111 protein-coding genes, 1 tRNA gene and 1 pseudogene (1 of these 113 cut by a window edge) are annotated in these 113698 nt (G+C 60.9%); 38 read left to right on the top strand and 75 right to left on the bottom strand.

The genetic code is table 11. The features are described from left to right. The 12 genes from EFD56_RS23060 to EFD56_RS23000 all read right to left on the bottom strand — a co-directional run. Positions 1–196 carry the 5' portion of a F0F1 ATP synthase subunit B gene (locus EFD56_RS23060; RefSeq protein ID WP_004675824.1) on the bottom strand. Its footprint begins 296 nt before the window's first position, so 196 of the gene's 492 nt are visible here — the first part of the coding sequence; the start codon lies at positions 194–196; its stop codon lies beyond the left edge, outside the window. A 3-nt stretch (positions 197–199) separates the two neighbouring features. Then, complete coding sequence (locus tag EFD56_RS23055; RefSeq protein ID WP_004675823.1) at positions 200–823, bottom strand: F0F1 ATP synthase subunit B; 624 nt, start codon at positions 821–823, stop codon at positions 200–202. A gap of 77 nt (positions 824–900) precedes the next feature. After that, a complete protein-coding gene (locus EFD56_RS23050; protein ID WP_003588243.1) occupies positions 901–1128 on the bottom strand; it encodes a F0F1 ATP synthase subunit C in 228 nt (75 codons plus the stop codon). A 67-nt stretch (positions 1129–1195) separates the two neighbouring features. Further along, on the bottom strand, positions 1196–1948 hold the full coding sequence (locus EFD56_RS23045; RefSeq protein WP_010004512.1) for a F0F1 ATP synthase subunit A: 753 nt from the start codon (positions 1946–1948) through the stop codon (positions 1196–1198). A gap of 62 nt (positions 1949–2010) precedes the next feature. Next, positions 2011–2349: an AtpZ/AtpI family protein gene (locus EFD56_RS23040; protein WP_004675822.1), complete on the bottom strand. Its 339-nt coding sequence runs from the start codon at positions 2347–2349 to the stop codon at positions 2011–2013. 272 nt (positions 2350–2621) lie between these two features. Then, a complete protein-coding gene (locus EFD56_RS23035; protein ID WP_184336947.1) occupies positions 2622–3830 on the bottom strand; it encodes a cell wall hydrolase in 1209 nt (402 codons plus the stop codon). Positions 3831–4095: 265 nt separating this feature from the next. Beyond that, the gene (locus EFD56_RS23025) at positions 4096–5994 is read right to left on the bottom strand and encodes a potassium transporter Kup (RefSeq protein ID WP_004680422.1); all 1899 of its coding nucleotides are present in this window, start codon (positions 5992–5994) and stop codon (positions 4096–4098) included. A 17-nt stretch (positions 5995–6011) separates the two neighbouring features. Then, positions 6012–6989 carry a magnesium transporter CorA family protein gene (locus tag EFD56_RS23020; RefSeq protein ID WP_037118801.1) on the bottom strand — a complete coding sequence of 326 codons (978 nt, stop codon included), beginning with the start codon at positions 6987–6989 and terminating at the stop codon, positions 6012–6014. A gap of 116 nt (positions 6990–7105) precedes the next feature. Beyond that, entirely contained in the window at positions 7106–7240 is a 135-nt protein-coding gene (locus EFD56_RS33490) for a hypothetical protein (RefSeq protein ID WP_016734653.1), read from the bottom strand. A 184-nt stretch (positions 7241–7424) separates the two neighbouring features. Then, positions 7425–8609: an Mrp/NBP35 family ATP-binding protein gene (locus EFD56_RS23010; protein ID WP_085741886.1), complete on the bottom strand. Its 1185-nt coding sequence runs from the start codon at positions 8607–8609 to the stop codon at positions 7425–7427. Positions 8610–9131: 522 nt separating this feature from the next. Then, complete coding sequence (locus EFD56_RS23005; protein WP_010004958.1) at positions 9132–9869, bottom strand: LuxR family transcriptional regulator; 738 nt, start codon at positions 9867–9869, stop codon at positions 9132–9134. Between the two features lie 314 nt (positions 9870–10183). Beyond that, positions 10184–10981 (bottom strand): IclR family transcriptional regulator, encoded by a 798-nt coding sequence (locus tag EFD56_RS23000; protein WP_085741884.1) that lies wholly within the window; start codon positions 10979–10981, stop codon positions 10184–10186. Between the two features lie 103 nt (positions 10982–11084). Between EFD56_RS23000 and EFD56_RS22995 the strand changes: the two genes are divergently transcribed. From EFD56_RS22995 to EFD56_RS22975, 5 genes are all read left to right on the top strand, one after another. Then, positions 11085–11855 carry an SDR family NAD(P)-dependent oxidoreductase gene (locus EFD56_RS22995; RefSeq protein WP_016734657.1) on the top strand — a complete coding sequence of 257 codons (771 nt, stop codon included), beginning with the start codon at positions 11085–11087 and terminating at the stop codon, positions 11853–11855. Continuing rightward, positions 11855–12769 (top strand): 2-dehydro-3-deoxygalactonokinase, encoded by a 915-nt coding sequence (locus EFD56_RS22990; RefSeq protein ID WP_085741883.1) that lies wholly within the window; start codon positions 11855–11857, stop codon positions 12767–12769. Before EFD56_RS22995 ends, EFD56_RS22990 begins: the two co-directional genes overlap by 1 nt. Before the next feature lie 13 nt (positions 12770–12782). Next, positions 12783–13415, top strand: coding sequence for a 2-dehydro-3-deoxy-6-phosphogalactonate aldolase (locus tag EFD56_RS22985; RefSeq protein WP_085741882.1), 633 nt, complete (start codon positions 12783–12785; stop codon positions 13413–13415). A 4-nt stretch (positions 13416–13419) separates the two neighbouring features. Then, a complete protein-coding gene (locus tag EFD56_RS22980) occupies positions 13420–14307 on the top strand; it encodes an SMP-30/gluconolactonase/LRE family protein (protein ID WP_004680414.1) in 888 nt (295 codons plus the stop codon). Positions 14308–14524: 217 nt separating this feature from the next. Next, positions 14525–15130: a PRC-barrel domain-containing protein gene (locus tag EFD56_RS22975; protein ID WP_004680413.1), complete on the top strand. Its 606-nt coding sequence runs from the start codon at positions 14525–14527 to the stop codon at positions 15128–15130. A gap of 264 nt (positions 15131–15394) precedes the next feature. Here EFD56_RS22975 and EFD56_RS22965 read toward each other — a convergent pair whose 3' ends face one another. Together EFD56_RS22965 and EFD56_RS22960 are read right to left on the bottom strand one after the other, a co-directional pair. Next, the gene (locus EFD56_RS22965) at positions 15395–16759 is read right to left on the bottom strand and encodes a putative bifunctional diguanylate cyclase/phosphodiesterase (protein ID WP_085741881.1); all 1365 of its coding nucleotides are present in this window, start codon (positions 16757–16759) and stop codon (positions 15395–15397) included. A gap of 160 nt (positions 16760–16919) precedes the next feature. After that, positions 16920–18650: a response regulator gene (locus tag EFD56_RS22960; protein ID WP_085741880.1), complete on the bottom strand. Its 1731-nt coding sequence runs from the start codon at positions 18648–18650 to the stop codon at positions 16920–16922. 182 nt (positions 18651–18832) lie between these two features. Between EFD56_RS22960 and mutL the strand changes: the two genes are divergently transcribed. Both mutL and EFD56_RS22950 read left to right on the top strand, forming a co-directional pair. Further along, the gene (mutL, locus tag EFD56_RS22955) at positions 18833–20653 is read left to right on the top strand and encodes a DNA mismatch repair endonuclease MutL (protein WP_085741879.1); all 1821 of its coding nucleotides are present in this window, start codon (positions 18833–18835) and stop codon (positions 20651–20653) included. A gap of 67 nt (positions 20654–20720) precedes the next feature. Continuing rightward, positions 20721–20951: a DUF2093 domain-containing protein gene (locus EFD56_RS22950; protein ID WP_004677472.1), complete on the top strand. Its 231-nt coding sequence runs from the start codon at positions 20721–20723 to the stop codon at positions 20949–20951. Between the two features lie 333 nt (positions 20952–21284). Here the strand turns inward: EFD56_RS22950 and EFD56_RS22945 are convergent, their stop codons facing one another. From EFD56_RS22945 to EFD56_RS22935, 3 genes are all read right to left on the bottom strand, one after another. Next, the gene (locus EFD56_RS22945; protein ID WP_085741878.1) at positions 21285–22202 is read right to left on the bottom strand and encodes a sugar ABC transporter substrate-binding protein; all 918 of its coding nucleotides are present in this window, start codon (positions 22200–22202) and stop codon (positions 21285–21287) included. Positions 22203–22281: 79 nt separating this feature from the next. Next, the gene (locus tag EFD56_RS22940) at positions 22282–23046 is read right to left on the bottom strand and encodes an ATP-binding cassette domain-containing protein (protein ID WP_085741877.1); all 765 of its coding nucleotides are present in this window, start codon (positions 23044–23046) and stop codon (positions 22282–22284) included. Continuing rightward, positions 23043–24101, bottom strand: a complete 1059-nt coding sequence (locus EFD56_RS22935; RefSeq protein ID WP_184336948.1) for an ABC transporter permease — start codon at positions 24099–24101, stop codon at positions 23043–23045. Before EFD56_RS22935 ends, EFD56_RS22940 begins: the two co-directional genes overlap by 4 nt. A gap of 101 nt (positions 24102–24202) precedes the next feature. On the opposite strand from EFD56_RS22935, the gene EFD56_RS22930 reads away from it, so the two are divergent. Beyond that, entirely contained in the window at positions 24203–25087 is an 885-nt protein-coding gene (locus EFD56_RS22930) for a GntR family transcriptional regulator (RefSeq protein ID WP_126906373.1), read from the top strand. Between the two features lie 54 nt (positions 25088–25141). On the opposite strand, the gene lpxK is transcribed toward EFD56_RS22930, so the two are convergent. The 6 genes from lpxK to EFD56_RS22900 form a co-directional block, all read right to left on the bottom strand. After that, the gene (gene lpxK / locus EFD56_RS22925) at positions 25142–26215 is read right to left on the bottom strand and encodes a tetraacyldisaccharide 4'-kinase (RefSeq protein WP_085741875.1); all 1074 of its coding nucleotides are present in this window, start codon (positions 26213–26215) and stop codon (positions 25142–25144) included. Between the two features lie 114 nt (positions 26216–26329). Further along, positions 26330–27052 (bottom strand): HAD family hydrolase, encoded by a 723-nt coding sequence (locus EFD56_RS22920; RefSeq protein ID WP_085741874.1) that lies wholly within the window; start codon positions 27050–27052, stop codon positions 26330–26332. A gap of 9 nt (positions 27053–27061) precedes the next feature. Further along, positions 27062–28381: a lipid IV(A) 3-deoxy-D-manno-octulosonic acid transferase gene (gene waaA, locus EFD56_RS22915; protein WP_012482840.1), complete on the bottom strand. Its 1320-nt coding sequence runs from the start codon at positions 28379–28381 to the stop codon at positions 27062–27064. A gap of 182 nt (positions 28382–28563) precedes the next feature. Further along, the gene (locus EFD56_RS22910; protein WP_004673745.1) at positions 28564–28812 is read right to left on the bottom strand and encodes a DUF4170 domain-containing protein; all 249 of its coding nucleotides are present in this window, start codon (positions 28810–28812) and stop codon (positions 28564–28566) included. Between the two features lie 63 nt (positions 28813–28875). Further along, complete coding sequence (locus EFD56_RS22905) at positions 28876–29685, bottom strand: 3'(2'),5'-bisphosphate nucleotidase CysQ (RefSeq protein WP_085743575.1); 810 nt, start codon at positions 29683–29685, stop codon at positions 28876–28878. An 89-nt stretch (positions 29686–29774) separates the two neighbouring features. Then, positions 29775–31121, bottom strand: a complete 1347-nt coding sequence (locus tag EFD56_RS22900; RefSeq protein ID WP_004673743.1) for a TldD/PmbA family protein — start codon at positions 31119–31121, stop codon at positions 29775–29777. Positions 31122–31240: 119 nt separating this feature from the next. Here EFD56_RS22900 and EFD56_RS22895 point away from each other — a divergent pair, with 119 nt between their 5' ends. From EFD56_RS22895 to EFD56_RS22885, 3 genes are all read left to right on the top strand, one after another. Next, the gene (locus EFD56_RS22895; protein ID WP_126906372.1) at positions 31241–33055 is read left to right on the top strand and encodes a monovalent cation:proton antiporter-2 (CPA2) family protein; all 1815 of its coding nucleotides are present in this window, start codon (positions 31241–31243) and stop codon (positions 33053–33055) included. A 111-nt stretch (positions 33056–33166) separates the two neighbouring features. Next, positions 33167–33538 (top strand): VOC family protein, encoded by a 372-nt coding sequence (locus tag EFD56_RS22890; protein ID WP_085741872.1) that lies wholly within the window; start codon positions 33167–33169, stop codon positions 33536–33538. Between the two features lie 3 nt (positions 33539–33541). Next, positions 33542–34021: an EVE domain-containing protein gene (locus EFD56_RS22885; RefSeq protein ID WP_004673740.1), complete on the top strand. Its 480-nt coding sequence runs from the start codon at positions 33542–33544 to the stop codon at positions 34019–34021. On the opposite strand, the gene EFD56_RS22880 is transcribed toward EFD56_RS22885, so the two are convergent. The 3 genes from EFD56_RS22880 to EFD56_RS22870 are packed head-to-tail and all read right to left on the bottom strand — an operon-like array spanning position 34010 to position 37383. Beyond that, the gene (locus EFD56_RS22880) at positions 34010–34891 is read right to left on the bottom strand and encodes a patatin-like phospholipase family protein (protein ID WP_126906371.1); all 882 of its coding nucleotides are present in this window, start codon (positions 34889–34891) and stop codon (positions 34010–34012) included. The genes EFD56_RS22885 and EFD56_RS22880 overlap by 12 nt on opposite strands. A 13-nt stretch (positions 34892–34904) precedes the next feature. Next, positions 34905–35465 carry a 16S rRNA (guanine(966)-N(2))-methyltransferase RsmD gene (gene rsmD / locus EFD56_RS22875; RefSeq protein WP_037143633.1) on the bottom strand — a complete coding sequence of 187 codons (561 nt, stop codon included), beginning with the start codon at positions 35463–35465 and terminating at the stop codon, positions 34905–34907. Then, positions 35446–37383, bottom strand: coding sequence for a pseudouridine synthase (locus EFD56_RS22870; RefSeq protein WP_126906370.1), 1938 nt, complete (start codon positions 37381–37383; stop codon positions 35446–35448). The genes rsmD and EFD56_RS22870 overlap by 20 nt, the downstream gene beginning before the upstream one ends. Positions 37384–37473: 90 nt before the next feature. Here EFD56_RS22870 and EFD56_RS22865 point away from each other — a divergent pair, with 90 nt between their 5' ends. Continuing rightward, complete coding sequence (locus EFD56_RS22865) at positions 37474–37911, top strand: nucleoside deaminase (RefSeq protein WP_064817543.1); 438 nt, start codon at positions 37474–37476, stop codon at positions 37909–37911. 183 nt (positions 37912–38094) lie between these two features. Here EFD56_RS22865 and EFD56_RS22860 read toward each other — a convergent pair whose 3' ends face one another. The 4 genes from EFD56_RS22860 to EFD56_RS22845 form a co-directional block, all read right to left on the bottom strand. Then, positions 38095–38724, bottom strand: a complete 630-nt coding sequence (locus EFD56_RS22860; RefSeq protein WP_004675395.1) for a hypothetical protein — start codon at positions 38722–38724, stop codon at positions 38095–38097. A 131-nt stretch (positions 38725–38855) separates the two neighbouring features. Continuing rightward, positions 38856–41762, bottom strand: a complete 2907-nt coding sequence (ileS, locus tag EFD56_RS22855; protein ID WP_085743574.1) for an isoleucine--tRNA ligase — start codon at positions 41760–41762, stop codon at positions 38856–38858. Between the two features lie 290 nt (positions 41763–42052). After that, the gene (locus tag EFD56_RS22850) at positions 42053–43036 is read right to left on the bottom strand and encodes a bifunctional riboflavin kinase/FAD synthetase (protein ID WP_004675398.1); all 984 of its coding nucleotides are present in this window, start codon (positions 43034–43036) and stop codon (positions 42053–42055) included. Positions 43037–43050: 14 nt separating this feature from the next. Next, the gene (locus EFD56_RS22845) at positions 43051–43899 is read right to left on the bottom strand and encodes a TIGR01459 family HAD-type hydrolase (RefSeq protein WP_010005047.1); all 849 of its coding nucleotides are present in this window, start codon (positions 43897–43899) and stop codon (positions 43051–43053) included. A 335-nt stretch (positions 43900–44234) separates the two neighbouring features. Between EFD56_RS22845 and groES the strand changes: the two genes are divergently transcribed. The 3 genes from groES (at position 44235) to EFD56_RS22830 (ending at position 47401) form a co-directional block, all read left to right on the top strand. Then, entirely contained in the window at positions 44235–44531 is a 297-nt protein-coding gene (gene groES / locus EFD56_RS22840; protein ID WP_004675403.1) for a co-chaperone GroES, read from the top strand. A 70-nt stretch (positions 44532–44601) separates the two neighbouring features. Then, the gene (gene groL / locus EFD56_RS22835) at positions 44602–46239 is read left to right on the top strand and encodes a chaperonin GroEL (RefSeq protein WP_016734675.1); all 1638 of its coding nucleotides are present in this window, start codon (positions 44602–44604) and stop codon (positions 46237–46239) included. A gap of 715 nt (positions 46240–46954) precedes the next feature. Next, positions 46955–47401 carry a hypothetical protein gene (locus EFD56_RS22830; RefSeq protein WP_126906369.1) on the top strand — a complete coding sequence of 149 codons (447 nt, stop codon included), beginning with the start codon at positions 46955–46957 and terminating at the stop codon, positions 47399–47401. A 224-nt stretch (positions 47402–47625) separates the two neighbouring features. Here EFD56_RS22830 and EFD56_RS22825 read toward each other — a convergent pair whose 3' ends face one another. Beyond that, positions 47626–48336, bottom strand: a complete 711-nt coding sequence (locus tag EFD56_RS22825) for a glutathione S-transferase family protein (RefSeq protein ID WP_126906368.1) — start codon at positions 48334–48336, stop codon at positions 47626–47628. Positions 48337–48538: 202 nt separating this feature from the next. Between EFD56_RS22825 and EFD56_RS22820 the strand changes: the two genes are divergently transcribed. Further along, entirely contained in the window at positions 48539–48976 is a 438-nt protein-coding gene (locus tag EFD56_RS22820; protein ID WP_126906367.1) for a DoxX family protein, read from the top strand. A gap of 80 nt (positions 48977–49056) precedes the next feature. Here the strand turns inward: EFD56_RS22820 and hisG are convergent, their stop codons facing one another. From hisG to hisS, 3 genes are all read right to left on the bottom strand, one after another. Next, complete coding sequence (gene hisG / locus EFD56_RS22815) at positions 49057–49752, bottom strand: ATP phosphoribosyltransferase (protein WP_004675323.1); 696 nt, start codon at positions 49750–49752, stop codon at positions 49057–49059. Next, positions 49749–50870, bottom strand: coding sequence for an ATP phosphoribosyltransferase regulatory subunit (locus EFD56_RS22810; RefSeq protein WP_126906366.1), 1122 nt, complete (start codon positions 50868–50870; stop codon positions 49749–49751). Before EFD56_RS22810 ends, hisG begins: the two co-directional genes overlap by 4 nt. Before the next feature lie 174 nt (positions 50871–51044). After that, a complete protein-coding gene (gene hisS, locus EFD56_RS22805) occupies positions 51045–52568 on the bottom strand; it encodes a histidine--tRNA ligase (RefSeq protein ID WP_126906365.1) in 1524 nt (507 codons plus the stop codon). Between the two features lie 135 nt (positions 52569–52703). Between hisS and EFD56_RS22800 the strand changes: the two genes are divergently transcribed. From EFD56_RS22800 to copM, 3 genes are all read left to right on the top strand, one after another. Then, entirely contained in the window at positions 52704–53459 is a 756-nt protein-coding gene (locus EFD56_RS22800; RefSeq protein ID WP_126906364.1) for a hypothetical protein, read from the top strand. A 59-nt stretch (positions 53460–53518) separates the two neighbouring features. Then, positions 53519–53887, top strand: coding sequence for a hypothetical protein (locus EFD56_RS22795; RefSeq protein WP_126906363.1), 369 nt, complete (start codon positions 53519–53521; stop codon positions 53885–53887). Between the two features lie 77 nt (positions 53888–53964). After that, entirely contained in the window at positions 53965–54324 is a 360-nt protein-coding gene (gene copM / locus EFD56_RS22790; protein WP_126906362.1) for a CopM family metallochaperone, read from the top strand. 246 nt (positions 54325–54570) lie between these two features. Here the strand turns inward: copM and EFD56_RS22785 are convergent, their stop codons facing one another. Beyond that, positions 54571–55620: an aldo/keto reductase gene (locus EFD56_RS22785; protein ID WP_064827019.1), complete on the bottom strand. Its 1050-nt coding sequence runs from the start codon at positions 55618–55620 to the stop codon at positions 54571–54573. A gap of 237 nt (positions 55621–55857) precedes the next feature. Between EFD56_RS22785 and EFD56_RS22780 the strand changes: the two genes are divergently transcribed. Next, the gene (locus tag EFD56_RS22780) at positions 55858–56562 is read left to right on the top strand and encodes an HAD family hydrolase (protein WP_064827018.1); all 705 of its coding nucleotides are present in this window, start codon (positions 55858–55860) and stop codon (positions 56560–56562) included. Positions 56563–56643: 81 nt separating this feature from the next. Here the strand turns inward: EFD56_RS22780 and EFD56_RS22775 are convergent, their stop codons facing one another. Both EFD56_RS22775 and EFD56_RS22770 read right to left on the bottom strand, forming a co-directional pair. After that, complete coding sequence (locus tag EFD56_RS22775; protein ID WP_085741868.1) at positions 56644–57150, bottom strand: hypothetical protein; 507 nt, start codon at positions 57148–57150, stop codon at positions 56644–56646. Next, positions 57147–57776: a DNA-3-methyladenine glycosylase I gene (locus tag EFD56_RS22770; protein ID WP_126906361.1), complete on the bottom strand. Its 630-nt coding sequence runs from the start codon at positions 57774–57776 to the stop codon at positions 57147–57149. The genes EFD56_RS22775 and EFD56_RS22770 overlap by 4 nt, the downstream gene beginning before the upstream one ends. 246 nt (positions 57777–58022) lie before the next feature. Between EFD56_RS22770 and EFD56_RS22765 the strand changes: the two genes are divergently transcribed. From EFD56_RS22765 to EFD56_RS22755, 3 genes are all read left to right on the top strand, one after another. Then, a complete protein-coding gene (locus tag EFD56_RS22765; RefSeq protein ID WP_126906360.1) occupies positions 58023–58772 on the top strand; it encodes a L,D-transpeptidase in 750 nt (249 codons plus the stop codon). Positions 58773–58907: 135 nt separating this feature from the next. Further along, positions 58908–59594 carry a L,D-transpeptidase gene (locus tag EFD56_RS22760; RefSeq protein ID WP_016734687.1) on the top strand — a complete coding sequence of 229 codons (687 nt, stop codon included), beginning with the start codon at positions 58908–58910 and terminating at the stop codon, positions 59592–59594. A gap of 122 nt (positions 59595–59716) precedes the next feature. Beyond that, on the top strand, positions 59717–60391 hold the full coding sequence (locus tag EFD56_RS22755; protein ID WP_012482809.1) for an outer membrane protein: 675 nt from the start codon (positions 59717–59719) through the stop codon (positions 60389–60391). Between the two features lie 122 nt (positions 60392–60513). On the opposite strand, the gene EFD56_RS22750 is transcribed toward EFD56_RS22755, so the two are convergent. From EFD56_RS22750 to EFD56_RS22735, 4 genes are all read right to left on the bottom strand, one after another. Beyond that, positions 60514–60951, bottom strand: coding sequence for a hypothetical protein (locus tag EFD56_RS22750; protein WP_064817534.1), 438 nt, complete (start codon positions 60949–60951; stop codon positions 60514–60516). A gap of 46 nt (positions 60952–60997) precedes the next feature. Beyond that, complete coding sequence (gene glcF, locus EFD56_RS22745; protein ID WP_126906359.1) at positions 60998–62308, bottom strand: glycolate oxidase subunit GlcF; 1311 nt, start codon at positions 62306–62308, stop codon at positions 60998–61000. A gap of 121 nt (positions 62309–62429) precedes the next feature. Then, positions 62430–63629, bottom strand: coding sequence for an FAD-binding protein (locus EFD56_RS22740; protein ID WP_126906358.1), 1200 nt, complete (start codon positions 63627–63629; stop codon positions 62430–62432). Beyond that, complete coding sequence (locus EFD56_RS22735; protein ID WP_012482805.1) at positions 63626–65065, bottom strand: FAD-linked oxidase C-terminal domain-containing protein; 1440 nt, start codon at positions 65063–65065, stop codon at positions 63626–63628. Before EFD56_RS22735 ends, EFD56_RS22740 begins: the two co-directional genes overlap by 4 nt. Positions 65066–65223: 158 nt before the next feature. Here EFD56_RS22735 and EFD56_RS22730 point away from each other — a divergent pair, with 158 nt between their 5' ends. From EFD56_RS22730 to EFD56_RS22705, 6 genes are all read left to right on the top strand, one after another. Further along, a complete protein-coding gene (locus tag EFD56_RS22730) occupies positions 65224–66120 on the top strand; it encodes a LysR family transcriptional regulator (RefSeq protein WP_126906357.1) in 897 nt (298 codons plus the stop codon). 311 nt (positions 66121–66431) lie between these two features. Continuing rightward, positions 66432–66965, top strand: a complete 534-nt coding sequence (locus tag EFD56_RS22725) for an NUDIX hydrolase (protein ID WP_126906356.1) — start codon at positions 66432–66434, stop codon at positions 66963–66965. A 62-nt stretch (positions 66966–67027) separates the two neighbouring features. Next, positions 67028–68533, top strand: coding sequence for an inorganic phosphate transporter (locus tag EFD56_RS22720; protein ID WP_126906355.1), 1506 nt, complete (start codon positions 67028–67030; stop codon positions 68531–68533). A gap of 67 nt (positions 68534–68600) precedes the next feature. After that, a complete protein-coding gene (locus EFD56_RS22715; protein ID WP_126906354.1) occupies positions 68601–69338 on the top strand; it encodes a 16S rRNA (uracil(1498)-N(3))-methyltransferase in 738 nt (245 codons plus the stop codon). Between the two features lie 147 nt (positions 69339–69485). Beyond that, the gene (locus EFD56_RS22710; protein WP_126906353.1) at positions 69486–70859 is read left to right on the top strand and encodes a glutamate--cysteine ligase; all 1374 of its coding nucleotides are present in this window, start codon (positions 69486–69488) and stop codon (positions 70857–70859) included. A gap of 148 nt (positions 70860–71007) precedes the next feature. Further along, complete coding sequence (locus tag EFD56_RS22705) at positions 71008–71880, top strand: DUF937 domain-containing protein (protein WP_126906352.1); 873 nt, start codon at positions 71008–71010, stop codon at positions 71878–71880. Between the two features lie 88 nt (positions 71881–71968). Here the strand turns inward: EFD56_RS22705 and EFD56_RS22700 are convergent, their stop codons facing one another. Beyond that, the gene (locus EFD56_RS22700; protein WP_004675365.1) at positions 71969–72268 is read right to left on the bottom strand and encodes a YjiS-like domain-containing protein; all 300 of its coding nucleotides are present in this window, start codon (positions 72266–72268) and stop codon (positions 71969–71971) included. Between the two features lie 201 nt (positions 72269–72469). Here EFD56_RS22700 and EFD56_RS22695 point away from each other — a divergent pair, with 201 nt between their 5' ends. Next, positions 72470–73426 (top strand): LysR substrate-binding domain-containing protein, encoded by a 957-nt coding sequence (locus EFD56_RS22695; protein ID WP_012482798.1) that lies wholly within the window; start codon positions 72470–72472, stop codon positions 73424–73426. 6 nt (positions 73427–73432) lie between these two features. On the opposite strand, the gene EFD56_RS22690 is transcribed toward EFD56_RS22695, so the two are convergent. The 3 genes from EFD56_RS22690 to EFD56_RS22680 all read right to left on the bottom strand — a co-directional run bounded on the left by EFD56_RS22690 (position 73433) and on the right by EFD56_RS22680 (position 75846). After that, entirely contained in the window at positions 73433–74074 is a 642-nt protein-coding gene (locus EFD56_RS22690; protein ID WP_029531627.1) for a TetR family transcriptional regulator, read from the bottom strand. 496 nt (positions 74075–74570) lie between these two features. Further along, positions 74571–74984, bottom strand: a complete 414-nt coding sequence (locus EFD56_RS22685) for an MAPEG family protein (protein ID WP_126906385.1) — start codon at positions 74982–74984, stop codon at positions 74571–74573. Positions 74985–75090: 106 nt separating this feature from the next. Further along, the gene (locus EFD56_RS22680; protein ID WP_126906351.1) at positions 75091–75846 is read right to left on the bottom strand and encodes an SDR family oxidoreductase; all 756 of its coding nucleotides are present in this window, start codon (positions 75844–75846) and stop codon (positions 75091–75093) included. Between the two features lie 92 nt (positions 75847–75938). On the opposite strand from EFD56_RS22680, the gene EFD56_RS22675 reads away from it, so the two are divergent. Beyond that, positions 75939–76856: a LysR family transcriptional regulator gene (locus EFD56_RS22675; RefSeq protein WP_126906350.1), complete on the top strand. Its 918-nt coding sequence runs from the start codon at positions 75939–75941 to the stop codon at positions 76854–76856. An 8-nt stretch (positions 76857–76864) separates the two neighbouring features. Here the strand turns inward: EFD56_RS22675 and EFD56_RS22670 are convergent, their stop codons facing one another. The 3 genes from EFD56_RS22670 to EFD56_RS22660 all read right to left on the bottom strand — a co-directional run bounded on the left by EFD56_RS22670 (position 76865) and on the right by EFD56_RS22660 (position 80106). Continuing rightward, positions 76865–77419, bottom strand: coding sequence for a hypothetical protein (locus tag EFD56_RS22670; protein WP_004675379.1), 555 nt, complete (start codon positions 77417–77419; stop codon positions 76865–76867). Between the two features lie 2 nt (positions 77420–77421). Then, positions 77422–78906, bottom strand: coding sequence for an IMP dehydrogenase (gene guaB / locus EFD56_RS22665; protein ID WP_064827004.1), 1485 nt, complete (start codon positions 78904–78906; stop codon positions 77422–77424). 207 nt (positions 78907–79113) lie between these two features. Further along, the gene (locus EFD56_RS22660; protein WP_126906349.1) at positions 79114–80106 is read right to left on the bottom strand and encodes an MBL fold metallo-hydrolase; all 993 of its coding nucleotides are present in this window, start codon (positions 80104–80106) and stop codon (positions 79114–79116) included. A gap of 240 nt (positions 80107–80346) precedes the next feature. On the opposite strand from EFD56_RS22660, the gene EFD56_RS22655 reads away from it, so the two are divergent. Further along, positions 80347–81768 (top strand): DHA2 family efflux MFS transporter permease subunit, encoded by a 1422-nt coding sequence (locus tag EFD56_RS22655; RefSeq protein WP_126906348.1) that lies wholly within the window; start codon positions 80347–80349, stop codon positions 81766–81768. Positions 81769–81772: 4 nt separating this feature from the next. Here EFD56_RS22655 and EFD56_RS22650 read toward each other — a convergent pair whose 3' ends face one another. The 3 genes from EFD56_RS22650 to EFD56_RS22640 are packed head-to-tail and all read right to left on the bottom strand — an operon-like array spanning position 81773 to position 84470. Beyond that, positions 81773–82156, bottom strand: a complete 384-nt coding sequence (locus EFD56_RS22650) for a VOC family protein (RefSeq protein WP_126906347.1) — start codon at positions 82154–82156, stop codon at positions 81773–81775. 34 nt (positions 82157–82190) lie between these two features. Continuing rightward, on the bottom strand, positions 82191–82910 hold the full coding sequence (locus EFD56_RS22645; RefSeq protein ID WP_012482788.1) for an RlmE family RNA methyltransferase: 720 nt from the start codon (positions 82908–82910) through the stop codon (positions 82191–82193). Positions 82911–82919: 9 nt separating this feature from the next. Next, positions 82920–84470 carry a Ppx/GppA phosphatase family protein gene (locus tag EFD56_RS22640; protein WP_126906346.1) on the bottom strand — a complete coding sequence of 517 codons (1551 nt, stop codon included), beginning with the start codon at positions 84468–84470 and terminating at the stop codon, positions 82920–82922. A 246-nt stretch (positions 84471–84716) separates the two neighbouring features. Here EFD56_RS22640 and EFD56_RS22635 point away from each other — a divergent pair. Continuing rightward, positions 84717–84790, top strand: a tRNA-Gln gene (locus tag EFD56_RS22635). A 234-nt stretch (positions 84791–85024) separates the two neighbouring features. Here EFD56_RS22635 and fcl read toward each other — a convergent pair. Next, positions 85025–85978: a GDP-L-fucose synthase gene (gene fcl, locus EFD56_RS22630; RefSeq protein WP_126906345.1), complete on the bottom strand. Its 954-nt coding sequence runs from the start codon at positions 85976–85978 to the stop codon at positions 85025–85027. After that, entirely contained in the window at positions 85979–87040 is a 1062-nt protein-coding gene (gene gmd, locus EFD56_RS22625) for a GDP-mannose 4,6-dehydratase (RefSeq protein ID WP_126906344.1), read from the bottom strand. 340 nt (positions 87041–87380) lie between these two features. Between gmd and EFD56_RS22620 the strand changes: the two genes are divergently transcribed. Then, positions 87381–89375 (top strand): polysaccharide biosynthesis protein, encoded by a 1995-nt coding sequence (locus EFD56_RS22620; RefSeq protein ID WP_126906343.1) that lies wholly within the window; start codon positions 87381–87383, stop codon positions 89373–89375. A 221-nt stretch (positions 89376–89596) separates the two neighbouring features. Then, positions 89597–90421: a Wzz/FepE/Etk N-terminal domain-containing protein gene (locus EFD56_RS22615; RefSeq protein WP_210288702.1), complete on the top strand. Its 825-nt coding sequence runs from the start codon at positions 89597–89599 to the stop codon at positions 90419–90421. 4 nt (positions 90422–90425) lie between these two features. Here the strand turns inward: EFD56_RS22615 and EFD56_RS22610 are convergent, their stop codons facing one another. The 20 genes from EFD56_RS22610 to EFD56_RS22520 all read right to left on the bottom strand — a co-directional run bounded on the left by EFD56_RS22610 (position 90426) and on the right by EFD56_RS22520 (position 109869). Then, a complete protein-coding gene (locus tag EFD56_RS22610; protein ID WP_126906342.1) occupies positions 90426–91202 on the bottom strand; it encodes a glycosyltransferase family 2 protein in 777 nt (258 codons plus the stop codon). 63 nt (positions 91203–91265) lie between these two features. Further along, entirely contained in the window at positions 91266–92438 is a 1173-nt protein-coding gene (locus EFD56_RS22605; RefSeq protein ID WP_126906341.1) for a glycosyltransferase family 4 protein, read from the bottom strand. Next, the gene (locus tag EFD56_RS22600) at positions 92435–93385 is read right to left on the bottom strand and encodes an NAD-dependent epimerase/dehydratase family protein (RefSeq protein WP_126906340.1); all 951 of its coding nucleotides are present in this window, start codon (positions 93383–93385) and stop codon (positions 92435–92437) included. The genes EFD56_RS22605 and EFD56_RS22600 overlap by 4 nt, the downstream gene beginning before the upstream one ends. A gap of 9 nt (positions 93386–93394) precedes the next feature. Next, on the bottom strand, positions 93395–94237 hold the full coding sequence (locus EFD56_RS22595; RefSeq protein WP_126906339.1) for a class I SAM-dependent methyltransferase: 843 nt from the start codon (positions 94235–94237) through the stop codon (positions 93395–93397). Continuing rightward, entirely contained in the window at positions 94234–94698 is a 465-nt protein-coding gene (locus tag EFD56_RS22590; RefSeq protein WP_245440634.1) for an acyltransferase, read from the bottom strand. Before EFD56_RS22590 ends, EFD56_RS22595 begins: the two co-directional genes overlap by 4 nt. 124 nt (positions 94699–94822) lie before the next feature. Further along, entirely contained in the window at positions 94823–95182 is a 360-nt protein-coding gene (locus EFD56_RS33230; protein ID WP_425376309.1) for a glycosyltransferase family protein, read from the bottom strand. Further along, on the bottom strand, positions 95116–95754 hold the full coding sequence (locus EFD56_RS22585; RefSeq protein ID WP_225881619.1) for a hypothetical protein: 639 nt from the start codon (positions 95752–95754) through the stop codon (positions 95116–95118). Before EFD56_RS22585 ends, EFD56_RS33230 begins: the two co-directional genes overlap by 67 nt. Positions 95755–95762: 8 nt before the next feature. Next, complete coding sequence (locus tag EFD56_RS22580; RefSeq protein ID WP_126906338.1) at positions 95763–97121, bottom strand: oligosaccharide repeat unit polymerase; 1359 nt, start codon at positions 97119–97121, stop codon at positions 95763–95765. Further along, on the bottom strand, positions 97111–98271 hold the full coding sequence (locus tag EFD56_RS22575) for an N-acetyl sugar amidotransferase (RefSeq protein ID WP_126906337.1): 1161 nt from the start codon (positions 98269–98271) through the stop codon (positions 97111–97113). The genes EFD56_RS22580 and EFD56_RS22575 overlap by 11 nt, the downstream gene beginning before the upstream one ends. Beyond that, on the bottom strand, positions 98264–99019 hold the full coding sequence (locus tag EFD56_RS22570) for a HisA/HisF-related TIM barrel protein (RefSeq protein ID WP_225881618.1): 756 nt from the start codon (positions 99017–99019) through the stop codon (positions 98264–98266). Before EFD56_RS22570 ends, EFD56_RS22575 begins: the two co-directional genes overlap by 8 nt. After that, positions 99019–99630, bottom strand: a complete 612-nt coding sequence (gene hisH, locus EFD56_RS22565) for an imidazole glycerol phosphate synthase subunit HisH (RefSeq protein ID WP_126906335.1) — start codon at positions 99628–99630, stop codon at positions 99019–99021. The genes EFD56_RS22570 and hisH overlap by 1 nt, the downstream gene beginning before the upstream one ends. Then, positions 99631–101226 carry a lipopolysaccharide biosynthesis protein gene (locus EFD56_RS22560; protein ID WP_126906334.1) on the bottom strand — a complete coding sequence of 532 codons (1596 nt, stop codon included), beginning with the start codon at positions 101224–101226 and terminating at the stop codon, positions 99631–99633. It lies immediately after the preceding gene. Then, positions 101223–102326, bottom strand: a complete 1104-nt coding sequence (locus EFD56_RS22555) for a DegT/DnrJ/EryC1/StrS family aminotransferase (RefSeq protein ID WP_126906333.1) — start codon at positions 102324–102326, stop codon at positions 101223–101225. Before EFD56_RS22555 ends, EFD56_RS22560 begins: the two co-directional genes overlap by 4 nt. 215 nt (positions 102327–102541) lie before the next feature. Next, a complete protein-coding gene (locus EFD56_RS22550; RefSeq protein ID WP_039618020.1) occupies positions 102542–103027 on the bottom strand; it encodes an acyltransferase in 486 nt (161 codons plus the stop codon). After that, entirely contained in the window at positions 103024–104088 is a 1065-nt protein-coding gene (locus EFD56_RS22545) for a Gfo/Idh/MocA family protein (protein ID WP_126906332.1), read from the bottom strand. Before EFD56_RS22545 ends, EFD56_RS22550 begins: the two co-directional genes overlap by 4 nt. 573 nt (positions 104089–104661) lie before the next feature. Continuing rightward, complete coding sequence (locus EFD56_RS22540; protein WP_126906331.1) at positions 104662–105372, bottom strand: hypothetical protein; 711 nt, start codon at positions 105370–105372, stop codon at positions 104662–104664. A gap of 1165 nt (positions 105373–106537) precedes the next feature. Then, positions 106538–107620 carry a Kelch repeat-containing protein gene (locus EFD56_RS22535; RefSeq protein ID WP_164736856.1) on the bottom strand — a complete coding sequence of 361 codons (1083 nt, stop codon included), beginning with the start codon at positions 107618–107620 and terminating at the stop codon, positions 106538–106540. Between the two features lie 262 nt (positions 107621–107882). Beyond that, the gene (locus EFD56_RS22530) at positions 107883–108686 is read right to left on the bottom strand and encodes an anti-sigma factor family protein (protein ID WP_126906329.1); all 804 of its coding nucleotides are present in this window, start codon (positions 108684–108686) and stop codon (positions 107883–107885) included. Beyond that, the gene (locus tag EFD56_RS22525; protein ID WP_126906383.1) at positions 108683–109288 is read right to left on the bottom strand and encodes an RNA polymerase sigma factor; all 606 of its coding nucleotides are present in this window, start codon (positions 109286–109288) and stop codon (positions 108683–108685) included. Before EFD56_RS22525 ends, EFD56_RS22530 begins: the two co-directional genes overlap by 4 nt. Before the next feature lie 44 nt (positions 109289–109332). Then, complete coding sequence (locus EFD56_RS22520) at positions 109333–109869, bottom strand: tetratricopeptide repeat protein (RefSeq protein ID WP_004676189.1); 537 nt, start codon at positions 109867–109869, stop codon at positions 109333–109335. A gap of 168 nt (positions 109870–110037) precedes the next feature. Here EFD56_RS22520 and EFD56_RS22515 point away from each other — a divergent pair, with 168 nt between their 5' ends. From EFD56_RS22515 to EFD56_RS22505, 3 genes are all read left to right on the top strand, one after another. Beyond that, positions 110038–111090 (top strand): type III polyketide synthase, encoded by a 1053-nt coding sequence (locus EFD56_RS22515; protein WP_126906328.1) that lies wholly within the window; start codon positions 110038–110040, stop codon positions 111088–111090. After that, a complete protein-coding gene (locus EFD56_RS22510; RefSeq protein ID WP_126906327.1) occupies positions 111087–111590 on the top strand; it encodes an isoprenylcysteine carboxyl methyltransferase family protein in 504 nt (167 codons plus the stop codon). The genes EFD56_RS22515 and EFD56_RS22510 overlap by 4 nt, the downstream gene beginning before the upstream one ends. A 73-nt stretch (positions 111591–111663) precedes the next feature. Further along, positions 111664–112911, top strand: a complete 1248-nt coding sequence (locus EFD56_RS22505; RefSeq protein ID WP_126906326.1) for an NAD(P)/FAD-dependent oxidoreductase — start codon at positions 111664–111666, stop codon at positions 112909–112911. Here EFD56_RS22505 and EFD56_RS22500 read toward each other — a convergent pair. Then, a complete protein-coding gene (locus EFD56_RS22500; RefSeq protein ID WP_126906325.1) occupies positions 112901–113440 on the bottom strand; it encodes a gluconokinase in 540 nt (179 codons plus the stop codon). The genes EFD56_RS22505 and EFD56_RS22500 overlap by 11 nt on opposite strands. Before the next feature lie 139 nt (positions 113441–113579). After that, positions 113580–113698: pseudogene (locus EFD56_RS22495) on the bottom strand (IS481 family transposase); the annotation flags it as partial.

The raw sequence follows: 113698 nt of genomic DNA, 5'->3' as shown, positions 1-113698 counted from the left end.
TGCGCTGGTATTCGGCGAGCAGGTGCTGGGCCTCTTCGCGCAGACGCTTGGCTTCAGCCAGCTCGTTGCGGATCTGATCGGCGCGGTCATCAAGCGACCGTGCCATCATGCCGGGAACCTTCAGGTAGACGACCAGCGCCAGGAACAGGACGAGGCCAACAAAAGCGAAGAAAGTCGCGTCAAGATGAAATTCCATCGCTTAAGCCTCCTTCTTGGCGGCCGCGACGGCGGCGGCGACATCAGCCTGGGCAGCAGTGCCGCCGATCAGCTGTTCGACGACGGCAGCCGCCGTTTCCTCGGCGATGGTGCCGACATCGGCGAACGCCTTCGCCTTGATGTCGGCGATGCGGACTTCGGCAGCCTTGATCTTTTCCGACAGGCTCGCCTCGACAGCGCGGCGATCCTCTTCGGCCTTGGCCTTGGCGGCGTCGCGGGCGGCCGAGCCGATCGCATTCGACTTGGCGCGGGCAGCGGCGAGCTCGCCTTCATAGGTCTGGACGGCGGCGTCGGCTTCCGCCTTCAGGCGGCCTGCTTCTTCCAGGTCCTGGGAGATGCGCGTGTGACGCTGATCGAGGATGGCCCCGATGCGCGGCGCGATGACCTTTTGCATAAGGAGGTAGAAGACGCTGAACGTAATCACCAGCCAGAGCAGCTGGGATGCGTAGGTCGTCGAATCGAAAGGCGGGAACGGGCCGCGGGCGTGTTCGCCTTCGGCAACGCCGGTCTCCGTATGGACCTCGCCTGCGGCCGGAGCGGCATGCGCATCCGTGCCAGTCGCTGCCGCCGGTGCTTCTTCAGCGTAAGCCGGGGTCACAAAAAACATGCTCACCTCCAGGTGGACTGCAAATGCAAAGGATCACGGCTTGCGGTGGCAGGCCGTGATCCATCTATCCGCCGATATCAGACGGCGAAGAGCAGGAGGAGAGCGACGAGCAGCGAGAAGATGCCCAGAGCTTCCGTAACGGCGAAGCCGAATACCAGACGGCCGAACTGGCTGTCAGCGGCAGACGGATTGCGCAGAGCGCCGGAGAGGTAGCTGCCGAAGATATTGCCGAGGCCGAGAGCCGTACCGGCCATACCAAAGCAAGCCAGACCTGCACCGATGAACTTTGCTGCTTCCGCTTCCATGTTGAACTCCTTTGAAATGGTTGTTGCGGCGAATGACTGACGCCCTTTGACGTCGATGTCGTTATCCTTAGTGCCCGCCCGGATGGATCGCGTCATTGAGGTACATGCAAGTCAGCACCGCAAAGACGTAAGCCTGGAGGAAGGCGACGAGGAACTCGAGACCGGTCAGGGCGACGGTCATGATCAGGGGAAGAACGGCTCCGCCGACACCGACGGCACCGAGGGCTCCAAGCGAGGCGACGAAGCCTGCGAACACCTTCAGCGTGATGTGACCGGCGAGCATGTTCGCAAAAAGACGAACAGAGAGCGAAATCGGACGGGACAGGAAGGAAATGATTTCAATCGCGACGACCAGCGGCAACAGAATGCCCGGCACGCCCGAAGGCACGAAGACATTCAGGAAGTGGAAGCCGTGCTTATAGAAGCCGTAGACCAGCACCGTGCCGATGACGAGGATCGCCAGCGCGAAGGTGACGATGATCTGGCTCGTCACCGTGAAGAAATAGGGAAACATACCGAGCAGATTCGCCGTCAGCACGAACATGAACAGCGAGAAGACCAGCGGGAAGAACTTCATTCCCTGCTTGCCCGCGCCTTCCTTCAGCATATTGGCGATGAATTCATAGGACATTTCCGCGACCGACTGCGAACGGCCCGGCACGATGGCGCGGTTCGACGTCGCGAAATAGAGGAAGCCGACGGCAACGGCAGCCGAAGCGGCCATGAACAGCGAGGCGTTGGTGAACGAAAAATCAATTCCGCCGACTTCGATCGGGACAATCTTCTGGATCAGGAACTGATGAGTCGGATCGTTAGACACCGCTTGTTCTCTCTCTTTGGCCCGCAGGACGCGGGGTCATTGCACGGGACCGGGACCGGTCCTTATTTTTTGTCGTCCTTGTCGTCCAGGGGATGGGCCACCACCCCCGCAGAACGCAGCACGTTCAGAACGCCGGCACAGAATCCGAGAAGCAGAAGAACAATCAACCCCCAAGGCGCCGTGCCAACAAAACGGTCGAGGAGATAGCCAAGGACGGCACCGACGACAATGGCGGCAATGAACTCGCTGGAAAGCTTCATCGCCTGGGCATAACCTTTGCGGCTTACCTCGGCTTGGGCCTCGTTTGCGTGTTCCACTCCCGCCTCAGCGCGCTTGGTTGCGAGTTCCGCTCCCAATTGCGCACGGCGCTTTTCAAGACTTTCCTCGCGGTCGTCCGCCATGGATCTCTCCTCGCCTGCCCGTCGCCCGCACTCCCGCTACCCCGGTCATTCGGACCCCGGACGCGAAGGTTGAGACCCTTCCGGCCCGTTCTGAAGTCGCGCGCAACATAGTTTTAGGGATTAGTATAGTCAAGGCGTAGACAGCTTCTGTCCAGCGAGAAAATAATCCTGTCGAATCAAATGGATAAAGCGCTCAAAGGCCGATCGAGCAAATTCGACGGAAAGAATCCGCTTTTCGGGGCCGGAAATCGACCGGACCCGGACGATTTATCTCAGCTCCAGCCGCCGCCATAGGTGCGGTAGAAGACGTGGAGGCCGATGCGGCCGACCTTTTCCATGGTCTTTGCCCATTTCGGGCGGACGTAGACGGCGTGGTAGTGGGTCGCCGAGCCCACCTGCGGCAGCCAGATCTTGCCTGATGTCACCGCCATCGCCACGTCGCGGGCGACCCGCCAGTGATATTCCGAGTTCACCCTGTCCTTGATGGCGTCGCAGGCGAAGGAAAACTGGCAGCGGTTGCGCCAGTCCTCGTTCTGATAGACGACGCCGCAAATGCTCTTCGGATAGGCAGGATTGCGGACGCGGTTGAGGATGACCTGGGCGACGGCCGCTTGGCCCTTCACCGATTCTCCACGCGCCTCGAAATAGATGCCGGAGGCAAGACATTGCTGCTCACGGGCGGAAAAAACGCTTGCCGGCAGCACGCTTGCGGCCCAGGCGTGATCGCGCGGGCCGATTTCGGGGACGAAGCGGCCGCTGTCCGGCTCGGTCAGGATCGAATCGAAGGGTGACTGGCGGGAATAATCGGGTGCTGCCGGCGCATAGGCCGTGGCCAGCACATCGGCCTTGTTGCTGGTGACGAGGCTTGCGAGCATCGCCGGCACGCCATTATCCTCGATCACCGGCCGCTTCTTATAGAAAGACGTAGCGATCTCGATTTCCTTGCCCTGGATCTTCGGCTTGACGAAGGCCGACCTTTCGTTGAGATCGAAGCTCGGGGTGAACAGCATCCTGGTGCGCTCGAGGATGGAGCCGGCGGAAAAATCCTTCGGCGGCTGCATTTTTTCGACGGCGACGATGCGGCTCTTCTTCATGGCGCGATTGACGCGATCCTCGTCCGGCGTGTCCTCGTGGCCCTTGTCTTTGGCAGTAAAAGCAACCTTACGGCCATCCGGCAGCACCATGCCGGCGCCCGACGAAATCGAACCCGTCACCTCAGGATCGGCAAAAGCGAGTTCGGCCTGATGGATGGAGCCGGCCGGAGAGTTGGTCAGCACCATGCGCCAGCTCTCGCCTTCACGATCGAGACCGGCGAGCATGGTGGCGAGATCGGCGTGGGAGGCGACACTCGGGAAGATCAGCCAGGCTGCGAGCCCGAAGATTACAGGCGATACCCAGTTCTCGGGAAGACGCAGCTTGCTACGGGAAGAGCTCTTTCGACGCAACACCAACTCCGGGCATGGAACGCGGGAACATTCCACCGAAAATCTCTCATTAACCTTGACGTCCGGTTAACGGGCCGTGCCGGAATGTGGCTATGCGTAGTTTTGCATGTTCTAATGTGGCTTGTTTGACAGGGACGCATCCCCAATCTCCGTCATCCTGGGCCTTGAGCCGAGGATCCATGCCGCGGCTGCTGGTGGGTGCCGTATGGATGCTCGGCTCAGGGCCGAGCCTGACGGAGGACCAGTTGGCGGAAGCAGCCAGACAGCGCAGACACGCGTGTCGGGAATGTCGCCGCACCCGTCAAATAATCACATGCGACCCCAGTTCCACCACGCGGTTTGCCGGCAGGCGGAAGTAGTCCGAGGGATTGGCGGCGGCGTTGGCAAGGGCGATGTAGAGCCGGTCCTGCCAATAGGGCATGCCTGATTTGGCGTCCGGCACCAGCTTGCGGCGGCCGAGATAGAAGGAGGTCGACATGATGTCGAACTTCAGCCCAGTCTTGCGCAGCGTCGCCAGGGCCTGCGAAACATTCTGCGATTCCATGAAGCCGAACAGCAGTTCGACGCGCGAGAAGCGCTCGGAGATCTGCTCGACCTTGTAACGGTCGTGGCTCGGCACGCGCGGCTTGTTGACCGTGCGGATCGTCAGGATGACGTTGCGGTCGTGCAGCACGTGATTGTGCTTGAGATTGTGCAAGAGGGCGGCGGGTGCGGATTCCGGATCGCTGGTCAGGAAGATCGCCGTGCCGGGAACCTGGGCCGGCGAATGCTCGCTCTTGCGCTCGATGGAACTGACGAAGGAGGCGAGCGGAATATCGGTGTGGCGGGTCTTTTCCATCAGGATCGCCGTGCCGCGGCGCCAGGTCCACATGACGACGGTGAAGGCGGTGGCGATCAGGATCGGGATATAACCGCCGTCGTGGATCTTCAAAAGATTGGCGCCGAGGAAGATCATTTCGAGCACGACCAGCGGCGCAAGCGCGATCACCGCAACCGGCAGCGACCAGTTCCAGCGGGCGCGGACGAATTCGAAGGCCATGATCGAGGTGACGACCATGGCGCCGGTGACGGAAATGCCGTAGGCGGTCGCCAGCGCGTCCGAGGTCTTGAAGCTCAACACCAGGAAGATGACACCGAAGAACAGCACGGCATTGACCGACGGCACGAAGATCTGCCCGGTATTCGTTTCCGAGGTGAAGAGAATTTCCATGCGCGGCAGGAAGCCGAGGTTGATGCCCTGGCGCACCAGCGAGAAGGCGCCCGTGATGACGGCCTGGCTGGCGATGATCGTCGCAGCGGTGGCCAGGATGACGACCGGCAGCAGCGCCCATTGCGGATACATCAGATAGAAGGGATCGGACATGGTCTCCGGCCGGCCGAGCACGAGAGCGCCCTGGCCGAGATAGTTCAGCGTCAGCGCCGGAAACACCAGAGCGAACCAGGCCCATTGAATGGGGCGGCGGCCGAAATGGCCGAGATCGGCATATAGCGCTTCGGCGCCGGTCACCGTCAGGAAGACGGCGCCGAGCACGACGACGCCGTAGAAGCCCTCGTGCAGCAGGAAGCTGACGGCATAATAGGGATTGAAGGCGGCGAGGATGCCGAAATCATCCGAGATATGGGAAATGCCGGCGGCGGCCATGACAATGAACCAGACCGCGGTGATCGGCCCGAAGAATTTGGCGACGGCGCCGGTGCCGCGCGACTGGACGACAAAGAGCAGCGCCAGGATCACCACCGAGATCGGCACGATATAGTCCGCCAGACTAGGTGTGACGAGCTTCAGACCCTCGACGGCCGACAGCACTGAAAGCGCCGGGGTGATCATCGCATCGCCGAGGAACAGCGCCGCGCCCATCAGCCCGAGCAGCATCAGGAGAGCGGTGTGGCCGTTGGCGGTCTTCATCAAAAGGGCGAGCAGCGACAGCGTGCCGCCCTCCCCGTCGTTATCGGCGCGCAGCAGGAAAAGCACGTATTTGATGGTGACGATGATGGTCAGCGCCCAGATCATCAGCGAGATCAGGCTGATGACCTCGAACCGGGTGACGCCGTCATGGGCGACCGGCTTCAGCGCCTCGCGAAACGCATAGAGCGGGCTCGTCCCGATGTCGCCGTAGACGACGCCGACGGAACCGAGCGCGAGATAGAACAGTTTGCGCGGCGTCATATGGCGGTCGTGCGGATGGCTCTCTTCGGACATGAAATTTCACAGGCTCCTCAGAGCCAGCCTTTCCAGCGAAAAAAGAAAAAGGGGATGACGGCCGATATCACCATCAAAGCCAGCGAATAGGGATAGCCGGCCGTCCAGGCCAGTTCGGGCATGACCTGAAAATTCATGCCATAGACGGAGGCGACCAATGTCGGCGGCAGGAACACGACCGAGGCGATCGAGAAAATCTTGATGATCGAGTTCTGCTCGATATTGATCAGACCGAGCGAGGCGTCGAGCAGGAAGGTGATGTTGGCGGCGATGAAAGACGCGTGCTCCGACAGCGACTGGATATCGCGCGAAACGGTACGGCAGAGCTCCTTGGCCTCGCGGTCCTGCTGGATCGCCGGGATCGTGTGAAAGAAGGTCAGCAGCCGGGACAGCGAACCGAGACTGTCGCGCAGCTTGCTGATCATGCGGTGATGACCGGCAATATCGCGCAGCTTTTCCTCAAGGTAGTTCGACGGCTTGCGCACCTTTTTCGCCCGGTCGCCGAAGACATGCGTCGACAGGATGTCGATGCGCGAAACGGAGATCTCGAGGATTTCCGCGGTGCGATCAACAATCGTCTCGAGCAGCTTGGCGAGAAGGGCTGCGCCGCTGCGCCAGTTTTCCGGCAGCCGGTGAAGGGCGGCGATGAACAGCGCGAAGGATTTGGGATGGGCGTAACGAATGGTGACGAGACGGTGTCCGGCCAGGATGAAAGCGACATCGGTCAGGGTCGGCGCGTCGGTATCGGCTTTCCAGACGAGCGAGGCGGTCATGAAGACGGCGTCGTTTTCGACGTAGAGGCGGGCGGAAGGCTCGATATCCTTGAGGTCGTCGCGGGTCGGAACCTCGATGCCGAGAACCTTCTCGACATAAAGCTCCTCTTCGCGGGTCGGCTCGATCATGTCGATCCAGACGACATCCTTGGGAAGGGATGCCGGCTGCGACAGGTCGCGGACCTCGACCGACTTGCAACTGGAACTGTAAGCGGTGATCACCGGCAGCGTCTCCGATGCTCACGACACTTCGTGCTCATCGCCATCATCGAAAGCCTTTCCGTGCCGCCATCGCGGCGATGCGAGGGCGGCTCGTCCCATATCCAAACGGAAGCGGTTCAAGAAAGTTCATAAAACTCCTGCTGCATCCAGCCTTCAAGGCCAGCATGCGCATTGTGCTCCACCGCATCGCAATTACCAATCCTTCGATCTTGCAGGCGGGCCGGAATCTTCGAAACGAAGACGACCGTCATTGAGCATCTGCAGCAACGCCATCATGGCGCCGCGGCATATGAAGCAAAGCCGTGAAATAATCAAGACATCTTCCGTGAAGCGCGGCTTTTCACCACGTTTCCCCCACAATCGGCGTGATCGCAGCGGTGATTCGGCGCCTGGCCTTCCCGTGCCGTCATGCCGTGCAGTTCCGGCAGGCCCGCGCTATTCGAAGACGATTGCCGGCGCTGGGCGCCGGGACTGGCCGCCGAGCTGCTCCCAGACCTTGGTGGCGATGCCGCGATAGATGCCGGCAACGACACCGTTCGGATCGGAGGCGACGAGCGGGGTGCCGGCGTCGGAGGTTTCACGGATATTCATCGTCAACGGCACTTCGCCGAGGAAGGGCACGCCGATGCGCTCAGCTTCCTTGCGGGCGCCGCCGTGACCGAAGATGTCATAACGGGTGCCGGTATCGGGGGCGATGAAATAGCTCATGTTCTCGACGATGCCGAGCACCGGCACCTCGACCTTGCGGAACATGTTGAGGCCCTTGCGGGCATCGATCAAAGCGAGATCCTGCGGCGTCGAGACGATGACGGCGCCGGCAAGCGGCACCTGCTGGGCCATGGTCAATTGCGCATCGCCGGTACCGGGCGGCATGTCGACGACGAGGACGTCGAGCTCGCCCCAGGCGACTTCGCGCAGCATCTGCAGCAGCGCCGACTGAACCATCGGCCCGCGCCAGATCATCGCCGTCTCCTCGTCGACGAGGAAGCCCATCGACATGACCTTGAGGCCGTAATTCTCCATCGGATTGATGATACGGCCGTCGATCTGCGTCGGGCGACCGGAAATCTTCAGGAGCCGCGGCATGGAGGGGCCGTAGATATCGGCATCGAGAATGCCGACGCGAAGGCCGTTGGCAAGCAGGCCGAGCGCCAGGTTGACGGCGGTGGTCGACTTGCCGACCCCGCCTTTGCCGGAGGCGACGGCGATGATGGCGCCGATGCCGGGAACGCCGATCTTGCCGGCCCGCGGCGCCTGTTGCTGGGGCGCAGGGGCGTGATGCTGGTGATCATGGCCGCCGTGATCATGACCGGCATGGCCATGCGGCGGGTTTGGCGTCGGGCGCGCAGCGGGTGCTGCGGCCGCCGCTTTCCGGTCCGCCGTCAGCGTGACGAGCGCGCCCTTGACGCCCGGCATTTCCTTGATGACGCGCTCGGCAGCGAGCCGCATCGGCTCCAACTCCTTGGCGCGCTCGGCCGGGACTGTGATGGAGAAATAGACCTTGCCGTCGGAGATGAACACATCCGAGACCATGCCGAGCGCGACGATATCGTGCTCGAGATCCGGTCCGCGCACGGTCTTCAGCGTTTCGAGAACCTGTTCCTTGGTGACGTCGGTCATTCCACCCTCACTGCTTCTTCTTGGATCACAGATAGTGGAGGCGCACGTCTTCGCCAAACAAAATCAGCGAGAGGAAAATCGATTTGCCGGCTTTGAAAAACGCCGGCCGGTTCGAAATCCGTTGCGGCCATCAAGTCCGCCGGGCTTTCGCCCTGATGGCCGCAACGGTCTCTCTCCCCGAGAACCGGCGCAATGCGGGGCGAACTAGCGCAAGCCGAAAAAAAGGCCAGAAAAAAGTGAGCGGCAAGACGAAATCGTGAACAGCTGCGCAAGAAGCGGTGCCGAAAGGCAACAACCACCGCCGACGCCGAGGGCCCAGGAGAGAAGCGGCATCGGCGTCGGGCAGCGGTGTGTCGGCCGCGCCATTTCCTGGCGCTGGTCAGCAAAGTCCCCTCTGGACCTCTGGCATAAGAGATGCAGAAAGCGTGCCAGATGGAAAAAGCAGGCGCAAGGGGCGGGACGGCGTGCCGATCTGCCTACGCGCTAAGCGGCCCGGCTAGAGTCTATCGCCGTCTTTGCAACTTATTTGATCAGGCCGATCCTGAGCGCCTTGGCGACGGCCTGGGTGCGGTTGACGGTGTCGAGCTTCTTGGTGGCGCGGTTGAGGTAATGATTGACCGTATGCTCGGACAGCACCAGGATTTCGGCGATTTCGGCGCTCGTCTTGCCCGCCGCCGTCCAGTTCAGGCAATCGATCTCCCGGTCGGTCAGCGCATCGGTCACGCGGGTATCGAGGTTGCGAATCTCGGCAAGCCTGTCGAAGACGTGGATGGCGATATAGCAAAGCTCGCGCATCTCGGCCGGGCTGAAGGGTTCACGATCGCCGGCGAAGGAGACGGCACCGCGCAGACCGGACGGTTCATGCGTCGGGAAATAGGCGCAGCGCGTCATCCTGAAACGTTCGAACAGCCCGACGACGAGGTCGGACTTACCGTCGTCGCGCGACCAGTTCTGCCGCGACATGTCGTAAGAGAAGGGTCGCGCCGATGTTCTCAGCCGCCGCAGAACCGGGCTGTTCACCATCAACCCCTCCTGATCGTAAAGCGCCAGAAGCTCGGCCGGCCAGCTGGTGATGACGGTATTGCCCTGAAGATCGAGGGATGTGATCGGCGGCAGATTGAGAACCATGAAGGCGCGGCAGCGATAGGCTTCGGTCACGCGTTTCATGAACCGGAAGATATCGAACTGCGTCTTCAGGCCGGCAATTTCCTTGATATAATCGTCTTCTTCGTCCGTGGATGTTTGCGCTAAGGGTTCCATCACATTTCTTCATCTTCGGCACCGTGGCCGGTTCGCTTGCATCGGGGAATGACGATTGCTGCCGGATCAAATGCAATCCGGCCCGCGGCGTTGAGCGTTCGGCCGGAAGTGTTGTCGATTGCTATTTGCAGTTGTTGTCGCCGGCAAACCTCAATAACGCCCCTCATCGTAAGCATGCTCTCAAATCGCATTCGGCAAGGGGCAGAGAGCAAATTTTTCTCGCGTTCGTTTCAGATTCACGCGCGGCGTTTTAACCCCGTATTTTTACGCCTGTCGTTATCGCAAGACCGCTGCACAGCTTTGCGCGGCATACTCTAGCGACGCGGGCCGAGCCGGATGCGCATGCCTTCCATGATGCTTCCGGCAGCCTGCTGGACCGGAACGGCCCATTGGGCGAGAAGTTCCATCGACAGACGGTAGGCCGGGCCGGTGATCGAGACGCCGCCGAGAAAAGTCCGATCCTCCGACCAGATGGGTGCGGCGACGCAGCGGATGCCGGCCTCGTGCTCCTCACGGTCGAAAGCATAACCCTGATCGGCGATCTCATGGATTTCGGCGAGCAGGCTGGCCGGCGAGGCATGGGTGGCGGCGGTAAAGCGGGTGAAATTCACGCCGGCAAGGAGATCGGCCAAGCTTTCGGCCGGAAGCAGCGACAGCGCCGCCTTGCCGACGCCGGTGCAGTAACAGGGCGAGGCATTGCCGATCTGCGAATACATCCGCACCGGCTGGCGGCCCTCGACCTTGTCGAGATAGATGATCGACTGGCCTCGGAGAACACCGAGATGCACGGTCTCACCGGTCACCTGCTGCAGAGCGGCAAGATGCGGTTCGGCAATCAGGCGGAATTCATTACGCGCCCAACTGCGGGCGGCGAAATCGAGCAGGCGCAGGCCCGGCGCATAACGGCCATCGCCGTCGAGTTCGAGCAGCCCTTCCTCGACGAGATGGCTGAGCTGCCGATGGAGGGTGCCGCGCGGCTGGCCGGCGAGCGACAGGATATCGGTGAACCGCAACGGCGCATCCGCATGGGTAACGAGATCGAGCAGCACCATCAGTTTGCCGAGTGTGCCGGTCTCGCGTGCCTGCGCCATGCCGTCGCCGTTTGCATTCATCGTCTCATCCGCCCTTGACAGAAAGGGCAGTATAATCTGATAATTCCATATAGTCAAATTCAGTTCCAAATAATGGAACAATCTATTTCGTCGGGAGAAGACGATGACTGCGACGTCAGCCCAGTTTCCGGAATTCAGGGACCGAACCGTGCTCGTCACCGGCGGCGGATCGGGTATCGGGGCTGCGATCGTCGAAGGTTTTGCGCGCCAGGGCGCCAAGGTTTCCTTCATCGACATCGCCGAGGCCGCCGGCAATGCGCTTGCCGAGACGCTGTCGGGCCAGACCGCGCACCCGGTTTCCTTTTACCATGCGGATCTGCGTGACATCGAGGCGATCCGGCGAACCGTCGATAATGTCGTTGCCGCTTCCGGGCCGATCCGCGTGCTCGTCAACAATGCCGCCTGGGACGACCGCCACGAATTCGACGCCGTCACCGAGGCCTACTGGGACAACAACCAGGCGGTCAACCTGCGGCATGTATTCTTCACCTCGCAGGCGGCCGCACCATCGATGCGGGCGGCCGGCGGCGGTGCGATCGTCAATATGTCGTCGATCGCCTTCAAGCTGAACATGGGCGGTTTTCCCGCCTATGCGGCGGCAAAGGCGGCGGTGGTCGGCCTGACGAAGAGCATGGCAGGCAGGCTCGGCCCGGAAAATATCCGGGTCAACTGCATCCTGCCCGGCATGGTCGTCACCGAACGGCAGATGCAGTTGTGGCTGACCGAAGAGAGCATCGCCCGCTCGGTCGAGCAGCAATGCCTGAAAGTCCCGCTCAAAGCCGATGCGATCGTCGGTCCCTGCCTGTTTCTTGCATCCGACTGCGCGGCCGGAATGACCGCCCAGTCCCTGATTGTCGACGGAGGCGTTCTGTAATGGCTAATCCCGCTTATGTCGCGGTGGACTGGGGCACCAGCAGCTTCCGATTGTGGCTGATCGCCCGGGACGGCCGCGTGCTTGCCGAGCGCCGCAGCGGCGAAGGCATGACCAGCGCGGCAAAGACCGGCTTTTCCGCCGTACTATCTGGCCATCTCGCCGCTGTCGAAGCACCGGACACCCTGCCGGTGATCGTCTGCGGCATGGCCGGCGCACGGCAGGGTTGGGTCGAGGCCGGTTATATCGACGTGCCAACCCCGCTCGCCTCGATCCTGACTGCCGCCGTCCGCGTGCCTGGCGAAAGCCGCGACATCCGCATCTTGCCGGGCCTTGCCCAGCGGCAGACGGCGACGCCGGATGTCATGCGCGGCGAGGAAACCCAGCTGCTCGGCGCGCTCGGCGGCACAAGCGCCGGCCCTCAGGCGGTCTGCATGCCCGGCACGCATTCGAAATGGGTGCACGTGACGGACGCAGAGGTGACCGGCTTTTCCACCTTCATGACCGGCGAACTCTTCGACGCGATCAGCAAACACACGATCCTGTCGCATGCCGTTGCCGGGGCCGAGGAGCAGCCGGCCGACGCGGCGGCCTTCGAGGCGGCGGTTTCGGCCGCTTTCGCCCGGCCGGCCCTTGCCTCCAACCTGCTCTTTACCGCCCGCTCCGGCCAGCTCCTGCACGGGATCTCCGCCGCTGCCGCGCAAGCCCGGCTCTCCGGCACGCTGATCGGCCTCGAAATCGCCGGGGCGCTGCAGGATGCCGCCACCTCAGGCATCACCCTCGTCGCCTCCGGACGCCTGCAGGCGCTCTACGAACAGGCTTTTAAAACCCTCTCCCTTGCCTTCACCGCCATCGATGCGGACGCCGCCGTGCGCCGCGGGCTATCGGTCGCCGCCGAAGCCATCTGGCCGAATTGAGAAAGCTGTCACGATGAACCGTATCCCCTTCCCCGACGTGAAGCGCCCGCTGATCGCCATCCTGCGCGGCATCCGGCCCGACGAGACCGAAAGCGTCGTCGGCGCGCTGATCGACAACGGCCTGACGGCGATCGAGATCCCGCTCAATTCGCCGGAGCCGTTCAAATCAATCGAGATCGCCGCCAAGATGGCGCCTGCCGAGGTGCTGATCGGCGCCGGCACGGTGCTGACGGTCGAGGCGGTCGACAGCCTGAATGCGGCCGGCGGCAAGCTGCTGGTGACGCCGAATGTCGAACCCGAGGTGATCATCCGGGCACGCGGCTATGGCATGGTGACAATGCCAGGCGTCTTCACGCCGACCGAGGCACTGGCCGCAGCGCGGGCCGGCGCCACCGGGCTCAAATTCTTTCCGGCGAGCGTGCTCGGTCCTTCCGGGATCACGGCGATCCGGGCGATCCTGCCGCCGGAGCTGACGATTGCCGCCGTCGGCGGCGTATCGGACAAGAATTTCGGCGATTACACCAAGGCCGGCATCTTCGCCTTCGGCCTCGGCACCAGCCTCTACAAGCCGGGAATGACCGCGGCAGAGGTTGCCGAGCGTGCCAAGGCGACCATTTACGCCTATGATGCAGCCATGGGAGCGTGAGCGTATGACCGAGATTTACGAGTTCGAAGGCAAGACCCTTTGCAACACCAATTCCGTCCTCGGCGAAGGGCCGACCTATGATCCGGACAGCAACACGGTCTGGTGGTTCAACATCCTCGGCAAGGAGCTGCACGAACTCAGACTCGCGACGGGGGAGAAAAAGGTGCATCCGCTGCCTGTCATGGCAAGCGTGCTGGCCCGCATCGACGCCGGACGGCAGCTGATCGCAACGGAAGAAGGGCTGTTCGTTCGCGATGTGGCAAGCGGCAATCTCACCTTCTACGCCGCGCTCGAAAACGACCGGCCGGAAAACCGTTCGAACGACGGCCGCACCCATCCTTCCGGGGCGCTCTGGATCGGCACGATGAGCAAACGGGCGGAAAACCAGGCTGGCGCGATCTATCATGTCGCGAGCGGCAAGGTGACGAAGATCTTCAACGGCATCAGCATTCCGAATTCGATCTGCTTCTCGCCCGACGGCACGATCGGCTATTACACGGACTCGCGCATAAACCGGCTGATGCGCGTCATGGTCGATCCCCAGACCGGCCTGCCGGCGGGCGAGCCGATCGTCCTCGTCGACAGCATGAACGAGCCCGGCGACATAGACGGCTCAGTGGTCGATGCCGACGGCTATATCTGGAATGCCCGCTGGGGCGCCGGCGTCGTCGATCGCTACAATCCCGATGGGCTGCGCATCTCGCGCTACAAGGTCCCCGCCGTCCAACCCTCCTGCCCGGCCTTCATCGGCGTCAATGCCGACCGGCTGGCGGTGACGACAGCCTGGGAAGGGCTCGACGAGGATGCCCGTTCGGCCCAGCCTTCCGCGGGCGCCCTTCTGGAACTCGGCATCGAGGTCAAAGGCGTGTTCGATCCCCTCTATGTGATCTGAACCCGGCCACTTGCGGCCGCCATCGAAGGCGCTCCTGGGCAGGAGCGCCTTTTCGTTTCGGCCACTATCGATCGATAAAAGTTCCGTGAAAATCGAGAAATTTTCCGTGTTTTCAACCGGAACCAATCGGCGCACCGCTCATTTTCCCTACGAACCGGCGCGGCAAGGATCATTGCCGGGTCAGCGCTCACACTAGGGAAATGAAAGTAGGTTCGAAATGACACGCAAACTTTTGACGACCGTTGCCGCTGGCGCGCTGTTTGCCACGGCTTTCGCACCGGCGGCATTCTCGCAGACCGCTCCGAAGCCTGCGGATCCCGCCGCGACCAACCAGGCAGCGCCGGCCGATCCGGCAGCACCGAAACCGGTCACCCCTGACGTCACCAAACCCGCAGGCGATGCCGCACAGGCTCCGGCCGCAAAACCGAGCACGGATATGGCTCAGGGCAGCTATCTGACGGAGCAGGCTCCGGACCAGATCAGCGCCAACACCTATATCGGTCAGTCGGTCTATAACGGCAACAACGAAAGCATCGGCAGCATCAACGACCTGATCCTGAAGAAGGACGGCGGCATCGTCGCCGCAATCGTCGGCGTCGGCGGCTTCCTTGGCATCGGCGAAAAGGATGTCGCAGTTCCGATGGAAAAGATCACGGTTGCCCAGAACACCCAGGACGGCAGCCTCAAGCTGACGACCAGCGAAACGGCCGAATCGCTGAAGGCCGCGCCTGAGTTCAAGACGCTGGCAATGCAGTCCGCAGAAAAGGCCCCGGCCGCAACCGGTACCGATACGACGGCAACCGGCTCGACCACGCCTAAGTAAACCGCGCGCGGTAGTATAGCGTAGGTGATGGCGCTCCTAGGGGCGCCATCGCTTTTTCTGATGGGCTGATTTCGAGGGCAAAACTGCGGGTTTGCCTGCTTTGCAATTCCGGACGCAAAACCGCTGCGCACTTTTGCTGGAATGGAGCTTGCCTGCTTTACGCAACTCCGGACGCAAAACCGCTGCGCATTTTTGCTGGAATTGGGCTTGCCTGCTTTACGCAATCCCGGACGCAAAACCGCTGCGCACTTTTGCTGGAATTGCTTATGCGCTGACGCGCTCGGTGATCGCCGTGTCGTAGTAGTTCTCGTGCAGGAAGCGCAGCGTAGCGATGCCATCGGCCGGGCGGCCGAAATGATAGCCCTGGCCCATGCCGCAGCCGAGCGTGCGCAGTTTCACCGCCTCGGCGTAATCCTCTATTCCCTCGGCCACGACTTCCAGTTCCAGGCCGTCGCACATGGCAAGGATTGCCTTGATGATGTGTTCGGAGGCGCGGTCGGAATTGATGCGCGAGACGAAGGCACGGTCGATCTTGATCTTGTCGAAGATGAAGTCGCGCAGGCGCCCGAGGCTCGACTGGCCGGTTCCGAAATCGTCGAGCGAAATGCGCACGCCGGCGGCGCGCAGATCGGCGATGATGCGGTGGGCGGTGTCGGCCGAACCCATCACCGCCGTCTCGGTGATCTCCAGTTCCAGACGATGCGGATCGAAGCCGACCCGGCCGAGGATCGACAGGATGCTGCCGCTCGTGCCGGGATCCATCAGCTGCGCCGAAGAAAGATTGAACGACAGGAAGAGTTCGCGCGGCCAGGAAAGCGCTGCTTCCGCGGCCTTGCGCAGCAGCGTTTCCGACAGGGCGTCAATGAAACCGCGCTCTTCGGCGAGCGGCACGAAGACGCCGGGCGAAACGAAGCCGAGATCGGGATCGTTCCAGCGCGCCAGCGCCTCGAAGCCGACGACCTGGTTGTTTGACAACGAGACGATCGGCTGGAAATGCACGTCGATTGCGTCTGAGATGATGGCGTTTCTCAGCGCCTGCTCCAGCTGCGTGGCGCGCTTCATCTCCTGGGCGATCTCCCGCGAATAGACGGTGATCTGGCCGCGGCCGCGGCGCTTGGAGCGATAGAGCGCCGTTTCGGCGCTCTTCAGCAGTTCCTCGCAGTCCTCTCCGGCAAAGGGGTAGATGGCAAAGCCGAAGGAGGCGGAGAGACGGACGTTGCGGTCGCCGAGATCATAGGGCGCCGACAGCACTTCGCGGATCATCTGGCCGAATTTCTCCGCACTCGCCCGCTCGAAAATCAACGGCAGCACGAAGGCGAATTCGTCGCCGTCGTGACGGGTGACCATCGCGCCATCAGGAATGCAGGCCTTGAGGCGATGGGCGACCTGGCAGAGGATCTCATCGCCGGCCGAGGAGCCAAAGAGATCGTTGATCGGTTTGAAACTGTCGAGATTGGCAATGCCGATGGTGAAGGGAGCCGGATCGCTGGCGCGCTCGGCGGAAATCTGCAGAACCTTCTCGCGCATGCGATTGCGGTTTCCCAACCCGGTCAGCGGATCGGTATAGGCCATCGCCTGGAGCTCACTATGACTCACGGTCAAGGAAGCCATGTCCGCCGATCTCATCATTCAAACCCGAGCTTTCCTCCGCAGCGAGCAAACAATGACCGGGATTTCTTAACAATTCGCTAGTAAATCAACCGCCCTGACAGCCCGACCAGTTTCAAATTTGTGGAGTTGACGCTGTCGGCAAGTGCAGGATGCCGCGACGAGACGACGGCCATCAGTATTACGCGCTCGTTCGAACCCGAACGCCCTCTTCCACCAAATATTTCTGAAAAACCGCCTCGAGCATGTCGGGACTGACCGGCTTCATGATGACGTCGTCCATGCCCGACTTGACGCATTCGGCTCGATCGCGCTCGAAGGCCTGGGTGAGCACGCCGATGATCGGGGTGCGGGCTGCACCGCCGGCTTCCTCCATCTGCCGGATCAGGCGCGCGGCTTCAAAGCCGTTGAAGCCCGGCAGGGAGATGTCCATCAGCACCACCTGCGGCCGGTGTTCGGCCCAGAGGCGCACGACCTCGTCGCCGGTCGCCGCGATCATATGGCGATAGCCGAGGCCCTCGAGGATCTGTGTGAAGACGATCTGATTGATATCATTGTCTTCGGCGACGAGAACCTGCAGACCGACAGTGTCGTCGGAGATGCTGATTTCCCAATCCGCATCCGTGCCGGCGCCGTTGTTGCGGCTGTTGCGATTGAAATGGCGGGCGATCTGGAAGGTGAGCTCGTTGGCGATCTGGAAGCCGTCCATGACGAGCGACGGTATGCCGTATTGCTCGGCAAGCTCGAGGCAGCGCATGCCCATCTGATTGTCGATGATCAAGAGGTCGAGCGAGATGCCGGAGGAGGTGGCGATTTCCAGGAAACGCTCCTCCTCGTCCTCGCCGCGCACCGAACAGGATTCGAATCCGTATTTCGCCAGCGTGCGCAAGGCCGCGGCCTCGGCGGCGAGATCGGCGGTGACGACGAGGATCTTGCGGCCGGAGAAATTCTCCGGAACGATCGCTTCCATCGCCGCCGGCTCGCGACGCTCCACCGCGCTCGGCACCGGCACATAGGCGCGGCGATAGCTCTGGTTGGCGGAGGTGGTGACCGCCGAGGCGCGGTCGAACTCCTCGAGATCGGCGCCGTCGCGCGGCAGGTCCTGCGTGGTCGACACCAGGAAATAGCGACCGGGCTTGCCGATACGGTGCTTGCGACTGACGATGTCGCGCTCGATGCCGTCACGGGAGATCTGTCGCTGGCGGGAGATCGACATTTCGCCGGTCTCCAGCACGTGACGGTCGCTCTCTTCGAAGCGTTTGGCGATCTCGGGCGAAAAAAGGTCGCCACTCTTGCGCCCGAGCACCTCGTCGGCGGTGGTCTGGTATTTCGCGCAGAAGGCGAGATTGACCGCGACATAGGTCAGGTTGCGGTCCTTGACGAAGAGCGGGAACGGCAGATTGTCGAGAATGTCCTCGGTGAGCTGCACCCGCTCCAGATCCGAACGCCACTGCTCCTCGCGCTTCTTGTCCTCGGAAATGTCGGAGACGATGGTGACGCCGTAACCGCCCGGCAGCCTGCGCTTGACGAATCGGACCCAGCTGTCGGCGCCATGGCGCTCGACGGCGTCGAAGCGCTCGCGCCAATGGGAAGCGATCTTCTGCGACAGCCAGTCCTCGCGGCTGAGCGCGCCGCCCTGCCTCACTTCATATTGCTGGCGAACGCCGGTATCGTAGATTGCGCCCAGGAAATCGCGCAGCCGCGTGCCCGGCTTCAGTATCTCGGCCGACAGCGGGAAGAATTCGAGGATCTGGCGGCTTGCGAAGATCAGATGATCGTTCTTGTCGTAGATGATGAACGCTGCCGAAAGGCTGTCGCACACGACATCGAAAAGCGCCGTCTGCAGATCGGCCTCGGCGGGCGTTCCGTCGATTTCCGATGACGTGTCCGCCTTTTCGAAGCCGGCACTCATTCTATTGCGTCCCACATCTGTTCGATTTCGCAGCTTCCGGAGGTATATGAATAAAAATGCCATTTTTCTGTTAAAACCGGCTTAACACTGCTGACCGTCGAAACAGGGACGCCGCAGATCACGCTTCTGTAAAACCTATGGAATCCCCTTCCCTCCAGCCCGCGAATCCCTGAAAATAGCCCATGGCCATCAGACAGCTTTCCGAAACGCTCATCAACCAGATCGCCGCCGGCGAGGTCATCGAACGGCCGGCGAGCGCTGCCAAGGAACTGATCGAAAATGCGCTCGACGCCGGGGCGACGCGCATCGAGATCGCCACGGCAGGCGGTGGCAAGGCACTGCTGCGGGTAAGCGACAACGGCTCCGGCATGGAGGCGGCCGATCTCGAGCTGGCGGTGCGGCGCCACTGCACGTCGAAGATCTCCGAGACGCTCGAGGATATCCGCACGCTCGGCTTCCGCGGCGAGGCGCTGCCGTCGATCGGTTCCGTCGCCAGGCTGAGCATCGCCAGCCGCAGGCGCGACAGCGCCGGCGGCCACGAGATCGCTGTTGCCGGCGGCAAGATCGTGCATATCAGGCCGGCCGCCGCCAATACCGGCACCATCGTCGAAGTGCGCGACCTGTTTTTCGCCACGCCCGCCCGGCTCAAATTCCTGAAGAGCGAAAAGGCCGAGGCCGGCGCCATTACCGAGATCGTCAAGCGCATGGCGATCGCGTTTCCCGCCGTGCGCTTCGTGCTGTCGGGCTCGGACCGCACGACGCTGGAATTTCCGGCGACCGGCGACGACCATCTGGCGCGCATGGCGCAGGTGCTCGGCAAGGAATTCCGCGACAACGCCATTGCGCTCGACGCCGTGCGCGAGGACATCTCGCTCACCGGTTTTGCCGGCGTGCCGACCTTCAACCGCGGCAACTCGGCCCATCAATATGCCTTCGTCAACGGCCGGCCGGTGCAGGACAAGCTGATCCTCTCGGCGATCCGCGGCGCCTATGCCGAGACGATTCCTTCAGGACGCTATCCGGTGGCGGTGCTGTCGATCAGACTCGATCCGGCGCTCGTCGACGTCAACGTGCATCCGGCAAAATCCGACGTGCGCTTCCGCGACCCGGGCCTGGTGCGCGGCCTGATCGTCGGCGCCATCCGCGAGGCGCTCGCGCGCGACGGCAGCCGGGCGGCGACAACGGGGGCGAGCGACATGCTGCGCGCCTTCCGCCCCGGCTTCCAGCCCCATGCGCAGCGGCCGCAGGCGCCGTGGTCGGCCGAGACCTCACCCTTTCGGCCCTACCAGCCGGCAGCCGGTTTCACCGAACTGCCGCAGGCGTCGTTCGACGGGCTCTCGATGCCGACGGCGCGGGCCGAGCCGCAACCTTCGCCGCAGCCGGGCGCACCCGAACCGGCCGCCTCTGCCGAAACAACCGGGCGCTATCCGCTCGGCGCCGCACGGGCGCAGATCCACGCCAACTATATCGTCTCCCAGACCGAGGACGGGCTCGTCATCGTCGACCAGCATGCGGCGCATGAGCGGCTCGTGTTCGAGGCGATGCGCAAGGCGCTGCATTCGAAGAGGCTGGCCTCGCAGGTGCTGCTCATCCCTGAGATCATCGACCTTCCCGAAGAGGATTGCGACCGGCTGATGCAGCATGCGGCCGAGCTTTCCGAACTGGGCCTGGCGATCGAGCGTTTCGGTCCCGGGGCGATTGCCGTGCGCGAAACGCCGGCCATGCTCGGCGAGGTCGACGCCCACGGCCTCATCCGCCAGCTCGCCGACGAGATCGCCGAATGGGACACCGCGTCGGGGCTGTCGGCCAAGCTCGAATATGTGGCGGCGACCATGGCCTGCCATGGATCGGTTCGCTCCGGACGGCGGCTGCGGCCGGAGGAAATGAACGCGCTGCTGAGAGAAATGGAAGTGACGCCCGGTTCCGGCCAATGCAATCACGGCCGGCCGACCTATATCGAACTGAAGCTCAGCGATATCGAGCGGCTTTTCGGCAGAAGCTAAAAAAGCTGGCAAAGCGGCTGTTGCGGGAGTATGGCAGACGCATGACAGACTGCAGGGAACGGAGCACATGAATTTGTTCGAAGGGCACGGAAACCGCGAGGCGAAGATCCGCTATCTCGACGGCGATTTCCAGATTGTCTCGCCCGGCTCCTATGTCGTCTGCGCGATGACGGGAAAACATATTCCGCTCGACGAGCTGCGCTACTGGAGCGTCGCCCGCCAGGAGCCCTATGCCGACGTGATCTCGGCGATCGAAGCCGACAAACGCGCCGGCGTGCTGCCGAACCAGCGGCGTTAGAACGGAACCGCCTTTTACCGGCGTGCTCAAGACGCTCTATCACTTTCAAAGCGTGCAGTTTTGAGGCCGGAACAGACAACGCAAACGCTGCGGCGGAGGCGAATACAAGGAGTGTCCGCGGGGCCAAGGAGGATAGTCCTCTGGTCTGCGGCCCGGAGTTGTTGCAACGAGAATATCCACTCCGGTCGCCCGACGACCGGAAGGCATCGGCTCATCCGCCGCGCCTTCCGCATCGACTGGCCAATAGAGCTTCGGGCCGCAGAGTTCCCCGATATCAATCCGATAAAGAGGTGACACTGCTTCGCGCCTCTGACGACCCAAAGGGGCGACGGTTCACTTGAAGGTTGCCATATTGTCGGGCGTTACGAGGGCCGCGCCGGAGTCGATCAAAGACTCGACCTTTTCTCCGCGAATCGATTTCACCAGGGCATCCACACCGAGCTCAGCCATTTTGGTTGGGAATTGCGCTACCGACGCGTCCTCGACACCACTCTTCAGCGCCTCCTCTTCGCCACAGCAGAAGTCGAAACCGACCAGCACAATCTTGTCATTGGCAATGCCGGCATTCTTGATTGCGCGAGCTGCACCGGCAGCGGGCGGACCGCAGGCGGCATAGATGGCCTTAAGGTCCGGGTTCTTGGTGAGCAGATCCTCGGCGACATTAATCCCGAGTTCCTCGGTGCAGTTTGTCGCGCCTTTTCCGACGATCTTGACGTCAAGGCCGCTCAGCCCTTCCATCATCCCCTTCACACGGTCATCAAGCGCCGGCACGCCGGGCACGCCCTCGAGAATCCCGAGCGTGTCGCCGGCTTTAAGAACAGTTTTGAGATATTCGCCCGCGATTTTGCCCGCGGCGAAATTGTTGGTCGTGGCAAGCGCCGTCCTGCCGTTCCAATCCGGGATATTGTTATCCATCAACACGACCTTGATGCCGGCGGCAACTGCCTTGTCCAGGGCGGTGGATACGGTGGGATCGACGGGGGTAAGGGCGATGCCCTGCACGCCTCGCGTCACCATCGACTCGATCTGCGCAATTTGGCCCTCGATGTCGGTTGCGGACGTACCCTGCCCGTAAATGATCTCGACGCCGGGATTTCTCTTCGCATAGTCTTTCGCGGCGTTCTCCATGGTTGCGAAGAACGGTACAGGGAATTTGGTTATGAAGCCGAGCTTGACCGGGTCCTGCGCCAAGGACGGTACTGCAGCGACGGCCAGGATCCCAAAGGCTCCCAGCAGGAAATGCCGTTTCATGATACACCTCCCATGTTTCGACCGCTCTCCTCTAGAGCGATCTCGTTGTCCGCTGCCCCAACGAAGCAGCGATCTCCCCTCAAGCCCCGGCGCCAACAATCATCGCGACCAGGTCCTGCTTATTCGCTTCCGTTGGCCTCAGTTCACCGACCTTGCGACCTTGGCGCAGCACAACCGCCCGATCGGCGATCTCGACGACATGTTCCATATTGTGCGTGATCAAGATCACCGCATTGCCGGCGGCCTTGAGCTGATTGATCAGATCAAGAACCTGGCGAGCCTCGCGAAGCCCGAGGGCCGCCGTAGGTTCGTCAAGGAGCACGAGCTTGCGCGCAAAGACGATGGCGCGCGCGACCGCGATCGCCTGTCGCTGCCCCCCGGACATCAGTGCGACCGGCGCGTCGAATCTCGGCAGCTTGACCTTCAGGCGATCGATGACGCTTGCTGCTTCCCGCCTCATCATGCCTGTGTTGAGGAAGCGGAGCGGACGCGGCAGCCAAGACGGAAACGAGATCTCTCGGCCGCAATAGAAATTCTGGACGGGAGTCAGATTGTCGAAAAGCGCCAGGTCCTGATAGACGGTCTCAATACCGGCGCGGCGGGCTGCCGCGGTTGAATTGAGCCAAACACGCGCTCCGTCGACAAGAATTTCTCCTTCGTCGAGACTGTGAAGCCCGCTGATGCATTTGACGAGCGTCGACTTGCCGGCGCCGTTGTCACCCAAAAGAGCGGTTACTTCACCTGCATAGGCATCGAAGCTTACATTTTTCAGGGCATGAATCGCCCCGAAGCGCTTCTGCGCGTTTCGTACCGAAAGTGCCGGTGTCGCGGATGCAGGGCTCATTGTATTCTCGCCGTTTGAAGCACACGCGCGCGCGCCTCGAGATGGTTGCGAAGTACATCGGCCTCCACGGCGATGACGATGACGAGCCCAATCGCGATCATTTGAAAGAACACGTCGACGCCGAGCAGGTTAAGGGCGTTGCGGATAACACCGATCAGAACGGCGCCGATCAGTGCATGGCCCAGATGGCCCCGTCCGCCAAGGAAGCTGGCGCCACCGATAATCACCGCAGCAATGGTGTCGAGCTCCAGGAGATTGCCATAGATTGGTGATGCAGCGGCGGTCCGTCCGGCAAGCAGCACCGCGCCGACACCTGCACAAAAGCCGCAGATGATATAGGTCGCGAGCAAAACGCCCTTTACCGGGATACCCATGCTTCTGGCGGCATTCGGCGAGCCGCCGACAGCATAGATCCATCGGCCGAAGACCATCGACTTCGTCAGGATCAGAAAAAGAAGCGCGGATATAACGACGACAAAGAAGGAGTTGGGCACACCAAGCGTCGTACCGCCGCCGATCGCGGCAACCGCATCGGGCATCCCGCGCATGGTGGTGTGGCCGGGAGCCAATGAAAGTGCCAGGCCGCGGCAAATACTCAAGGTCGCAACTGTGATAATGAAGGGGTGCGGCAGCCGGCCATAGACAAAGACCACGCCGTTTACTGCCCCGACGACGGCACCTGCAAGCAGCATGGCCACGATGACGACGATCGAGGAATCAACCTGCTGGTAGACGAGTCCGCCGATGACCGTGGCCAGCGCCAGGCTAGAGCCGACAGAAAGATCGATCCCACGCGTCAGGATAACGAGCTGCTGCCCCATCGCCACAACAGCAATCACTGCGGTCTGCGCCAGGATGTTTCCCAGGTTGACGGGCTTTAGAAAGGCCGGCGTGATCAAACTGACGACCGCGATGAGCAGAACGAGGATCAAGAGCGGGCCCAGGCTCAATAGCTTCAGCCCCAATGAGATGCCAGATTGTCTCGGATGGAGGGTTGCATCTTGCGATCCACCAGGCCGGGACGAATTCTGAGGCAGAATCCCGGAGTCTTCCAAATTCCCCTAGCCTCCCCCTCGTTTTTTATACATAAGAAACATACGATACACGTACGTCAACTTGTTTTTTATAGATAGAAAATCATACCAAGGGTTGCGCCATGAGAACGGATACGACCTTCAAGCGGGCCTTCAACGATATGATCGACCTCCTTCGGACGTTCGATCCTGGAGCGGAACTGCCGTCCGAAAACGCACTGCGCGCCCAGCTTGGCGTGAGCAGAACGACGGTGCGGAAGGTGCTGGCGAGCATGTCCGCCCGTGGGGTCATCGTATCTGAAGCGCACGGGCGGATCATGCGTGAGCACCCGCAGCAGATAGAGCGCTATCCGAAGGAAGAGACCTTAGCCATTTCGCAACAGGTCGAGACGAGCTTCATGGAGTGGATGCTGCGCGACAATGCCTGTCCGGGCACCGAGATCAATGAGGCGGAACTCGCGAGGAAATTCGGGGTCGCGACAACGATCGTGCGTGAATTTCTCAATCGATTTCAGAAATATGGGCTGATCGAGAAGCGCCAGAATGCCGGCTGGGTTTTCAAAGGTTTCACCGCGAATTTCGCGCTCGAACTGTTCGAAATCCGGGAAATGTTCGAAATGCGCTCCGCACGATTGTTTGCGAGCCTGCCCGACAGCTCGCCCATCTGGAAGCAGGTCCGGGCCATGCGGGCGGCACATCTGGAGCTGCTCGCGGATATCGACGCCCGATTTCAGGATTTCTCGGAGCTCGACAGCCGATTCCATCGGCTCATTGCGACCGTCGCGCCAAACCGGTTTGTCGAAAGCTTCCAGGACGTGATAGCCATCGTCTTCCACTATCACTATCAGTGGAACAAGCGCGATGAGCGGACGCGCAATGAGGTCGCCATCAGGGAGCATCTCGCTCTGATCGAGGCCCTTGAAAGCCGCAATATCGCCTCGATCGATCAGGCTTGCCGCGCGCACCTGACCTCCGCCCGCGAAACCTTACTCCGCTCGATCGCGTGACGTCGCCGCCGCCCTGGGGTTTGTAAGGAACTTTGCCACCTTTTGCGGCACTCGTTACAGCGGTTCAGCCTTGCGAGGAATGGCCTTATCCCCGGCTTTCATCTCCCGCAGGCGGCGCTCGCGGCAGGCGACGATCGCCCGGTCGATGATCAGCCCCGGGGCGAGGTGATCGTCGAAGACCATGTCGACTTCGATCACCCGGCACTTTTGCGCCAGCTCTTGCGCCTTGCCGTGATGGCCGGACAGACGGACGAAATCCTTCGAGGTGGTGACGATCAGAAGATCCTGGCGCTGGGCGGTCGTCAGGATATCGCCGATCTCGTCCTCGCTCAGGTGCTCGTGGTCGCCGAAGGTCTTGGCGACTGTGATTTCGGCGCCGCGCGATTCGACGGTGCGGAAGAACTTGGCGGGATCGGCGATGCCGGCAAAGGCCAGCACCCTGATGCCGGCGAGCCGGTCGTCGCCGCGCACCTTCAGCGATGCGGTGAAATAGGGCTTTGCCGCGCGCGCCGCCATGCGGACGATCCTGTCGGCGGCCTGGCCGCCGCCGACCTTCAGCAAAGCCGTCGCCGAGCGCAGTTGCTGGCCGATCGGTGCGCGGACCGGGCCGGCCGGCACGATATGGCCGTTGCCGAGGCCGCGCGTCGCATCGATGACCAGCAGGGCATAATCGATCGCCAGCCGGGCGCTCTGGAAACCGTCATCCATGATGATGAGGTCGGCGCCCTCCGCCACCAGACGCTGCGCGCCGTCGACGCGCCTGCGGGAAATCACCGTCAGCGCCTCCTGGGCAAGCAGCAGCGGCTCGTCGCCGACGGCGACGGCCCGGTGATGATGAGGATCGACCACCGTCGTCACGTCGAGCGAACCGCCGTAACCGCGGCTGAGGAAGCCCGGTTTCAGGCCTTTCGACTTGGCGGCGCGGGCGATCGTCAGCGCCGTCGGCGTCTTGCCGGCGCCGCCGACGGTGAAATTGCCGACGCAGATGACGGGAATGGATACGGAGGCGCGGCGCGCATGGGCCATGCGGTGGCCGGCGACACGGCCGTAGAGAAAGGAAAGCGGCGCCAGCAGCCAGGCCCGCCAATCGGCTTTCCTCCACCAGAACGGCGGCGCTTCGGATATCATCTTGCCGTCCCGCTCCCCTGCCCGGCTCCAGAACCGGCCCCTTGCTTTTCGCCCGGCCGGATTGAGAAGCCAAAACCGGTGAAAATGCAAGTCCTTGCCCAGATCGCGCGTGGTTTAGGCCGGCTGCAGGTCCGGCAGCAATGTCTCGATGGCGGTGATATCGTCGAGCACATGATCGGCAGCGGCGGCAAGCGAATCGCGCGAGCCGGTGCCGGTCAGCACCGCGATCCTGAGCCCCGTTCCGGCATTCAGGCCCATGTGCAGATCATGATTGTTGTCACCGACCATCGCTACCTCTTCAGGCAAAAGACCGGTCGCGGCGCAGAAGCCGAGCACCATGCCGGGTTCCGGCTTGACGCCAAAGCCGCTGTCGTAGCCGGCGATGTAATCGACATAGCGGGCAAAACCGAAACGCACGGCCGTCTGGCGGATCGAGCGCTCGTTGTCGCTGGAGGCGACGCCGAGCTTGAAGCCGCGCCGATGCAGCCTTGCGAAGAAGCCGGAAAGATCGGTTACCGGCACGGAAAATTCGGCGGCGCCGGAAAAGAGGTCGTCGAGACGGATCGTCAGTTCGCCGACAGCAACCATCGAGCCGGCGGCGACGAGCCCCTCGGCGATCTGACGGGTATTGCCGGCGGCGAGCAGGCTGTCGGGAACGATATGGCCGGTGACCGGATCCATGCCGCAAGCCAGGAGCAACCGATCTGCAAGAAGCGGATCGCCCTCGGCGGCGATGCGGGCAAGCTCGCGATTGACCGGCAACCAGCTCTCGTCATAATCGAGCAGTGTGCCGTCCTTGTCGAAGAGGATGCCTTTGATACGCGCCGGGCTCGACATTGCGCCTCCTCAGAGCTGGGCGACGGCCTTGGGCAACAGGCGCGCCTTGACCGTCAGCGGATTGATATAGGGTTCCAGCCCCTTCACCGTCGCCGTCAGCGCGCCGCGCATCTCGTGCACGGTGGCGATGCCGGCTTCGATCATGGTGCGGCGGGCTTCGTCGTTGGTCAAAAGGTAATGCACGCCCTTGGCCAGCATTTCGGTATCGCGCACCATGCGGGCGCTGCCGCTGCGGGCCAGCTTCTGATAGGCCTCGCGGAAATTCTGCACATTGCCGCCGGAGAGGATGGCGCAGCCGAGCATGGCCGGCTCCAGCGGGTTCTGGCCGCCTTCGGCAAACAGCGACCGGCCGACGAAGGCGATCTCGGTCAGGCGAAGATAAAGACCCATTTCGCCGATCGTGTCGCCGAGGAAAACATCGATATCGGCGGACAGGACGTCGTCGCGGGTGCGGCGGGCGACCTTGAGGCCCTGCTTGACCAGAGCCGCCTCGATCTCATCGCTGCGCTCGGGATGGCGCGGCACGATGATCGTCAACTGGCGATCGCGTTCCTTCAGGGCGCGATGGACGATGCCTGCGGCATTTTCCTCGCCGTCGAAGGTCGAAATCGCCGCCCAGGTCTTGCGATCGCCGATCTGCTTCTTGTAACGGGCGAGGACAGCGCTGTCATAGGGCGGCGCGTCGGTATCGACCTTGAGATTGCCCGAGGTGATGACGGGAACAGCACCCAGATCGCGGAAACGCTCGGCATCGACATCCGACTGGGCGATGACAAGGGCGAGATTTTCGAACAGGGCTTCGGCAATCGATGGGCGGCGGCGCCAGCGGGCAAAGGAGCGGTCCGACATGCGGGCATTGATCAGGATCTGCGGAATGCGGCGGCGGCCGAGCTCTAGCACGGTTGCCGGCCAGATCTCGGATTCGGCGATGATGGCGCAATCGGGCTGCCAATAATCGAGAAAGCGGCTGACCGACGGCTTCAAATCGAGCGGCACATATTGATGGATCGCTTCGTCGCCAAGGCGCTCGGCGGCGAGCCTGGCCGAGGTGATGGTGCCGGTCGTCAGGATGACGTGGATATCACGACGGCGGATTTCGCGGATCAACGGAATGACGGCGTTGGTTTCGCCGACACTTGCGGCATGGAACCAGACGAGCGGGCCTTGCGGCCGGTTGGCGCTCGGATAGCCGAAACGTTCCAGGCGACGCGCGCGGTCTTCCTTGCCCTTGGCCGTGCGGTAGGTGATGTAGAGGCCGACGACCGGAGAGGCTACAGTTCCCGCCAGACGATATGCGCTCAGACCGAACCGCGCCATCCGGGAGCTCATTGCGCCAGCCTCCGATCCAAGACGATCGACATCAAACCCATTCCCTGATTATCGTTGCGGCCGAAATGGCCGATTAATTTGTTCAGAATGCGTCAGACGATCCGGATCGACGGCGCCCGATGCAGCAAGCCGGCGCGACCGCGGGCGGCCGCCGGCACTTGGCGCGGAATCGATGGCCGAGCTCAGTGGCCGCCGGCCTTTTCCTGCGGATCGAGCAAACGATGCATGTGGACAATGAAATAGCGCATATGCGCATTGTCGACCGTCTGCTGCGCCTTCGCCTTCCAGGCCGTCAGCGCCGTGGCATAATCGGGAAAGATGCCGACGATATCGAGACCCTTCAGGTCACGGAACTGGACGTCATCGAGACTTTCCAGTTCGCCGCCAAAAACGAGATGCAAAAGCTGCTTCTTGTCACCGGACTCAGTCATTTTCTTGTTCTCTTTCTGCCCATTCTCCTCCGCCACCCCATCTGCGGGATTTTGACGGAAACGTCAACTGTCTCGTCGCCCGGCAAAGGCCGCGAGGAACTCATCGATGCGGGGCGCCGGGGCCGCACACAGCACCTGGTGGGTGACTTCGGCGCGATTGTAGACGACCGGGTTTCCGTCGAGGTCGACGAGGCGGCCGCCGGCACGGCTAAGGATCAGATCGGCGGCGGCAAGGTCCCAATCATGCGAATTGCCCTTGACGAAAGTGGCTTCGAGGCGGCCGTCCGCCACCATGGCGATGCGATAGGCAAGCGAGGGGACATGTTTTTCGCGCCTGACCCGCTCCCGGAACGCCGCCGGAAGGGTCTTCAGCACGTCTTCACCGATTGCCAGACGGCTCGTCTCCTCCGGCCCGGCGGAGGAAACGAGGAAGGGCTCGCCGTTCTTCAGCGCCGCGCCGCCGTCGACCGCCTCATAGAGCTCTTCGAGCGCCGGGGCATAGAGCACGCCGGCGACCGGCCGGCCGCGATGGACGACCGCGACGCTGACGCACCAGACCTTCTGCCCGGCGAGGAAAGCGCGCGTACCGTCGATCGGGTCGATAATGAACAGCGTCTCGCGCGCGAGGCGCTCGGCATCGTCCTCCGTCTCCTCCGACAGCCAGCCATAATCCGGCCGGGCCTTGCGCAGGATCGACTCCAGTGTCTTGTTGGCGGCGAAATCGGCGGCACTGACGGGAGAGCGATCCCCGTTCTTCCACCAGACCTCGGGGGACTGGTTGAAGAAGCCGAAGGCGATCGCGCCGGCCTCCTTCGCCGCATCGGCGATCAAGGCGAGATCGCCCTGCCAGCGGCGCTTTTCGCTATCGCTCATCGCGTCAATCACTTCCTTCTCGCCGCTTTTCAACTTTCGTTTGAGCATGATGTCGTCCGAAAACCGCTCACACTTTTCGGCATCATGCTCTAGCGCCCCGCGAGGGTCATGCCTTCGATGGCGAAGGTGGGTGCGGCGACGCCGAACTTGCGGTCGATGTCGTTTGCCGGCGTCAGGCGCATGAACATGTCCTTGAGGTTCGAAGCGATCGTCACTTCGGACACCGGGAAAGTGAGTTCGCCGTTCTCGATCCAGAAGCCGGTGGCGCCGCGGCTGTATTCGCCGGTGATCATGTTGACGCCGTGGCCGATCAGTTCGGTGACGTAAAAGCCGTTGCCGACGCTGCGGATCAGTTCCTCCGGCGAGATGTCGCCGGGTTCCAGCGCGAGGTTGGTGGAGGACGGCGAAACGGCGGTGCCGCCGCGCACGCCGCGGCCGTTGGTGGGAAGGCCGAGCTCGCGGCCGGTCGAGGTCGAAAGGAACCAGTGTTTCAGGACACCATCCTCGATCATCACCAGCCGCTCGCCGGCCACGCCCTCGCCGTCGAACGGCCGCGAAGCGGGGCCGCGCACGATCAGCGGATCGTCGGTGATCGACAGGCCTGATTTCAGCACCTGCTGACCCATCCTGTCGCGCAGGAAGCTGGTCTTGCGGGCGACGGCGGCGCCATTGATCGCGCCGGCGATATGGCCGACGAAGCCGCGGGCGACACGCGGGTCGAAGATGACGGTGACGTTCTTGCCGGTCGGCACCTGGCGTGGATTGATACGCTTCACCACCCGTTCGCCGGCGCGGCGGCCGATTTCGGCGGGGTCTTCAAGCTCGGCATAATAGAGGCGGCTGTCGAAATCGTAGTCGCGTTCCATGCCGGTGCCTTCGCCAGCGATGACGCTGACGGAATGGCCGAACCGGGAGCCCATGTAGCTGCCGGCAAAACCGTGCGAGGTGGCGAGAACAAGGCCGCCCATGCCGCCGGATGCGCCGGCGCCGGAGGAATTGGTCACGCCCTTGACCGCAAGGGCCGCCGTCTCGGCGGCAAGAGCCGCCTCGCGCAGCATCTCGGAGGAGACCTCGGTGGGATCGAACAATTGCAGGTCGGGATAGGATTTCGCAAGGCTGGCCTCATCGGCGAGGCAGGCGAAGGGATCCTCCGGCGAGACTTTGGCCATCGCGACGGCGCGTTCGGCAAGCGCCTGCAGATCGAAGCCCGGATTGGCCGAAACGCTGGCGACGCGCTTGCCGACAAAGACCCGCAGCGAGAAATCGTCGCTTTCGGAGGATTCCGTTCCCTCGACCTTGCCAAGACGGACACTGACCGATTGCGAACGCGAGCGAACGACGACGGCATCGGCGGCGTCGGCCCCTGCCTTCCTTGCCAGATCGATCAATTGACTTGCGCGGGAAAGAAGTGTCGAGGAATCGATTTCAGAGGACATGATTTGGCCTTTCCTTCGCGTTCCATTTATTGTGCACTCTCCCAAGCATCAAGGCCGCCGCCGCCGATTCTTTATCGGGACTGCCTGCATGCCCCCGCCACCCGAAAGAAATCGTCAGCATGTCAGCGCCCAACGCCCTTTTTTCCGAAACGATCCTGCTTCTCGGCGGTGCGGTGGTCGCCGCTCCGATCTTCAAGAAGCTCGGGCTCGGCACCGTCCTCGGCTATCTCGCCGCCGGCATCGTCATCGGACCGGTCTTCCACGGCATTACCGACGGCGAACAGATCCTCGGCGTCGCCGAGCTCGGTGTCGTCTTCCTGCTGTTCATCATTGGGCTGGAATTGAAGCCCAGCCGCCTCTGGCAGATGCGGCGCGACATTTTCGGCCTCGGCACGGCGCAGGTGGTGATGACCGGACTGGCGCTGACCACGCTCGCCTTCCTCTCCGGCGTTCTCGACTGGCGCGGCAGCATCGTCGCCGGCTTCGGTCTGGCGCTGTCCTCGACCGCCTTCGCCATGCAGATCCTCGAAGGCGACGGCGACGTCAATACGCGATACGGGCAGCGTTCCTTCTCGATGCTGCTGTTCCAGGACCTGGCGATCGTGCCGCTCTTAGCGCTGATCACCGTGCTCGATGGTAGCGGCAAGGGCAGCAATGCGCCGCTCACCGATTTTGCAGTCGCCGTCGGCGCGGTGGCGGCGATGGTCGTTGCCGGACGCTACCTGCTGACACCGCTCTTCCAGATCATCGCCCGCACCGGCGCCCGCGAGGCGATGATCGCCGCCGCCCTCTTCGTCGTCATGGGATCGGCAAGCCTGATGCAGCTGGCCGGCCTTTCGATGGCGATGGGCGCCTTTCTCTCCGACGTAATGCTGGCCGAATCCTCCTATCGGCACGAGCTGGAGGCCGACATCGAGCCCTTCCGAGGCGTGCTGCTCGCCATCTTCTTCATCGCCGTCGGCCTGTCGCTGCAGCTCGAGGTTCTCGCCGACAACGCGCTCTTCGTCATCGTCGCCGTGCCGATCGTCATGGCCGTCAAGGCGATCATCATCTATGGGCTCTGCCGGATCTCCGGCTCGCCCCACGACGATGCGATCCGCATCGCCTTCCTGCTGCCGCAGGGCGGCGAATTCGGCTTCGTGCTGTTTACCGCGGCTGATGTCACCGGGCTGATGTCGACGAGCACGGCCTCGCTGCTGGTGGCGATTGTGACCCTCTCCATGGCACTGACTCCGATCGGGGCCGCGCTGTCGAAGCGGCTGCTCAACGGCGATGCACAGGAAGAACTGGACGAGGATTTCGAAGGGGCCGGCGCTGACGTGCTGATGGTCGGCTTCTCGCGTTTCGGCCAGATCGCCGCCCAGATCCTGCTTGCCGGCGGGCGCAGCGTCACCGTCATCGATTTTTCGGCCGACCGCATCCGCCAGGCCTCCGCCTTCGGCTTCCGCATCTATTTCGGCGACGGCGCCCGCAAGGACGTGCTGCGCTCGGCCGGGATCGACCGGGCGAAGATCGTGCTCGTCTGCACGCAGAAAAAGGAGATCACCGACAAGGTGGTGGAGCTGGTGCAGGCGGACTATCCGCACACAAGACTCTATGTGCGCTCCTACGACCGCATCCATTCGATCGAGCTGCGCAACAAGGGCGTCGACTACGAGCTGCGCGAAACGCTGGAATCCGGCCTGCTGTTCGGGCGGCGCACGCTGGAAGCGCTCGGCGTTTCCGAGGTTGACGCCTATGAAATCGGCGAGGACATCCGCAAACGCGACGAGGCGCGTCTGGTGCTGCAGGCTTCCGAAGGGCTGCAGGCCGGCCGCGACATGCTGTTTTCCCACCCCGTCCGCCCCGAGCCGCTGGTCAAGCCGAAACGCGCCGCCGACCCCTTCGAGGACGACCCGCTGGCGGGCACCGCGGATGCGACAGCCGACGCATAAGCCGGTTCGGGACGGTACCAAAATGGAGTGCATCGAAAGACGGAGGCTACTGCCAGAATCTGTCAGCATGCCACGATAGAACCCGTCCTGACCAACAACAGGAGGCTTCACATGATCGACGGCAACAGCATTCTCCTTTTCGTCACCGACGCGGCAGAGAGCGCCAGCTTTTATCAGCGATTGCTCGGGCAGAATCCGGTGGACGCCAGTCCGACTTTCGCCATGTTCATCCTGCCTTCGGGCCTGGCCCTTGGCCTGTGGGGCAAGGCGGGCGTTGAGCCGGCGCCGGCTGGCATGGGCGGCGGCTGCGACGTCGGTTTCAAGGTTGCGACGGCGGATGTGGTTGATGCACTTCATGCCGAATGGCTGGACAGGGGCGCGAGCATTCTTTTGTCACCGACCGACCTCGATTTCGGCCGCAGCTTTGTCGCGGCCGATCCCGACGGGCACCGTCTGCGCGTCTACAATGTCGCGGAGGGCTGAAATATGCCCCGCAGCTGGATCGCCGTTGCATCAGCAAATCATGTCCGCATCGGGCGGGAGGCCGGCTTCATGCAGGTTTGTCACGGAAAGGCCGCTCCGCTGAGACGGAGCGCGCCCGGCGACCGGGTGATCTACTATTCGCCGACCGAAACATTCGGCGGCAAGGATCGGCTCCAGGCGTTCACGGCACTTGGCGTGGTCAAGGAAACCGAGGCCTATCAAGTGGAAGCCCACCCCGGTTTTCGCCCCTGGAGGCGGGATGTCGCCTGGTACCAGGCTCTGGAAACGCCGATCCGGCCGCTGCTCGGCCGGCTGTCCTTCACCAGCGACCGGGCAGGCTGGGGCTATCAACTGCGCTTCGGTCTGTTCGAAATCGGCAATGACGATGCCGAGATAATAGCCGAGGCGATGTGCGGCGAACCACTCATGGAGGTCGCGCAAACATGCGCGGCGGTTCGCGTGCAATATAGTCTAGCGTTTTAATCGCGCTTCGATTTCGCGATCGAGGGCGAATTTCAGTTCGTCCTTGACGCCGACCGACATGGCCAGCACGTCGCGGGCCTTGAGGAAATCCATCACGCCGGTGCGGCCGACCGCCGGGCGCAGGAAGATATGCGGCCGGCGGAGCTTCAGCTTCAGCGAGATCGCCGTCTGCATCATCAACTGGCCGGACCCGAAGATGCTTTCCATGCGGTTCGGAATATGGGTGCCGTCGCCTTCCGGCGCGCCGACGACGTCGATGCCGACGACGATGTCGGCAAGATCCATCAGGGGTTCATAGGGCACGGGATTGCTGATGCCGCCGTCGATCATCACCCGGCCGCGCAGGCGCACCGGCATGAAGACGGCGGGGATGGCGGATGAGGCGGCGAGTGCCGGAAAAAGCTCGCCCTCTTCGATGATCACTTCGTTCTGACCGTAATAATCGGTGGTGATCACCTTCATCGGCACCAGCAGATCCTCGAAGCGGGCCGGCAGTTCTGACGGCAGGAAGGCCTTGAGGATCCGCTCCAGATTGAACTGGCCGATGCGAATGCCCTTGGCGACCGCATCACGCACCGTCGCCGGTCTCAGCCCCCAAATGCGGGCGACGACCGCCGTCTTATTGCCGACTGTCGTCAGCGCATGTTCGCGGATTTCGGCGCCGGACATGCCGGCGGCCAAGCCGGCCCCCATGATCGCACCCATCGACGAGCCCGATATCGCCACCGGGCGGATGCCGAGCTCGTCGAGCGTCTCAATGATGTGGATATGGGCAAGTCCGCGCGCGCCGCCGCCGCCGAAAGCAACCGCGACCGTCGGAAGGTCGCTGATCGCAGGCAGTTTCGGACTGATGAATTCTGCCTGCTGCACGCCCCGCCCCCGCTTATTGCGGCTGATACCGGAAGAAATGCACCCTCGTATCGCCAAAGATGCGGCTTTCGAGGAAAACATAGGAAGGATGCACGGAAACGACAACATCGGCGCGTTCTTCGAGCACCGCAATCGCGCCCGGCCTGAGCCAGCCGCCCTGGGCGGCCGCCGCCATCGCCTTTTCGCCGAGGCCTTTGCCATAGGGCGGATCGGCGAACAGCACGTCGAAGGCTTCGAGATTGCCGACGCTGCCGAGATCGGTGGCATCGCGGCGCAGGATGCGCGTGCGGCCGTGCAGGCCGAGCGCATCAATGTTTTCCCAGAGCAGCGCCCTGCCCTCGACACTGTTTTCGACGAAGAGCGCATGGCGACAGCCACGCGACACGGCTTCGAGGCCGACGGCGCCGGTGCCGGCAAAAAGATCAAGGATCCGGGTGCCGTCGACGCATCCCGGATAGGCATGGCTCAATATATTGAACAGGCTCTCGCGCGTCCGGTCGGCAGTCGGCCGGATATCGTTGGATTTTGGCACGGCGAGAGGCCGTCCGCGAAACTCACCGCCGACGATCCGCACCGCGCGTCATTCCCTTTCCTTTTCCGCCACCTCTGGACGGGCCGCCCGCAGGCCTGTCGCCGCCCGGCCTGTCGCTGCCGGGCTTGCCGCCCTTCGGCTTGCCGGAAAAATTCTTCGATCCGCCGGGCTTGGCACCAAAGCCCTTGCCGCGCGGCTTATCGCCCGAAGGCTTGCCGCCGGGCGCCTTGTCGCCGAAGGACCGTTCGCCGCGCGGACGCTCGGACCGCCCCTCACCGGCAAAGCTTCTGGCTGCCCGCGGACGCTCGTCACCATCTTCGCGCGGCCTGCGGTCTCCACTCGGCTTGTCGCCGAAAGGCCGGTCACCACGCGAAGGACGATCGCCGAACGGGCGGTCGCCGCGCGGACGTTCCGAACGGCCCTCGCCGGCGGAAGTTCTGGCGGCACGGGGACGCTCGTCGCCATCGGCACGCGGCCTGCGGTCGCCGCGCGGCTTGTCGCCGAAAGGCCGATCGCCGCGTGAAGGACGATCGCCGAAACCGCGGTCTTCGCGGGCGGGGCGATCGCCGAAGGAGCGCTTGCGGCCGAAGCCCTCGCCCTCATCCTTGCGGCGGGGCTGCTCGCTCGAGCGAATCCATTCGCCGTCCTCTTCGCGCACGCGGTTGATCGGCGTGCGCGGACGATCCTCGATGCGATCGAAGGCAGCACTCTTTGCCGGCGCCTGCTCGCCGCGGCGGCGCGCAGTCTGGGCGTTCTTGGCAGCTTTCGCCGCCGCCTTTTCGCCGAGCGGCCGGGCGCCGGGCGCCATCCAGACATTGGCGCTGCGGCGCTGGCCGAGCGGCTCAGAGCGCTTCGGCTTCTCGTCATCCCGGCGTCCGCCGTCGCGGCGATCGTCATCGCGGCGCGCGCCACCACGGCGGTCATCACCGCGACGGTCGTCCCGCTTGGTGTCGAGACGGCTCAACGCCCTTTCGCGTTTGTCCTCGTCACGGCGCGGACGCTCGCGCTTCTCCGGTGCGGCGACCTCAGCCTCTTCCTCGGCGGCAACGGCCGGGGCGTTATAGATCGGCGCGTCGAAATTGGCCTTGGCTTCCTCGATGAGGCGCGGGCCGAGCTGGTCGCGGAGCGTGCGGCCGCGCACTTCGATGACATGGCCCTCCGGCAGATCGCCGAGCTGGAACGGGCCGTATGAAATGCGGATCAGGCGGTTGACGTCGAGGCCGAGGGCGCCGAGCACGTTCTTGATTTCGCGGTTCTTGCCTTCGCGAAGGCCCATGGTGATCCAGACGTTCGAGCCTTGCGTGCGGTCGAGCGTCGCCTCGATCGAACCATAGAGCACGCCGTCGACGGCGATACCGTCCTTCAGCTTGTCGAGCGCTTCCTGATCGATCTCGCCATGGGCGCGGACGCGATAGCGCCTCAGCCAGCCGGTCGCCGGCAGTTCCAGCGCCCGGGCAAGGCCGCCGTCATTGGTCAGCAGCAGCAGCCCTTCGGTATTGATGTCGAGACGGCCGATCGACATGACGCGCGGCAGTTCTTCCGGCAGGTTGTCGAAGACGGTCGGGCGGCCTTCCGGATCGGCATTGGTGGTCACCAGACCGGCCGGCTTGTGATAGAGCCACAGCCTGGTGCGCTCGATGCCGCGGATCGGCACGCCGTCGACCTCGATCCGGTCGGCGAGCGTGACATTGACGACGGGGGTTTCGAGAACCTTGCCGTTCAGCGTCACCCGGCCTTCCATGATCATGCGTTCGATGTCGCGGCGGGAGGCGACGCCGGCGCGCGCCATCACCTTGGAAATGCGTTCGGCCTTGGCCTCGCCCTCAGTTTCGGCCGCGGCCGGGCGCGTGGCTGCAGCCTTTGCCGGCTTCGCGCCGCCCGCTTTCGGGCCGGCCTTGGCCCCGGCGTCGCGTGAAAAGGGCTTTGCACCCGGGCGTTTTGGCTTGTCTTTGGATGTCATTTGTTGTTTGCCTGCCTTTTGGGCCTGTCTATCAGGTCACGCATCTGCGGTTAAGTGGAAATTCTTGCTATCGTGAAGACAAATCGTTTCATGGAGATGGCGCTCGAAGAGGCGCGCGCCGCCGGCGAACGCGGCGAAGTGCCGATCGGCGCCGTCGTCGTCATTGACGATATCGCCGTTTCCCGCTCGGGAAACCGCACGCGCGAGCGCAATGACGTCACCGCCCATGCCGAAATCGCCGCGATCCGGCTCGCCTGCGAAGCGCTCGGACAGGAACGTCTTGCGGGCGCCGATCTCTATGTGACGCTGGAGCCCTGCACCATGTGCGCGGCAGCCATCTCGTTTGCGCGCATCCGCAGGCTCTATTACGGCGCCGAGGACCCGAAGGGCGGCGCCGTCGACAACGGCGTGCGATTCTATGCGCAGCCAACATGCCACCACGTCCCGGAAGTCTATTCCGGCCTCAACGAGGTTCAGTCGGCTGAGATTTTGCGGACGTTCTTTTCGCAGAAGAGAGAGGCGCTGTAGTCCCGCGCGTTATCTTCGGTTTTCGAGCTAATGGTTGGGACGAGCCCTGCGAGAGGTGTGCGGGGAACGGAGAGGTTGCGGCATGGTCCCTTCGCCCCGTTTACGGGGAGAAGGTGGCGGCAGCCGGATGAGGGGCTGCTTCGTCGATCTCCTAGGACGGCGCCTGAGCGCTCGGACAAGCCGCTATTGCAGGAAGTTCCACCACTGCTTGCCGCTGTTGGCGATCGCAGCATCCTTCTTGCGCTTCTTCTGCTTCTTGAGCTCGGGCTCACCGACATCGTCGAGCTTTGCCGGATCATCGACGGTGCGGTAGCCGGGCGGCGGGTCGGAAATATAGCGGCGCTGATCGACGTAGGAGCCCTTCTGCAGGGCGCGGGCTTCGCGATAGGCCTGCGTCTGGGCTTCCGTGGTGCGGCGGCCGCCTTCAATCGCCGAGCTGGCGAGCGGCGAGCGGTAGTTCGGGTTGTCGGAGTTCGCGTCGGCCTCCGAAACGAGGCGGGCGCGGGTTTCCTCCGGCGATTCAAGCCACTGTGGATTGTCCTTGGTGGCCACCGTCTGTTGCGGTTGAACAAGGGTCTCCCTCTGCCCCTCAGCCGGCAGCACCAGCGTCGGACGCGGCGAGTACTTGACGCCCTTGTTCTTCGGATCCGGCCCGGTCAGCGACACGGACTGGCCGAGATCGTCGGTCAGCTGCTCCATGGCGGTCTTGTCGGTGCCGTAGGTCGGGCTGCTGGCGCAACTGGACACCAACGAGCATCCCGCCACGACAACAGACAGGCAGGCGCCCATACGGAACCAATGCGTTGCGAACATGAAAACCCTTCCAGCCACCGGTGCAATCGTTGCCCAACCGGACAACCGTCCCCCTGACGCAAAAATCCGGCCATTTTCAGGCAGCTTTTACCGGATGACCGCCATAAAGGCAATTCACCCGGCAAATATCTTCAGGCGCGGATGCCGAGTTCGCGCAATGCCGCAGCGTCACGCGCCGAGACGTCGGGATAATCAGGATCGGAGCCGACATCGGTGGTGATGCGCCAGGAACGGGCGCATTTGACACCTTCGGCGAGCTTCGGCACGACCGCGACGTCAGGCACTTCGGCCAGGCGGAAGGCTTCCGCCGGACCGGCGTCCGCCTTGATTGTTATGCCCGAGGTGATGCAGACTTCGCTGAAATCCTGGCCTTCGAGCGCCTTGCGAAGCTCGGCATCGGCGATATGGACGACGGGCGCCGCTTCCAGCGAGGAGCCGATGCGCTTGTCCTTGCGCTCGATTTCCAGCGCGCCTGTCACGACCGAACGCACAGCCCTGATCTTCTTCCACTTCTCGGCCAGCGCATCGTTGCGCCATTCCTTGGCAACCGGGGCGAACTGCTCCAGATGCACGGATATGGCCGACGGATTGCGCGACAGCCAGGCCTCCTCGGTGGTGAAGGGCAGCATCGGCGCAAGCCAGGTCACCATGCAATCGAAGATCTGGCGGATGACGTGCAGGCTGGCGCGCCGGCGCAGGCTCGACGGCGCGTCGCAATAAAGCGCATCCTTGCGGACATCGAAATAGAAGGCCGAAAGCTCGACATTGGCGAAATCGATCAGCGCGCGGGCGATCTTCTTGAAGTCGAACGCGTCGTAGTTTTCGCGCACCAGCTGATCGAGCTCGGCCAGCCGATGCAGCATCAGCTGCTCCAGCTCCGGCAGATCGGCCAGCGCGATCTCCTCGCCCTTGTCATGGGCCAGCGTGCCGAGCATCCAGCGGATAGTGTTGCGCAGCTTGCGATAGGCATCGACATTGGTCTGGATGATCGTCTTGCCGACGCGCAGGTCGTCGGCATAGTCCGAGGTCATCACCCAGAGGCGCAGAATGTCGGCGCCGGCGTCCTTCATCACCTCCTGCGGGGCGGTGACGTTGCCCTTCGACTTCGACATCTTCTCGCCCTTCTCGTCCATGGTGAAGCCATGGGTGAGGACGGCGTCGTAAGGCGCGCGGCCGCGGGTGGCAGCCGATTCCAACAGCGAGGAATGGAACCAGCCGCGATGCTGGTCGGAGCCTTCGAGATAAAGGTCGGCCGGCCACTTCAGGTCCGGGCGGTCCTCCAGCGTGAAGGTGTGCGTCGAGCCCGAGTCGAACCAGACGTCGAGGATATCCATGACCTGCGACCACTTGGCCGGATCATGCTCGTTGCCGAGGAAGCGCTCCTTGGCGCCTTCGGCAAACCAGGCGTCAGCGCCCTCGGCGTCGAAGGCATCGAGGATGCGGGCGTTGACGGCCTCGTCCTGCAGCACGGCGCCATGTTCATCGACGAAGACGCAGATCGGCACGCCCCAGGCGCGTTGACGAGAAAGCACCCAGTCCGGGCGCTGCTCGATCATCGCGCGCAGGCGGTTCTGGCCGGCAGCCGGCACGAAGCGGGTGTCATCGATCGCGGTGAGCGCCCGGGTGCGCAGCGTCGTTCCGTCCGGCAGCGTCTTATCCATATAGACGAACCACTGCGGCGTGTTGCGGAAGATGACCGGCTTCTTCGAGCGCCAGGAATGCGGATACTGGTGCTTCAGGCGGCCGCGGGCAAAGAGCGCGCCGCATTCGATCAGCGCCTTGATGACGCGGTCGTTGGCATCGCCCTTCTTGCCGTTGTCGTCGATGACGCGGGCGCCTTCGAGGCCGGGGGCATCGGCTGTGTAGAAGCCACCGTCGTCGACCGGGAACGGGATCTTGGTCTCGATGCCGCGCGCTTCGATCTCGCGGCCATGCGCCATCCAGACGTCGAAGTCTTCGCGGCCGTGGCTCGGCGCCGTATGCACGAAACCCGTACCGGCATCGTCGGTGACATGATCGCCTTCGAGCAACGGCACGGCAAATTCATAGCCGCCGCCGAGCCCCTTGAGCGGATGCGCGCATGTGATGGCAGCGAGATCGGCGGCCGCAACATCGGCAAGGCGCTTGTACTGCAGCTTCGCCTTGGCGAAAGATTCCTCAGCCAGCTTGTCAGCGAAGATCAGCTTCTCGCCCGGGCGCGGGCCAAAATCATTTTCGGCAGCCGTGACTTCATAGAGGCCGTAGGCAACCCGCGAGGAATAGGCGATCGCCCGGTTGCCGGGGATTGTCCAGGGCGTGGTCGTCCAGATGACGACGAAGGCATCCTTCACGCCATCGGGGCCTTTCGCGACGGGGAATTTCACCCAGATCGTGTCGCTCTCGTAGTCGTGATACTCGACTTCGGCTTCGGCCAGCGCGGTGCGCTCGACCACCGACCACATGATCGGCTTGGAGCCGCGGTAGAGCTGGCCGCTTGCGGCGATCTTCAGCAGCTCGCCGGCAATACGGCTCTCCGCATGAAAATTCATCGTCAGATACGGGTTGTCGAAATCGCCGACGATGCCGAGGCGCTGGAACTCGTCGCCCTGGACCTTGATCCATTTTTCGGCATAGGCGCGGCACTCGCGGCGGAATTCGATCATCGCCGCCGGCTCTTTCAGATCCGGCTTGGCCTTGCCCTTGGCGCGATAGTTCTCCTCCTCGATCTTCCATTCGATCGGCAGGCCATGGCAATCCCAGCCGGGCACGTAATTGGCGTCGTAGCCGCGCATCTGGAACGAACGGTTGATGACGTCCTTGAGGATCTTGTTCAGCGCATGGCCGATGTGGATATTGCCGTTGGCATAGGGCGGGCCGTCATGCAGCACGAATTTTTCGCGGCCGGCGGCAGAGGCGCGCAGTTTCTTGTAGAGATCCATCTCCTGCCAGCGCTTGACGAGCTCCGGCTCCTTCTGCGGCAGGCCGGCGCGCATCGGGAAATCGGTTTCGGGCAAATAGAGGGTCTTCGAGTAATCGATCTTTTCGGCTGTGTCGGTCATATCGGGACAATCGTTTCTGGCGGCCCAGAAAGGGGCGCAACGGCGTGAAAAAGCTGGTGACGGAAGCGCTTGTATCCAAGCGCCGAAAACCCGGACCTCCCGGCCGCTTAGCGCGCGCGGAAGGCCGGGCCGATAATTCGTATCGTGATCGCCAGCCGAAATTTTCTCATCGCGCCGGTTCATAGGCGTTTTTGCGGGGAAAAGGAAGAGAAGAATTCACCGCATGATATCGCTGGGCGTCGGCGAAATTTCCGTTTGCCTGCGGAAAAACTCCGTCCTCGGCACGGGCCTCAGGAAAAGCAGAGCTTCCCATCGAGCGCACTCAGCGGCTTCACCCCCGCCAGCAGCGCCCTCGCCTCCTCCTCGTCGCGCTTGATCTGGGCGACGAGCGGATCGAGACCGTCGAATTTCAGCTCCGGTCTTATATAGCCGAAGAAGGAGACGGCGCAGAGCTGGCCGTAGAGATCGCCGCTGAAATCGAAGACATAGGTTTCGAGCAGCGGCGCGCCGTTTTCCGTCACCGTCGGGCGGCGGCCGTAGCTTGCGACCGCATCGTGGAGCGTTCCGTCCTGGCGGCGGAAGCGGACGGCGTAGATGCCGGCGGCAAGCTCGGCCTCCGGCGGCAGGCGCATGTTGGCCGTGGGGAAGCCAAGCTGCCGGCCGAGCTTTTCGCCGTCGATCACCTCCGCCTCGACCGTATAGCGGTAACCGAGCATGCCGGCGACCTGGCTGACCTCGCCCTCCTTCAGCAACGCGCGGATATGGCTCGACGAGACGACGTCGGCATTTTCGTCGCGGAAGGCATCGATCAGGGTGACGCCGAAGCCGTAGGTCTGGCCGGCATTCATCAGGAAGGCGGGGCCGCCTTCGCGGTTGCGGCCGAAGTGGAAATCGAAGCCGGTGACGACTTCGGAGGCGCCGAGCCAGTCCTTAAGGATCGAATGGATGAAATCATCGGCCGAGCGCTGCGAGAACTCGACGTCGAAGGGATATTCGATGACGGCGTTGAACCCCAGCGTTTCCAAGATACGGGCCTTGAGCGGCGCGGGTGTCAGGCGGAACACCGGGGTCTGCGGCCGGAAGACGGTGCGCGGATGCGGCTCGAAGGTCAACACTAAGGCGGGGATGCCGCGCGCCCTTGCGATCTCAAGCGCGCGGTTCAGCACCGATTGATGGCCGCGATGCACGCCGTCGAAATTGCCGATGGCGATCACCCCGCCCCGGAGATGGGCGGGCAAGGGATCGCGGGTTTCATTGCGGTGGAAAACGGTCATCGGCTGGCTTCTCTTTATGCAAGGCGCGGCATCCACCACTTCGGCGCGGCGTTTTCCCGTTCGAGATAGGCGTTGAGGATTGCCTCGTCGGTTTCGCCGTTCAAGGTGTATTCCTTGGCGTGGATCCCGCCGCTGATGTAGAGAAGGTCGAGGCCAAAATTCAAGGCGCCACGGACATCGGTCGGCATGCCGTCGCCGATCGCCAGCACGCGCTCGGCCGGCACCTCGCCGCGAAGTTCGCGGGCAGCGGCCAGCGTCGCCTCGTAAATCGGCCGGTGCGGTTTGCCGGCGATGCGGGTTTTGCCGCCGAGCTGCTCGTAATAGGCGGCCATGGCGCCGGCGCAGGGAATGATGCGGTGGCCGCGCTCGACGACGAGGTCGGGATTGGCACAGATCATCGGCACCTCGCGCGCCTGAAAATCCAGAAGCATGTCGGTGTAATCTTCCGGCTTCTCGGTCTCATCGTCGAAAAAGCCGGTGCAGACGAGCGATCGCGCTTCGCCGGATGGCACCCGCTCGACGCCGATGCCTTCGAGAAGCGCCTTGTCGCGCTCGGGGCCGAGCAGAAAGACCGTCTTCGGCCCCTCGGAAATCAGCCCGCGCGTGACGTCGCCCGAGGTGACAATCCTGTCATAGGCGCTGTCGGGCACGCCGATATGACGCAATTGCTCGACGACCTGCCAGGAAAGGCGCGGCGAATTTGTGATGAGGACGACGGCGAGGCCGCTCTCGCGGGCGGCCTGAAGGGCGGCAGCAGCCTTCGGAAACGGATCGACGCCGTTGTGAACGACGCCCCAGACATCACAGAGCACCACGTCATAGCGATCGGTGATCTCAGAGAAGGTTTCTATCCGCTTGGCCATTCCAATGTCCCGAGTTGCTGCAGTCACCGGTGACATTGCAAAGGCGCAGGACGATGGCAAGGCATTTTCTTCGCCGCCGGCCACAGCAAAGCCCTGTCGCGACAATCCGGCACGTAATCTGCAAGGTGCGCCCGCGACAGAGGGTTCGGCCGGAATCTCCGGCATTTCTCCGGTCTCTTCACAATTCCGGCACAAAAATTCGTGATTGCTCTCATTGACTCCTTTCGGAGCCATCCCTAAATGCTCGTCGCTAGCACTCACCGCAAGGGAGTGCTAACACCTATCCATGTGGGCCGCTCCGGCCCGCGAATGTCATTCGATCGAGGGATTAGACAATGGCAAGCACCAATTTCCGTCCGCTTCACGACCGCGTCGTCGTTCGTCGCGTCGAGTCCGAAGAGAAGACCAAGGGCGGGATCATCATTCCCGACACCGCCAAGGAAAAGCCGCAGGAAGGCGAAATCGTCGCCGTCGGTTCCGGCGCTCGTGACGAGTCCGGCAAGGTCGTCGCACTCGACGTCAAGGCTGGCGACCGCGTGCTGTTCGGCAAGTGGTCCGGCACCGAAGTCAAGATCAACGGCGAAGACCTTCTGATCATGAAGGAAGCCGACATCATGGGCATCATCGGCTGATTGCCGATCCGCTTTCCCGAAATGACTGACGGGCCTTTGCCCGAACAAATCGAATTCAGGAGTCACAAACATGGCAGCTAAAGAAATCAAGTTTGGCCGCACCGCGCGCGAAAAGATGCTGCGCGGCGTCGACATTCTCGCCGATGCAGTCAAGGTCACGCTCGGCCCGAAGGGTCGTAACGTCATCATCGACAAGTCCTTCGGCGCGCCGCGCATCACCAAGGACGGCGTTTCGGTCGCCAAGGAAATCGAACTCGAAGACAAGTTCGAAAACATGGGCGCCCAGATGGTCCGCGAAGTTGCTTCGAAGACCAACGACATCGCCGGCGACGGCACGACGACTGCAACCGTTCTTGCCCAGGCGATCGTTCGCGAAGGCGCCAAGGCCGTTGCCGCCGGCATGAACCCGATGGACCTGAAGCGCGGCATCGATCTCGCCGTCGCCGAAGTCGTCAAGGATCTCCAGGCCAAGGCCAAGAAGATCAACACCTCGGAAGAAGTCGCTCAGGTCGGCACCATCTCCGCAAACGGCGAGCGCCAGGTTGGCCTCGACATTGCTGAAGCCATGCAGAAGGTCGGCAACGAAGGCGTCATCACGGTTGAAGAAGCCAAGACCGCCGAAACCGAACTCGAAGTCGTCGAAGGCATGCAGTTCGACCGCGGCTACCTCAGCCCCTACTTCGTCACCAACCCGGAAAAGATGGTCGCCGACCTCGAAGACGTCTTCATTCTCCTCCACGAGAAGAAGCTCTCGAACCTGCAGTCGATGCTCCCGGTTCTCGAAGCCGTCGTCCAGACCGGCAAGCCGCTCCTCATCATCGCTGAAGACGTCGAAGGCGAAGCCCTTGCAACGCTCGTCGTCAACAAGCTGCGCGGCGGCCTGAAGATCGCTGCCGTCAAGGCGCCTGGCTTCGGCGACCGCCGCAAGGCTATGCTCGAAGACATCGCCATCCTGACGGGCGGCACCGTGATCTCCGAAGACCTCGGCATCAAGCTCGAGAGCGTCACGCTCGACATGCTCGGCCGTGCCAAGAAGGTTTCGATCTCCAAGGAAAACACCACGATCGTCGACGGTTCGGGCGCCAAGTCCGACATCGAAGGCCGTGTTGCCCAGATCAAGGCCCAGATCGAAGAAACCACCTCCGACTACGACCGCGAGAAGCTGCAGGAACGCCTTGCCAAGCTCGCCGGCGGCGTTGCCGTCATCCGCGTCGGCGGTTCGACGGAAGTCGAAGTGAAGGAAAAGAAGGACCGCATCGACGACGCCCTCAACGCGACGCGCGCTGCCGTTCAGGAAGGCATCGTACCGGGCGGCGGCGTTGCCCTGCTGCGTTCTTCCGTCAAGATCACCTCCAAGGGTGTCAACGACGACCAGGAAGCCGGCATCAACATCGTTCGCCGCGCTCTGCAGGCTCCGGCCCGCCAGATCGCTGAGAACGCTGGCGACGAAGCCTCGATCGTTGTTGGCAAGATCCTTGACAAGGATCAAGACAACTACGGCTACAACGCCCAGACCGGCGAATATGGCGACATGATCGGCATGGGCATCATCGACCCGGTCAAGGTCGTTCGCACCGCCCTGCAGGATGCCGCTTCCGTTGCATCGCTGCTGATCACCACCGAAGCCATGATCGCCGAGCTGCCGAAGAAGGACGCTCCGGCTATGCCGGGCGGCATGGGCGGAATGGGCGGAATGGACATGATGTGATAGGCCAACGGCCTTTCACTGCATCGTCCATGAATCCGCCCATCATCCAAGATGGTTCAGCGCGTCAAGCGCGCTAAACTGGCGGAATGGACATGATGTGATAGGCGAAAGCCTGCACTCATTCCGGCATCCGGAACAGGAAGGGCGGCCCTCGGGTCGCCCTTTTTCTTTTGCCGTAAGCTTCGTCCAAAACGATTCGACCCATTGCGCGCGATTTTATGCCGTGCATCGTATGTGCCGGCGGCCCAAGCTTTCGCGAGGCTTGCGCCGCTGCTTGTCTTTCTCTCCACACAACATGCGGGCAATCGTCGTCTTGCGGCGATCTATCTCCCGCCATGTGAGGCGAAACGGGGGAAAAGCGCCGAAAATTGAGCTCCTCGGCTCCATTCTCGCCAAGCAGCGCGGGGATGCCGACAACTCCGGCAAAAGGATCTCGATCCGAACACCCCTTAAAAAGCCGTTGCCGTTTGTGTAAAAGTTCCTATAAATCCGCGCTGCAATTGAAGCGCGCCCGGCGATCATTTTCGCTGTCAGACGAGCGCGGGACGGCGATGCCAGAATAGTCGGTTTCGAAGGGCTCCGGTTCGGAGGCTCGGATGGCCGCGGCAATGATCGCCGATATGGGCGTGGGCATTATGCCCGCTGCTGCATAAGCCTGTCTCTAGTGTTTGCCGAGCCTGCGGCGGAGGAGCCGCATGCGAACGAGGGAACGCCCGTGTTCAAGATTGCCAAAGCCAATGCAGCCGTACCGATGCTGCCCGGCTCGATGAACGACAATAATCAACAGCACGAGATGCTGGCGCAGTTTTCCGTTTCCGAAAGCTGGACCGGGGATCTGTCGACCGGCGTGCTCCGTCTCGGCAAGTGGAGCGCCATGCTGCACGGCCTCTCCGCAGAGGAATGCGGACTGCTGAATCTGGTTCGATGCTACGATTCCGGAGATCGCAATCACGTGCTGGAACTGTTCGAACAGGCGGCAACACACTGCTCCTCCTTCTGCTTTTCGACGACGATCATCATGCCGAACGGCTTGCGCCAGCCGCTGTTCTGCATGGGCGAGTCAAACGGGCTCGAGGAGAAATACAGCGGCAGCATGGCCGGCGTCTTCGTCTTTCCGCGCTTCAAGCTCGAAGGTGCGAGGCAGATCGCCAACCGGCAATAGAGACGGCGGGCGAAATAACGGTCTCCGCTGACAGCGCTCAGACTGCTGAAAAAGCCGGCCAACTCCTCTTTCGTCATGCTCGGGCTTGTCCCGAGTATCTGCCTGGGGTCGATAGGGCACCAGATCCTCGGCACAAGGTCGAGGATGACGTTGGAGGGGAAAGCCGAGGGTTGTCACATCGTTAAGGCCGCTCCCGACAGCGGCCTTTGCGCTTTCCGGGACCACTATTCCGGCTTGGCCGGAATATTGAGCCCCCTGGCGCTGGCCGGACGGGCGATGCAGCGTTCCAGCCAATCGGAAACCGCGGGGAAACTCGCATAGTCGAGGACCTCGCGGCCGCCATAGAAGATATCGGCGCCGCGGACCCAGGTGAAGGTGGTGATGTCGGCGATCGTATACTGATCGCCCATGATCCATTGCCGGCCCTTCAGCCGGCCTTCGAGCACGCCGAGCAGCCGCTTGGATTCGTCGCGATAGCGTTCCACCGGATAGGAATTGTTGGCGACCTTGTCGGCAGCGGATTTATAGAAATGCCCGAACTGGCCGAACATTGGGCCGATGCCGGCCATCTGGAAAAATACCCACTGAATGCATTCGTAACGGCCGGCGGCATCCTCGGGGATGAGCTTGCCGGTCTTTTCCGCGAGATAGAGCAGGATGGCGCCGGATTCGAAAAGGCCGATCGGTTTGCCGCCCGCCCCGTTCGGATCGATGATCGCCGGAATGCGGCCGTTCGGATTGAGGGATTCGAACTCCGGTGACTTCTGTTCGTTGGCGGCGAAGGAAACATAATGCGGCTCATAGGGGAGCCCGAGCTCTTCGAGGGCGACGGATACCTTCACCCCGTTCGGCGTCTGCAGCGAATAGAGCTGGATGATGTCGGAATTTTTCGCCGGCCAGCGAGTCGTGATCGGAAATGCGGACAAATCTGCCATCGGATTCTCCAAGTTCGGCGCCGAACCATAAGAGACCGGGCTCGACAAAGGCAAGCCAGTATATCGTTCCATATTATTGAACGAACTGTCCGCTTCCGTTTATCTTTCCCTGACGACGAAAAAAAGCGACATAGGAGGCACCAGAGATCACAGAGTGCCGGGGCACCAGATCTCCAGAACCATTCAACCGGAGACAACGTCCATGTCGAATAACGTCCTCATCCTGATAGCCCGCATTCTGCTTTCCTTCATGTTCATCTTCGCCGGCTTCGGCAAGCTGACCGATCCGGCCTCGACCGCCGGCATGATCACCGGCGCCGGCCTGCCGGCTGCCACCGCGCTCACCTATCTCGCCGGCCTGTTCGAACTGGTTGCCGGTCTTGCCGTGCTCGTCGGTTTCCAGGCCCGCATCGTCGGCTGGCTGCTCGCCGTCTTCTGTGTCTTCACCGGCTTCGTCTTCCACTTCTCGCCGATCAACGTTCCGGATTTCCCGGCTGCCGCCAACGCCTGGCTCAGCGGCCTGAACTTCGTCAACTTCCTGAAGAACATCACGCTCGCCGGCGCCTATGTCATGCTCGCCACCAATGGCGCAGGCGCCTACTCGCTCGACGCCCGCCGTGGCGCCTACGCTGCCGCCTGATAGAACAGACATCCTCCCAGACATGAAAAAACCCGCCGTCATCCGACGGCGGGTTTTTGCTTGTGGCCTGATGGCCGAAATCAGAGAGCCGCGCGCACCGCCTCGATAATCGCCTGCACGACGGGTTCGTCGGCATGGCTTTCCTTGCGGGCGCGCACAAGGCAGGCCTGCGAATGCAGGATGACGCCGTCCTGCAGCACCTTCAGATGGTTGGCGCGCAGCGTCGAGCCGGTGGAGGTGATATCGACGATGATATCGGCCGAGCCGGAGGCGGGCGCCCCCTCGGTGGCGCCGAGGCTCTCGACGATGCGATAAAGCTGGATGCCGTGCTGGCTCGAAAAGAACTGCTGGGTCAGGCGCCAATATTTGGTGGCGATGGCAAGGCGCCTGGAGTGGCGGGCGCGGAAATCGGCGGCGACGTCGCCGAGATCCGCCATGGTCTCGACATCCAGCCAGATCTCCGGCACGGCGACGACGACATCGGCATGGCCGAAGCCGAGGCGGGCGCAGAATTCGACGCGCTTGTCGACCTCGGCAAAACCTTCCCGCATCAGATCCTCGCCGGTGACGCCGAAATCGACGGTGCCGTTGCCGAGTTCGCGGGAAATCTCGGAAGCCGAAAGGAAGGCCACCTCGACATCGTCCCAGCCTTCGACGCGGCCGCGATAGGAGCGGTCGTTGCCGACGGCCGTTATCGGCATGCCGGCCCGCTCGAAGATCGCCGAAGCGTCGTCCTTCATCCGGCCCTTGGAAGGAAGCGCGATGGTGATGGTCATGCGGCTGCCCTTTCGGTTTCGATGCGGTCGAGCCAGAAGGAAAAGCCGACGGCCGGAATGCGGTCGGTTGCGCCGAGGAAAGTCAGGAGCTTATCGAAGCGGCCGCCGCCGGCCAGAACCGCGCTCGAGCCTTCCGCCGTCACCTCGAAGACGAGACCGGTGTAATAATCGAGCGGCCGTCCGAAGGCGGCGCGATAATCCAGGCAGGAGAGATCGACGCCGGCATCGGCAAGGGCGCCGACGCGACCGTTGAAACGGGACAGTGCATTGCCGAGCTTCAGGCCGGCGGCATCGGCAAAACCGGCGAGCGCCGCCGACGCATTGACGAGCGGCACGTGCAGCGACAGGAACTGTTCCAGCACATGGAAGGCCGCGTCGTCGAGACGCGTCTCGGACAGGACGAGCTTTTCCTTGAGCCGCCGGGCAATCTCCGGCGGCGAACGGCTGGCATTGGTCGAATAGCCCGTTGCCTGCATTTCCTGCTCGATATGGGCAATCAGCGCCTGTTCGTCGCCGGCAGCGATAAGCCTGGCGATGTCGTCGTCCAGCCCGGTGACGAATTGCGGGCTGACAAGACCGGCCAGCAGCGCCTCCAGTTGTGTCATGTTGCCGAAGGCATGGATCAGCCGCTTCTGCCAGCCGAGCGGCAGGCCGAGCGCCTGGACGACCGCCTCGAATACCGCCTGGTCGCCCAGCGTCACCGCCAGGCGCCGGCCCGGCAGAAGGCGGGCGAGAATGCCGGTGGCATTGCCGATGGCGCGGGCGTCGGCGCTCGGAATGTTGATATCGCCGAGATCCTCGATGCCGGCCTGGTAGAATTCATTGGCGCCGTCGCGGCGCTGGCGGAAGACCTCGCCGAGATAGGCGTAACGCTTCGGCGTGCCGGTCGCCGTCTCGATGTGGCGCAGACAGACGGGGATAGTGAATTCGGGACGCAGGCAAAGGCTGGCGCCGGTTTCGCTCTCGGTCATGAAGATACGGCGGCGCAGATCCTCGCCGGCGATATCGAGAAACGGCTCGGCCGGCTGAATGACCGGCGTATCGATGCGCTCGGCCTTGCGGGCGTCAAATTCGGCAAGCAGCTCGGCGGAGAATTCGGGGAGGTTGATCAGGGGCATGGTGTAGCTCCTGGGAAAAGTCCCCTCCCCAACCCCTCCCCACAAGGGGGGGGGACTAACTCGCGGCGATCGTCGAACCAAATCGAGAGGACCTCCGATGAAGCAAATGTTGAGTTGGGCACAGCGGCGCCAAGTAAAGCCCCTCCCCCCTGTGGGGAGGGGTTGGGGAGGGGTTTATTGCGCATCGCCCGCCCTCTTCCGATCTTCCGCCTGCGCCGCAAGGATCTCCCTCACCTTGGCGACGAGGTCGGCCTCCGGCACCGTTTCCTGCGCCACGCGGGCTTCGCGCCAGCTGGCATTGTCCTCGATCTCGCCGGAGAGCCGTTTGCCCTCGATCAGATCCTTGATCTGCACGACGCCGGTTGCGCGTTCGTCGCCGCCCTGGATGATGGCGACGGGGCAGCCGCGGCGATCGGCGTATTTCAGCTGGTTGCCGAATTTTTTCCAGTTGCCCTGGAACATCTCGGCGCGGATGCCGGCGGCGCGCAGCTGCTGCGTCATCTTCTGATAGCGGCCCATCGCCTCGACATCGCCGTCCATGACGGTCACCAGCACCGGCTCGATCACTTCGCTGGCGCCAAGCTTGCCGAGGTTCTTCAGAGCCGTCATCAGCCGGGAGACGCCGATCGAAAAGCCGGTCGCCGGAACCGGCTGGCCCATGAAACGCGAGACGAGGCCATCATAACGGCCGCCGCCGCCGACCGAACCGAAGACGACCTTCTCGCCCTTCTCGTTGGTGACGTCGAAGCTCAGCTCGGCCTCATAGACCGGGCCGGTATAATATTCGAGGCCGCGCACGACGGAGGGATCGATCTTGATACGGTCGGAATGGTAGCCGGCACTCGCAACCAGCGCACCGATGAAATTCAGTTCTTCGACGCCTTCGCCGCCCTTCGAGGTTCCGGCAACGAGTTCGGCGAGCCGGGCAGCACTTTCGGCATAGTCCTTGATGCCGACGAAGAACAGCACCTTGTCGATCTGCGCCTGGTCGAGGCCGGCGCCCTTGGTGAAGTCGCCGGATTCATCCTTGCGGCCGGGTCCGAGCAGCAGCGCCACGCCTTCCGAGCCGAACTTGTCGAGCTTGTCGATGGCCCGCAGCACGTTGAGCCGCTGGCCGGCCTTGTCGTCGCCACCGAGACCGATCGCCTCCATCACGCCGTCCAGAACCTTGCGGTTGTTGACGCGAATGACATAGTCGCCGCGCTTGATGCCGAGGGCTTCAAGCGTATCGGCCATCATCATGCACATTTCGGCATCGGCCTGAACACCGGGCGCGCCGACGGTATCGGCATCGAACTGCATAAACTGGCGGAAGCGGCCGGGGCCCGGCTTCTCGTTGCGGAAGACGTAGCCGGCACGATAGGTGCGATAGGGCAGCTGGATCTCGTTGAAATTCTCGGCGACATGACGGGCGAGCGGCGCCGTCAGGTCGTAACGCAGCGACATCCACTGCTCGTCGTCGTCCTGCAGCGAGAAGACGCCCTCGTTCGGCCGGTCGCTGTCGGGCAGGAACTTGCCGAGCGCATCGGTATATTCGAACAGCGGCGTTTCCACGGGGTCGAAACCATAATGCTCATAGACTTCCCGGATCTTTGCCGTCATCTCGTTGACGGCGCGGATATCGCCGGCCACCCGGTCGACGAAGCCGCGCGGCAGGCGGGCCTTGAGCTTTTGCGGTTTCTTCTGCTTGTCGTTCATTTCCGGGAATTCCGCTGACTGTGACAGTGGCGGTTTCCTAACCGATCGGGCGTGGAGCGGCAAGGGCGAAGGGCCTTGATGTCGCTGCCAGAATCGATTGAACGGGGTATCCATCCGAAACGCGGGACATGCATCATGATCGCTGAAGCGCTTCTCTATGCCGCGACATGGCCGCTGACCGGCAAGGCGCATCGAAAGTTCATCCGCTATTCCGTCAATCTCTGGTCACGGGCCGGGCGCTGCGCCCGGGATTGGGCCGAACATGAGACGATGAGTGGGAACGCGATCCGCGCGGCAGCGGCTGGTCTCAGGCAGAAGCGCACCGCCGTCGTGCTCGGCTCCGGCCTGCTGCGCGACGTGCCGATCGAGGCACTGGCGCACGAGTTCGACACCGTCGTGCTGGTCGATCTCGTCCATCTCGCCTCGGTGCGCCTATGGCTTGCGGCCAAGGGCTATCGCAATATCAGGCTGATCGAGCGCGATCTCTCCGGCTATGACGATCTTGCCGCCGACAGAGCGCCGGAACCGCTCGGCTTCCTGCGCACCGTGCCCTATCTCGATTTCGTGGTTTCGGCCAATCTCCTGTCGCAGATCGGCCGCGGCGTGAAACGGCGCTACGATGCCGGGACCGGACCCATGCCTGAAGATACGGTGGAAAGGCTGATTGCAGCGCACTTGGCCGGGCTTTCGGGTCTTGCCTGCCGCCATTGCCTGGTGACCGATATCGCCTATGCCGTCATCGACCGCACCGGCAAGACGCATGAGGAGGCCGACCTGCTGCACGGCGTTTCGCCGCCGGCGGCAAAAGCCACCTGGACATGGCCGGTCGCGCCGCTCGGCGAGGAGAGCCGCGATTACCGGATCGAGCATAAGGTCATCGCCGCCTGGTGAGACACCAGAGCGCGACTGACGGCTTGGATTGCCGCCGGCCTTCCCCTATATGAAACGACATGCGCACGCTCGCCCTCATCACGATGGTTCTCGGCTGGTTGGTCTACAGCGCCATGTCCGCCTGGGCAGGCTGTCCGACCTGCGTGTCGATGAATGCGCCCATTGCTGGCCAAACCGGCGTCATGCACCATCAGATGACCGTCACGCACATGCCTGATGCGGCTGGCAAGGCCGATCCCTTGAAAGACCCCTGCTCTACCGGCAACGCCGCGCATATGCCGCTTTGCAGCGCCTGCCTGCTGCTGCCGCCGGCCATCATGGTCGTCGATAGCGCAAAGCCTGTTTTCGCCTATCCCACCCCGGCGCTTGCCCGCGCCCTGGATGACGATCGGCCCGCTCCGCAGGCTCCCCCTCCCCGACTGTCCTGACGCCACGCTTCATTCACGCAGAAACGAGCGGCTTTAGCAGGCCGCAAACCTATTGTCAGACAGAGGAAGGAACTCTCATGTCTCTGAAAATCATCGCACTCGCCACAATGCTCGCCATCCCGACCGTCCCCGCCCTCGCCGAAGACATGTCCATGGACATGAGCAAGCCGATGGCCGGCCATGACGCCTCCAGCAAGGCATTCAAGAAGGCGAATGACAAGATGCACAAGGATATGATGATCAAGTATAGCGGCGACGCCGACGCGGATTTCGTCCGCGGCATGATCCCGCATCATCAAGGCGCAATCGACATGGCGAAAGTCGAGCTTCAATACGGCAAGGATCCGGACATCCGCAAACTGGCCGAAGCCGTGATCAAGGCGCAGGAAGCGGAGATCGTGGAGATGAACGCCTGGCTCAAGGCCCACGGCAAGTAATCGATCACTCGCGAAAGGGGAACGCCGGAGATGACCGGCGGTCCCAGACTCTTTTTCGTCATGCTCGACAGCCCCTCATCCGGCTGCCGCCACCGTCTCCCCGTAAACGGGGTGAAGGGACTATGCCGCAACCTCTCCGTTCCCCGCATTTCTTTCGCAGGGCACGTCCCCTCTCCCCGTTTCTACGGGGAGAGGGTTAGGGTGAGGAGCAGTTTTCGCCATGCGAGTGGCACGGCGCCGGTGATTTCAGCCTTTCGGCTCGAAGTCCGCCGGCCGGCGACCGGCGCCCTGTCGCGCCAGCATCCAGCCCGGATATTCGGGAGCAAGCGCGCTTACTTCGTCGAGCCTCGTCATGTCGTCCTCGTCGAGCTTCAGCCTGACGGCGGCGAGGTTCTGGTCGAGCTGCTCGACACGCTTGGCGCCGATGATGACCGATGTGACGAAAGGCTTGGCGAGGATATAGGCGAGCGCGACGGTGGCGACGCCGGCGCCGTGCTTTTCGGCGATCTCGCGCATGACGGCGACGCAGGCCCAGGCCCGGTCCCTGTCGACCGGGGGAAAATCGAAGCTGGCGCGACGGCCTTCGCCATTGCCGGGCGCACCGGGACCATATTTGCCGGACAAGAGGCCGCCGGCGAGCGGCGACCAGACCATCAGCCCGAGCTTTTCCTCCTGCATCATCGGCACGATGTCACGTTCGAGATCGCGGCCGGCGATGGAATAATAGGCCTGCACCGTCTCGAAGCGGGCAAAGCCGCGGCGTTCGGAAAGGCCGAGCGCCTTGGCGATGCGCCAGGCCTGCCAGTTGGAGACGCCGATATAGCGCACGAGGCCACGGGAAACGAGATCGTCGAAGGCGCGCAGCGTCTCCTCGATCGGCGTCACCGTATCGGTCGCATGGATCTGGTAGAGGTCGATATGATCCGTCTGCAGCCGCTTCAGGCTCGCCTCGACGGAATCCATGATATGGCCGCGCGAGGCGCCGCGGTCGTTCGGCTTGTCGCCCATGACGCCGTAGACCTTGGTGGCGATGACGACATCCTTGCGGGGCACGTCGAGGTTCTTCAGCGCCTGGCCGAGCAGCCTTTCGGATTCGCCGGATGAATAGACGTCAGCCGTATCGATGAAATTGACGCCTGCCGCCAGCGAGCGCTCGACGATCCGGTCGGCCGCATTCTGGTCGACATCGGCGATGGCGCCCCACATGCTGCCTTGCTGGGCTTCGCCGAAGGTCATCGTGCCGAGGCAGATTTCCGAGACGAAAAGTCCCGTATTTCCAAGTTGATTGTAACGCATGGTCGAAAAAATCCTTTGTGTCTGCCGCAAGGGGGCTTGCGAACTTCAGAACTTCATTTTTGATTATTGGCCTGCGCGCGACAGGCACGGCCGTGGCTGGCTGCAGGGTGAGGCCAATTCGATGTAGGGCGACGGCGGCGCTTTTCAACGTCGGGACTTGGCGCCCCGCGGGCCCGGCGCCCTTGTCTCGACACAGGCGGCCGATAGATTGCCGGCGATAATTCAAGAGGTGCGCATGTGACGACGCGAGCACTGACAACGATCGGCTTCGATGCCGACGATACGCTTTGGCAGAACGAACAATATTACCGGCTGACCGAAGCGCATTTTACGAAGCTTCTTGCCGATTTCGCCGAAGGACCGAAGATTTCCGAGCGGCTGCTGGAAGCCGAAAAACGCAACCTTCGCCATTACGGCTTCGGCATCAAGGGTTTCACGCTGTCGATGATCGAGACAGCGATCGAGATCACCGAGGGCAAGATTCCCTCGAGCGTCATCGCCAAAATCCTCGACACCGGCCGTGATCTGCTGTCCCACCCGGTCGAGACCATGCCGCATGCGCGCGACACGCTGGAGGCGCTTGCCGGCAAATATCTGCTCGTGATGATCACCAAGGGCGATCTGTTCGACCAGGAGCGCAAGCTTGCCCAATCCGGGCTCGGTGATTTCTTCGATGCCGTCGAGATCGTTTCCGACAAGACCGCCATCACCTATCGCCGCATCTTCGCCAAGGTCGGCGACGGACCGGAGCGGGCGATGATGGTCGGCAATTCACTGAAATCGGATATCGTGCCTGCAATCGCGGCCGGCAGCTACGGCGTCTTCGTGCCACACGAACTCACCTGGGTGCTGGAACATGTCGACGAGCCGACGGAAGCGCCGCGTTTCCGCAAGATCGGCCATCTCGGCGAATTGCGCGAGCTGATCGACCGGCTGGCATAGGCCGATAGATGCCGTTCGATCGGTCTTTGTTTTACGCATGTCTTTATCGCAAAACCGCCGCACACTTTTGCGAGACATGCTCTATTGTGGCTTGGGCGGCGCCTTCGGAAACAGCGACGGCTGCTCCGGCTCGGCCGGCTGCTGCGGCTGCGGCGGAGCGGCCGCCAGCGGCTCGATCAGGATGCTGAAGGGCGCGCCGAGGCCGCGGCGCGGCGAGACCTTGGAATAATAGGGGCGCAGCAGCCAGGTGGTGTTTTCCTTCGCCGTCGTCTGAAAATTCATGCCGTCCTCGTCGGTGCCGAAGAAAGCCTCATCGTCGGGCTTCGACAGGTCGAAGATCGCCAGGAAGGCGAACTTGCTCTTGGTGGCAAAGCTGATCTTGATGTGCTGGCCGGCGCGCACCGGCAGCGTGTAGACATGGCTGTTGCCGAATTTCGTCCAGCCCTTGAGCTGCATGGTGACGGCGGGGAATTGCAGCTTCTCCAGCTTCTCGCCGGGATCGAGCTGCGGCGTCTGCGCCATCGCTGAGATCGGCAGCAATAACAGGGCAAGGGCAGCAATCGATGTTTTCACGGACAGACCTTTCATGGTCGAACCAGGACGGCGCGCATTGCCTCCACCTCGGGGCGGCAGAAGCAGCCCTCCAGATGATCGTTGACGAGACCCATCGCCTGCATGAAAGCATAAACTGTGGTCGGGCCGACAAAGGTCCAGCCGCGTTTCTTCAGATCTTTCGAAATGACCACCGAGGTGGGCGTCGTCGGATTGGCGACGAGATGGTCACGGTCGACCACGGCCGGCCGCTCGTTGTGGCCGGGCTCGCAACCCCAGAAATAATGGGCGAGCGAGCCGAATTCGTCCCGCAGCGCAATGGCGCGCCTGGCATTGTTGATGGTTGAGACGATCTTGCCGCGATGGCGGATGATGCCGGCATCGCCAAGGCAGCGATCGACATCCGCCTCGCCGAAGAGAGCGACCTTGTCGAAATCGAAGCCGGCAAAGGCGGCACGGAAATTCTCCCGCTTGCGCAGGACGGTCAGCCAGGAAAGGCCGGACTGGAAGCCTTCGAGGCAGATCTTCTCGAAAAGGCGAATGTCGCTCGTGACAGGACGGCCCCATTCCTCGTCATGATATTTGAGATAATCGGGCAGATTGGCGTGCCAGTGGCACCGGCTCCTGCCGTCTTCGCCGATGATGATGCCAGTCGCGCTCATGATCCTTCATTCCGCCGGGGCCATTTCGTTTTCCGGTCGTGATTCCGGCTTTACCATTTGCAAACCGTCTTTCCAAACCGAACGGTAACCCTGACGAAAAGTTTATCCGCTCGGTCGGCTTCTCAGGAATCGATTTTTACCATTCGCTGGCGGATCAGGTGGCAGCGTCTTTGCGGGCGGAACATCTCCGCCCGGGCGGACCTGTCCCGCCAAACCATTTTCGGCCATTTGTAGAGAGTCCGTCCGATGATGAAACAGCTTGTTCTTGCCGCAGCCCTCTTCGGCGCCTTCTCCACGAGCACCCTTGCCGACGACCGCTATGCCACCCGCCCGCCTGTCGTGCTCAGCCCCGATCTGACGGCGCCGTGGATCAACCAGCTCGGCGGCGGCACGGTTCGTCCCGTCGTCTATCAACGGCCGGTCGTTCACCCGCAGCAGCGCGGGCTTTTCCAGCGCCGCATCATTCGCCAGGCGCCGCAGCCGGCACCGCAGACCGTCTCGGCGATCAATCCCGGCATCCCTTCGATCCGCCATCCGATCGAGCCGCAATTCCTGCCGCAGATGGTCGACTACGACACCCAGGAAAAGCCCGGCACGATCGTCATCGATACCAACAACCGCTTTCTCTACCTGGTGATGGACGGCGGCAAGGCGCGCCGTTACGGCGTCGGCGTCGGCAAGCCCGGCTTCGAATGGGCCGGCGCCCACAAGATTACCCGCAAGCAGGAATGGCCGGACTGGACGCCGCCTTCGGAGATGATCAGCCGCGAAGCCGCCAAGGGTCATTACCTGCCGGCGCGCATGGATGGCGGCCCGGAAAACCCTCTCGGCGCCCGCGCCATGTATCTCGGCTCGACGCTCTACCGCATCCACGGCACCAATGCGCCCTGGTCGATCGGCAGCGCCGTTTCCTCCGGCTGCATCCGGCTGCGCAACGAAGACGTCGTCGACCTCTATGACCGCGTCCGCGTCGGAACCCGCGTCATCGTCATGTAATGGCACATACGAGATCTTGGAAGCCGCAAGAACAGGCGGCTTCCTTTGCCGAAATTGCTTAATCCAGCCGGCCCGATCTTGAATCGGGCAGAAGTTCATGTAGCTTCGGGCGAATTTGCTTGAGGGGAATCAATCATGATCAAATTGATGCCAGGTCTGGCTGCGGCCGGACTTGTTCTGTCCTTGATGTCTGCATCCGCCTTCGCAGCGCCGGCCGGCTCCGACAATACGCAGCGCCCGGCCCAGATCGTGCGCGTGGCGCAGATGCCGAAATATGTGAAGCCGCAGTTCAAGCGCAAGAAAGTCCGTCTGATGACGACGGAAGCGGCCGGCACCGTCATCATCGATACCAACAACAAATATCTCTACCTCGTCGAGGGCAACAACCGGGCCACCCGCTACGGCATCGGCGTCGGCCGCGACGGCTTCGGCTGGTCGGGCATCGTCAAGATCGGCCGCAAGGCCGAATGGCCGGCATGGACGCCGCCCGCTGAAATGCGCCGCCGCGAAGCCGCCAAGGGCCACATCATCCCTGCCTACCAGGAGGGCGGCGAGGACAATCCGCTCGGTGCGCGGGCCATGTATCTTTATCAGGGGGGACGCGACACCATCTTCCGCATCCACGGCACCAATCAGCCCTGGACGATCGGCCTGAACATGTCCTCCGGCTGCATCCGCATGATGAACGAGGACGTGACGCATCTTTACGATCGCGCGCCCGTCGGCACCAAGGTGATCGTCATCGGCCCCGGCAACAAGCAGGGCAAGGTCGCCTTCGAGGACAGGGGCATCGATGTGCTGCGCACCATGTTCGGCGGCTGAGCAACACCTCTCAAAAAACGAAGGCGCTTTTTAGAGGCGCCTTTTATTTCTCTTGGACTTTGCGGCGGAAAGCTGGCAGACGTGCCTAGGAGTCGACATATTTGCAATATCGGGGCTATTCAATGACATATGCGCTGCGTTCTTCCGCCTCCCTGCTTGCGGGCATCGCGTTTTTCACATTCTGTTCGGCAGCCTCCGCCTCGGCGGAAGACCTGCAATTCTCCATCTACGGCGGCTATCAGACGGCACCGCACAGCGGCGTCGATCTTTCCGACGGCACGCATTTCACCGCCGGCTGGGAAGGCAAATCCTTTGGCGCGCCGCCCTACTACGGCGGCCGCGTCACCTGGTGGCTGGAAAATTTCAACAAGCCGAACTGGGGTATTTCGCTCGATTACACCCATGACAAGGTCTATGCCGACGACGATACGCTCGCCAAGACCGGCTGGTCGCATTTCGAATTCACCGACGGTCTGAACCTGCTGACGGTGAACGGGCTCTATCGATTCCAGGATCCGAGCCGCCGCTGGACGCCTTATCTCGGCGCCGGCATTGGCGTGAACATTCCGCATGTCGAGGTGATTCGCCCCGAGGGTAAGACCTGGGCTTACGAATTCGGCGGCGTGACCCTGCAGGCCCAGGCCGGCGTCGATTTCAAGGTGACCGACCGCTGGTCGACCTTCGTCGAATATAAGGGCACCTATTCGCGCGTCGACGTTCCGATCGACAGCGGCGTGGACCTGAAGACCAACATCTTCACCAACGCCGTCAATGTCGGCGTCTCGTTCCACTGGTAATGACTTGAATTTCAGCTGCGGCGTTAGAGCGGTTCAGCTTTTCATGAAAGCAGGACCGCTCTAACCTTTTGTTTGGCGCAATTTGGGACGGAAAACCGCTTCACACTTTTCCTGAAATTGCTTTACTTCGTGCCGCAGCTGACCTTGCCCTCGGCGGCGTAAGATTTTCCGCCGCCCGCGATCGTCAGGGAATAGGTGCCGCTGAAATTTGCGGCCGGCTTGCCGCGCACGCCGGCGACCACCACCAGATCCAGTGTTGCGCCGCCCGTATCGTCACCGCCTTCGTCAAAGACTTCCAACAGCAGTTCGCCATCGCGCGCCCAGTGGTTGCTCAGATGCTGCGATTCGAACACGCGTTTCGAAAAGGCCGGCGCTTGCGCGGGATCCTTGACAATAAGGGCGCCGCGGAAATGGTTGAGCCTGTGGCCGGCGTCGCTTGCAAAACCGCTTTCGAGGGTAAAGCGCGCCTGCGCGTCATCGGCGGAACAGAATAAGCGGCTGTCGGCATGGGCCGCGCCCGCCGTGAGCAGTCCCGCAAGTAAAATCATTCCCCGCCACATCGCCCAATCTCCCAGGAGCGGCCCGAATGGGCCTGCTGCATTCCCTTCAGCCTAAGGGCAAACCTGTTAATTTTTCCGGCATAGCGCCGCCATAGGCCCAATCGAGCAGCTCGACCGTATGCAGGATCGGGATAGCGGTGCCGGTGGCGATCTGGGTGATGCAGCCGATATTGCCGGTGGCGATGATATCGGCCTTGGTCGCTTCGATATTCCTGACCTTGCGTGCCTTCAGCGTCGCCGAGATTTCCGGCTGCATGATGTTGTAGGTGCCGGCCGAGCCGCAGCAGAGATGGCCTTCAGCCGGATCGCGCACCGTAAAGCCCGCCGCTTTCAGCAGTGACTTCGGCGCCAGAGTGATGCGCTGGCCGTGCTGCATCGAACAGGCGGAATGATAGGCGACCGTAATGCCCCTCGGCATATGCGCCGGCAGCTCGAGGGTCGCCAGATATTCGGTGATGTCCTTTGCCAGCGCCGAGACGCTGGCCGCCTTGGCCGCATAGGCGGGGTCGAGGCGCAGCATGTGGCCGTAATCCTTGATCTTCGTGCCGCAGCCCGAAGCGGTGATGATGATCGCATCAAGGCCCTGCGTCTCGATCTCGCGTGTCCAGACATCGACATTGGCTCGGGCGCTTTGAAGCGCCTGATCGGCGCGGCCCATGTGATGGACGAGCGAGCCGCAGCAGACCTCGCCTTCCGGCGCCACGACCTCGATACCGAGCCGCGTCAACAGCCGGATCGCCGCCGCGTTGATGCCGGGATCAAGCACCGGCTGGGCGCAGCCTGACAGGATCGCCACCCGGCCGCGCCGCTCCGCCTCGGACCGGTAGGTGCCGGGTTTTGAAAGATCCGAGGCAGCCGGCAGGCGCCGCGGCGCAAGCGCCAGCATGGCGGCAAAGGGTTTGAGTGCCGCCCCGCGCATCAGGCCGGCGAAAGGCCGGCCAAGGCGGGCGAGGTGGAGCGCCAGGCGAAACCGGCCGGGATAGGGCAGCACCGCGGCCAGGAGATCGCGCGTCAGCCTGTTCATGAAGGGACGCTTGTAGGTCTTTTCGATATGGGCGCGGGCGTGATCGACCAGATGCATATAGTCGACGCCGGAGGGACAGGTGGTGACGCAGGCAAGGCAGGAGAGACAGCGGTCGATGTGGGTGACGACCTCGGCATCGGCGGGCCGGCCGTTTTCCAGCATGTCCTTGATCAGGTATATGCGCCCGCGCGGGCTGTCGAGCTCGTTGCCGAGCGTCACATAGGTGGGACAGGTGGCGGTGCAGAAGCCGCAGTGGACGCATTTGCGCAGGATTTTTTCCGATTCTGCGACATCGGGGTCGGCGAGCTGGGCGGGGGTGAAGTTGGTTTGCATCTAGCGGGGCCTCCGCATTTGGAGGGGCGTTGTGCCGGGGATACCCCCATCTGATCTCCCCCCTTGTGGGGGAGATGTCCGGCAGGACAGAGGGGGGTAACCCAGACGCAGACTCATCTTCTCACCCCATTTTCCCCGGATTCAATATCCCCGCCGGATCGAACTTCTCCTTCACCCGCCGCGACAACATCGCCACCGCCTCGGGCTCCGGATGAAAGGCGGCGGTCGCCGCCCTTGCCGCAACGGAGGCGCGGATCAGCGTCGCATGACCACCGCCGAGCCCTTTGACGAAGCGGCGGATCAGTTCGGCCTCCGGCTCCGCTTCCATGCGCATCCAGACGAGGCCGCCTTGCCAATCATAAAAGGCATCGACGCCGGCTTCGAGACGGAGCGCCGCGACGAGCTGATGGCCGGTGCCGGGGGCGACCGAGACGCGCCAGACCGGCCGCCCCGTGCCGTCAGCATAAGGCAGCACATCGCGGATTTCCCGCCAAAGCCTCTGGCTTTCCCTCTCATCCAGCTGCGTGACCGTGGCGAAGGCGGACATTGCCGCCGCAAGCTTTTCGACGCGCACCTCGACAGAGCCAGCCAAGCCCTCGATGCGCAGAACCGTCGCCTCGCCCTCGGGCAATTTGCCGGCGAGGAATTTCCACGTCACCGTCAAAGGCAGATGGGCCGCACCCGAGACTTCGACCGGCAGCGCCATCGCCGTCGCCATGGCGCTGGCCGCTTCGGCATCGTTGAGGCCTGATAGAACCACCGTCCGTTCCGTCTTCGGGCGCGGCGGCACGCGGAAGGTGACTTCAGTCAGAAAACCCAGCGTGCCGTGCGATCCGGCGATCAGCTTGACGAGATCGAGGCCGGTGACATTCTTCATCACCCTGCCGCCGGCCTTGATGATCTCGCCGCTGCCGTTGACGAAGCGCACGCCGAGCAAACTGTCGCGGGCAGCGCCCGCGATGAGGCGGCGCGGGCCAGAGACATTGGCGGCAAAGACGCCGCCGATGGTCGGCTCGCCCGACCTGGCCATAATGGGGCGATGATCCATCGGCTCGAAGGCAAGCGTCTGGCCATTTTCGGACAGCGCCCCCTCGACCTCGGCAAGCGGCGTACCCGAACGGGCTGTCATGACCATCTCGCCGGGATTGTAGGCGATGATGCCGGAAAGCCTGGTCGATCGCAGCCGGTCTTCGGCGGCAACGGCGTTGCCGAACCCCGAGCGCGTATCGCCGCCGCAGATCGCGAGTGGCCGGTTCATCTGCGCATGGGCGCGGACGATCGCCGCCGCCTGTTCCTCGCTCGTCGGCATCAGATCGATCATGCGGCCGGGCGTCCTTCCAGCGGAAAGACCTTCGACGGGTTGAGCAGCCAGCCGGGATCGAAGGCAGCGCGCACCGCCATCTGCTGGGCGAGGTCGGCCTCTGAATACTGGTGCCGCATCAGGTCGCGCTTTTCGATGCCCACGCCATGCTCGCCGGTGAGGCAGCCGCCGGCGTCGACGCACAACTTGAGGATATCGTTGCCGGCGGCTTCGGCACGGGCGGCATCGTCGGGATCGTTGGCATTGAAGAGGATCAGCGGGTGCATGTTGCCGTCGCCGGCATGGAAGACGTTGGCGACGCGCAGGCCATAGTGATCGACGATTTCGGCGGTCTTCTTCAGCACGTGCGAGAGCTGGCTGAGCGGCACGGTACCATCCATGCAGATATAATCGGCGATGCGGCCGGTGGCGCCGAAGGCGGATTTCCGGCCCTTCCAGATCAGCGCCGCCTCGGTGGCGGACTGGCATTCGCGCACGGTCTTCACGCCGCGCCTGCGGGCGATGTCGACCACGTCCTTCAACATGGCGTCCATTTCCGCCTCCGATCCCTCGACCTCGACGATCAGCAGCGCGCCGACATCGAGGGGATAGCCGGCATGGGCGAAAGCCTCGCAGATCTCGATCGCCGGCTTGTCCATGAATTCGATCGCAACGGGGATGATGCCGGCGGCGATGACATCGGCGACGCAGGCGCCGGCCTCTTCCGAGCTCTCGAAGCCGAAGAGCACCGGGCGCGCGCCTTCGGGCTTGGCGATCAGCCGCACCGTCGCCTCGGTGACGATGCCGAGTTGGCCTTCATGGCCGCAGACGAGGCCAAGCAGGTCATAGCCGCCCGCATCCAGCGCCTTGCCGCCGAGCTCGATTACCGTGCCGTCGACCAGCACCATCCGTACGCCGAGCAGATTGTTGGTCGTCACACCGTATTTCAGACAGTGGGCGCCGCCGGAATTCATGCCGATATTGCCGCCGATGGTGCAGGCAAGCTGCGAACTCGGGTCGGGCGCATAGAAAAACCCGTCCGCCGACACCGACTCGGAGATATTGAGATTGGTCACGCCGGCCTGCACCACGGCGACGCGGTTGGGCAGATCGATCTCGAGGATGCGGTTCATCTTCGACAGGCCGAGCACGACGGCATCCTCCTGCGGAATGGCGCCGCCGGACAGCGATGTGCCGGCGCCGCGCGGCACGACGGGAACGCCGTAGCGATGGCAATAACGCATGACGGCCGAAACCTCGGCCGTGGTGCGCGGCAGGGCGACGGCGAGCGGCAGGCGGCGATAGGAAACGAAGGCGTCGGTCTCGAAGGGTACCAGCTCGCGCGCCTCATGCACCAGGCATTCCGGCGGCAGCAGATCGGTAAGATCGGCGACGATTTGAGAGCGCCGGGCCAGGACATCGGCGCGGGGCGCAAGAAACGGAATGGCGTCGGACATGGCCTTCTCCCTGGCCTCCCGAAAGATGACGACGGGAAGACGACGGCGGGAACGGGTGTCGGATCCTCCCTGCCGCCGCAGGCCCGGCTTAGCACTTTCCCAATAGTGGCGCAAATGCTAAGCACTTATGCCGGAAAGAGAAAATGTAACAAGAGCTTATGACCAATCTGGGTGATCTCGAAATCTTTGCCAAGGTCGTCTCGACGGGAAGCATGTCGCTCGCCGGGCGCATGCTCGGCTTTTCCCCTGCGGTCGTTTCCAAACGGATCAAGCGGCTGGAGGATCGGCTCGGCACCCGGCTTTTACAGCGCACGACGCGGCAGATTTCGCTGACGGAGGCCGGCCAGGGTTTCTACGATCGCGTTCTTGGCATCCTCGCCGGTCTGGAGGAGGCTGAATTTTACATTTCCGGCCGCTCGGCGCAAATGCACGGGACGCTCAAGGTTTCGGCGCCGACCTCCTTCGGCCGCATGCATATCGCGCCGCACCTGAAAGCGTTCATGCAGGCCCATCCGGACCTTGCGATCAACCTGGTGCTGACCGACGAATTCAGCGACATCATCGGCGGCGGCTTCGATCTGGCAATCCGCATCGCCGAACTGACCGATTCCAGCCTCGTCGCCCGGCGGCTGGCGCCGGTGCGCCGGCTGCTCTGCGCCTCGCCGGATTATCTGGCGGTGCATGGTGAGCCGAGGGATATCGACGATCTGAAACACCACCACTGCCTGCCGGCGCATAATGGCGACGCATGGCGGCTGACAGGGCCGGAAGGGGCGCTCAGCCTGCGGCCGGAAGGCATGCTGATCACCAACTCCAGCGAAGTGATCCGCGAGGCTGTCATATCGGGCCTCGGGATCGCGCTTCGCTCCACCTGGGATATCGGCGAAGAGCTCAAGGCCGGCCGCCTTGTGCAGGTGCTGCCGGCCTATGAGGGCTCGCACAATGTCACGCTGTCGGCCGTCTATCCCAGCCGGCAGTTCCTGCCCGCCAAGGTGCGGCTGTTCATCGACTATCTCACCGAGATTTACGGCCCGGCTCCCTATTGGGAGCGCTGATTGCGTGGAGACGCCCCGCCCCGCGCGAAGGCGAGGTATAGTTGCCACATTTACAAAAATCCTGTTGGAACAATTGGCGCCGCCGTTGATTAGGGGGCATGACGGGCTCATATTGTACACCTGTGCAACATGACGCATTAGAGACAGGACGTGACGGTTTTTCGAGCCAGCCCCAGCTCGACTTCCCCTATGAACAGCGATCACACCGCGTTTCGGACCGTCCTCGCGACTTTTGGATTGCGTAAGCTTTCCATGATACATGTAACGTATATGAGTGATTCCTAACAACCACTGTAAAGGTGACCCGACAATTGACTCTTCTCGCCCGATTGGCATCCGATTTGCAACTGATGTTCCGGCGGCCGCCGCGGCAGCAATATGGTGCGATCTGTTACCGGGTAAAAAAGAAGAGCGGTGAGGTCGAGGTGCTCCTGATGACGAGCCGCGACACCGGCCGCTGGGTCATTCCCAAGGGCTGGCCGATGACCGGAAAATGCGCGCATGAGGTCGCCGCGCAGGAAGCCTTGGAGGAAGCCGGTGTCCGCGGCGTCGCCGAAACGGAGACGCTCGGCGCCTACACCTATCCGAAGGTGCTGCGCGATGGGGTGCAGGTGGTCTGCAAGGTGCAGGTCTATGCGCTCGAAGTCACCGAGATGGTGAAGAACTTCAAAGAAAAGGGCGAGCGCCGCATCGAATGGGTCTCGCTCGACGAAGCAGCCGGGCGTGTGCGCGAACCGGAGCTGCGCGGCCTTCTCCTCGCCTTCAAGCGAAAGATGAGCGACAGGCTCTCGCCGAAAGCGTCAAAGCAACAGGCTCCAGCGGCAAAGCAAATTCCGGCGGAATGAATCCTGCCATCTTGCGCTGCTAGAAAGGCAGCGTAAAAGCAGATTCATACTTGGAAAAAAGAATGCCGCCCCGTCCCGCCGTCCTCACCAAACGCACGCTCGACAAGGACCTCGCCAAGATTACCCATGCCGAGGATGTGGCAAAGCACGTCTTGCGGCGGCTGGTGGCGCCTGGCCTCGGGCTGATCTTCGTCGGCCTGACGATGATCTTTGCCGGTGTCTACGTGTTCGACCGCCCGGGAGCGGTGCTTATCGTGGCGGCCGCCGCCCTTGCCGGCTACATGGCGATGAATATCGGCGCCAACGACGTGACCAACAATGTCGGTGCGGCCGTCGGCGCACGCGCCATGACGATGGGCCAGGCGCTCGTCATCGCCGCGGTTTTCGAAGTCCTCGGCGCCACGATCGGCGGCGGCGAGGTCGTCAAGACGATTTCCTCCAACATCGTCGACGCCGTCCAGGTGCCGCAGGCGATGCTTGGCTGGATCATGATGGCGGCGCTGATGGCGGCGGCCCTCTGGATCAATCTTGCCACCTGGATGAACGCGCCGGTTTCCACCACCCATGCGATCGTCGGCGCAGTGATCGGCGCCGGTATTTCAGCCGTCGGCACGGAGCCGGTGAATTGGCGGGTGATGCTGGAGATCACCTCGAGCTGGATCACCTCGCCGCTGATCGGAGGGCTGATCGCGGCCGGCCTGCTCTACCTCGTCAAGACCCTCATCATCTATCGCGACGACAAGGTCGCGGCGGCTCGGCGCTGGGTGCCGGTGCTGGTCGCGGTGATGGCCGGCGGCTTCATGGCCTATATGGTGCTGCAGCTGTCACCCGTCGGCCGGTTTCCGTCTTTGACCATCATCCTTATCGGCATCGGCCTCGGGCTGGTCACGTGGCTTGCCGCCCGGCCGCTCGTTTTCGCCCAGGCGCGGGATCTCGAAAACCGCAACAGCTCGCTGCGGGTGCTGTTTCGGCTGCCGCTGATCGGCTCGGCGGCGCTGCTGTCCTTCGCACATGGCGCAAACGATGTTTCGAACGCGGTCGGGCCGCTTTCGGCGATCGTCCATTCGGTCGGCATCGGCTTCGGCAGCGACGGCAGCGTCGGGCATCCGCCGCTCTGGGTGATGCTGATCGGCGCCTTCGGCATCTCCGTCGGGCTGCTGCTGTTCGGACCGCGGCTGATCCGCCTGGTCGGCGAGGAGATCACCAAGCTCAATCCGATGCGGGCCTATTGCGTCGCATTGTCGACCGCTTTCACCGTCATCGTCGCCTCCTGGCTCGGCCTGCCGGTCAGCACCACGCATATCGCAGTCGGCGCCGTCTTCGGCGTCGGCTTCTTCCGCGAATGGTACACCCGCCGTTCGAAGCGCCGTATCGCCTATATCAGGCGCAAGGCCGAGAGCTTCGATATCGACGAGCCGGAAGAGCCGAACATCCACGAGAGGCGCCGGCGCTATCTCGTGCGCCGCTCGCATTTCATGACGATCGTCGCCGCCTGGATCATCACCGTGCCGGTCTCCGCAACGCTTGCGGCCGCGATTTATTGGGCTATGTTCGCGCTCTTCGTCTAGAACAGGATGTCGTCCGAAAACCGCTCACGCTTTTCGGCATCATGCTCTGAACCCCGTGAGTTTTTCAATGCGCGCTAATTTCCGCATGCAACGGCTCTTCGTCGACGCGCCGCTTTCTGCCGGCGCCGTCGTGGAGGCGAATGCCGAACAGTTCAACTATCTCGCCAATGTGCTGAGGATGGAGGCCGATGCCGAGATTCTGCTTTTCAACGGCCGCGACGGCGAGTGGAAAGCCAGCCTCAGCTTCCCCACGCGCAAACGCATCCTGCTGACGGCCATCGAACAGACGCGGCCGCAGCCCTCTCCCTGCGACCTGCATTATCTCTTTGCGCCTCTCAAGGTCGGCCGCATGGATTACCTGGTGCAGAAGGCGGTGGAAATGGGCGCCGGGCTGCTGCAGCCGGTTATGACCCAGCATGTGCAGGGCAAGATCACCAATCTCGACAAGCTGCGCGCCAATGTTGTCGAGGCGGCCGAGCAATGCGGCGTTCTCGGCATACCCGATGTCGCCGAGCCGGTGAAGCTTTCCGATCTGCTCGACCGCTGGCCGAAGGAGCGCCGCATCATCTATTGCGACGAGGGCGACGCCGGGCAGAACCCGCTGCCGGTGCTGTCGGCGATCCGGGAAAGACATCTCGCGCTGCTCGTCGGGCCGGAAGGCGGCTTTTCGGAAGAGGAACGGGCGCGGCTTCGAAGCCTCGATTTCGTCACCGCCATTCCGCTCGGACCGCGCATCCTCAGGGCCGATACGGCGGCCGTTGCGGCGCTCGCCGTGGTGCAGGCGGCGATCGGCGACTGGAGCTGACGGCGAAAACGGGTGGACATGGAAATTGCTGCTATTTTTTTGATGCGTCGTTGAAACAATTTCACTTGCAACATACGTGACTTGGGTCCTAATCAGCCTTCCAGCTGCCCTGCCCCCTGGGCGCTTTTTTCGAATACAGGTACCCGCATGGCCCGCGACACTACCGACCAGACACCGCTCTCTTCGGTTCAGGATCTGACCGATTACATCGCCGCGGGCAACAAGCCGCGGGAGCGCTTCCGGATCGGCACCGAACACGAGAAATTCGCCTTCTTCCGCGCCGACAACAGCCCGGTCCCCTATTTCGGCGATGCCAGCATTTCGGCCCTGCTTACCGGCCTCCAGGAAAAGAGCGGCTGGGAGCCGATCATGGACGGCGGCAACATCATTGGCCTCGCCGAGCGGAGCGGCATGGGGGCGATCTCGATCGAGCCCGGCGGCCAGTTCGAACTCTCCGGCGCGCCGCTGGAAACGCTCCATGAGACCTGTAGGGAATCGAACCAGCACCTGGCGACGCTGCGCGAAATCGCCGAGCCGATGGGCATCCGCTTCCTCGGCATCGGCGGCAGTCCGAAATGGACCTATGCACAAACGCCGCAAATGCCGAAATCGCGCTACGAGATCATGACCCGCTACATGCCGAAGGTCGGCAGCAAGGGTCTCGACATGATGTACCGCACCTGCACGATCCAGGTGAATCTCGATTTCTCCTCGGAAGCCGACATGCGCCAGAAGATGCGCGTTTCGATGAAGCTGCAATCCTTGGCGACCGCGCTCTTTGCATCCTCGCCCTTCACCGAGGGCAAGCCGAACGGGTTGCTCTCCTGGCGCGGCGATATCTGGCGCGATGTCGACAATAAGCGCTCGGGCCTGCTCGATTTCACCTTCCGCGACGATTTCGGCTTCCGCGACTATGCCGAATGGGCGCTCGACGTGCCGATGTATTTCATCGTCCGCGACGGCCGCTATCATGATTGCACCCATGTCACCTTCCGCCAGTTCATGAACGGGGCGCTGAAGGGCGAGGTTGCCGACCCGGCACCGACGATGGGCGACTGGACGAACCATCTTTCGACGCTCTTCCCCGACGTCAGGCTGAAGCGTTTCCTCGAAATGCGCGGCGCCGACGGCGGTCCGTGGCGGCGCATCTGCGCGTTGCCGGCCTTCTGGGTCGGCCTGCTCTACGATGATGCGGCTCTTCAGGCTGCCGACGAACTGACCAGGGATTGGAGCTTTGCCGAGGTCGCTGCCCTGCGCGACGCCGTCCCCGCCGAAGGGCTGAAGGCTCAGTTTCGCGGGCATGCGCTGCTCGACGTGGCGCGCGAGGTGGTCGGCATATCGAGAACCGGCCTCAAGACGCGCGGCAAGCTCAACCGCGAAGGCCAGGACGAAAGCATCTTCCTGGCGCCGCTCGACGAGGTGCTCGCCAAAAAGGCGACGCTCGCCGAGGATCTGCTGTCGCTCTATCACGGCCGCTGGAACGGCTCCGTCGAGCCGGTCTTCGAGGACTATCAGTACTGAGCCTTCCCAGGTTTTTATCGGGTTCGGAAAAACGCCGCACAGGTTTGCCGTAACGGCTTTAAGTTCTTATAGCAAAAAGCCGTTTGCACATTACCTTTTCCGGATATAGTGGCATTACACGCGTCACGACTCGGGGAAAGGGACCTCCATGCTGCCACTCTTCGACATGATGATGCAGGCGCAGAACGGCGCCGCGATGGAAGCGGTTGCGCGGCAGTTCAACCTGGCGCAGGAACAGGCGACCAAGGCGATGGCGGCGCTGATGCCGGCCTTTTCCGCCGGCCTGAAGCGCAGCACCAGCAATCCTTATGATTTCGTCGGGCTGATGCAGGCCGTCGCCTCCGGCAATTATGCGCGCTATTTCGAGGATATGAGCCGGGCTTTCACGCCCGAAGGCATTTCCGACGGCAACAACATCCTTGCCCAGCTCTTCGGCTCGAAAGAGGTTTCGCGGGCGGTCGCCGCCCAGGCAGCGCAGATGACCGGCATCGGCCAGGATATCTACAAGCAGATGCTGCCGGTGCTGGCCGACACGCTGATGGGCGGCCTGTTCAAGCAGACGACCGGCCAGATGGCCTCGCCGGTCAACCCCTTTGTCAACACGGCCATGGGCGAGACCATTCAGAAATGGCTCGAGAGCACCGGCTTTGCGCCGAAACCGAAGGCGGCCCCGGAACCGAGCATCTTCGACAATCCCTTCACGCAGGCGATGCAGCTGATGTTCTCGATGCCGAAACAGGAACCGGCGCCTCAGCCGAACCCGTTCCTCGACAATCCCTTCGCCAAGGCTTTCCAGGAGATGATGGCCGAGCTCGGCCAGCCGGCCGCGGCCAAACAACCAGCCGCCAAACAACCGGCGGCCAAGACGCCGGAGGCGCCGAAGGAAGAGGCGAAAGCCGCTGCCGAGAGCTATACCGACATGCTGAACGCCATGTTCGACAGCGGGCTCGAAGTGCAGAAGAGCTACCAGCGAAACCTGGAAGCGATTTTCGAAACCTACCGGCCGAAAACCAAGGCATAAAAAAACCCGGAGATGGCTTGGGAAAAGCCGATCACCGGGTCAAGCGGCAGGGCTATTGGCTATCACCCTGCGGGGAAACTCGACGCTCCTACTCCTCGTGAGGGCGGAAGAGCTGCAGGCGCCAGCGATTGCGCGCCGAGCGCGTCAGATGTTCCGACGGATCCTCGAAAAAGGTCGAGGCCAGGAACGCAGAGGTCAGGTCGGCCCTGGTGAGGCCGATATCCCTCAGTTGACTGTCGTTCAGTTCATGCAGCCCGTTGACCTCCATTCGATTGCGAAACCCGCGAAAGAGGGAGACCAGCGGAGCGAGGCCTGCCACCAGACGCTGGAAAAGCGTCGGGGTCAGCTTGCTGCAGTCGAGTTCTAGTGTTCGGTCTGTCGTGTGCATCGAACTCTCCTTTCTCGGGCACGCAACAACCCACCCCTCCCGCGAGGTCGTGCGAGAGGGGATAAGGCTGAATTTGCTTGGACAGGCAGGGTGTCTGTCCTTCACTTTGCTTGATTTGCACCCCGAAGATGCCAAAGACCTATTGATCAGTCCAACGAATGTTTCTAATGATTATCATCAGCTATCTTTATGGGTGATACCATGTCCGCGCCTCTTGATCTCGACCAGTTGCAGACTTTCATCGCCATCGTCGATTCCGGCAGCTTCACCAAGGCGGCTGACAAGGTCTACAAGACTCAATCGGCCGTCTCGATGCAGATGCGCCGCCTCGAAGAGCGTATCGGCAAGCAGCTCTTCATCAAGGACGGCCGCGGCAACCGGCTGACGGTCGAGGGCGAGAAACTGCTCAATTATGCCCGGCGCATCATCCGCCTCAACAATGAGGCGATCGCCGCCTTTGACGACAACAGGCTGGAGGGGATGCTGCGCATCGGCACGCCGGACGATTATGCCGATCGCTACATGCCGGAGATCATCGGCCGCTTTGCCAAGACGCACCCGAACGTCGAGCTCTACATCGTCTGCGAGCCGTCGATGGACCTCGCCGAGCGCATGCACAAGGGCGAGCTCGATATCGCGCTCGTCACCCACAATCCGCGCGAGCGCATGTCCGACGTGGTGAGAACCGAACCGCTCTGCTGGGTCGGCTCTGCCAACCATCCGATCCGCGACGACGCGCCGGTGCCGCTCGCCGTCGGCCGCCGTGACTGCCAATGGCGCCAGCTCGCCTGCTCGGCGCTCGATGCTGTGGGGCGCGAGCACCAGATCCTGTTCACCAGCTGGTCCTGCACCGTCGTCGCCGCGGCCGTGCTTGCCGGCATGGCTGTCTCAGTGATGCCGGAATCGGCGTTGCGGACGGGCATGAAGGTGCTGAGCCAGGCTGACGGCTTTCCGGCGCTTCCGCCGGTGCAGATCGGCATCATGAAACGGCCGGGCGTTTCGATCTCGCTGATGAACGCGATCACCGCGCATATCACTGCCTGCCTCGACAACATCACGCCTGCCGTCATCGACGACGGCCTGGATGCGGACGTCAAATCCGCGCAGGCGCGGCTTTATCCGCGGCTGAAGGCCGCCAATATGGTGCCGAGCTGGTAGAGGTTCTCAGGCGGCGCGCGGCGCAGCCTCGGTGAAAAGGGAGGCGCGGATGACGCGCTTCCATTCGGTGAGCATGTGCCGCGCAAGGCCCTCCTCGCTGACGGCGGCAAGCCGGATGACGGCGCCGATCAGATGGCTGAAAAGGTAAGTGCGCGCGAACAGTTCCTCGTCGCAAAGGTCGGGAGCCAGCCTGCGCACGGCGTCGTGAAAGATGCCGGCGACACGGCTGCTATGCTCTATATTCAACCGAAGCAGATCCTGATCGGTCTCCGTCCCCATCCAGACGCCGAGATAGACGGGATCGTCATGGTAGGAATCATAGTACCAATCGATGATATCGCAGACGAGGTCGAGCGCCTGGTCGAGCGACTGGACATCGGAAAACATCGCTGCCGTCTTCGCCTGGATCGCCGAAGCGTGCTGATCGAACAGAGCTTTGACGATCGCCGCTTTCTCCGGGAAATACTGGTAAACCGAACCGATCGGCACTTTGGCGGCGATCGCGAGCTCGGTCATCCGCATGGCGCTGACGCCCTTCTTGGCGATAATCTTGGCAGCGGCGGCGAGGATAAGATCCAGCCTCTGGATGCTGCGCTCCTGCTTCGGCTTCCTGCGCAAGCCGATGCGGTCCATACTTTCCGCGCCCATGTCGTTCCCATTCTTATTGTTGCGCGCGGAAGCTTCTGCCACCAGCGCGTCCAGCGGATATGACATGCAGGTCTTCATCAGGCGTAAACGGAAAGACTCGCATTTTAACGACCTTCAAACGCTCATGAGAATCGGAAGTTCAGCCGTTCCCACCGGTTGCACCAAGGCAGAGAATCCTTGAAATAGTTGCGAAATTCTCTTCGACGGGAAAAGGCTGATGTCGCGACTCTTCGTTGCGCGGGAATGATCGTCCGGGAGGTTTTAGACTTTCACACGCAGTGTCGCCTTAACCGTTGCTGCTGCGCGTCCTCCGCGAATCTGGCCAGACGATTCCGAGCGCAGTGCCTTCGTTGAGAGCACTTCAAGGCTGGCGTCGAGAGCCCGGCGCTCTCCGCCAAGCCCGCAGATCATCCCCTAACCACGCCCGCGCAGAAATGAGAGAATTAATTAGATATGAGTTTGCAGTAGCGGAACGACCAGACGGCCCGTTCGTGCCTCAGCCCATCACCATCCACGCGGCGAGCCAGAGCCACATGCCGGCCAGCGTGAGGTAACCCGCGGCGAAGAGCGGGCTGCGGTAGCGCAAATCATTGCTGCTGACATGGACGGCGGCATGGGCGTAACGCAGGGCGACGAAGAGCCAAGCGAGGCCGACGGCGACGATATTGTCGGCCGCGGTCACATAAAGAAGAATACAGCAGGCGTAGAAGAGCACGGGCAGTTCGAACTGATTGGCGAGGCAATTCTTGACGGCGAGGCTTTCGGCCGGCTCGCTGCGATTTTCGCGGTAATTGGATTTCGCGTTGCCGGCGCGGACCATTTTTGCCCGGCGTGCGCCGAGAAGGGCATAAAGACCATAGACCAAGGCCACGTGAGCCAGGAGTGGCCAGAAGATTTCATAGCCCGTCATGATCGTCATTTTCCTTTCCGCTTTTGCATGTTGGCGGCAGCATTAGCGGAAAGGATAAGCGCATGCCAGCGGCGCGGCGCTGACATCCGCAAACCCGATATTGGCTTCACACCTGGGCGCTGCCGCCATCGACGAAGAGTTCGGCACCGGTGACGAAGCTGGAATCATCCGAGACGAGGAAGAGTGCAGCAGCGGCAACTTCCTCGGCGCGGCCGACCCTGCCCATTGGCACCTGGGCCGCCAGCGCAGCAAGCAAGGCCTGCTGTTGAGCCGGGTCCTTGCCCGCCAATTCGACCAGTCCGGTCGTTTCCGTCGGACCAGGACTGAGCGTGTTGATCCGAATGCCGCGGTCCTTCAAATCGAGAATCCAGTTGCGCGCAAAGCTGCGCAAGGCGGCTTTCGACGCAGCGTAAACGCTGAAGGCGGGCGTGCCGGTGGAGCCTGCCGTCGATCCCGTCAAGATGATCGATGATCCTCGCGCAAGCAGTGGCAAGGCCTTCTGCACCGTAAAGAGAACTCCCTTCACGTTCCGATCGAATGTATCGTCATACTGCTCTTCGGTGATTTCGCCGAGGGGCAACATGGAGCCGCCACCTGCGTTGACGAAGAGCACGTCAATTCTTCCGGCCTCTGCCTTCACCTTCTCGTAGACGCGATCGAGGTCGGCAAGATTGGCTGAATCCGCCTGAATACCTACTACCCTACCGCCGATCTCAGCGAGTGCTGCGTCGAGAACATCCTTGCGACGGCCCGTGATAAAAACCCGTGCGCCCTCAGCTGCGAAGCGTTTGGCGGCGGCAAGGCCAATGCCGGAAGTGGCGCCCGTGATAACCGCAATCTTCGCATTCAATCGTTGTGTCATTGTCGTCTCCTTTTGTTCGACTGAAGCTGAGATATGGACGAGGGCATCGTTTCGGAATAGAAAGAATTGAAAGCTATTGTTTCAGGAATGAAATGACCAAATTTCCTGATTTCGAGGGACTGGCGATGTTCGCAAAGGTCGCCGAAGAGCGCTCTTTCGTGCGGGCTGCGCAGACGCTCGGCGTGTCGGTGCCGACGGTTTCGCGGGCCGTAAGCCGTCTTGAGCAGAGGCTGGGCGCAAGGCTCTTCAACCGCACCTCTCGGCAGCTCGCTTTGACCGATTTCGGCCTGCGACTGGTCGACAGCGCCGCCCGGATCTATGCTGAGGCAGAGATGGCAGAGGACGCCGCCCGGGAGCTTGCGACCCGGCCGAAGGGGCTCATCAGGCTTGCCGCGCCGATGGACTTCGGAACACGTTGGCTGGCCCCGATCCTGCCTGACTTTTTCGAGCTCTTTCCAGACGTTTCCATCGACCTGCACATGAGCGATGCCGTCGTCGATATCGTGGGAGACGGCTTCGACGTGGCCCTCAGAATCGCGGTCTTGCCGGATTCCTCATTGATCGCGCGCAGGCTGACGCCGGTGGACCGCTTCATTCTGGCTGCACCCGCATACCTCGATCGCTACGGCGTGCCGGAACATCCCCGCGAACTGGCGGCTCACCATTGCCTCGGATACGCCTACAGGGCGCGACAGGATGTCTGGCGCCTTCGCAACGGTGAAGGCAGGGAGGAGGTCGTCGTGCCAAGCGGCTCTCTCAGGGCCACCAATTCTGAAGTTTTGGTGCCAATGGCACTACGGGGCCTCGGGATCATCGAACTGCCCGAATTTCTCGCACATGACTATCTCGTCGACGGCCAGCTGACGCCAATCCTTCCCGACTGGACGCTGCCGACCGGCGCACTGTATTTCGTCACACCTTCGGCGCGGAGCCGGCCAGCGAAGGTCGAGGTCCTTTCCGATTTCATGATGGCGAGACTGTCAAATCCGGTTTGGCGGCGGAGGAGCTGATAGCTGCTTCAATCTCGGCCTGGCGACAGCCAACGGGCGACGGCAAGCCTGACAAGGACGATAAACGAGATGGCGAGGCTTGCGAATTTCAGCCTTGTCATCCATGGCAGAAGCTGCGCTGCGAGGCTTGCGGATGGACTGTCGCCAAAGGCGACCAGGCTCGAGATGTTCTCGCCATAGTCGGCGACGCCGTAAACGAAGGGCAGCAGATAGATCGCCTTGCCGACAAACGGGGGAAGCGATCGTCCGAACCAGGCACTGAGGGGACCGAGCCGGAGGAAGGCGAGAAACAGCAACGCCGTCAGCAATGCCGGAAAGACCAGCTCCGGCCCGAAATACATCGCGCTGAGCAGCTTTGCCGCCGTCTCGTTCTCGTCGAGCAGCTTCTGCATGTGGAAAACGGCGGATTCGTCGTAACCGGCGAAATAGGTGTCGAGCACCGCCTGGCCGGTTTCATGCTTGAAGGGAACGACGAAGCCGAAGGTCGTCCAGGCGAGCACGGCAAGGCAGAGAGCGGCGAGCAGCGCGATGATCCAGAGCGGAATTCCGCTGCCCGCCTTCATGGTCAGAGACCGGCGCCCGGATAGTTGGGGCTCTCGCGGGTGATCGTCACGTCGTGGGCGTGACTTTCGCGAAGACCGGCGCCAGAGATGCGCACGAAAGTGGCGCGTTCCTGGAAATCCTTGATATCCTTGCCGCCGACATAACCCATGGCCGCCTTGAGGCCGCCGGCGAGCTGGTGGACCACGGCCGAGACCGGCCCCTTATACGGCACCTGGCCTTCGATGCCCTCAGGTACGAGTTTCAGCGTGTCGCGCACTTCCGCCTGGAAATAGCGGTCGGCCGAGCCGCGGGCCATGGCGCCGACGGAGCCCATGCCGCGATAGGCCTTGAAGGAACGACCCTGGTAGAGATAAACCTCGCCCGGGCTCTCATCGGTGCCGGCCAGCAGCGAGCCGATCATGACGGCGGAAGCGCCAGCGGCGATTGCCTTGGCAAGGTCGCCGGAGAATTTGATGCCGCCATCGGCGATAACCGGCACATCCTGATCCTGGGCGGCCTGGACGGCCGACATGATGGCGGCGAGCTGCGGAACGCCGACGCCGGCGACGATGCGCGTCGTGCAGATCGAGCCCGGGCCGATACCGACCTTGACCGCGTCGGCGCCCGCGTCGATCAATGCTCTGGTGCCGTCATAGGTGGCGACGTTGCCGGCCATGATGCGCACCGAATTGGAGAGCTTCTTGACCCGGGTGACGGCATCGAGCACGCGCTGCGAATGGCCATGGGCGGTATCGACGACCAGAAGGTCGACGCCGGCCTCGATCAGCCGTTCGGCGCGCTCGAAGCCGTCATCGCCGACGCTGATGGCGGCGGCGGCGCGAAGCCTGCCCTGCGCATCCTTGGAGGCGTTCGGGTTCAGCTGCGACTTCTCGATATCCTTGACGGTGATCAGGCCGACGCAGCGGCCTTCGGTATCGACGACCAGCAGCTTCTCGATGCGATGCGAGTGAAGCAGGCGCTTGGCCTCCTGCTGATCGACGTTCTCCTTGACGGTGACCAGATTGTCCTTGGTCATCAGCTCGTGGATCTTCTGCTCCGGATCGGAGGCGAAGCGGACGTCGCGGTTGGTGAGGATGCCAACGAGGCGGCCGGACTTCTCGACGACCGGGATGCCGGAAATGCCATGCGACTTCATCAGGCCGAGCGCCTCGGCAAGCTTTGCCTCCGGCCCGATGGTGACGGGATTGACGACCATGCCGCTTTCGAACTTCTTCACCTGGCGGACTTCTTCGGCCTGCTCGACCGGCGTCAGGTTGCGGTGGATGACGCCGAGGCCGCCGGCCTGGGCCATGGCGATCGCCAGACGGCTTTCGGTGACGGTATCCATGGCCGAGGAGAGGATCGGGATGTTGAGATCGAAATCGCGGGCGATGCGGGTCGCGATGTTCGTCTGGCCGGGCATGACCTCGGAGTGGCCGGGCTGCAGCAGCACGTCGTCGAAGGTGAGCGCGTCCGCGCCGGTTGCCGTTTCTATGATGCGGGCCATGGCCAAATTCCTTCAGTTTAGAAAAATGCAACCCGTCCCGGAAACGAATCGTCCGCCCCGGCGGTGTGCATGAGTTGCTTGGAAGTTGGCGAGGGCTGGTAACACGTCTATGACAGGAAGGAAATAGTAAAAAGCCCGGCATGTGCGCCGGGCTCGTCATGGGTGCCATGCACGCAGAGCAATTCCGGAAAAGCGGACCACTCCGGATTAAATGTCGAACTGATAGGTCTTCGGCACGAAGCGATAGCCACCATCCTGCCGCTCGACGAAACCGACCACCGGGAACGGCATGTGATAGCCGAGGAAGGCGATCTTGTCGGTGGCGATCATGTCGAAAACCTTGCGGCGCGTGGCGGCTGCCTGCGCCTTGTCCATGTCGAAACGCACCTCCCAGTCCGGACGCAACAGCGACAGGATATAGTGGTTGGCCGTATCGCCGGTCAGCACCATGCGTTTGCCCTCGGATTCGACATGGAACACGATGTGACCCGGCGAGTGGCCTGATGCCAGCATCGCGGTGACGCCGGGCGCGACGGCGGCGCCATCTTTGATGAAGGTGGCCTTTTCGGCAAGCGGCGCCACATTTGCGAGCACCGCCTTGTGCCTGGCCTCGGCCGGCGTGCCCTCGCGCGCAGCGTTCGACCAGAAATCATATTCGGCCGCACCGATGACATAGCGGGCATTGCGGAAGGCGGGCGCGCCGTCCTCCATCAGCCCGCCGATGTGATCGCCGTGCAGATGGGTCAGAGCCACCAGGGTCACGTCCTCGGGCGAATAGCCCGCCATCCTCAGGCCCTCGGCGAGCTTTCCGAGCCCGCGGGCGCGGCCGGCTGCGCCAAAGCCGGTGTCGACGAGAATGAGATCGGAGCCGGTGTCGATGAGAACAGGCGCATAGCCGTTCAGGAGCTTGTCGGCCGGCAGGAAGTTTGCGGTCAGCAACGCCCGGACGGTTTCGGGATCCTGATTGGTGCCGTAGGTCTCATAAGGTTTTTCGGAGATATTGATCCCGTCCCTGACGACGGTGAACTTATAGGAACCGAGCTTGAACTGATTGATTTCGGGTAAAGGCGTTATATCCATACGTCTGCTCGCTCCAGTGACGGCCGCTTCGGCCTTCTCTTTCAAAATTGCCGGCGCCGCCAGCAGGCCGAGGCTTGCGGCAAAAAGCGTGCGCCGTGTCATTCGCGTCGAAATTGCCATATATCCATCCCCCTGACGCGCGCTTTGTCGCTGCGCGGCCGATGACACCCCGCCGGATTTCTTGCCCCGGCGGCGTAAACATATGTCAATCTTGATAGCGGAGCTTGTCGGACAAGCCGTCTCACGCAGACGTGAAGCAAACACCGCATCGAGGCGGATTTGAGCATTGGCAGCTCCCTGAACTGGGACTAAACAGCACGGGCTTCCAGCTTCCATCCGCGCCCATCAAGGCTCCCGCCTATGAACCGCATCGTCCCGCTGATTCTCGCCGTCGCTCTCTTCATGGAACAGATGGATTCCACCGTGATCTCGACGGCATTGCCGGCGATCGCCGCAGACCTCCATGTCGGGCCGATCACCCTGAAACTGGCGCTGACCTCCTATATGGTGGCGCTTGCGGTGTTCATTCCGGTCAGCGGCTGGATGGCCGACAGGTTCGGCGCCAAGAAAATCTTCCGGCTCGCCATATCAGTCTTCGTCGTCGGCTCGATCTGCTGCGCCATCTCCTCCAGCCTCGTCGAATTCGTCTTCGCCCGCTTCCTGCAGGGCATGGGCGGTGCGATGATGACGCCGGTCGGCCGTCTCGTGCTGGTGCGCACGACCAAGCGCAGCGATCTGGTCTCGGCCATGGCGCTGCTCACCATCCCGGCCCTGGTCGGCCCGCTCACCGGCCCGCCGCTCGGCGGCTTCATCACCACCTATTTCAGCTGGCACTGGATCTTCCTGATCAATGTGCCGGTCGGCATCATCGGCATCTGGCTGGCGACGGTCTTCCTGCCGGAGGTCGAGGCGACAGCGCCGCCGAAGCTCGATTTCACCGGTTTCGTGCTGACCTCGCTATCGGCCGCGGGCGTCGTCTTCGGCCTGTCGGTGGTCAGCCTGCCGGCCCTGCCGCCGATCATCGGCGTCGCCGCCACCGGCATCGGCCTCGTCTGCGGCTTCCTCTATATCGGCCATGCGAAGCGCCACCCGGCGCCGATCCTCAACCTCGGCCTGTTCAGGAACCCGACATTCCGCGCCTCGACCGTGGGCGGCACGCTGTTTCGCATCTGCGTCGGCGCCATGCCGTTCCTGACGCCGCTGATGCTGCAGCTCGGCTTCGGGCTGACGCCGTTCCAATCCGGCCTCATCACCTTTGCCGGCGCGATCGGCGCGATCACCACCAAATTCATGGCAAAGCGCGTTTTCGCAGGCGTCGGCTTCCGCACGACGCTGCTCGGCGCCGCCATGGTGACGACCGCCGTCACCGTCATCACCGGCCTGTTCACGCCGGCAACGCCGCATCTCGTCATCATCGGCGTGCTGCTCATCGGCGGCTTCTCCCGCTCCTTCATGTTCACCGGCGTCAATGCGCTTGCCTTTGCCGATATCGATGATGCGCAGGCGAGCCAGGCGACCTCGATGAGTTCGGTGATGCAGCAGATCAGCCTGGCGCTCGGCGTCGCGGTCGCGGCCGCCATCCTGGAAAGCGCGATCTATTTCAGGGGCGAGGCGCTTGATGTGGCCGATTTCCACTTTGCCTTCTATATCATCGCCGGATTGACCGTGATTGCGACCATCCCCTTCATCAGGATGGACCGCAACGCCGGCGCGCTGGTTTCCGGTCACCGCTCAAGGCGCTTGGCGGGACCGATCGAGGCCGAGCAGCAAGCTGCGAAATAAGCCTCTATTCAGGGCTCTCGCAGACGGCAGAGAGCTTGTTGCCATCGAGATCGCGGATATAGGCGGCATAGAAATGGGCATGGTAGGAGCGCAGACCCGGCCCGCCCTCATCGGCGGCGCCTGCCGCAATCGCCGCCGCATGGAAGGCATCGACGGCCGCCCGCGTTTCAGCCGTGAACGCGACCATGGCGCCATTGCCTGCCGTCGCCCGGCGGCGATTGAACGGCGTCACCACCCAGAAGCGGCAGCGCGTATCGCTGTCGGCGGAATAGCCGATCTCCTCCTGCGAATATTGCTGGCGGCGATAGCCGAGCAACGGCAGAACGGCATCATAAAAATGCGCTGCGCGATCGAGGTCATTGGTTCCGAGCGTGACGTAAAGAAGCATGGGACCGTCATCATCGGCCGGGATCGGCCCGAGATCAAGCTTCCTCTGCGTGGCCTTCCGCCTTGCGGCCCTTGAAGCCCTTGGCCAACAAAAACATCTCGACCGATTCGGCGCGCGACGAGTTCGGCTTGACGTGAACGACCTGGCGGAAATTCTGCTTCAGCATCGCGAGCAGATCACGCTCGGTGCCGCCCTGGAAGGTCTTGGTGAGGAAATGCCCGCCCTCCCCCAGCACCTCGATGGCGAAGTGGGCCGCGACTTCGCACAGATGCATGGTGCGCAGGTGGTCGGTGCGGTGATGGCCGGTGGTTGGCGCTGCCATATCGGAGATGACGAGATCGGGCGTGCCGCCGACGGCCTCCATCAGCTTTTCCGGCGCACTCGGATCAAGGAAATCAAGCTGCAGGATCTTGACGCCGGGAAGCTGGGCCATTTCCAGGAAATCGATCGCGGCCACACGGATATCCTCATCGGTCGAGCCGGTGACCTTGGCGGCGATCTGCGACCAGCTGCCGGGAGCCGCACCCAGATCGATGATCCGCCTGGCGCCGCGCAGGATGTGGTATTTCTCGTCGATCTCGAGCAGCTTGAAGGCGGCGCGGGCGCGATAGCCTTCGAGCTGGGCGCGCTGCACATATGGATCGTTGATGTGGCGCTGCAGCCACTGGCGGGAGGACGCCTTCATCTTCTTGTTCTTGACGCGCTGGCCGAGCTTGCGGCCGGTGCGATTTCCGGCGATCGGTGCCTTGGTCATGCCCTTCCCCTATTTCGCGCGCTGGCCGCGGCGGTTGCGATTACGCCGCCACACGCCGTCATCGGCCATCATGTCGGTGAGCAGGCCTTCCCTCAAGCCGCGATCGGCAACACGCATGCGCGGGCTCGGCCAGCGGCGGCGGATCGCCTCGAGAATGGCGCAGCCTGCGAGCACCAGATCGGCCCGATCCGGCCCGATGCAGGGGTTGGCGGCGCGGCTGTCGAAATCCCACGAAAGCAGTTTTGCCTGCATAGCGGAGACCTCGTCGTCCGACAGCCAGATGCCGTCGACCTTGCGCCGGTCGTAGCGCGGCAGGTCGAGATGGACGCCGGCAAGCGTCGTCACCGTGCCCGACGTGCCGATCAGGTGGAAATCGCCGGTCTGGGCAATTTCGATCTCGGGGCAATCGAAACGCCCAAGCATGCCCTCGACCTCGCGCACCATGCCTTCGAACAGCTCCGGCGTGACATCACGTCCGCCGTGACGCTCCGACAGTGTCACCACGCCGACCGGCAGCGACGTCCAATGGGTGATGTGATTGGCAAGCCGGCTGAAGCGATTGTCGCCGATGCGGATGACGGCGATCTCCGACGAACCGCCGCCGATATCGAAGAGCACGACGGAGCGTGTCTCGCGGCCGACGAGCGAAGAGCAGCCGGAGACGGCAAGCCGCGCCTCGGTTTCCCGATCGATGATTTCAAGCTCGAGGCCGGTTTCGGCAACCACGCGACCCAAAAATTCCTCGCCATTGACCGCCTGGCGGCAGGCTTCGGTGGCGATCAGCCGCATGCGGCGGATCTCCCGGTTGCGGAGCTTGGAAGCGCAGACCCTCAGCGCCTCGATCGCCCTTTCCATCGCCTCGTCGGATAGACGGCCGCTTGCCGCCAGGCCTTCGCCGAGCCGGACGATGCGGGAAAAAGCGTCTACGACGCGGAACTGGCCCGGACGGGTCGGCTGGGCAATGAGCAGGCGGCAATTGTTGGTGCCGAGATCGAGAGCGGCATAGAGCTCTTCGGGCCAGGCATGCTCGGGCGCCTGGCGATCGCCCTGGTGCGCGTTGCCCTCCGGGCGGCCCTTGCGGCCGGCGCCGTTCTGGACCTCGCGCGGAACGACGGCACTCGCCGTCTCTTCAATCCGGTTTTTCTGCAGTTGGATATGGGAAGGCTTTGCCGATGTCAGCGGCCGGCCCTGCAGACCGCGCTTGCCGCGGTGCTTGCGGCGGTTGCGCCGGCTCGACGCCGAATCGCCATCAGACCGCACAGCATTGGCTGCGACGCCCGTCTGTTCCATCGGCTGGGGTCGAAGCGAGCCCTCCTGCGAAACGCCATGGCCACCGCGACGGCGCCGCTTTCGCTTGCGTGCCGGATGTCCGGCGGTATCTTCGATTGGGCGCGCTGGCTGCCCGGCATTGCCGGAGAGCTCATGCGAAGCGGGATGAGCGGCGCTGCGGGTTTGCCCGCCGCGCTTGCCCTTGCGACGCCTGGACTTCTTGCCGTCCTTGCGCCCTGCCGCCGACGCCCCGTCAAATTGCGGCTTTACGCCGCCTTCGGGGTCTTCCACGTTGTTTTTCCACCGCGCCGCGCAACTCCCTGAGGTATGCAGCAGGCGCTCATTCGATTTTTGCGTTGCCGCAAGAATATCAGCGCCCGCCAAAATCACCAAATTCTTTTTTAAGAGAGGGATTTGCGGGATAATTTCAGCCCTGGCCGAGAAGGCCGATTTTTTTCAAAACAGGTATTTGCAATCGCCGGGCTTTTGTTTATAAGCGCCGCACACCAGCCGAACCGCCCGCCGGTTCGCCCTTGCTGGGGAATAGTTCAATGGTAGAACAGCGGACTCTGACTCCGTCGATCTTGGTTCGAATCCAGGTTCCCCAGCCAAATTCTCCCAAATTGATGAGATGAACAGGCGCCGGTAGGAATGTCTGACCTGCGGCTTGTCAAAGCGGTGAACGGTTGCGGTGGTCCCGGCCGTCATCGTGCGCTTCGATCAACAGCTCCGCTCAGGGAGAGACATCAGACCAGCGCCACGCCCGATGCTGACGGCACGCTGATGTCGCCGCGCCGATGGATCGGCGACAATCATTCTCGACGAGATTCTAAACGGCTCGATCGCTACTGTCGCACCGCGGCGGCGTTGCCTTCGACCTGGAGAAACCATTCATATACGGCGCGAACCCCCTCCTCCAGCGAGATGCGAGGCTTCCAGCCCATGTTCTTCAGCTTGTCGTTGCTCATGAGCTTGCGCGGGGTACCGTCCGGCTTGGAGAGGTCGTGGGTGATTTTTCCTTCATAACCGACAACGCGGCAAACCAGGTGGGCGAGCTCGAGGATTTCGATATCCTCTCCCGATCCGACATTGACATGCTCGGCGCCCGAATAATTCTTCAACAGGAAAACGAGCGCATCCGCACAATCGTCGACGTGAAGAAATTCCCGCCGGGGCGTTCCGGTTCCCCAGATGGTAATTTCGGAAGCTCCCGTCGCCTTAGCGAGGTGGGCCTTGTGAATCAGCGCCGGCAGAACGTGACTGGATTGCAGATCGAAATTGTCGCCCGGACCATAGAGATTGGTCGGCATGGCAGAAATATAATCGCGCCCGTGCTGCTTGCGGTAGGCTTCCGCCAGCTTGATCCCGGCGATCTTGGCGATCGCATACCACTCGTTGGTCGGCTCGAGCGGACCGGTCAGAAGCGCGTCTTCAGAAATCGGCTGCGGTGCAAATTTGGGGTAAATGCAACTTGAACCCAGGAACAGGAGCCTGTCGACGCCGCAGAGATGCGCGGCTTCGAAGATATTGGCCTCGATGATCAGGTTATCGTAGAGAAAATCGGCCGGAAGGGTGTCGTTCGCAAGAATCCCGCCGACCTTCGCGGCCGCGAGGATGATCGCATCCGGTCTGTTCGTCTGGACGAATCTTTCGACCTCGTCCTGCCGCTTGAGATCAAGCTCCTGCCGCGTTGCCGTGATGACAGTGCAACTTTCTGAGTGAAGCCTGCGCACAAGAGCGCTGCCCACCATGCCCCGATGGCCGGCCACCCAGATTTTCTTGTTGGACAAGTCGGACACTCAGCTCTCTTTCCTGAAGTTTTGAGACTTCCAGTGCTTGATATCTTCACGCACCATTTCGGCAGCGAGGTCGCGAACCGGCGTTTTATGGTGCCAGCCGAGTTTCTGACGCGCCTTGGTCGGGTCGCCAAGCAAAAGGTCGACTTCGGTCGGGCGAAAATACCGGGGATCGATTTCGACGAGGCATCGGCCGGAGGCGGCGTCATAGCCCTTCTCGTCGACGCCGGACCCCTTCCATTCCAGGGTGATGCCGATATCGGCAAAGGCCCATTCGACAAACTGGCGCACGCTGGTCGTCTCGCCCGTCGCCAAGACGTAGTCTTCCGGCTTGTCCTGCTGCAGCATCAGCCACATGCCTTCGACATATTCGCGCGCGTGGCCCCAGTCGCGCTTGGCGTCGAGATTGCCCAGGAAGAGCTTATCCTGGAGGCCGACATGGATGGCAGCCACCGCCATCGTGATCTTGCGGGTAACGAAGGTTTCGCCGCGAAGCGGGCTTTCATGGTTGAACAGAATTCCGTTCGACGCATGCATACCGTAAGCCTCGCGATAATTCACGACAATCCAATAGGCATAGAGCTTGGCAGCAGCATAGGGGGAGCGCGGATAAAACGGCGTCTTCTCGCTCTGCGGCACTTGCTGAACAAGGCCGTAAAGCTCCGATGTCGACGCCTGGTAGAATCGGGTCTTTTGCTCAAGGCCGAGGATGCGGATCGCCTCGAGAAGCCTCAGCGTGCCAATGCCATCGGCGTCCGCCGTATATTCAGGCGTTTCAAAGCTGACGCCAACATGGCTTTGTGCGGCAAGGTTGTAGATTTCGTCAGGCTGAGTCTGCTGCACGATCCGCAGGAGATTGGTCGAGTCGATCATATCGCCATAGTGGAGGATGAAGCGCGGATGGGCTTCATGCGGATCCTGATAAATGTGCTCGATACGGCCGGTGTTGAAAGATGAGGATCGCCGCTTGATGCCATGCACCGTGTAGCCCTTGCTCAAAAGCAATTCGGCCAAATAGGCACCATCCTGACCAGTTACCCCAGTAATAAGCGCGGTTTTCGTCATTTTTCACGTCGTCTTTCGATGCAATCTTCGGGATGTGTTTATGGAAATGACCGAACGAGTGCAACCCCCATGTAACTGCGGCCAGGAGAAATGAGTATCGTCGATCTCCTCGGTTGACGTGAGACTGCGACAATGAGACTAAACTCTTCCCCTCGCGCTCCGCTAGCCTGAATCCAGCATCAGCGGCAGGTATTTGTCAGAAGGTAATAGGCACTATGCTACCTACTTCTGATAGACAAGTCGGTGCGGAAGACCTTGATTTCCGATTATTTCAGTTGCGCTCGTTGCAGAAAGCGACAAGAAGGTGGTTGTCTGTTGATCTGCGAGACGCTGGTAAGCAATGCCTGAAAACTCTCCCTCTGAGACATCGCGCTCCGGATGGTTGCTAGTGCCGATGCAGGCGCTCGTCGCCCCTCTGCTGGCGATGCCGCGGGTTGCCAAACGCGTTCTGGCTTTGCTGGTGGACTCCAGCTTTTGCGTTCTGACGATCTGGCTGGCCTATTGCTTCAGGCTGAACGAATGGACGATGCTGACCGGCGTCCAGTGGCTGCCGGTGTTCGTTTCGCTGTGCATGGCCCTTCCCATCTTCATCGTCATGGGCATGTATCGGGCGATCTTCCGTTATGCCAATCTGGCTGCGTTCATTACTGTTTTAAAGGCGATTGCGATCTACGGCTTCGCCTTCATGACGATATTTACGGCTCTCAGCGTCCCGGGTGTTCCGAGAACGGTCGGTATTCTCCAGCCTTTCCTGCTGTTGATCGGGATTGGGCTGTCGCGGTTGAGTATCCGCTATTGGCTGGGGGATGCCTACCAGCGTATCCTTCACCAGGATATGCTCGCCAAGGTGCTGATCTATGGGGCCGGGAAGGCCGGGCGGCAACTGGCGGCTGCGCTGACGAATAGCGCCGAACTCAACGTCGTCGGCTATCTGGATGATGATCCGCGTCTCAAGGGCGGCATCATGGGTGGCCTGCCCATCTATGACCCCTCGGATCTTCCGGCGCTCGCCGAAGCTCTTGGCGTGCACAATGTGCTTCTTGCTCTGCCATCCGCATCGCGGCAGCGGCGCAATGAAATCCTCGAGCGCATTCGCAAAGCCAGGGTGAATGTTCGGACATTGCCGGACCTCACGGCGCTTGCTCAGGGCCGTGTCGCCGTCTCCGACATTCGCGAGCTGGAGATCGAAGATCTGCTGGGCAGAGAAGCGGTGGCGCCGCGGCAGGAATTGCTCGACAAGGCGATGCGCAAAAAGGTGGTGATGGTCACGGGCGCCGGCGGTTCCATCGGTGGTGAACTCTGTCGGCAGATTCTGCGCAATGCGCCTTCGAGCCTCATCCTCATCGATCAGAACGAGTTCGCGCTTTATAATATTCACGCGGAATTGCTGAAGCTGGCCGAACTTTACAAGCAGGAAAGCCTGCAGATCGTTCCGATCCTTTGTTCCGTCCGCGACCCGGACCGCATGGAACATATCATGCGGAGCTGGCGGCCGCAGACGCTCTATCATGCCGCCGCTTACAAGCATGTGCCTCTCGTCGAACATAATGCGGTGGAAGGCATCAAGAACAACGTCATGGGGACGCTGATCACCGCACGCGCGGCGAATAAATGCGGCGTCTTGAATTTCGTGCTGATCAGTACGGACAAAGCCGTGCGTCCGACGAACGTGATGGGCGCCAGCAAGAGGCTGGCGGAGATGGTTCTGCAGGCGCTTGCCGTAGAACCGGCCGTTGACAGAGTGCGCACGAATTTCTCCATGGTCCGGTTCGGAAACGTGCTCGGGTCCTCCGGATCCGTCGTGCCGCTGTTCCGGCAGCAGATCAAGGACGGCGGGCCGGTTACCTTGACGCACCCGAAAATAACCCGCTACTTCATGACCATTTCGGAGGCCTCGCAACTTGTCATTCAGGCGGGCGCGATGGCCGAAGGTGGGGATGTTTTCCTGCTCGACATGGGCGAGCCCGTCCGCATCGCAGACCTCGCTCGCAAGATGGTCGAGCTTTCGGGATTGGCTGTTCGCGACGAGGATAATCCCGAAGGGGATATCGAGCTTTCCGTGACCGGTCTCAGGCCCGGCGAGAAGCTCTATGAAGAATTGCTGATCGGCGATAATCCTGAGACAACCGAACATCCCAGGATTATGAAGGCGCGTGAGGATTTCCTTTCCTGGCCGGAGCTTTTGAAAAAGATCAACGCGCTCAATGCGGCATTGGATCGAAACGATATGATCGCTGCCCGCACGATATTAGCTGAGCTCGTTTCCGGCTATTCTTCGACAGGCGAGGTCTCAGATTTAGCTTTCGTCGGCGTAGAAACCAATTCAGCGGCGTGACCGTGGCTGCGGCGTCCGTAAAATCACAACGACGAGGCAGGCGAAGATCTGCATAGTCGTGCGGTTAACGGAATCCCATGAGGCATCGTGATAAGCCCAGGTTGCGGTCTTTTGATGATTGACATTGAAGGTCCGATAGGGTTGAAGCGTCATTAGGCTCCCAGCTGTTATGAAATTCTTTGCTAAATTTGAGCCGATGGCGGATTCTGAAAGCTGCGATCATGGAACAAAGACTATTTGACGAGGAAATTAATCTATTCTCTGTTGTTTCCTTTCTAAGGCGTGGCATGCCCATCATTATTGTGTGCTGCTCCATTGGAGTTGCACTAGCAGGCATTTTCGTCTGGCGTAGCCAACCTTACTATCAAGCCTCAGCACAATTAGTGCTTGCAAGTGCGTCGGCTCCGACACAGCTCGACCCTGATGCCGTCGCTCTTGTGGAGCCTCGTGAGCATGTTACTTTTCGTCTGCGATCTCCATCAGCTTTCGATCAGCAGACCGTCTCCGCGTGCTCCGACGGCGGCCCGGTAACCGCCGAACAGATTTCGCAAAATGTGAGGGTGACGGCACCATCAGTTCCCAGTGACGTCATCGAAATTTCCTTTACCGCCCCAGCCGCTGAATTGGCGCGGCAGTGCGTCGCCGCGATCGTGCGGGGGGTTCAAGAACAGCAGACGTTGGTTGCGTCCATCAGCTCGGAACATCTGAAATCTCAAATCAGGTCACTGCAGGATCAACTCGTGGAAAATTCGAGGCTCCTGAAGGAGGCACAGGATTCCGGATGGCAGCAGGCAATATATCTCGCGACACGCGACGATGCGATCGCATTGCGTAAGGACATTGCCGACTTGACGGGTAAACTAGAATTGAGCAAATCTGCAACGCTGCTTTCCCCAATTTACGCTCCATCAAATGCAGCATCTCCGACCAAGATAACTATTCTGACTGCAGGTCTCTTTGTCGGGTTCGTTATCGGCGTTCTAGTCAACCTCCTTAAGAGCGCATACCTCATGCAGCGAAATCGCCGCAGCCGGTCGAACGGCTAATGCGTCAGCGCATCTTGAGCAAGGCCGCACGAAGTACCTGCATGCCCCGCGACAAAAGCTTCCTAGAGAAGAAATGTACTGGGCTGGCTCTCAACCCGTGAGCTTCAAGCGCAAATAGAATTTCTTTGTTTTGCTGCAGGATATTCCTCCAGCTACGATTTGTCGTGCCGCCCATTCGCATCTTCACCATAGTGCCGGGCAGGTATTTCGACTTAATACGGTGGCGTTCTAGAAAGCGCATCATTAATTCTACATCAGCAGCAATCCTATAATAGAGGTCAAATGACCCGAGGCGCTTGTAGACTTCGCGCCTTACAAAGAAGGTTGGATGAGGCGGGCACCAGCCTTTTTCGAAAGCCCGAGGTACAAAAGGCGAAGAGCGCCAGTCGCGCACGATCGTTGAGGTATCATCTTGCCTAACATAGCAGAGATCCCCGTAACATGCTTCCAGGGCTGGATCCCGGAACGCCTCCGCGACCTTTGCCAGAGCGCCCGGCATGTAGAAGTCGTCCCCATTGATGAAGCCGATAACATCGCCGGTCGCAAGACTTATTCCTTTATTCATGGCATCATAGATGCCGAAGTCCTCTTCGGAAACTAGGCGCGTGATAATATCGCGGCGTTCGTTGATCCGATCAAGCGTGCGGTCCTTTGAGAGTCCATCGACGACGATATACTCCATATTTGGATAGTTTTGAGCACGAACGGATTCGATCGTATCAGCGATCGTGGCTTCGTTGTTGAAGACAACGGTGATGATTGATATTTTCGGTTCGCGCATTCACACTTACTTTCACAACTGGTGGGTAGAGGCGAGGTCCCCCCGGCCTTCGTCCGTGGTTTGCTACCGACGTTTGGTGGCAGCCCGTTGAACAAGCGCATGGAAATCAGTGATGAAGCGATTGACGCGTTTATTAGCGATGGCCTGTGCCTTCGCCGCCCGTTCGAACAGAATATCCGGCGAAGACAGATTTGCCGAAGCAAGTGCGTCTGCAAGCGCCTGCGCGTCATGGCGATCGAAAAATACGGCCACTTCGCCCGCCTGTTCCCTATTGACGTCCAAATCCGACAAAATCAACGGTACGCCCCACGACAGGGCCTCTTCGACTGTCGTGCTCCATCCTTCGAAGAGAGATGGATTGAGCAAGGCCATACTAGCGGTTGCGAGCGGAGCAAGATCGCCATATGGGATAAGACCGAGAAGAATGAAGTTTGAGGAGAGACCGGAACTGTCGATAGCAGCCTTCACACGCGGAAAATAAGAGGGGTCGCGCGGATCAGATTGGCTGCCACATGCTACGACAGTAACGTCTTGACCTCGGCGACGGAGGATCGTCAATGCCTCCACGACAAGAAGATGGTTCTTGTGCTGCCAGAACTGGTTGGGAAGGAAGATATACCGCTCAGGCAGTCCATATTTGTCGGCAAGAGCACGAGCAGCCGCAGGAACAATCACTACCTTGGGCGACACCGCAAACCTGACGACGTGTGTGCGCCCCCGGGAGGACGGGTAGAAAACTTCGCACGAGGCGCGCGCGTCTTCACTGCTCAACATGATCTCGCGTTTTCCCAGGACCTGAATTCTAAACCCTATATCGCGTTTCCAATAGCCAAGCTTACTGAAGAGATGAGGGAGGAAGCGGTGCTGGAAATCTGGGATCCAGGCAATAGCGGGGATGCCGAGATTGAAACCAAAAAATTGTGCCACCTCAAATACGACATCTATCTGGTGAGTTCTAAACAGCTTACGCACACGCCAGTCGGCGCCGGTGACAAGACCGGTGAGCAGAGATCTGAAGCTCCTGGATCTGTTAAAGAGCGGGCTACGGACCACCTCAACGCAATTGAGAGCCGTAAATGGAGTTATATCTTCTTCATCGACGTCGGTTCCAAAGAACATTACGGGCGTAAGAGCTCTGCTCTGATCAGCGGACAGCAGCCTAGCGAGATTTATCAGATAGTTATAGCCGCCGGTCCAGTTTTTCCCGCCGATCATCGTAAAGGCAATACGGGTCATGATCTCACACCGGATTCCGAGCGAAACCACCTGACATAGCCTGAGAGGCCTTCCATCAAATCCTTTTGCCACTCGAATCCAAGGGCTGCGAGCTGCTCGGATTGTGCTATCAGGCTTTGAGGATCGCCAGCTCGTGCTTTACCCGAAAATTCAATCTTGGCTTCCAAATTGGTATCGACCGCCCATGCCTGGGCAATACCTTCAGCGATCGCGCGAACATTGGTGCCGCGCCCGGTGCCGATATTGATAACTTTTGGCGAGGGGCTCGCCTCGGTGTGGATAAGCGACAGCGCGCGCGCGACGTCGGTCACCGCCGTCCAGTCTCTAAGCTCGTTGCCACTGCCACCGAGAAGGAGTCGCTCAGGATGAACCTCGAGCTGAGAGCAAACGTCCCAGAGCAATTGCTTGCGTAATCCCTCCCCATAAACTGAAAACAGCCGACCGATCACGACCTTTAACTCGTAACTCTCGCAATAGGAGATGCAGAGAGATTCCATTATATGCTTGTGATGACCATAGGGAGAGAAGGGGTTGGGTTTCGCCGTTTCAGCTATCTGACCTGTGTGCCCTGCCCCGTAAACAGCAGCGCTAGAAACCGCCACTAAGCTGCTTTTAGGGGCCTCCAGTCTCATCCATTCAAGGAGTTCAATGCTCGAGCTGACCGTGCGGTGGAAATCTTCGCGAGGATTTGCGATTGCTGCTCCGACCGATGAGCCCCCCGCAAGATGGTACACAATGTCCACCGTCCCAAACTGCTGTTGAATCAACCGAAGATTGGGGATATCGACCTCGCCGTTATGCCAAGAGACTAGCCCCCAGCGCTGGGCGTGAAGTGGTGACCAGGTACCGTGCCCAAGGCCGAATACGGAGTTCCCGGCAAGTGCAAGCGACTTTGCCAGATATCTTCCGATGAATCCGTGAGCACCTGTGATGAGTATACGAGCCATTTTTTTTCTTTATTGGGGTCGCGTGGCGACGAACGAATATAGCCGGCCCGGCCGCCGATCGAACTTTGCTGCAATATGCGAGAAGATCGTCCAGACTGACCGAGAACTCAAAAGCGCGGGAGCGGCTCTGGCGAAGAACGGCAATCGCATGGCAATCTGCGCCTTCAACTCCGCCCGAGTGTAGGGGGCGAAGTTGATCTCGCTCTCCAGCGGCATAAGGAGCTTGTCCATCTTGAAACCGGCCGAAACAATAGAGTTCTGATACTCCTTCAGAAGAAAGGCGTTTTCCCCTCCATAGAGTTTGTGCAGGGGATGGCGATCCAGAAAGATCGGCAGATCGCGTTCGCTCGATATCACATGTTCGCGAACTGCGATGAAGCGCCCGCCGGGCTTGAGCACTCGAAAGAATTCGCGGCACGCGGCCGACAAATCGGAGGTGTGATGCAGAACGGCTCTGGCAAAGACCACATCGAAGGCATTGTCGGAGAATGGGAGCTTTTCGGAAAACTCCTCGGCGATAGAAATGGGAAGATGAACTTCATTGAAGAGGGCACGAATTGCACCGGCACCCACGAGGTCGCTCGCGTCGGGCTCTAGCGCCGTTACTTCAAAACCTTCCTTTGCCAGAGCATAGCTGGCAATACCACGACCGGCGCCGATATCGATTGCAGTTCCTGGCGCCTGCGGGAGAAATTCGCGAATGGCACCCCATTCGCCGCTCCGCCAATACCGCTCGGCCGCCTGCAGAATCGGATCGTCGTAATAGGCATCGAGCACCAGCTTTTGCTGGTCAGGCTGTTGCCGAAGCCACTGGACGGCTGCTTCCCACGTGTCCAACTTTGTTGCCGTCATAGTTGACCTTCTGTCTCCTTTTGCGTCCGCTTGAGATTCCGAATTATGCGAGCGGGGTTACCGGCGGCGACGGTGTAAGGGGGGACATCGCGCGTGACAACAGCATGGGCTCCAATAACTGCCCCTTCGCCGACTGTCACCCCCTTCAGGATACTCACGCCAAAACCAATCCACACCTTGTTCTGAATAAACACCGGCTTGATGGAAACCCCGGCCCAATCCTTCTTTCCTAAGCCCCAATCGGTCACATCGTTCTTGCGCGATTCCCAGTCGAGAGAATGAGAATCATGATCGATGATTGTCACTCCCCATGAGATGATGACATCGTTTCCAATCGTAATTCCGGAATGGCATACTAAGTGACTGGCACCAATATAGCAGCGATCGCCAATGCTGATGCGGCCGCGGGGATCATCGAAGCTGATATTGCAATTGATGATACAGTTCTCGCCAACCTTCACAGTGCCTCCGCGAATGGATCGCAATGCCAGCCAACGGACATTGCTTCCACTCCCGACGAGAAATTTGCTCCGCTTGCGGCCAACCATCCCGCCGCCATGTTTGCGATCGTGGTCAGGCTAAGCTTCATGCGCTTGCAGCCAGCCGTTGGAAGTTAAGCCATTGGGCACGCTTGCTGTACACGGTTCGTACAGTACGGGTTCCCTCGTTGGCTAACGCCTGAAGGCGCTCCGGTTCCCGAAGCAGATTTACAATTGTCCGCGCCGCGGATTCCGCATCCTCATATGTTATCATGCTGATATTATTGACCATCCCCTCGGGGTAAACACCGGAGTCCGAGACCATTAGCGCACCGCATCCTAGCGTCTCCCAGCATCGCATATTTCCCCTGTCCGTTCCTGCCATATCCACGGCGCCGTTTAGAACAATTTTCGCCTGCGAAATCGCCTCATAAAGCTCGCGTCCGAAAAGAGGGGTACGGGACACTGCGCGAATATTCTTCGGACGTCTGTGCAAAGCACATCGATTGGCCGGTCTCGATTTTCGGCATAGCTATCCATTGCCGGATCATGGGCTGGTGCAAAATATTCCGCGCGCCAGCCAAGCCTCCGATAACCTTCCAATATGGTAGGAAAGATGCAGACGATCAAATCGTAGGCGCCGAAGTCGGTATTGCCGGACGGCGCTGCTCGCCACATGATTGACTTTCGCACGCAGCCAGGAAGTTTGCGGACGAAATCGTTCCCGTATCGCATCGGATCCGAATTATAAAATATCTCGGTGCGGTGATGTTCGATCTGGCTCAGCAAGATCTGCTCCATGTCGGAGATGGCGGGCAAACCATTTTCTACCGCCCAATATCGTTGAAGTATCTCGTCATCGCCGTTCGTAAAGAAGGTGTCCGGAGAGGACTCCATCACCGGGTTCAGTATGTGGCAAGCGCCATAGCGATCCAGAAAAATAGATAATCTGTCTGAAAAACTTCTCGCATCAACTGCGAGTATATCAAGCCGCCGCATATAAGCAGCATATACCCCGGAATTTTGAAAAACGCGCATATTGGATTCTATACCCGTCTGAGCTGGACAAGATGCTCTTGTACACCGTCGTTCTTATCTGGCACCCACTTCAGCGAGCTGGACAGCGCTAGCACTAATGGAACAATCAAAAACAAACCGCCGGTCATCATCGCAGTTTGAAGTGCGGTCGAAAGCATCACGAATATTCCATAGTGGCCGAGAGCCAGCCCCGCAATCGTTGCGACGGTCTTCCCTCGTTTCACTATTAGCTGGATATCTAGCAAGCGGATAAAAAATCCGGCGAATAGCGAAAATAGAAACACACCCACCCAAGAGAAGTCGGCCCAGGCATCGGCGATAAACATAGCTGTCGAGGTGGAACCTTCCATGCCGCGATGGACAGCGCCGACCAGTACATAAGTTGGTTGACTGGGTTGACCGATCAGAGAGCCTACCAGCCAACTGAACTTACTACCCCAACCATAGGGGAGAACACTTGGAATTGCGGCATAATACTCAAGCAAACTTTCGTTTGCGATCATGAATATCCGATAAAATAGAAAATCGAGCGCGTCGCCGACACCATGCAATTCACGAATGGCAACAAGTACCATCGCACCAAACAAAAGAACACAAAGGGAAATAAACTTAATCGCGATCCCCAATGGCAGATCCAAAGATTTGCGAAGATGTTCCACGACTATCAACTGCAGTACAAATATCGCCAATGGCGCCTTGCTCAAAGTCGAGGCCTTGGCCACCATCACGGCAACGATAAAAGCCCACGCGATCGCTGGCAGTTTCATTGACCGCTGTCTTAAAGCTAGAAAACAGCAAAAGGCAGAGAAGGGAAATAGGTTGGAGACGAGGAGATTGAAAAGATAAAAGCGGCTTCCACCCGACTCGCGCCGCATAGCAATCTTCGCGACTTCGCTTGCATCGGAAATGAAGTAGACAATAATTTGGGGGATTTTGTTTTCGGCAATAATAAAGGTGAGAATGATAAAGAAGCCGATGGTCGAGATTATTTTGAGTCGTTGAGCGACACCGCTGGCTATCCGGACAGGCTGAGTGCGCCAGGAATGCAGTGCCGCTAGGATCTGTTGATGGTTAACGCCGAACGCGAAATCCGCTCCTGCTATGCCGATAGTGATGCAAACAAATGAAAGGGCAAGGGAGAGATCCAGTGCGCCGATAGCATCGGTATAGGGAGCAGAGGACAAGATTATCTCAAAAAACTTAGTCTGGATACCCCATATTCGAGTGTAATAGAGATACATGGGCCCATGAAGCGCGAGCATGAGACCTAAAAAAACTGACGAAAGCGTCAGATTGATCCCCACCCTCCAGATGTAGAACGCCACCGACCATGTAACAGCCATGGCAAAGACGAGGCTAGTCGACATCTGCTGCCTCTGCGGCTGCTTTACGTGTCGGCAGGAGTGTCCGTGTCATGTTACGCAGGCGCAAAAGCGCTTTATGAAGCCACAGGCCGTTCGGATAATTGCTGTGCGGTACTGGCGGTGCCTCGATATACGATTGGAGCTCTTCCGGCTTCAATCCCAGTTTTTTGGCCACGAACTTTGTTTCCCTGCGGGCATCCTGAACGGAGATGATGGGCTTTGAAATTTCGCGCAGCGCCTCCTCCCGTGTCATTTGTCCGGCAACAATCAAACTTGAAAGGTGCAGCCGTCTTTTGTCAAAGTTAAATTTTCTCGGAAGATAGATATCCTGGTAGAATTTTGTGAATCTGGATTCACTGTGTTTGCCACCGTAGTCACGCCACCCATATTCGCGCTGAAGCTCAGTGCGCGCCTCTTCCTTATTGTAGTCGATGTAGTTAAGCGGACGGTGAATGGTGAGTTGCCGGCGGACGCGGGTAAGCCAAATATACTCAAGAGGGCTCATGAAGGGATAGGTTGTGAGCTTCAAGGAGCCGAAGCGTTTTTGAATTGCGCTCGCATGCGTTCCGTCAATCGACGGATAGCCAAAGCCGCGGGGTATCACCGATTCTGACGCGAAGTTTACGCCGCTGAGGAAGTGACGAATGCCGAATTTCGCTGCGGTCCTATATAGGGTAGAAAAGAATGCATGATCTTGCGGGATGTCCTGATTGAGGACAGAAGCCTTCAGAAACGCAATCTGTAGATCGCGCATCTCCTGCCACTCGATTACATACGTGTGAAGGTCGAGATCGAGTTTTCGGACAAGAATTTCAATATTGTGGACGGCGGGCTCGGAATTCCAACCGCCGTCAACATGGACCGCCAGAAGACGAAGACCATGCTTTCGGGCGGCGAGATGCGCAAGAAACGCGCTGTCAATTCCACCGCTAAGCCCGACCATCGCATCGTATGGCTTACCTGCGCCTTCTTCCTTCAATGTGGCGATCAATCGCCGCATTCGAATATCGCCTTCCGGGCCAGTCCACCACTCGTGCGGCTTGCGATTCAGCGCATCCCGACAGCAGTTACATTGGCCGTTTGCGTCAAACACGATCGACGGGTTGGAATTATCCATGGCGCAAAATGAGCAAACTCGCGACGCGTTATCCATGAGCACCTTGCTCCGCCTCCTCCAAAATTTCTGGTGCAGGGTAGCTTATAAGGACTGCCCTTAGCCGACCGATAAAGGTGAAGGCGCTCCCCGAGGCCGCGGCGGAAGCGCCGGCATGAAGGCCTTCCTCCATGTGGGCGACGTTTCCGGCGCCACCCAAGGCAACGACCGGAATGCTCAACTTTCGGCTAATCGACTGGATCAACTCAAGATCATACCCGTTGCGCGTGCCGTCGAGAGTTTTCGACTGAAGTATTATTTCGCCAACGCCGGCATCCTGCAGCCTCAGGCAGAATTCTATCGGCTCTTGAATCGCACCGCTTGAAGCGTAGCAGCTCGCCGCCGCACCGCGACCCTCAACGTCGACACAGGCAACCAGAGCCTGGCTGCCCATATCGGCGGCGATCGCTCCCACCAGTTGCGAATTGCGCGCGCCTTGACCGAGTACAAACTTCTCGACGCCGGAGCGGTTAAGTTCCTCGCACTGCTTAAGCTCGGTGATGCCGCCGCCATATGCCAAAGGCATGAAACATTCGGTTGCGAGTTCGCGAACGAAGCCGAGGTCAGGACCTCGCCCCGTACGCGTGGCGTCGATATCGAGAATGCAGATCTCATCGACTTCCTTTTCGTTGAACAGGCGCACAACATTGAAGGGATCGCCGACGTAGGTGCGCTCACTAAACTCTATCGTTTTCACCAGCCGACGCTTCTGATCGACCAGCAGGACGGGTATAAGCCTTTTTCTCATCAAAGCTTCCCGAATGCTTCAAGAACTCGCATCCCGAAGCGGTGGCTTTTTTCAGGATGAAATTGCACCCCGCTGACATTGTTCGAACTCATTGCGCAACATAGCTCCTCGCCGTAGTCGATGACGGCGGTAACGTCATTCGGATCATCGCAATCGACAAAATAGCTGTGGTCGAAATAAAAGCGCTCCCTCCGGTTGGACCTGTCGAACAGAGCGCTTTCTCGGCACGGCCTTATCTCAAGCCAGCCGATATGAGGAACTTTAAGGGATGATTTTGCCGGCAGCCTGATGCGCTTCACATCCGCATTTATCCAGCCGAGTCCCGGTTCCGAGCCTTCCTCGCTGGATCGCGCCAACAGCTGCATACCGAGACATATGCCGAGAACAGGAACCCTCCGAACGCGCACAGCGTGATTCAGTGGATCGACTAATTTTCTGTTTCTCAACGTCGCCATTGCTTTGTCAAACGCACCGACCCCTGGAAGAATGAGCTTCGCAGCACTTTCGATCTCTTTGGGATCACCGCTTGGCCGAGCATCGATCCCCAGATACTCCGCCATATTGGTAATTGCGCCGATATTCCCGACGCCATAGTCTACCACAGTGATCACTTAAAACCCTCTCTTGCGTTTCACAAGATGGTTATTCCATCCAATCAGGCGTCTTTCGGACAAAGCCGTTCTAACGGACCCATAGATACGGTACAAGATAATGCTCCCGGTTTTCGTCGTCATCGCCACGGCTGCGATCGCGGCGGAGACAACGCAGACAGAACAGACATACGCGAAAGCGAGGGACAACCAGCCATTGATCCAGGTGAAATTCAGGCCTAAAGATCCGACAAATATGCAGATGCCAACCAAGATAGGAGCAACTGTACAGGCGAACATTTGCTCCGCGCTGAAAGTGCGAAAGAAGCAATTGCGAGTCACCAAAAGCGCGAGAGGCACTCTTACAAGGCTCGCAGCAAGCAAGCCTGCTCCGGCAGCGTATGGACCGTAAAACCAAATGGAAACAAAAGAAAAAACAACCGTCATCACCGAATACGCAAGTGAGGTATATGCAGCCGGTGCGTTTCTGCCCATTCCCATCGCGTAATACTGGAATACATTCGACCCGCACCCGACGATGCCGCCGAGAATGAGTATCTGGAGCAGATGCGTGCCGCCTGCAGCGGTTTCTTCGCCGACCCAAACCGTCAACAGCGGCCTAGAGAGAACCGCGATTGGCGAGAGTACGATGGCTCCGAAAGCCGAATTGCCCCAGGAGGCGAGCATGAAGAAATCATGCCGCTCCTCTTCGCGGCTGTTCGACATGTTTCCAAATCGAGGAAACAGGACTTCACAGATACGTATGACCGCGATGTAAGCTGCCTCCTGGAGGCGATTGCACACGTTATATTGGCCGACAACGGCAGACGGCGCGAGCGAAGCCAGAACGTAGCGGTCAATCTGGTTGCCAAAGATTCCGGCAAGCTGAGAAAGGCTTTGCCATTTTCCAAAATGAAGCAATGATTTCAGTTCGTCGGCAGACGACGAGATCAATCTGCCGCTCTCACGGAATTCCGAGGATGTAACCCATATCCATCCTGCAGTCGAGAATACAAGACTTCCAGCAAATCCGAGCAAATAGCCATTCAGCACTGGAAATGACCACGTGCATCCCAAGGTCACGATGATGGTTGCGAATGAACTCCACGCTGATGCTTTGGCCACCAATCGAAAATTTTGCTTTCCCACGCAAATACCTTGCAGGACAAACGAGAACTGCTGCGTCACGGTGCCGGTTGCGACAATGAGGAAGGAGACGGTGAGATCCTGTAATGGAAGAGACGCACCGGCGATGCCCGTCATGATCCATGGACCGGCAAGCACGATCCCTAGCCAAGCCACCGCCGAAGCGATCAGGCAGATTTTCAACCCAACGATAGCAATACGGGCGGCGGCATGCTCCTCCCCACGTCCAATCCGCGCGGAAATTTCCCTGACAACGGCCTGCCCGAGCACCGTGCCGATCAGCGTCACGGGAGCTGCGATAGCGATCACTATGCCTGCGCTTCCCAGTGCCTGCAGTCCAATCCAGCGCACGACGAACGGCACCGTGGCAAGATTAGCAATCAGCGTAAAAAGGAAACCCGCAAAATTCCAGCCTGAGTTTCCAAGAAGATTGCTGCGCCTTCCATGGCTCTCCGGGCGTTCGTCACTCACTCAGCGAAACCCCTGATCATATCTGCGACGTACAGGAGTTGAGCTTCTGTCATTTCAGGGAAAATCGGAATTGAAAGAATCTTGGATTGATTTTCAAACGCGTTGGGAAAATCTTCCGGCCGATGCCCAAGGCGTTCGTAAGCCGGCAGGAACGGCAGCGAAATCGGATAGTTGACCACGGTTTGGATGCCGGCATGATTGAGGTGGGCGGCCAGGGCATCGCGCCGCTCGTGCTTGATCACAAACAGGTGATAGACGTGATTTCGCCCGGCTGCCGTTTCGGGCAGTTCCAGACCACCAATATCTTCGAGGGTGCGCACATAGCGTCTCGCCCATTCCTGCCGCTTTGCAGTCCATTCAGGCAGACGCGGCAGCTTCACCGACAGGATCGCGGCCTGCAGTCCGTCGAGGCGGCTATTTATGCCCTCGATCTGGTGGTCGCCCTTTGAAAGGCCGCCATGCCGTGCAAACATTGCCATCCGATTGGCAAGTGATTTGTCCTTGCAGGTAATGGCGCCTGCGTCGCCCATTGCACCAAGGTTCTTTCCCGGGTAGAAAGAATAGGAAGCGACATCCCCGAAACTCCCGACGACCTGCCCATCAATCTCAGCCAGATGGGATTGAGCACAATCCTCTATAACCCAGAGACCGTGCTTCCGGGCGATAGCCATGATCGCAGTCATATCGGCCGGTTGGCCATAGAGATGAACCGGGATGATCCCAACCGTTCTAGGCGTGATCTTCGCTTCGATTTGAACAGGATCGATGGTGTATGTCGAAGCGTCGGTGTCGCAGAAGACAACATGTCCGCCGGCCTGTGAAATGGTCTCGGTAGTTGAAATCCACGAATGGGCAGTCGTAATAACTTCATCCCCGGGTTTGACGCCTAGCGCGCGCATGGCGATGAAGAGCGAATCCGTCCCATTCGCACATGAGATGCAATAAGGGGCGCCGACGGCGGCGGCAAATTCGTCCTCGAACTTCTGAACGAATGGCCCCCTGATAAACGAGGAAGAGCGGATGACTGAAGCAATGGCAGCATCGATCTCCTCCTTTAGCGAAAGATATTGGAGATGAAGATCAGCGAAAGGAACTTTCATGAAACCTGCTCTTGGTAAATTGCGATGATTTCCGTGTGCGCCGGCGCCGCCAGCGCCAACAAAAAACAAAATTCAGCCAAGCATCGGCTCAACGCTGAAACAACCCTTCGAAAGGCTGAGGCCAAACCCCTTCCCACGGGGGCTGACGGCGAGAAGCTGCAAAGCCTGGGCATGTACCGACGTTGTCCACTAACGACGATCTTCCTGGGACAAACCTAAACCTCATTCCTTGCCGAACGAGGTAAAGGCCGGGCGGGGTTGCCGGCATAGGTGCCAGAAATGGTGATATCCCGGGTTACAACCGCGCCTGCGCCGATGACGACATCGTCGCATATGCGAACTGCCAGGACCGTAGCGTTTGAGCCGATCGAAACTCGGTTGCCGATCCGGGTCTCCTTCCAGAGCGCGCGATTTCCCCGCGCAGGCCCACCTCCCGAAAAAAGGTCGTTCACAAAAACAACCCCGTGTCCGATGAAACAATCCTCACCAATCTCCACAAGTTCGCATATGAAACTGTGTGACTGTATCTTTGTGCGCGGCCCGATCTTCACGCCCTTCTGGATTTCGACGAACGGACCGACGAAACAATCATCCGCAAGTTCGCATTCATAGACATTGGCGGGCTCAACTATTTTCACCCGAGCGCCGCAAACGACGTCTCTGACCTGCGCCTTCCACAGCGTGGGGGAGCCGTCGGTCACTGGGAGGATCGTCCCAGTTTCGAATGTTTCACTTCCAAAGGCAATTTCACTTCCTGATTGGAAGCGATTGATTCGTAAAGTGCGGAGATCAGCTCAAGACTCTGACGTCCCTCATGACCATCCACGATGGCTTTTGTATCGTTCATTAGGCAATCGACGACGTGTTCGTAATAAGCCTGATGACCAAAACCATAAACGTTCGGAGGATTAACAGAGTACCTCTCCATAACTTGCGCATCGTCCAAGTCATGGTCGCCGAACTGCCAGGTGCGGATCTTGTTCACCGCAAAGCCCGCAATCTCAACAGAGCCCCCAGCTCCAAGTATCGAAATCGATCCTTCAATGTCCTTGGGTCGCGTTGCTGCGGTGGCTTCTATAATGCCGAGAGCACCGTTGCGGAACTTCAGTGTGGCTACGGCAGTGTCTTCCGCCTCGATATCCACCAACGCTGTCGCCGCGCGCGCGTGAACACTTTCGACATCACCCATGAACCAAGTTAACATGTCGATATGATGACTTGCCTGATTGGCAAGAACTCCGCCGTCATATTGCCAGGTACCGCGCCAGTTATCCTGATCATAGTAACTCTGATCGCGGCACCATCGTACCCTAACCGTCCCGAGCACGAGCTTTCCGAAGCGGCCCGCATCAAGAGCTTCGCGCGCTTTCAGGACTGGCACGTTAAACCGGTTTTGTTTGACGACAAAAAGGCGAATGTTGTTGTCATCACACGCCTTGATCATCGCTTCAGCATCGGCCAAAGTCAGCGCCATTGGCTTTTCAACCACGATGTGCCGTTTATATTTTGCAGCAGTTATGACGTGCTCTGCATGCATGCCACTTGGCGTCAATATCGATACGACATCGGCGTCAGTGTTCTGGAGCATTTCGTCGATGGACTGATAGTGAGGAACACCGAACCTTTCTCCGAACTCCTTTGCCCTTTCTTCCACTACGTCACAAACTGCGCCTAGCGACGCCCCGGTTATCTGTGACAAGCCCAACAGTTCGGAATGTCTTTTAGCAATGCGTCCGCACCCAACAATAGCGAATTTTATCAAGAGCTTCTCCCCGCGCGACAGTATCCGCCGCCCAAAATCATTCGGCGGTTCACATTGACATCGAAGTCATGCCGTTTATGCAAAGCGGGTTTTTGCGCTTGCGCTAAGTCATGCATAACCATTTCCCGGCACACCTCTTTTGCAAAATTCTTGAGAGCCCAAGCAGTTGCCTGAGCTAGCCGGACACCCTTCCGCGATCAAGCCTCGTTCAACGGTCGAACCCACCATACCAGTATGGCCAGCAATGATTTTTTTTGGAAGACTTCTCATGTTTGCTTGTGCACCCGTGGAATGACCGGAGGCACCCGGTTTTATCGGCGACCGCACAATTGCCATGTGGGACTCGCGCTGACAGGAATGATTAGGCCTCATTGGGTGTTCTCGCCACAAAAGTCAATCTTCATCAATGGCAGTAAACGCACCTCCTGTTAGTTTTCCAAACTCACCCACCCCTCCGGGGGGGCATGCTGGAGTTAGCCATTTTCGCCCAGGTTCGGCATTCGATCTCAACGATGGAGGGGGTCTCAATACAGGTGATGTCTGCAAAGCTGACACGGATTGGAATTGAAAGCGCTAGTTTACATGGGATGGTATTTTTGCGGCTCTCTTTTGATGAACTCTCGAAAGTCGCAACCGTGCGATGAGGTGAGCCGCCCCAATCGACGTGACGAAAAAGTATAACGGAAGCAATGGTACTGAATAGCGTGGATTTCCAACCGGAAACGCATACGCGACAGCAAAGGCTGGCGCCAACGAACAGAGTAGCAATATTGTTACTTCCTTCGCTTGTACCGTCAAAAATGCAGCAGCCAGCAAAGCAAACAGGAGCCAAAGGTCGGGCGGAACAACACCTAAACCAATTGGATCACGCAGCCTCTCTCGGAAGATCGAAATATACGGATTGAACGCTGCATAGATCTTAGCGTTTGATAAAACCGCAAACGGAAAAACCGCCGCATCTGAGGCTGCTTGCGGCCCAAAAAAACGGTCGAATGTAGACCGATAGTCCTCCGATGATGCCCAGCTTTGCCAACGATAATAGCCGTAAAGATGATCGAGAAAATTCCTGGGAGAGTATCCCGGAAAGACTTCATGTGTTTGCGGAACTATCGCAGACGGCAGGATCGCTCCGATTGACGCCATCGCATACAGAAGCCGGTTCAATTGAACCCTCGCCCCGTCCGAGCGTAGCGCACTGGCGAGTTCCTCTGCCTTTTCGTTGATCTCGCTGTTGGAGTGTCCTTCAGCTCTCCACTTTTCAGCGATTAATAGCGCGTCGGACATTGTGATACCGCTATGCGTCAAAGTATCCGGAAACCCTGCCGCGTTAAGGAGCGTATTCACTGTCGACGAGGGGTGTGGATTAGCCTGCGACGCCGATATTAGAAGGTTGATACCGCCAGCTGGAAGAAAAAATTGCCCGTCCTGCAGATATCTGTATGCCGGAAACGCTAGGACCGAGCTAGCCGACACAGCGAAAAGGACAACCATCCATCTAGAAATAAGAAATGCCCGGGAAATAAGTGCGTAGAATAACATTAACGCGACTATAGCTCCCCAGTAACTTCTAAACTGGGTCACGCACGCGATCACTAAAAGCGCCCCAACAATACAACTACTGACAGACCTATTCCTCCGCGCTATCCTTAAACAACACGAAAAACCAATCAGAACGAAAGATGAAGTGCACGATTCGGTCAGAAGTGAATTATGAAATGCCTGATACGCTGGCAGTAGCAGGAGTAATAGGACGAAAATTATGTGCACGGGCGATGGCCAAAGGCGATAAACCGTCCGAAATGCGAAAATTAGCGCCCCTGCGGCCACCATGTGCTGGAATATCGCGAGCGCCGGCCATTGCCAGGAGACCGGCAACTCGCTGAGCAACAGCCAGGCTCCCGGCACGCCAGGCCCGAGATGGCTAAATATCCATTGACCTGTTGTTTGGTAAAACAGCTGCAACCCGCTAGGCGAAGACATGGCAGTGGCCAATGATATATAGTCGCGTGAATCGATCCAATACGTCGCCCCGAAGACCGCTAAGGCATAGGCATGGATACAGATAATGAGAGGGTAAGTGAACAACTCAACCCGCGACAGTCGGTCCATCTTAATTGTTAGCCGCTTATCATTCGGTTCTGCGAGAACATTCATGCCTCTACCTTCTGGAATTGCCTTACAGACCAATTCCAGGCTCTGCGGCAGCAACTTCTTGAACTCGATCGATCGAACTGGGGCGGCTCAAAATTCGATCGAATTTCTCTGGTTTTCCGAATACACGTAGCGAGCCAACTCAAGCAATGATTTTCGGAGTTGTTGAGATCATATTCATCGCGCCGAGAAGCAGCTCCAGTTGATTCCCATCGACTACCCACGGTAGATACAACCTCCACCGCGGATCTGCGAGGGTTTGATGCATCAGGTTGGTCTTTAGTCACCACTATCGGGGCTAGTCTGCCCTGCCATCCGTCCGCCCGTTCACAAAAGGCAGCACCTGATGGACGAGGCGATCGAATTTCAACCATAACGGAGGAACTTTCAGCTCCCACACCTCATTTGTGATTGGGTCGGCATGCCCAGCAGCGATGATTATCTTATCGCCCACAACATAAGTCGATTGTTCATGCCTTGGTCGCCAGCTGTCAGATAAAGGCAATCGCGTCCAATCAATGCCGTTGTCCGTGAACCAAATTCCGCCGACGTTAAGCGTGTCTTTGCTCCAGCCACCAATGACCCAGATGCGGTCTTGGTACTCTGATACCGAGAACCAGATCCGTCCGCTCCACGGTGCATTGGATACTTTTTTCCAATTGATACCATCTTCAGAGTTCCAAACGTCGTTGAAGGCGATGTAGTCTGGATGATATGATCCGCCGCCAAAAACCCATAGTTTTCCGTGATAGGCGACGGCTGCGTGATACGCGCGTGGCTGCCATGCTGCGTGTTCTGTCACTTTAGTCCAATTGATACCATCGCTGGAGTTCCACACGTCGTTCTTAAGGGTCTGCTTGCCATCAACCCACTCAAGCCCCCCGAGGATCCACAACTTGCCATTTAGCATCACAATTGGCGTAGCTGTTCTTGGGCTCCATGAAGCCGCTGCTTGCACGTTGTTCCAGTGAATCCCGTCATCGGAGTTCCACACGGAATTGGTGGCAGGATGATCTGGATCCGAGAGTGTGGTCCCACCCATGACCCACATTCGATCCTTGAACACGATCGTCATTGGCAAGTCGGTATAATGGAAAGGTAGCTCCGGCTGGACTAGATCCCACTTGACGCCATCCGTTGAGTTCCAGACATCCCTAAGCAGCTCTGTCGGCTTTGTTTTCCAGCCACCTAACAGCCAAAGCTTATCTTGATACACGAATTCTCCAGCGGAGTCGCGCGGTTGCCAACGAGCGACAGCTATCCGCTTCAAACTGGGTGCGGGAAACCCCGGTGCTCCACTGTAAATCCATCCGACAACAAGACAAAAAGCGGCCAATGGCAATACGCAGAAAAACAAAAGCCGTTTAACGTTTAAATTCATGATTTCATCCCGTATTGCCGAGTGGAGAGGCGCTTGTACAAGCACCCCCATGCGCACAATCGCCGATTGTCAAAAATTGCTCAAAGCCGCAAGCAATGGCACGGGCCGGTGCGAGGTGCTTGTGTTGGTGATTTTTTCTGCGGACCAGCCAAATTAAGTTTCATCACAGGGCTCGATCCCACCAGCGACGAGGGGCAGAGCGGAAATTTTGATCACCTCAATTGCCGGAAAAAATGGTCCAGTTCAATCCCTTGCTTCGTCCTCAAAACTGCAGCCTCGCGCGCACCCCATCCGCAATCGCCGCCATCCTGTCGGCCGGCGCATGGCCGATCAGCATGAAGGCGTGTCTCCCGTTCGACCAGTAGACGACGTTCATGCCTTGGCGGCTTTCGAGGTCCGGCGCTTTGGGGCCGGCATCGGACCGAACGATGCAAAGGGCCATCGGCCCGGTTTCAGGGTCCAGATAGGCGATCTGGGCGAGCGGCTTGCCGTCATATTGCAACAGCAGGGCGCGTTTGAAATCGACGCCCGGAAGCGAGACGGCTTCGGGAGAGAGTGACAGGCCGAGTTTATCGTCGAGGGGGACGAGCTGGGCGGCCTGAGACTCCCTGGCCGGCGTCGGGCCGGCCAGGGTTTCCTCGGTATAAAGCGAGATATAGTCAGCGACCACGGCGCGCCATTCGCTGTTTTCATCCCTTGCCGAAAAGCCTCCGCCGAGGCCGAGGACGGTGCGATCGATGGCGATGCCGGCGACGAGCGAAGCAGCAAGCGCGCCGAGGAAGCGGCGGCGGGTCGCGAAGGCGGGCACGGCAGCAGATTTTGCGCTATCACGTGCCGGCATAGCGGCGAGCATCGCCTCCAGCCTCTCGCGCGGGGCTTCCCGGAGCAGCGGGGCAAAGGCCTGCTCGAACGGCAGGCTGGCGCGCGCCAGGAACTCCAGCCGTTCGGCGACGCTCTCGTCCTGCTTCGCAACGGCCTCGATCCGGGCTGCCTCTTCGGCCGTCAGTTCCCCGTCGATGAATGCGGTCAGTTCCTCGTCGGAGGGAATGGTGTATTTCGTAATCATTGCCGTACCCCTTCCGTACCGTCGCCGGAGAGCCTGGCGCGGGCCGCCGCCAGCCGGCTCATCACGGTCCCGATCGGAATATCCAGTATGCCCGCAACCTCGCGATATGAAAGCCCTTCGACATAGGCGAGGAAAACCACCGTTCTCTGCGCCTCGGGCAGCGCACTCACGCGTCTCAGCACCTGGCTCGCCATCACCTGCGTTTCGGTCGCATGCGCCCCGTCGAAGGTCAGCGCCTCGCTGGCGTCGACGAAACCCTGGCCCTGGCGCACCCGGCGGGAGCGGATTTCGTTCAGCCAGATCGAATGCAGGATCGAAAACAGCCAGCGGTCGAGCCGAGTGCCGGGGACGAATTGATCGGCGCGCTCCAGCGCGCGCAAGCAGGTCGCCTGCACCAGGTCATCGGCGACATCGCGCTGATGCGAGAGAACGAGACCATAACGCCAGAGCCTTGCCAGATTTTCGGTCAGGCCGCTCCTGATATCCGCTGCGCTGGCGATGGCCGCCTCCGACGATCCTGCATTTTTCGGAACCGCCGGGTGAACCGGCGATTCCGTTCTCGCGCGACTATAGGCAGGAAATGAGGTAAGCGCGACCGACATTCTCATCTGCCTTTCCGGTTCCATCTTCCCGCCCATGCCGGCAATCAGATCTTCGACGGATCGAGGATGGCTGCGTTCAGATCCTGATATTCCTCGCACCCTGTGCCGCAGATCGCCTTTATGGTCGTCAGCTGCTCCTTGGCGAGATCGAGCCGGCCCTTGATGACATAGGCTTCGCCGAGATATTCGCGGACCTTGGCGTATTGCGGATCCATCTTCACCGATTGAAGGTAATAGGAAATGCCTTCGTCGGTGCGGCCGAGTTTGCGGGTGGCGTAGCCGCGGTAATTCAGCACTTCGGCGCTGTTCTGGTCCTTGACCGTGTCGAGCATGGCAAGCGCCTCCTCATAACGGCCGGCCTTGGCCAGCGAATAGGCATAATCGGTGCGGTTCTCGTCCGAGACGTTGGCGCTCTGCTGCTTGACGCATTTCTTGGTCTTCTGGTCGTAGATCTCGCCCTTCTTGCAGGTCGGCATCGTGCTGTTGTCATTGCCGACCGCAAAGACCGGGCCGGAGAAGAGGGAAGCGGCAAGGCAGCCGCCGAGAAGGATGGAAGCAAAACGGGCTGTCATGATCGTCATGGGAAAACTCCTGGAAAGTGACGTTGCGAGGAGAAAACACCGCTGCCCGGGCTTTATTCACCAGGCTTCCTATTTTCTCCATCACGGCTTCGTGAAGCCACCGGGGCCGAATAAATCATCGGGACCGGGTGTTCTCAGCGTTGCGCCGGGAACGACAAGGAGAATTCTGTGACAGATAGCGTAAAACTGGTCAGCCTCGCCGTAGCCGCACCCGAACATGTCATTTTCCAGCAACAGGCGCTCGAAGCCTCCGCCCGGCTGTTTGCCGACCGCTTCGAGGATTTCCGGCATCTTGCCCGCGTCTTCGACAGCGCCGGCATCCAAAAGCGCCATGCTGCGCGGCCGCTTGCCTGGTTCGACGAGCCGCATGGCTGGCAGGATCGGATGGAGGCCTATGCGGAGGTGGCGAGCAAGCTCTTTGTCGAAGCCGCCAGGTCGGCCCTTCATCAGGCGGGGCTCCAGGCCGGCGACGTCGACTGCGTCGTCACGGTCTCGTCCACCGGTTTTACGACGCCGAGCCTCGATGCGCAGATGGCCCGCCGGATGGGTTTCAGGGCCGATATCGAGCGGGTGCCGGTGTTCGGGCTCGGCTGTGCCGCCGGTGTGTCGGGCTTTGCGATCGCCTCACGGCTGGCAAGAAGCCGGCCGGGCGCCGTCGTGCTCTTCGTATCGATCGAGCTCTGTACGCTGGCCTTCCGCCTCGACGAGCTGACGCGGCCGAACATCATCGCAACGGCGCTTTTCGGCGACGGCGCCGCCGCCTGTGTGCTGCGATCTGGCGATGGCGGGCTGGCAGAAGTGGAATCGACCGGCGAACATCTCTTTCCCGACACCCTTGATATCATGGGCTGGAAGATCGACGACGGCGGCTTCGGCATCGTGCTGGCGCAATCACTGCCGCCCTTTGCCGAGCAGGAGCTCGGCCCGGCGGTGACGGCCATTCTGGCGCGCAACGGGCTGACACCCGACGATATCGACCGCTTCATCTGCCACCCCGGCGGCACGAAAGTGCTGGCGGCGATGGAGAGTGCGCTGTCGCTGACGCCTGGCGCTCTCGATCACGAGCGTGGCGTGCTTGCCGACTACGGCAATATGTCGTCGCCGACCATTCTGTTCGTGCTGGAGCGGGCGATCCGCGCCGGATTGCCGGAGCGCGCCGCGATGATCGCCATGGGGCCGGGTTTTTCGGCGAGCTGCGTGACGCTGAGGAGAATTTCATGATCTGGGCGTCAATCGCGCTGCTCACCTTCGTGACGCTGCAGCGGCTTGGCGAACTCGTGCTTGCCCGGCGCAACACCGCCGCCCTTCTTGCCCGAGGCGCCAGGGAAGTGGCGCCGGAGCACTATCCCGCCATGGTGGCGCTGCATGCCGGCTGGCTCATCGGCCTCTGGCTGCTGGCGCCGGGCAGGCCGGTCGATCTCTTCTGGTTGGCGGTGTTCATGGGGCTGCAGGCCCTGCGGCTCTGGGTGCTGGCAACCTTGAAAGACCGCTGGACGACACGCATCATCATCCTGCCCGGCGTACCGCTCGTCACATCGGGCCCCTATCGCTTCCTCCGGCACCCGAACTACGCGATCGTTGTCGGCGAGATCGCCGCCCTGCCGCTGACCTTCGGCCTCCCCCTTTACGCGATCGGCTTTTCGCTGCTCAACGCCTGCATGCTCTCTATTCGCTTGAAAGCCGAAAATGCCGCACTGAAAAGCGCAATGATTTTGAAATGAATGCGATTTTTCGTTTGCGCCGCCGTATCGGCGGGAGCATTTTCATCCCGATAACAAAGCGGAATGCAGGGGAATGACCAAGAACGCGATCGTGCTCGGCGCCGGTATCGTTGGCGTGTCGGCGGCCATCCATCTCCAGCGGCGCGGCCGGCAGGTGACACTGATCGACCGCAAGGATCCGGGCAGCGAAACATCCTTCGGCAATGCCGGGCTGATCCAGCGCGAAGGTGTCGCGCCCTATGGCTTTCCGCAGCAGCTCGGCCTCTTGCTGCGTTATGCTTTGAATAAACGCATCGATGCGCATTACCATCTCAACACGCTGCCGAGCCAGCTCGCCTTTCTCGCCCGCTACTGGTGGAATTCCAATGCCCGGCGGCATGCGCTAATCACCCGGGCCTATGCGCCGCTGATCCAACATTCGATTGCCGAGCACAAGGATCTGGTCGAGGCGTCGGAGGCGCAAGCGCTGATCCGCAGGAATGGCTGGGTGAAAATCCTCCGCACCGAAGCCAAACGTGACGAGGCTCTGGCGGAGGCCGCACTCTGGCAGAATGAATTCGGGGTGGCCTATGACAGCCTGACCTCGGCCGATATTGCCCGCATGGAGCCCGACATGACAGGCGATTTTGCCGGCGGCATCCATTGGCGCGATCCCTGGTCGGTGCTCGACCCGCATGCGCTGACCTCAGCCTATCGCGGCTATTTCGAAAGCCTCGGCGGCCGCTTCGTCACAGGCGACGCCGCCTCATTCGGTCCGTTCGGCTCGGGCTGGAAGATCATGACTGCAGAAGGCCCGCTCGAAGCCGACGATGCGGTGATCGCGCTCGGTCCCTGGGCAGCGCTCGCAACGCGCCGGCTCGGCTATTCCTTTCCGCTCTGCATCAAGCGCGGCTATCACATGCATTATGCCGCCAAGGGCGATGCCGTGCTCAACAACTGGATGCTCGATGCCGAACGCGGCTATCTCCTGGCGCCGATGCGCCGCGGCATCCGGCTGACGACGGGAGCGGAGTTCGCAACGCTCGACGCGCCGAAGACGCCGGTCCAGCTCGACCGAGCCGAAGCCGTGGCCCGCACGATCTTCCCGCTCGGCGCCAGACTCGATCCCGAACCGTGGATGGGCGCACGCCCCTGCACGCCCGACATGATGCCCGTTATCGGCAAGGCGCCGCGCCATCAGGGCTTGTGGTTTGCCTTCGGCCACGCCCATCACGGGCTGACGCTCGGGCCGGTGACCGGCCGGGTGCTCGCCGAGCTCATCACCGGCGAAAAACCATTTATCGATATTACGGCCTATTCGCCCGAGCGTTTCAACCCGTGACGCCGAGCAAGGCAAGACCCTTGAGCGCCGTTGCCGCGATGCCGTCGATCGTATCGTCGATGTCGACGGTGACGACACCCGCCTCGCCTGTCGGCACCTCCAGCGTCGCCAGTTGGCTTTCGAGCAGCGAGACCGGCATGAAATGGCCCTTGCGCTCGCCCATTCGTTTGGTCAGCAAGGCTTTGGAGCCTTCAAGGTAAACGAAGAACAGATTGCCGCCGGCGGCAGCCCGCAGCCTGTCGCGATAGATGCGCTTCAGCGCCGAGCAGGAGACGATGATGCCGTCGCCTTGTGCAAGCGAGTCCTTGATGTCTTCGCCGATGCGGTCGAGCCAGGGCATCCGGTCCTCGTCGGTCAGCGGAATGCCCTTCGACATTTTCTCGACATTGGCGGCCGGATGCAGCGCATCGCCTTCGATAAAGGCCAGGTGCAGGGCTGCCGCCAGCCTCTCGCCGACGGAGGACTTGCCGCAGCCGCTGACCCCCATGACGATGATCGCATGGGGCTTGTTCAACCGCTCTTCCGGCATGATCCCTCCGAGGGTTCGACTTTCAGCGTAGAACGGGATGATTTTAGGCCCGGTCGGCCTAAAATCTGAATCCTGTTCTAAATTAAAGAGTTAGAGCATGATGTCGTCCGAAACCGCTCACACTTTTCGGCATCATGCTCTAGATGTGGAGCCTCAACAGGTTGTCCTTGATCAGGCCGAGTCTACTGACGGGCGGTTTGGATTGTAGGCTGCCGTGCGGGCGATGCCAATTGTAACGGTGGAGCCAGAGCGGCAGGT

Source organism: Rhizobium phaseoli (assembly GCF_003985125.1).
GTDB lineage: Bacteria > Pseudomonadota > Alphaproteobacteria > Rhizobiales > Rhizobiaceae > Rhizobium > Rhizobium phaseoli.
This window is presented reverse-complemented; position numbering and strand designations above follow the sequence as displayed.

Coding starts and splice junctions, on each gene's coding strand:
- EFD56_RS23055 (WP_004675823.1), bottom strand. CDS start 823: ATGTTTTTTGTGACCCCGGCTTACGCTGAAGAAGCACCGGCGGCAGCG.
- EFD56_RS23050 (WP_003588243.1), bottom strand. CDS start 1,128: ATGGAAGCGGAAGCAGCAAAGTTCATCGGTGCAGGTCTGGCTTGCTTT.
- EFD56_RS23040 (WP_004675822.1), bottom strand. CDS start 2,349: ATGGCGGACGACCGCGAGGAAAGTCTTGAAAAGCGCCGTGCGCAATTG.
- EFD56_RS23025 (WP_004680422.1), bottom strand. CDS start 5,994: ATGTCCGAAGAGAGCCATCCGCACGACCGCCATATGACGCCGCGCAAA.
- EFD56_RS33490 (WP_016734653.1), bottom strand. CDS start 7,240: ATGACGGTCGTCTTCGTTTCGAAGATTCCGGCCCGCCTGCAAGATCGA.
- EFD56_RS23010 (WP_085741886.1), bottom strand. CDS start 8,609: ATGACCGACGTCACCAAGGAACAGGTTCTCGAAACGCTGAAGACCGTG.
- EFD56_RS23005 (WP_010004958.1), bottom strand. CDS start 9,869: ATGGAACCCTTAGCGCAAACATCCACGGACGAAGAAGACGATTATATC.
- EFD56_RS23000 (WP_085741884.1), bottom strand. CDS start 10,981: ATGAATGCAAACGGCGACGGCATGGCGCAGGCACGCGAGACCGGCACA.
- EFD56_RS22995 (WP_016734657.1), top strand. CDS start 11,085: ATGACTGCGACGTCAGCCCAGTTTCCGGAATTCAGGGACCGAACCGTG.
- EFD56_RS22990 (WP_085741883.1), top strand. CDS start 11,855: ATGGCTAATCCCGCTTATGTCGCGGTGGACTGGGGCACCAGCAGCTTC.
- EFD56_RS22985 (WP_085741882.1), top strand. CDS start 12,783: ATGAACCGTATCCCCTTCCCCGACGTGAAGCGCCCGCTGATCGCCATC.
- EFD56_RS22980 (WP_004680414.1), top strand. CDS start 13,420: ATGACCGAGATTTACGAGTTCGAAGGCAAGACCCTTTGCAACACCAAT.
- EFD56_RS22975 (WP_004680413.1), top strand. CDS start 14,525: ATGACACGCAAACTTTTGACGACCGTTGCCGCTGGCGCGCTGTTTGCC.
- EFD56_RS22965 (WP_085741881.1), bottom strand. CDS start 16,759: ATGATGAGATCGGCGGACATGGCTTCCTTGACCGTGAGTCATAGTGAG.
- EFD56_RS22960 (WP_085741880.1), bottom strand. CDS start 18,650: ATGAGTGCCGGCTTCGAAAAGGCGGACACGTCATCGGAAATCGACGGA.
- mutL (WP_085741879.1), top strand. CDS start 18,833: ATGGCCATCAGACAGCTTTCCGAAACGCTCATCAACCAGATCGCCGCC.
- EFD56_RS22950 (WP_004677472.1), top strand. CDS start 20,721: ATGAATTTGTTCGAAGGGCACGGAAACCGCGAGGCGAAGATCCGCTAT.
- EFD56_RS22945 (WP_085741878.1), bottom strand. CDS start 22,202: ATGAAACGGCATTTCCTGCTGGGAGCCTTTGGGATCCTGGCCGTCGCT.
- EFD56_RS22940 (WP_085741877.1), bottom strand. CDS start 23,046: ATGAGCCCTGCATCCGCGACACCGGCACTTTCGGTACGAAACGCGCAG.
- EFD56_RS22930 (WP_126906373.1), top strand. CDS start 24,203: ATGAGAACGGATACGACCTTCAAGCGGGCCTTCAACGATATGATCGAC.
- lpxK (WP_085741875.1), bottom strand. CDS start 26,215: ATGATATCCGAAGCGCCGCCGTTCTGGTGGAGGAAAGCCGATTGGCGG.
- EFD56_RS22920 (WP_085741874.1), bottom strand. CDS start 27,052: ATGTCGAGCCCGGCGCGTATCAAAGGCATCCTCTTCGACAAGGACGGC.
- waaA (WP_012482840.1), bottom strand. CDS start 28,381: ATGAGCTCCCGGATGGCGCGGTTCGGTCTGAGCGCATATCGTCTGGCG.
- EFD56_RS22910 (WP_004673745.1), bottom strand. CDS start 28,812: ATGACTGAGTCCGGTGACAAGAAGCAGCTTTTGCATCTCGTTTTTGGC.
- EFD56_RS22905 (WP_085743575.1), bottom strand. CDS start 29,685: ATGAGCGATAGCGAAAAGCGCCGCTGGCAGGGCGATCTCGCCTTGATC.
- EFD56_RS22900 (WP_004673743.1), bottom strand. CDS start 31,121: ATGTCCTCTGAAATCGATTCCTCGACACTTCTTTCCCGCGCAAGTCAA.
- EFD56_RS22895 (WP_126906372.1), top strand. CDS start 31,241: ATGTCAGCGCCCAACGCCCTTTTTTCCGAAACGATCCTGCTTCTCGGC.
- EFD56_RS22890 (WP_085741872.1), top strand. CDS start 33,167: ATGATCGACGGCAACAGCATTCTCCTTTTCGTCACCGACGCGGCAGAG.
- EFD56_RS22885 (WP_004673740.1), top strand. CDS start 33,542: ATGCCCCGCAGCTGGATCGCCGTTGCATCAGCAAATCATGTCCGCATC.
- EFD56_RS22870 (WP_126906370.1), bottom strand. CDS start 37,383: ATGACATCCAAAGACAAGCCAAAACGCCCGGGTGCAAAGCCCTTTTCA.
- EFD56_RS22865 (WP_064817543.1), top strand. CDS start 37,474: ATGGAGATGGCGCTCGAAGAGGCGCGCGCCGCCGGCGAACGCGGCGAA.
- EFD56_RS22860 (WP_004675395.1), bottom strand. CDS start 38,724: ATGTTCGCAACGCATTGGTTCCGTATGGGCGCCTGCCTGTCTGTTGTC.
- ileS (WP_085743574.1), bottom strand. CDS start 41,762: ATGACCGACACAGCCGAAAAGATCGATTACTCGAAGACCCTCTATTTG.
- EFD56_RS22850 (WP_004675398.1), bottom strand. CDS start 43,036: ATGACCGTTTTCCACCGCAATGAAACCCGCGATCCCTTGCCCGCCCAT.
- EFD56_RS22845 (WP_010005047.1), bottom strand. CDS start 43,899: ATGGCCAAGCGGATAGAAACCTTCTCTGAGATCACCGATCGCTATGAC.
- groES (WP_004675403.1), top strand. CDS start 44,235: ATGGCAAGCACCAATTTCCGTCCGCTTCACGACCGCGTCGTCGTTCGT.
- groL (WP_016734675.1), top strand. CDS start 44,602: ATGGCAGCTAAAGAAATCAAGTTTGGCCGCACCGCGCGCGAAAAGATG.
- EFD56_RS22825 (WP_126906368.1), bottom strand. CDS start 48,336: ATGGCAGATTTGTCCGCATTTCCGATCACGACTCGCTGGCCGGCGAAA.
- EFD56_RS22820 (WP_126906367.1), top strand. CDS start 48,539: ATGTCGAATAACGTCCTCATCCTGATAGCCCGCATTCTGCTTTCCTTC.
- hisG (WP_004675323.1), bottom strand. CDS start 49,752: ATGACCATCACCATCGCGCTTCCTTCCAAGGGCCGGATGAAGGACGAC.
- EFD56_RS22810 (WP_126906366.1), bottom strand. CDS start 50,870: ATGCCCCTGATCAACCTCCCCGAATTCTCCGCCGAGCTGCTTGCCGAA.
- hisS (WP_126906365.1), bottom strand. CDS start 52,568: ATGAACGACAAGCAGAAGAAACCGCAAAAGCTCAAGGCCCGCCTGCCG.
- EFD56_RS22800 (WP_126906364.1), top strand. CDS start 52,704: ATGATCGCTGAAGCGCTTCTCTATGCCGCGACATGGCCGCTGACCGGC.
- EFD56_RS22795 (WP_126906363.1), top strand. CDS start 53,519: ATGCGCACGCTCGCCCTCATCACGATGGTTCTCGGCTGGTTGGTCTAC.
- copM (WP_126906362.1), top strand. CDS start 53,965: ATGTCTCTGAAAATCATCGCACTCGCCACAATGCTCGCCATCCCGACC.
- EFD56_RS22785 (WP_064827019.1), bottom strand. CDS start 55,620: ATGCGTTACAATCAACTTGGAAATACGGGACTTTTCGTCTCGGAAATC.
- EFD56_RS22775 (WP_085741868.1), bottom strand. CDS start 57,150: ATGAAAGGTCTGTCCGTGAAAACATCGATTGCTGCCCTTGCCCTGTTA.
- EFD56_RS22770 (WP_126906361.1), bottom strand. CDS start 57,776: ATGAGCGCGACTGGCATCATCATCGGCGAAGACGGCAGGAGCCGGTGC.
- EFD56_RS22765 (WP_126906360.1), top strand. CDS start 58,023: ATGATGAAACAGCTTGTTCTTGCCGCAGCCCTCTTCGGCGCCTTCTCC.
- EFD56_RS22760 (WP_016734687.1), top strand. CDS start 58,908: ATGATCAAATTGATGCCAGGTCTGGCTGCGGCCGGACTTGTTCTGTCC.
- EFD56_RS22755 (WP_012482809.1), top strand. CDS start 59,717: ATGACATATGCGCTGCGTTCTTCCGCCTCCCTGCTTGCGGGCATCGCG.
- EFD56_RS22750 (WP_064817534.1), bottom strand. CDS start 60,951: ATGTGGCGGGGAATGATTTTACTTGCGGGACTGCTCACGGCGGGCGCG.
- glcF (WP_126906359.1), bottom strand. CDS start 62,308: ATGCAAACCAACTTCACCCCCGCCCAGCTCGCCGACCCCGATGTCGCA.
- EFD56_RS22740 (WP_126906358.1), bottom strand. CDS start 63,629: ATGATCGATCTGATGCCGACGAGCGAGGAACAGGCGGCGGCGATCGTC.
- EFD56_RS22735 (WP_012482805.1), bottom strand. CDS start 65,065: ATGTCCGACGCCATTCCGTTTCTTGCGCCCCGCGCCGATGTCCTGGCC.
- EFD56_RS22730 (WP_126906357.1), top strand. CDS start 65,224: ATGACCAATCTGGGTGATCTCGAAATCTTTGCCAAGGTCGTCTCGACG.
- EFD56_RS22720 (WP_126906355.1), top strand. CDS start 67,028: ATGCCGCCCCGTCCCGCCGTCCTCACCAAACGCACGCTCGACAAGGAC.
- EFD56_RS22715 (WP_126906354.1), top strand. CDS start 68,601: ATGCGCGCTAATTTCCGCATGCAACGGCTCTTCGTCGACGCGCCGCTT.
- EFD56_RS22710 (WP_126906353.1), top strand. CDS start 69,486: ATGGCCCGCGACACTACCGACCAGACACCGCTCTCTTCGGTTCAGGAT.
- EFD56_RS22705 (WP_126906352.1), top strand. CDS start 71,008: ATGCTGCCACTCTTCGACATGATGATGCAGGCGCAGAACGGCGCCGCG.
- EFD56_RS22700 (WP_004675365.1), bottom strand. CDS start 72,268: ATGCACACGACAGACCGAACACTAGAACTCGACTGCAGCAAGCTGACC.
- EFD56_RS22695 (WP_012482798.1), top strand. CDS start 72,470: ATGTCCGCGCCTCTTGATCTCGACCAGTTGCAGACTTTCATCGCCATC.
- EFD56_RS22690 (WP_029531627.1), bottom strand. CDS start 74,074: ATGGGCGCGGAAAGTATGGACCGCATCGGCTTGCGCAGGAAGCCGAAG.
- EFD56_RS22685 (WP_126906385.1), bottom strand. CDS start 74,984: ATGACGGGCTATGAAATCTTCTGGCCACTCCTGGCTCACGTGGCCTTG.
- EFD56_RS22680 (WP_126906351.1), bottom strand. CDS start 75,846: ATGACACAACGATTGAATGCGAAGATTGCGGTTATCACGGGCGCCACT.
- EFD56_RS22675 (WP_126906350.1), top strand. CDS start 75,939: ATGACCAAATTTCCTGATTTCGAGGGACTGGCGATGTTCGCAAAGGTC.
- EFD56_RS22670 (WP_004675379.1), bottom strand. CDS start 77,419: ATGAAGGCGGGCAGCGGAATTCCGCTCTGGATCATCGCGCTGCTCGCC.
- guaB (WP_064827004.1), bottom strand. CDS start 78,906: ATGGCCCGCATCATAGAAACGGCAACCGGCGCGGACGCGCTCACCTTC.
- EFD56_RS22660 (WP_126906349.1), bottom strand. CDS start 80,106: ATGGCAATTTCGACGCGAATGACACGGCGCACGCTTTTTGCCGCAAGC.
- EFD56_RS22655 (WP_126906348.1), top strand. CDS start 80,347: ATGAACCGCATCGTCCCGCTGATTCTCGCCGTCGCTCTCTTCATGGAA.
- EFD56_RS22650 (WP_126906347.1), bottom strand. CDS start 82,156: ATGCTTCTTTACGTCACGCTCGGAACCAATGACCTCGATCGCGCAGCG.
- EFD56_RS22645 (WP_012482788.1), bottom strand. CDS start 82,910: ATGACCAAGGCACCGATCGCCGGAAATCGCACCGGCCGCAAGCTCGGC.
- gmd (WP_126906344.1), bottom strand. CDS start 87,040: ATGACGAAAACCGCGCTTATTACTGGGGTAACTGGTCAGGATGGTGCC.
- EFD56_RS22620 (WP_126906343.1), top strand. CDS start 87,381: ATGCCTGAAAACTCTCCCTCTGAGACATCGCGCTCCGGATGGTTGCTA.
- EFD56_RS22615 (WP_210288702.1), top strand. CDS start 89,597: ATGGAACAAAGACTATTTGACGAGGAAATTAATCTATTCTCTGTTGTT.
- EFD56_RS22610 (WP_126906342.1), bottom strand. CDS start 91,202: ATGCGCGAACCGAAAATATCAATCATCACCGTTGTCTTCAACAACGAA.
- EFD56_RS22605 (WP_126906341.1), bottom strand. CDS start 92,438: ATGACCCGTATTGCCTTTACGATGATCGGCGGGAAAAACTGGACCGGC.
- EFD56_RS22600 (WP_126906340.1), bottom strand. CDS start 93,385: ATGGCTCGTATACTCATCACAGGTGCTCACGGATTCATCGGAAGATAT.
- EFD56_RS22595 (WP_126906339.1), bottom strand. CDS start 94,237: ATGACGGCAACAAAGTTGGACACGTGGGAAGCAGCCGTCCAGTGGCTT.
- EFD56_RS22585 (WP_225881619.1), bottom strand. CDS start 95,754: ATGCGCGTTTTTCAAAATTCCGGGGTATATGCTGCTTATATGCGGCGG.
- EFD56_RS22580 (WP_126906338.1), bottom strand. CDS start 97,121: ATGTCGACTAGCCTCGTCTTTGCCATGGCTGTTACATGGTCGGTGGCG.
- EFD56_RS22575 (WP_126906337.1), bottom strand. CDS start 98,271: ATGGATAACGCGTCGCGAGTTTGCTCATTTTGCGCCATGGATAATTCC.
- EFD56_RS22570 (WP_225881618.1), bottom strand. CDS start 99,019: ATGAGAAAAAGGCTTATACCCGTCCTGCTGGTCGATCAGAAGCGTCGG.
- EFD56_RS22555 (WP_126906333.1), bottom strand. CDS start 102,326: ATGAAAGTTCCTTTCGCTGATCTTCATCTCCAATATCTTTCGCTAAAG.
- EFD56_RS22540 (WP_126906331.1), bottom strand. CDS start 105,372: ATGTCCGACGCGCTATTAATCGCTGAAAAGTGGAGAGCTGAAGGACAC.
- EFD56_RS22535 (WP_164736856.1), bottom strand. CDS start 107,620: ATGAATTTAAACGTTAAACGGCTTTTGTTTTTCTGCGTATTGCCATTG.
- EFD56_RS22530 (WP_126906329.1), bottom strand. CDS start 108,686: ATGATTACGAAATACACCATTCCCTCCGACGAGGAACTGACCGCATTC.
- EFD56_RS22525 (WP_126906383.1), bottom strand. CDS start 109,288: ATGTCGGTCGCGCTTACCTCATTTCCTGCCTATAGTCGCGCGAGAACG.
- EFD56_RS22520 (WP_004676189.1), bottom strand. CDS start 109,869: ATGACGATCATGACAGCCCGTTTTGCTTCCATCCTTCTCGGCGGCTGC.
- EFD56_RS22510 (WP_126906327.1), top strand. CDS start 111,087: ATGATCTGGGCGTCAATCGCGCTGCTCACCTTCGTGACGCTGCAGCGG.
- EFD56_RS22505 (WP_126906326.1), top strand. CDS start 111,664: ATGACCAAGAACGCGATCGTGCTCGGCGCCGGTATCGTTGGCGTGTCG.
- EFD56_RS22500 (WP_126906325.1), bottom strand. CDS start 113,440: ATGCCGGAAGAGCGGTTGAACAAGCCCCATGCGATCATCGTCATGGGG.